The 115,343-nt window shown below is 28.9% G+C and carries 119 protein-coding genes (2 of these 119 cut by a window edge); 27 read left to right on the forward strand and 92 right to left on the reverse strand.

Annotation, left to right across the window (positions count from 1 at the left end):
• The 20 genes from WAO56_RS05835 to WAO56_RS05930 form a co-directional block, all read right to left on the reverse strand.
• Positions 1–556, reverse strand: partial view of a MerR family transcriptional regulator gene (locus tag WAO56_RS05835; RefSeq protein WP_422143383.1) — the 5' portion only. Its footprint begins 218 nt before the window's first position; 556 of the gene's 774 nt are visible here — the first part of the coding sequence; its start codon is at positions 554–556; its stop codon lies off the left edge, out of view.
• Between the two features lie 14 nt (positions 557–570).
• Positions 571–1,188: a YczE/YyaS/YitT family protein gene (locus tag WAO56_RS05840; protein WP_422143382.1), complete on the reverse strand. Its 618-nt coding sequence runs from the start codon at positions 1,186–1,188 to the stop codon at positions 571–573.
• A 10-nt stretch (positions 1,189–1,198) separates the two neighbouring features.
• Positions 1,199–2,584: an amidohydrolase gene (locus tag WAO56_RS05845; protein WP_422143381.1), complete on the reverse strand. Its 1,386-nt coding sequence runs from the start codon at positions 2,582–2,584 to the stop codon at positions 1,199–1,201.
• Positions 2,585–2,700: 116 nt separating this feature from the next.
• Positions 2,701–3,678, reverse strand: a complete 978-nt coding sequence (gene pta, locus WAO56_RS05850; RefSeq protein WP_422143380.1) for a phosphate acetyltransferase — start codon at positions 3,676–3,678, stop codon at positions 2,701–2,703.
• A 53-nt stretch (positions 3,679–3,731) separates the two neighbouring features.
• Positions 3,732–4,232: a DUF4446 family protein gene (locus WAO56_RS05855; RefSeq protein WP_422143379.1), complete on the reverse strand. Its 501-nt coding sequence runs from the start codon at positions 4,230–4,232 to the stop codon at positions 3,732–3,734.
• A complete protein-coding gene (locus WAO56_RS05860; RefSeq protein ID WP_422143378.1) occupies positions 4,219–5,376 on the reverse strand; it encodes an aminotransferase class V-fold PLP-dependent enzyme in 1,158 nt (385 codons plus the stop codon). The genes WAO56_RS05855 and WAO56_RS05860 overlap by 14 nt, the downstream gene beginning before the upstream one ends.
• A 16-nt stretch (positions 5,377–5,392) precedes the next feature.
• Positions 5,393–6,037: a cyclodeaminase/cyclohydrolase family protein gene (locus WAO56_RS05865; protein WP_422143377.1), complete on the reverse strand. Its 645-nt coding sequence runs from the start codon at positions 6,035–6,037 to the stop codon at positions 5,393–5,395.
• Positions 6,038–6,042: 5 nt separating this feature from the next.
• On the reverse strand, positions 6,043–6,861 hold the full coding sequence (locus WAO56_RS05870; protein ID WP_422143376.1) for a ParB/RepB/Spo0J family partition protein: 819 nt from the start codon (positions 6,859–6,861) through the stop codon (positions 6,043–6,045).
• An 8-nt stretch (positions 6,862–6,869) separates the two neighbouring features.
• Positions 6,870–7,631 (reverse strand): ParA family protein, encoded by a 762-nt coding sequence (locus tag WAO56_RS05875; RefSeq protein WP_422143375.1) that lies wholly within the window; start codon positions 7,629–7,631, stop codon positions 6,870–6,872.
• Positions 7,632–7,807: 176 nt separating this feature from the next.
• The gene (locus WAO56_RS05880; RefSeq protein ID WP_422143374.1) at positions 7,808–9,682 is read right to left on the reverse strand and encodes a Cna B-type domain-containing protein; all 1,875 of its coding nucleotides are present in this window, start codon (positions 9,680–9,682) and stop codon (positions 7,808–7,810) included.
• A 203-nt stretch (positions 9,683–9,885) separates the two neighbouring features.
• Positions 9,886–12,123: a histidine kinase dimerization/phospho-acceptor domain-containing protein gene (locus WAO56_RS05885; protein ID WP_422143373.1), complete on the reverse strand. Its 2,238-nt coding sequence runs from the start codon at positions 12,121–12,123 to the stop codon at positions 9,886–9,888.
• Positions 12,124–12,133: 10 nt separating this feature from the next.
• Positions 12,134–12,826: a response regulator transcription factor gene (locus tag WAO56_RS05890; RefSeq protein ID WP_422143372.1), complete on the reverse strand. Its 693-nt coding sequence runs from the start codon at positions 12,824–12,826 to the stop codon at positions 12,134–12,136.
• A gap of 169 nt (positions 12,827–12,995) precedes the next feature.
• Positions 12,996–14,966 carry a M56 family metallopeptidase gene (locus WAO56_RS05895; RefSeq protein WP_422143371.1) on the reverse strand — a complete coding sequence of 657 codons (1,971 nt, stop codon included), beginning with the start codon at positions 14,964–14,966 and terminating at the stop codon, positions 12,996–12,998.
• 1 nt (position 14,967) lies between these two features.
• On the reverse strand, positions 14,968–15,330 hold the full coding sequence (locus tag WAO56_RS05900; RefSeq protein WP_422143370.1) for a BlaI/MecI/CopY family transcriptional regulator: 363 nt from the start codon (positions 15,328–15,330) through the stop codon (positions 14,968–14,970).
• A 281-nt stretch (positions 15,331–15,611) separates the two neighbouring features.
• A complete protein-coding gene (locus WAO56_RS05905) occupies positions 15,612–16,067 on the reverse strand; it encodes a GNAT family N-acetyltransferase (RefSeq protein WP_422143369.1) in 456 nt (151 codons plus the stop codon).
• 7 nt (positions 16,068–16,074) lie between these two features.
• On the reverse strand, positions 16,075–18,135 hold the full coding sequence (locus tag WAO56_RS05910; RefSeq protein WP_422143368.1) for a M56 family metallopeptidase: 2,061 nt from the start codon (positions 18,133–18,135) through the stop codon (positions 16,075–16,077).
• A 2-nt stretch (positions 18,136–18,137) separates the two neighbouring features.
• Positions 18,138–18,497 (reverse strand): BlaI/MecI/CopY family transcriptional regulator, encoded by a 360-nt coding sequence (locus WAO56_RS05915; RefSeq protein ID WP_422143367.1) that lies wholly within the window; start codon positions 18,495–18,497, stop codon positions 18,138–18,140.
• Positions 18,498–18,621: 124 nt separating this feature from the next.
• The gene (locus tag WAO56_RS05920) at positions 18,622–19,074 is read right to left on the reverse strand and encodes a GNAT family N-acetyltransferase (protein WP_422143366.1); all 453 of its coding nucleotides are present in this window, start codon (positions 19,072–19,074) and stop codon (positions 18,622–18,624) included.
• Positions 19,052–20,176, reverse strand: a complete 1,125-nt coding sequence (locus WAO56_RS05925; RefSeq protein ID WP_422143365.1) for an alpha/beta fold hydrolase — start codon at positions 20,174–20,176, stop codon at positions 19,052–19,054. Before WAO56_RS05925 ends, WAO56_RS05920 begins: the two co-directional genes overlap by 23 nt.
• A gap of 17 nt (positions 20,177–20,193) precedes the next feature.
• Positions 20,194–21,741: an ABC-F family ATP-binding cassette domain-containing protein gene (locus tag WAO56_RS05930; protein ID WP_422143364.1), complete on the reverse strand. Its 1,548-nt coding sequence runs from the start codon at positions 21,739–21,741 to the stop codon at positions 20,194–20,196.
• A 198-nt stretch (positions 21,742–21,939) separates the two neighbouring features.
• Here WAO56_RS05930 and WAO56_RS05935 point away from each other — a divergent pair, with 198 nt between their 5' ends.
• Together WAO56_RS05935 and WAO56_RS05940 are read left to right on the forward strand one after the other, a co-directional pair.
• Positions 21,940–23,595, forward strand: coding sequence for a MutS-related protein (locus tag WAO56_RS05935; protein WP_422143363.1), 1,656 nt, complete (start codon positions 21,940–21,942; stop codon positions 23,593–23,595).
• 22 nt (positions 23,596–23,617) lie between these two features.
• Positions 23,618–23,959: a hypothetical protein gene (locus WAO56_RS05940; protein WP_422143362.1), complete on the forward strand. Its 342-nt coding sequence runs from the start codon at positions 23,618–23,620 to the stop codon at positions 23,957–23,959.
• Between the two features lie 132 nt (positions 23,960–24,091).
• On the opposite strand, the gene WAO56_RS05945 is transcribed toward WAO56_RS05940, so the two are convergent.
• Positions 24,092–26,107, reverse strand: coding sequence for a M13 family metallopeptidase (locus WAO56_RS05945; RefSeq protein ID WP_422143361.1), 2,016 nt, complete (start codon positions 26,105–26,107; stop codon positions 24,092–24,094).
• 189 nt (positions 26,108–26,296) lie between these two features.
• Here WAO56_RS05945 and WAO56_RS05950 point away from each other — a divergent pair, with 189 nt between their 5' ends.
• Complete coding sequence (locus tag WAO56_RS05950) at positions 26,297–27,037, forward strand: TraX family protein (protein ID WP_422143360.1); 741 nt, start codon at positions 26,297–26,299, stop codon at positions 27,035–27,037.
• A gap of 33 nt (positions 27,038–27,070) precedes the next feature.
• Here WAO56_RS05950 and pepD read toward each other — a convergent pair whose 3' ends face one another.
• The 22 genes from pepD to WAO56_RS06060 all read right to left on the reverse strand — a co-directional run bounded on the left by pepD (position 27,071) and on the right by WAO56_RS06060 (position 41,892).
• Complete coding sequence (gene pepD, locus WAO56_RS05955; protein ID WP_422143359.1) at positions 27,071–28,519, reverse strand: beta-Ala-His dipeptidase; 1,449 nt, start codon at positions 28,517–28,519, stop codon at positions 27,071–27,073.
• A gap of 31 nt (positions 28,520–28,550) precedes the next feature.
• Positions 28,551–29,768 carry a peptidase T gene (pepT, locus tag WAO56_RS05960; RefSeq protein WP_422143387.1) on the reverse strand — a complete coding sequence of 406 codons (1,218 nt, stop codon included), beginning with the start codon at positions 29,766–29,768 and terminating at the stop codon, positions 28,551–28,553.
• 217 nt (positions 29,769–29,985) lie between these two features.
• Positions 29,986–30,576, reverse strand: coding sequence for a helix-turn-helix domain-containing protein (locus WAO56_RS05965; protein WP_422143358.1), 591 nt, complete (start codon positions 30,574–30,576; stop codon positions 29,986–29,988).
• 98 nt (positions 30,577–30,674) lie between these two features.
• The gene (locus tag WAO56_RS05970) at positions 30,675–31,034 is read right to left on the reverse strand and encodes a GIY-YIG nuclease family protein (protein WP_422143357.1); all 360 of its coding nucleotides are present in this window, start codon (positions 31,032–31,034) and stop codon (positions 30,675–30,677) included.
• Between the two features lie 120 nt (positions 31,035–31,154).
• A complete protein-coding gene (locus tag WAO56_RS05975) occupies positions 31,155–31,622 on the reverse strand; it encodes a hypothetical protein (protein WP_422143356.1) in 468 nt (155 codons plus the stop codon).
• Positions 31,609–32,028 carry a hypothetical protein gene (locus WAO56_RS05980; protein ID WP_422143355.1) on the reverse strand — a complete coding sequence of 140 codons (420 nt, stop codon included), beginning with the start codon at positions 32,026–32,028 and terminating at the stop codon, positions 31,609–31,611. Before WAO56_RS05980 ends, WAO56_RS05975 begins: the two co-directional genes overlap by 14 nt.
• Positions 32,029–32,114: 86 nt before the next feature.
• The gene (locus WAO56_RS05985) at positions 32,115–32,726 is read right to left on the reverse strand and encodes a hypothetical protein (RefSeq protein ID WP_422143354.1); all 612 of its coding nucleotides are present in this window, start codon (positions 32,724–32,726) and stop codon (positions 32,115–32,117) included.
• Between the two features lie 356 nt (positions 32,727–33,082).
• Positions 33,083–33,565, reverse strand: coding sequence for a GNAT family N-acetyltransferase (locus WAO56_RS05990; RefSeq protein WP_422143353.1), 483 nt, complete (start codon positions 33,563–33,565; stop codon positions 33,083–33,085).
• A gap of 60 nt (positions 33,566–33,625) precedes the next feature.
• The gene (locus tag WAO56_RS05995; RefSeq protein ID WP_422143352.1) at positions 33,626–33,997 is read right to left on the reverse strand and encodes a hypothetical protein; all 372 of its coding nucleotides are present in this window, start codon (positions 33,995–33,997) and stop codon (positions 33,626–33,628) included.
• 23 nt (positions 33,998–34,020) lie between these two features.
• On the reverse strand, positions 34,021–34,302 hold the full coding sequence (locus tag WAO56_RS06000) for a DUF1048 domain-containing protein (RefSeq protein ID WP_422143351.1): 282 nt from the start codon (positions 34,300–34,302) through the stop codon (positions 34,021–34,023).
• Positions 34,303–34,330: 28 nt separating this feature from the next.
• A complete protein-coding gene (locus tag WAO56_RS06005) occupies positions 34,331–35,023 on the reverse strand; it encodes a DUF1129 family protein (RefSeq protein WP_422143350.1) in 693 nt (230 codons plus the stop codon).
• Positions 35,024–35,033: 10 nt separating this feature from the next.
• Positions 35,034–35,855, reverse strand: a complete 822-nt coding sequence (locus tag WAO56_RS06010; protein ID WP_422143349.1) for a DUF1048 domain-containing protein — start codon at positions 35,853–35,855, stop codon at positions 35,034–35,036.
• Positions 35,855–36,511, reverse strand: a complete 657-nt coding sequence (locus WAO56_RS06015; RefSeq protein ID WP_422143348.1) for a DUF1048 domain-containing protein — start codon at positions 36,509–36,511, stop codon at positions 35,855–35,857. The genes WAO56_RS06010 and WAO56_RS06015 overlap by 1 nt, the downstream gene beginning before the upstream one ends.
• Before the next feature lie 18 nt (positions 36,512–36,529).
• A complete protein-coding gene (locus WAO56_RS06020) occupies positions 36,530–37,195 on the reverse strand; it encodes a hypothetical protein (protein WP_422143347.1) in 666 nt (221 codons plus the stop codon).
• Positions 37,196–37,212: 17 nt separating this feature from the next.
• The gene (locus tag WAO56_RS06025; RefSeq protein ID WP_422143346.1) at positions 37,213–37,878 is read right to left on the reverse strand and encodes a DUF1048 domain-containing protein; all 666 of its coding nucleotides are present in this window, start codon (positions 37,876–37,878) and stop codon (positions 37,213–37,215) included.
• Between the two features lie 27 nt (positions 37,879–37,905).
• Positions 37,906–38,532, reverse strand: a complete 627-nt coding sequence (locus WAO56_RS06030; RefSeq protein WP_422143345.1) for a hypothetical protein — start codon at positions 38,530–38,532, stop codon at positions 37,906–37,908.
• Complete coding sequence (locus WAO56_RS06035; protein WP_422143344.1) at positions 38,519–38,866, reverse strand: PadR family transcriptional regulator; 348 nt, start codon at positions 38,864–38,866, stop codon at positions 38,519–38,521. Before WAO56_RS06035 ends, WAO56_RS06030 begins: the two co-directional genes overlap by 14 nt.
• A gap of 232 nt (positions 38,867–39,098) precedes the next feature.
• On the reverse strand, positions 39,099–39,776 hold the full coding sequence (locus tag WAO56_RS06040) for a CPBP family intramembrane glutamic endopeptidase (RefSeq protein ID WP_422143343.1): 678 nt from the start codon (positions 39,774–39,776) through the stop codon (positions 39,099–39,101).
• Between the two features lie 8 nt (positions 39,777–39,784).
• Entirely contained in the window at positions 39,785–40,471 is a 687-nt protein-coding gene (locus WAO56_RS06045; RefSeq protein ID WP_422143342.1) for a CPBP family intramembrane glutamic endopeptidase, read from the reverse strand.
• 129 nt (positions 40,472–40,600) lie between these two features.
• Positions 40,601–40,795: a DUF4177 domain-containing protein gene (locus tag WAO56_RS06050; RefSeq protein ID WP_422143341.1), complete on the reverse strand. Its 195-nt coding sequence runs from the start codon at positions 40,793–40,795 to the stop codon at positions 40,601–40,603.
• Positions 40,796–40,894: 99 nt separating this feature from the next.
• Complete coding sequence (locus tag WAO56_RS06055; protein ID WP_422146303.1) at positions 40,895–41,197, reverse strand: hypothetical protein; 303 nt, start codon at positions 41,195–41,197, stop codon at positions 40,895–40,897.
• Positions 41,197–41,892, reverse strand: coding sequence for a S66 family peptidase (locus WAO56_RS06060; RefSeq protein ID WP_422143340.1), 696 nt, complete (start codon positions 41,890–41,892; stop codon positions 41,197–41,199). Before WAO56_RS06060 ends, WAO56_RS06055 begins: the two co-directional genes overlap by 1 nt.
• Positions 41,893–42,003: 111 nt before the next feature.
• On the opposite strand from WAO56_RS06060, the gene pcp reads away from it, so the two are divergent.
• A complete protein-coding gene (gene pcp, locus WAO56_RS06065) occupies positions 42,004–42,651 on the forward strand; it encodes a pyroglutamyl-peptidase I (RefSeq protein ID WP_422143339.1) in 648 nt (215 codons plus the stop codon).
• Between the two features lie 12 nt (positions 42,652–42,663).
• Here the strand turns inward: pcp and WAO56_RS06070 are convergent, their stop codons facing one another.
• The 3 genes from WAO56_RS06070 to WAO56_RS06080 all read right to left on the reverse strand — a co-directional run bounded on the left by WAO56_RS06070 (position 42,664) and on the right by WAO56_RS06080 (position 44,511).
• Complete coding sequence (locus WAO56_RS06070) at positions 42,664–43,242, reverse strand: histidine phosphatase family protein (protein WP_422143338.1); 579 nt, start codon at positions 43,240–43,242, stop codon at positions 42,664–42,666.
• A 317-nt stretch (positions 43,243–43,559) separates the two neighbouring features.
• Positions 43,560–43,949, reverse strand: a complete 390-nt coding sequence (locus tag WAO56_RS06075) for a hypothetical protein (protein ID WP_422143337.1) — start codon at positions 43,947–43,949, stop codon at positions 43,560–43,562.
• Between the two features lies 1 nt (position 43,950).
• Positions 43,951–44,511, reverse strand: a complete 561-nt coding sequence (locus WAO56_RS06080) for a UbiX family flavin prenyltransferase (protein ID WP_422143336.1) — start codon at positions 44,509–44,511, stop codon at positions 43,951–43,953.
• Between the two features lie 218 nt (positions 44,512–44,729).
• On the opposite strand from WAO56_RS06080, the gene WAO56_RS06085 reads away from it, so the two are divergent.
• Together WAO56_RS06085 and WAO56_RS06090 are read left to right on the forward strand one after the other, a co-directional pair.
• A complete protein-coding gene (locus WAO56_RS06085) occupies positions 44,730–45,623 on the forward strand; it encodes a LysR family transcriptional regulator (RefSeq protein WP_422143335.1) in 894 nt (297 codons plus the stop codon).
• Positions 45,624–45,634: 11 nt separating this feature from the next.
• Positions 45,635–47,098: a UbiD family decarboxylase gene (locus WAO56_RS06090; protein ID WP_422143334.1), complete on the forward strand. Its 1,464-nt coding sequence runs from the start codon at positions 45,635–45,637 to the stop codon at positions 47,096–47,098.
• 55 nt (positions 47,099–47,153) lie between these two features.
• On the opposite strand, the gene WAO56_RS06095 is transcribed toward WAO56_RS06090, so the two are convergent.
• The 20 genes from WAO56_RS06095 to WAO56_RS06190 form a co-directional block, all read right to left on the reverse strand.
• Entirely contained in the window at positions 47,154–47,525 is a 372-nt protein-coding gene (locus WAO56_RS06095; RefSeq protein WP_422143333.1) for a DsrE family protein, read from the reverse strand.
• A gap of 64 nt (positions 47,526–47,589) precedes the next feature.
• Positions 47,590–48,048 (reverse strand): hypothetical protein, encoded by a 459-nt coding sequence (locus WAO56_RS06100; RefSeq protein WP_422143332.1) that lies wholly within the window; start codon positions 48,046–48,048, stop codon positions 47,590–47,592.
• Positions 48,049–48,087: 39 nt separating this feature from the next.
• Positions 48,088–49,050, reverse strand: coding sequence for a P1 family peptidase (locus WAO56_RS06105; RefSeq protein ID WP_422143331.1), 963 nt, complete (start codon positions 49,048–49,050; stop codon positions 48,088–48,090).
• 293 nt (positions 49,051–49,343) lie between these two features.
• The gene (locus WAO56_RS06110) at positions 49,344–49,769 is read right to left on the reverse strand and encodes a GNAT family N-acetyltransferase (protein WP_422146299.1); all 426 of its coding nucleotides are present in this window, start codon (positions 49,767–49,769) and stop codon (positions 49,344–49,346) included.
• Between the two features lie 111 nt (positions 49,770–49,880).
• Positions 49,881–50,786 (reverse strand): hypothetical protein, encoded by a 906-nt coding sequence (locus WAO56_RS06115; protein ID WP_422143329.1) that lies wholly within the window; start codon positions 50,784–50,786, stop codon positions 49,881–49,883.
• A gap of 50 nt (positions 50,787–50,836) precedes the next feature.
• Positions 50,837–51,343, reverse strand: coding sequence for a GNAT family N-acetyltransferase (locus tag WAO56_RS06120; RefSeq protein ID WP_422143328.1), 507 nt, complete (start codon positions 51,341–51,343; stop codon positions 50,837–50,839).
• Positions 51,344–51,353: 10 nt separating this feature from the next.
• Positions 51,354–52,346, reverse strand: a complete 993-nt coding sequence (locus WAO56_RS06125; RefSeq protein WP_422143327.1) for a C45 family autoproteolytic acyltransferase/hydolase — start codon at positions 52,344–52,346, stop codon at positions 51,354–51,356.
• Positions 52,347–52,489: 143 nt separating this feature from the next.
• Complete coding sequence (locus tag WAO56_RS06130) at positions 52,490–53,059, reverse strand: sortase (RefSeq protein ID WP_422143326.1); 570 nt, start codon at positions 53,057–53,059, stop codon at positions 52,490–52,492.
• A gap of 1 nt (position 53,060) precedes the next feature.
• The gene (locus WAO56_RS06135; RefSeq protein ID WP_422143325.1) at positions 53,061–54,101 is read right to left on the reverse strand and encodes a Cna B-type domain-containing protein; all 1,041 of its coding nucleotides are present in this window, start codon (positions 54,099–54,101) and stop codon (positions 53,061–53,063) included.
• A 3-nt stretch (positions 54,102–54,104) separates the two neighbouring features.
• Positions 54,105–54,959 carry a class C sortase gene (locus tag WAO56_RS06140; RefSeq protein ID WP_422143324.1) on the reverse strand — a complete coding sequence of 285 codons (855 nt, stop codon included), beginning with the start codon at positions 54,957–54,959 and terminating at the stop codon, positions 54,105–54,107.
• Between the two features lie 29 nt (positions 54,960–54,988).
• Entirely contained in the window at positions 54,989–56,650 is a 1,662-nt protein-coding gene (locus WAO56_RS06145; RefSeq protein ID WP_422143323.1) for a SpaH/EbpB family LPXTG-anchored major pilin, read from the reverse strand.
• On the reverse strand, positions 56,647–61,275 hold the full coding sequence (locus tag WAO56_RS06150) for a SpaA isopeptide-forming pilin-related protein (protein WP_422143322.1): 4,629 nt from the start codon (positions 61,273–61,275) through the stop codon (positions 56,647–56,649). Before WAO56_RS06150 ends, WAO56_RS06145 begins: the two co-directional genes overlap by 4 nt.
• 38 nt (positions 61,276–61,313) lie before the next feature.
• Positions 61,314–61,886 carry a signal peptidase I gene (lepB, locus tag WAO56_RS06155; RefSeq protein WP_422143321.1) on the reverse strand — a complete coding sequence of 191 codons (573 nt, stop codon included), beginning with the start codon at positions 61,884–61,886 and terminating at the stop codon, positions 61,314–61,316.
• 26 nt (positions 61,887–61,912) lie between these two features.
• Positions 61,913–62,167 carry a hypothetical protein gene (locus WAO56_RS06160; RefSeq protein WP_422143320.1) on the reverse strand — a complete coding sequence of 85 codons (255 nt, stop codon included), beginning with the start codon at positions 62,165–62,167 and terminating at the stop codon, positions 61,913–61,915.
• Positions 62,168–62,534: 367 nt separating this feature from the next.
• Positions 62,535–63,521, reverse strand: coding sequence for an aldo/keto reductase (locus tag WAO56_RS06165; protein ID WP_422143319.1), 987 nt, complete (start codon positions 63,519–63,521; stop codon positions 62,535–62,537).
• A gap of 1 nt (position 63,522) precedes the next feature.
• Complete coding sequence (locus WAO56_RS06170; RefSeq protein ID WP_422143318.1) at positions 63,523–64,131, reverse strand: sugar O-acetyltransferase; 609 nt, start codon at positions 64,129–64,131, stop codon at positions 63,523–63,525.
• A 116-nt stretch (positions 64,132–64,247) separates the two neighbouring features.
• Positions 64,248–64,496 (reverse strand): hypothetical protein, encoded by a 249-nt coding sequence (locus WAO56_RS06175; RefSeq protein ID WP_422143317.1) that lies wholly within the window; start codon positions 64,494–64,496, stop codon positions 64,248–64,250.
• Between the two features lie 21 nt (positions 64,497–64,517).
• Positions 64,518–64,736, reverse strand: a complete 219-nt coding sequence (locus tag WAO56_RS06180; protein WP_422143316.1) for a hypothetical protein — start codon at positions 64,734–64,736, stop codon at positions 64,518–64,520.
• Positions 64,737–64,746: 10 nt separating this feature from the next.
• On the reverse strand, positions 64,747–65,340 hold the full coding sequence (locus tag WAO56_RS06185) for a TetR/AcrR family transcriptional regulator (protein ID WP_422143315.1): 594 nt from the start codon (positions 65,338–65,340) through the stop codon (positions 64,747–64,749).
• Positions 65,341–65,531: 191 nt separating this feature from the next.
• A complete protein-coding gene (locus WAO56_RS06190; protein WP_422143314.1) occupies positions 65,532–66,671 on the reverse strand; it encodes a VanZ family protein in 1,140 nt (379 codons plus the stop codon).
• A 147-nt stretch (positions 66,672–66,818) separates the two neighbouring features.
• Here WAO56_RS06190 and WAO56_RS06195 point away from each other — a divergent pair, with 147 nt between their 5' ends.
• On the forward strand, positions 66,819–67,373 hold the full coding sequence (locus WAO56_RS06195; protein ID WP_422143313.1) for a biotin transporter BioY: 555 nt from the start codon (positions 66,819–66,821) through the stop codon (positions 67,371–67,373).
• Between the two features lie 10 nt (positions 67,374–67,383).
• The gene (locus WAO56_RS06200; RefSeq protein WP_422143312.1) at positions 67,384–68,358 is read left to right on the forward strand and encodes a biotin--[acetyl-CoA-carboxylase] ligase; all 975 of its coding nucleotides are present in this window, start codon (positions 67,384–67,386) and stop codon (positions 68,356–68,358) included.
• Positions 68,359–68,368: 10 nt separating this feature from the next.
• On the opposite strand, the gene WAO56_RS06205 is transcribed toward WAO56_RS06200, so the two are convergent.
• Positions 68,369–69,640, reverse strand: a complete 1,272-nt coding sequence (locus WAO56_RS06205; RefSeq protein WP_422143311.1) for a dihydroorotase — start codon at positions 69,638–69,640, stop codon at positions 68,369–68,371.
• Positions 69,641–69,768: 128 nt separating this feature from the next.
• Here WAO56_RS06205 and WAO56_RS06210 point away from each other — a divergent pair, with 128 nt between their 5' ends.
• A complete protein-coding gene (locus WAO56_RS06210) occupies positions 69,769–70,278 on the forward strand; it encodes a GNAT family N-acetyltransferase (protein ID WP_422143310.1) in 510 nt (169 codons plus the stop codon).
• Positions 70,279–70,407: 129 nt separating this feature from the next.
• Here the strand turns inward: WAO56_RS06210 and WAO56_RS06215 are convergent, their stop codons facing one another.
• From WAO56_RS06215 to WAO56_RS06225, 3 genes are all read right to left on the reverse strand, one after another.
• Positions 70,408–71,250 (reverse strand): patatin-like phospholipase family protein, encoded by an 843-nt coding sequence (locus WAO56_RS06215; protein WP_422143309.1) that lies wholly within the window; start codon positions 71,248–71,250, stop codon positions 70,408–70,410.
• A 99-nt stretch (positions 71,251–71,349) separates the two neighbouring features.
• The gene (locus WAO56_RS06220) at positions 71,350–71,922 is read right to left on the reverse strand and encodes a hypothetical protein (RefSeq protein ID WP_422143308.1); all 573 of its coding nucleotides are present in this window, start codon (positions 71,920–71,922) and stop codon (positions 71,350–71,352) included.
• Positions 71,923–72,000: 78 nt separating this feature from the next.
• On the reverse strand, positions 72,001–73,731 hold the full coding sequence (locus WAO56_RS06225; RefSeq protein WP_422143307.1) for a cell wall-binding repeat-containing protein: 1,731 nt from the start codon (positions 73,729–73,731) through the stop codon (positions 72,001–72,003).
• Positions 73,732–74,012: 281 nt separating this feature from the next.
• Here WAO56_RS06225 and WAO56_RS06230 point away from each other — a divergent pair, with 281 nt between their 5' ends.
• The gene (locus WAO56_RS06230; protein WP_422143306.1) at positions 74,013–74,588 is read left to right on the forward strand and encodes a manganese efflux pump MntP family protein; all 576 of its coding nucleotides are present in this window, start codon (positions 74,013–74,015) and stop codon (positions 74,586–74,588) included.
• 91 nt (positions 74,589–74,679) lie between these two features.
• Here WAO56_RS06230 and WAO56_RS06235 read toward each other — a convergent pair whose 3' ends face one another.
• From WAO56_RS06235 to WAO56_RS06245, 3 genes are all read right to left on the reverse strand, one after another.
• The gene (locus tag WAO56_RS06235; protein WP_422143305.1) at positions 74,680–75,273 is read right to left on the reverse strand and encodes a hypothetical protein; all 594 of its coding nucleotides are present in this window, start codon (positions 75,271–75,273) and stop codon (positions 74,680–74,682) included.
• 324 nt (positions 75,274–75,597) lie between these two features.
• Positions 75,598–77,184: a putative ABC exporter domain-containing protein gene (locus tag WAO56_RS06240; protein WP_422143304.1), complete on the reverse strand. Its 1,587-nt coding sequence runs from the start codon at positions 77,182–77,184 to the stop codon at positions 75,598–75,600.
• Complete coding sequence (locus tag WAO56_RS06245; RefSeq protein WP_422143303.1) at positions 77,177–77,875, reverse strand: ABC transporter ATP-binding protein; 699 nt, start codon at positions 77,873–77,875, stop codon at positions 77,177–77,179. The genes WAO56_RS06240 and WAO56_RS06245 overlap by 8 nt, the downstream gene beginning before the upstream one ends.
• 120 nt (positions 77,876–77,995) lie before the next feature.
• Between WAO56_RS06245 and WAO56_RS06250 the strand changes: the two genes are divergently transcribed.
• Positions 77,996–78,166, forward strand: coding sequence for a hypothetical protein (locus WAO56_RS06250; protein ID WP_422143302.1), 171 nt, complete (start codon positions 77,996–77,998; stop codon positions 78,164–78,166).
• A gap of 119 nt (positions 78,167–78,285) precedes the next feature.
• On the opposite strand, the gene murJ is transcribed toward WAO56_RS06250, so the two are convergent.
• The 7 genes from murJ to WAO56_RS06285 all read right to left on the reverse strand — a co-directional run bounded on the left by murJ (position 78,286) and on the right by WAO56_RS06285 (position 85,135).
• The gene (gene murJ / locus WAO56_RS06255; RefSeq protein ID WP_422143301.1) at positions 78,286–79,812 is read right to left on the reverse strand and encodes a murein biosynthesis integral membrane protein MurJ; all 1,527 of its coding nucleotides are present in this window, start codon (positions 79,810–79,812) and stop codon (positions 78,286–78,288) included.
• A 28-nt stretch (positions 79,813–79,840) separates the two neighbouring features.
• On the reverse strand, positions 79,841–80,650 hold the full coding sequence (locus tag WAO56_RS06260) for a metallophosphoesterase (RefSeq protein ID WP_422143300.1): 810 nt from the start codon (positions 80,648–80,650) through the stop codon (positions 79,841–79,843).
• 4 nt (positions 80,651–80,654) lie between these two features.
• Positions 80,655–81,026: an ACT domain-containing protein gene (locus WAO56_RS06265; protein ID WP_422143299.1), complete on the reverse strand. Its 372-nt coding sequence runs from the start codon at positions 81,024–81,026 to the stop codon at positions 80,655–80,657.
• Entirely contained in the window at positions 81,004–81,480 is a 477-nt protein-coding gene (locus WAO56_RS06270) for a methylated-DNA--[protein]-cysteine S-methyltransferase (protein ID WP_422143298.1), read from the reverse strand. The genes WAO56_RS06265 and WAO56_RS06270 overlap by 23 nt, the downstream gene beginning before the upstream one ends.
• A 109-nt stretch (positions 81,481–81,589) precedes the next feature.
• Positions 81,590–83,881, reverse strand: a complete 2,292-nt coding sequence (locus WAO56_RS06275) for a xanthine dehydrogenase family protein molybdopterin-binding subunit (protein WP_422143297.1) — start codon at positions 83,879–83,881, stop codon at positions 81,590–81,592.
• A 2-nt stretch (positions 83,882–83,883) separates the two neighbouring features.
• Complete coding sequence (locus tag WAO56_RS06280) at positions 83,884–84,330, reverse strand: (2Fe-2S)-binding protein (RefSeq protein ID WP_422143296.1); 447 nt, start codon at positions 84,328–84,330, stop codon at positions 83,884–83,886.
• Positions 84,308–85,135: an FAD binding domain-containing protein gene (locus WAO56_RS06285; RefSeq protein WP_422143295.1), complete on the reverse strand. Its 828-nt coding sequence runs from the start codon at positions 85,133–85,135 to the stop codon at positions 84,308–84,310. Before WAO56_RS06285 ends, WAO56_RS06280 begins: the two co-directional genes overlap by 23 nt.
• A 444-nt stretch (positions 85,136–85,579) precedes the next feature.
• Between WAO56_RS06285 and WAO56_RS06290 the strand changes: the two genes are divergently transcribed.
• From WAO56_RS06290 to WAO56_RS06305, 4 genes are all read left to right on the forward strand, one after another.
• Positions 85,580–86,824, forward strand: a complete 1,245-nt coding sequence (locus WAO56_RS06290; RefSeq protein WP_422143294.1) for a M20/M25/M40 family metallo-hydrolase — start codon at positions 85,580–85,582, stop codon at positions 86,822–86,824.
• 10 nt (positions 86,825–86,834) lie between these two features.
• Entirely contained in the window at positions 86,835–87,647 is an 813-nt protein-coding gene (locus WAO56_RS06295; RefSeq protein ID WP_422143293.1) for a DUF3100 domain-containing protein, read from the forward strand.
• Positions 87,647–88,126 (forward strand): hypothetical protein, encoded by a 480-nt coding sequence (locus tag WAO56_RS06300; RefSeq protein ID WP_422143292.1) that lies wholly within the window; start codon positions 87,647–87,649, stop codon positions 88,124–88,126. The genes WAO56_RS06295 and WAO56_RS06300 overlap by 1 nt, the downstream gene beginning before the upstream one ends.
• A gap of 166 nt (positions 88,127–88,292) precedes the next feature.
• Positions 88,293–88,703, forward strand: coding sequence for a hypothetical protein (locus WAO56_RS06305; RefSeq protein ID WP_422143291.1), 411 nt, complete (start codon positions 88,293–88,295; stop codon positions 88,701–88,703).
• Positions 88,704–88,744: 41 nt separating this feature from the next.
• Here WAO56_RS06305 and WAO56_RS06310 read toward each other — a convergent pair whose 3' ends face one another.
• Entirely contained in the window at positions 88,745–89,404 is a 660-nt protein-coding gene (locus WAO56_RS06310; protein WP_422143290.1) for a P-II family nitrogen regulator, read from the reverse strand.
• Positions 89,394–90,878, reverse strand: a complete 1,485-nt coding sequence (locus tag WAO56_RS06315) for a DUF1538 domain-containing protein (protein ID WP_422143289.1) — start codon at positions 90,876–90,878, stop codon at positions 89,394–89,396. The genes WAO56_RS06310 and WAO56_RS06315 overlap by 11 nt, the downstream gene beginning before the upstream one ends.
• Before the next feature lie 660 nt (positions 90,879–91,538).
• On the opposite strand from WAO56_RS06315, the gene WAO56_RS06320 reads away from it, so the two are divergent.
• The 6 genes from WAO56_RS06320 (at position 91,539) to WAO56_RS06345 (ending at position 98,058) form a co-directional block, all read left to right on the forward strand.
• Positions 91,539–92,618 (forward strand): ABC transporter substrate-binding protein, encoded by a 1,080-nt coding sequence (locus WAO56_RS06320; protein WP_422143288.1) that lies wholly within the window; start codon positions 91,539–91,541, stop codon positions 92,616–92,618.
• A gap of 42 nt (positions 92,619–92,660) precedes the next feature.
• Entirely contained in the window at positions 92,661–94,280 is a 1,620-nt protein-coding gene (locus tag WAO56_RS06325; RefSeq protein ID WP_422143287.1) for an ABC transporter permease, read from the forward strand.
• Positions 94,280–95,224 (forward strand): ABC transporter ATP-binding protein, encoded by a 945-nt coding sequence (locus WAO56_RS06330; RefSeq protein ID WP_422143286.1) that lies wholly within the window; start codon positions 94,280–94,282, stop codon positions 95,222–95,224. The genes WAO56_RS06325 and WAO56_RS06330 overlap by 1 nt, the downstream gene beginning before the upstream one ends.
• A 9-nt stretch (positions 95,225–95,233) precedes the next feature.
• Positions 95,234–96,514 carry a glycosyltransferase family 4 protein gene (locus WAO56_RS06335; RefSeq protein ID WP_422143285.1) on the forward strand — a complete coding sequence of 427 codons (1,281 nt, stop codon included), beginning with the start codon at positions 95,234–95,236 and terminating at the stop codon, positions 96,512–96,514.
• Positions 96,480–97,130 (forward strand): DNA alkylation repair protein, encoded by a 651-nt coding sequence (locus tag WAO56_RS06340; RefSeq protein WP_422143283.1) that lies wholly within the window; start codon positions 96,480–96,482, stop codon positions 97,128–97,130. Before WAO56_RS06335 ends, WAO56_RS06340 begins: the two co-directional genes overlap by 35 nt.
• A 79-nt stretch (positions 97,131–97,209) precedes the next feature.
• Positions 97,210–98,058: an AraC family transcriptional regulator gene (locus tag WAO56_RS06345; RefSeq protein WP_422143282.1), complete on the forward strand. Its 849-nt coding sequence runs from the start codon at positions 97,210–97,212 to the stop codon at positions 98,056–98,058.
• 74 nt (positions 98,059–98,132) lie between these two features.
• Here WAO56_RS06345 and WAO56_RS06350 read toward each other — a convergent pair whose 3' ends face one another.
• On the reverse strand, positions 98,133–98,672 hold the full coding sequence (locus WAO56_RS06350; protein ID WP_422143281.1) for a GNAT family N-acetyltransferase: 540 nt from the start codon (positions 98,670–98,672) through the stop codon (positions 98,133–98,135).
• Positions 98,673–98,825: 153 nt separating this feature from the next.
• Between WAO56_RS06350 and WAO56_RS06355 the strand changes: the two genes are divergently transcribed.
• Positions 98,826–100,067, forward strand: coding sequence for a diaminopimelate decarboxylase family protein (locus tag WAO56_RS06355; protein ID WP_422143280.1), 1,242 nt, complete (start codon positions 98,826–98,828; stop codon positions 100,065–100,067).
• Between the two features lie 40 nt (positions 100,068–100,107).
• Here the strand turns inward: WAO56_RS06355 and WAO56_RS06360 are convergent, their stop codons facing one another.
• The 4 genes from WAO56_RS06360 to ybaK are packed head-to-tail and all read right to left on the reverse strand — an operon-like array spanning position 100,108 to position 104,158.
• Entirely contained in the window at positions 100,108–101,034 is a 927-nt protein-coding gene (locus WAO56_RS06360) for an AEC family transporter (protein ID WP_422143279.1), read from the reverse strand.
• 18 nt (positions 101,035–101,052) lie between these two features.
• Entirely contained in the window at positions 101,053–102,378 is a 1,326-nt protein-coding gene (locus tag WAO56_RS06365) for a glutathionylspermidine synthase (protein ID WP_422143278.1), read from the reverse strand.
• Positions 102,379–103,674, reverse strand: coding sequence for a glutamate--cysteine ligase (locus WAO56_RS06370; RefSeq protein WP_422143277.1), 1,296 nt, complete (start codon positions 103,672–103,674; stop codon positions 102,379–102,381).
• Positions 103,675–103,684: 10 nt separating this feature from the next.
• Positions 103,685–104,158, reverse strand: coding sequence for a Cys-tRNA(Pro) deacylase (gene ybaK / locus WAO56_RS06375; protein WP_422143276.1), 474 nt, complete (start codon positions 104,156–104,158; stop codon positions 103,685–103,687).
• Between the two features lie 82 nt (positions 104,159–104,240).
• Between ybaK and WAO56_RS06380 the strand changes: the two genes are divergently transcribed.
• From WAO56_RS06380 to WAO56_RS06390, 3 genes are all read left to right on the forward strand, one after another.
• A complete protein-coding gene (locus tag WAO56_RS06380; RefSeq protein ID WP_422143275.1) occupies positions 104,241–105,020 on the forward strand; it encodes an MBL fold metallo-hydrolase in 780 nt (259 codons plus the stop codon).
• A 66-nt stretch (positions 105,021–105,086) separates the two neighbouring features.
• Positions 105,087–106,859 carry an FAD-dependent oxidoreductase gene (locus WAO56_RS06385; RefSeq protein ID WP_422143274.1) on the forward strand — a complete coding sequence of 591 codons (1,773 nt, stop codon included), beginning with the start codon at positions 105,087–105,089 and terminating at the stop codon, positions 106,857–106,859.
• Positions 106,860–107,030: 171 nt separating this feature from the next.
• Complete coding sequence (locus WAO56_RS06390) at positions 107,031–107,258, forward strand: hypothetical protein (RefSeq protein ID WP_422143273.1); 228 nt, start codon at positions 107,031–107,033, stop codon at positions 107,256–107,258.
• An 18-nt stretch (positions 107,259–107,276) separates the two neighbouring features.
• Here WAO56_RS06390 and WAO56_RS06395 read toward each other — a convergent pair whose 3' ends face one another.
• From WAO56_RS06395 to amrA, 3 genes are all read right to left on the reverse strand, one after another.
• Positions 107,277–108,656: an MATE family efflux transporter gene (locus tag WAO56_RS06395; RefSeq protein WP_422143272.1), complete on the reverse strand. Its 1,380-nt coding sequence runs from the start codon at positions 108,654–108,656 to the stop codon at positions 107,277–107,279.
• A 63-nt stretch (positions 108,657–108,719) separates the two neighbouring features.
• The gene (gene amrS, locus WAO56_RS06400; protein WP_422143271.1) at positions 108,720–109,547 is read right to left on the reverse strand and encodes an AmmeMemoRadiSam system radical SAM enzyme; all 828 of its coding nucleotides are present in this window, start codon (positions 109,545–109,547) and stop codon (positions 108,720–108,722) included.
• Positions 109,544–110,929: an AmmeMemoRadiSam system protein A gene (gene amrA / locus WAO56_RS06405; protein WP_422143270.1), complete on the reverse strand. Its 1,386-nt coding sequence runs from the start codon at positions 110,927–110,929 to the stop codon at positions 109,544–109,546. Before amrA ends, amrS begins: the two co-directional genes overlap by 4 nt.
• Before the next feature lie 148 nt (positions 110,930–111,077).
• On the opposite strand from amrA, the gene WAO56_RS06410 reads away from it, so the two are divergent.
• Both WAO56_RS06410 and WAO56_RS06415 read left to right on the forward strand, forming a co-directional pair.
• Positions 111,078–112,184, forward strand: coding sequence for an RtcB family protein (locus WAO56_RS06410; RefSeq protein WP_422143269.1), 1,107 nt, complete (start codon positions 111,078–111,080; stop codon positions 112,182–112,184).
• Positions 112,185–112,306: 122 nt separating this feature from the next.
• Positions 112,307–114,331, forward strand: coding sequence for a thioredoxin domain-containing protein (locus WAO56_RS06415; RefSeq protein ID WP_422143268.1), 2,025 nt, complete (start codon positions 112,307–112,309; stop codon positions 114,329–114,331).
• A 46-nt stretch (positions 114,332–114,377) separates the two neighbouring features.
• On the opposite strand, the gene WAO56_RS06420 is transcribed toward WAO56_RS06415, so the two are convergent.
• Positions 114,378–115,181 (reverse strand): MerR family transcriptional regulator, encoded by an 804-nt coding sequence (locus WAO56_RS06420; RefSeq protein ID WP_422143267.1) that lies wholly within the window; start codon positions 115,179–115,181, stop codon positions 114,378–114,380.
• 129 nt (positions 115,182–115,310) lie between these two features.
• Positions 115,311–115,343 carry the 3' portion of an NUDIX hydrolase gene (locus WAO56_RS06425; protein ID WP_422143266.1) on the reverse strand. Its footprint extends 483 nt past the window's final position, so 33 of the gene's 516 nt are visible here — the last part of the coding sequence; its start codon lies off the right edge, out of view — the gene reads right to left on this strand; its stop codon occupies positions 115,311–115,313.

The following is a 115,343-nucleotide window of genomic DNA, read 5'->3' on the forward strand; positions in this document are numbered from 1 at the left end:
TAATTTTTAAGGTCTCTTTACTATATAAGGATACTTCTTTTTCATTTTCTAAATATGCACCAAAATCCATTCTTTTCATATTTTCATAAAATACTATAGTAGGATTATAATAAAAGGCTTCATCCTTATAGAGTAGTTCTTCTTTTCCTATAGGAATATAATATCGTTCAGGGAACTCTTTAATATAAGTTTTTCCTAAATCTATTTTCCTACTTTCCTTTTCTACAAATATCATTTTTCTGTTTATAGCTTCTTTTACCACTAATAATTTCTTAATTTTTTCATCTATAATAGATTTTTGAGTTTCCATAGCTCTAAGAGAAATTTCCATGTTTTGCTTTTCCAATATTTTTTTTATTTGCTTTATAGAATATCCTAAATATCGCATATTACATATAGACGCTAATTCATAACATTGTTCAAATGTATATGCTCTGTAGCCATTTTCTTCTATATGTGCAGGTCTAAATAAACCTACCTTATCATAATAATGTAGAGTTTGTTTATTTAGTCCAAACAAGTCACTTATTTCTCCAATTTTCATGAAATCTTTCATCTATTATTTCACCATTATTCTTTTTTCATTTTATTTATTATATAGGACATTATAGGACCGGTCAATACAATTGAAGCTACTGTGCCAAGTCCCCAAGATGCTCCTAATATAACTCCTATTACCATTAATAAGGCATCCATTCCCCATCTACAATAGGTAAAAGGTATTTTCAATCGTTTATTAAGTATAACTGACATCCCATCCATAGCACCGGTTCCGAAATCTACACCTATGTAATAACCCAAGCCAATTGCAGTAATAATACAGCCTATTAACATCATAATAGTTTTTAATACTGTACCCATTCCTATAATATTTAAGGGAGCTAAAAGAAACACTCCTAAGTCTATAAAGTAACCTAGGAAAAAAGTTGCTAATACCGTTCCAACATTTATTAGTTGTCTATCAAATATTAATAGTATTATTAAAAAGAATACATTGACTATTATTCCAGATATCCCATAATTAAATCCTGTAAATACCGATATTCCTTCCGTTATTGTTGCAGCTGGCGCACTTCCTTGCCCTGCATTAAACATAAATGCAGTCCCTATTCCTGAAATTAACAACCCGACACATACTTTTAATGTATTTATTATTATTGTTGCCATATCTATTTTTTTGTTTTCCATAATATCCTCATTAAAAAGCATCTGTTGTATTTCTTAATACTTGTGTACAAATTTTTTCACCTTTTTTGCTTAACTCCTCTTCGTCTACTTTAGTAAGTCTCCCTTCTCTTGAAACTACTTCTCCTCCTACCATAGTCAAATAAGTAGCTCCTGTAACTCCGCCTCTTGCCAACATATTCTTTGGATCATGATGCATTCCTGTCAGTTCAATATTATTCATATCAATCATAAACAAATCGGCAGCCTTCCCCTTTTCCAACGTTCCGATATCATTTCTGCCTAATGTTCTAGCACCATTTATAGTTGATATTTTCAATAAGTCATAAGGACTTATAGCCCCTCCCCTTTCCTTACTAAAGTATGATTGCATCAAAAATGCAATTCTTAGAGAATCTAATAGACTTGAACTATCATTTGTCGCTGAGCCATCGCATCCTAAGCTGGTTACAACGCCTTTTTCTATCATCTTCTTCATATCTATAATTGGAAATCCTCCAAGTATTGCAGGACCTGGACAATGTGATATTCCTGTTTTCATTTTTGCTAATCTATCTAGCTCATCATCTGTCATTTCCCATCCATGAGCAAACCAAACATCTTCCCCTATGAAACCCATTTCTTCACATAGGTCTAAACTTCTTTTTCCCCATCTTTCTTTAATAATTTCATTTTCTCCTTCTCCAAGATGGGTATGCAATCTAACATCATAAGCTCTAGCTAATTTTATCGATTCTTTGAAAGTGTCTAAATAACAATTCATAATTTGACATGGAGCGACAACAATCTGACTTTTTGAAAATTTACTATTATCATGATATTTTTCTATTAATCTTTGACAGTCCTTTATAAAAACATCTGTTGTTTCTAACATATTTTCTGGCATTGTACTTCCTTCACTTCTAGGAAGTGTATTGGTGCCACGACCAGCATGATATCTGATTCCTAATTCCTCGGCAGCTTCCATTTGTCTGTCAACAGGCTCAGTTCCTGTTTCAGTAGTATAGCAATATTGATGATCAAATGCAGTAGTACAACCGTGCTTCAATAAATCACCCATTGCTGTTAAAGATGAATAATATATTACGTCATTGTTTATTTTTTGAAAAACAGGATATATTCTGTCTAACCACTCAGGAACTGTCATATTGACATAATCAACTTTTAAAGTATTTCTAACAAAAGTTTGAAAAAAATGATGATGGGTGTTAATAAGTCCGGGATAAATATATTTATCTCTGCCATCTATTGTTTCATCTACATTTCCCGGCTCTAAGTTAGGTCCTATTTCCAATATTTCCTGTCCTCTTATTAGAATGTCACTATCCCAATATACACTATCGTTTTCATCACAAGTAACTATTGCTTTTGCATTTTTTATATGTATTATTTTTCCCATTTTCCTTCCCCTTTATTGCTTACGTATTACTATAAAGCATATAGTAACTATACTTTCAAGTTTTTAACAAATAAAAAAGCACTGGATTTCTCCAATGCTAATCTTAGTCTATAAATTTAATTTTCTAATGCTTGTGCAGCTGTTATTAGTGATAATTTGTAAATATCCTCTTCGTTACTTCCTCTTGAAAGGTCTGATATTGGCATATTTAACCCTTGTAATATAGGCCCTATTGCCTCATAGCCTCCAAGTCTTTGTGCTATTTTATAACCTATATTTCCAGCTTGTAGGTCTGGGAATATAAATACATTAGCTTTTCCGGCTACTGGTGAATTTGGCGCTTTTTTAGCTCCTACTTCCGGTGCTATAGCTGCATCAAATTGCATTTCTCCATCTAAGGCTAAATCCGGTGCTAATTCTTTAGCTATTTTTGTAGCTTCTGCAACTCTTTCAGCAAGTTCATGTTTTGCTGAACCCATTGTTGAGAAACTTAACATGGCAACTTTTGGATCTATATCAAAAATTCTAGCTGTTTTAGCTGTTTCTACAGCAACTTCTGCTAATTCTTGTGGCTCTAAGGTAATATTAATAGCAATATCGGCAAACATATATTTTTCGCCATTTTGCCCTAACATTAACATTGCTCCACTGGTTCTTGAAACTCCCGGTCTGGTTTTTATTATTTGTAATGCCGGTCTTACAGTGTCACCTGTTGAAAATACAGCTCCACTTACTAGACCATCAGCCTTTCCTGTATAGACTAACATAGTTCCAAAATAGTTAACTGTTTTTAGCATTTCCACAGCTTGCTCTCTTGTTGCTTTTCCTTTTCTTCTTTCAACAAAAGCATCTACTAATAAATCAAATTCATCATATTTTTCAATTTCAATAATTTGTAATTTAGAAATATCAAAAGAATTTTCCTTTGCAGTTTTTTCTATTTCTTTAATATCTCCAAGCATTATAGGTTCAATTAAACCTTCATTTTTAAGTTTTATTGCTGCTCCTAAAACCCTTTTGTCCTCACCTTCTGGAAATACTATCTTCATGTTTTTTCCAGCTACTTTTTCTTTAATAGATTCTATAATATTCAATATTAGTCACTCCTATTTAAGTATATATAAATATAATATCATTAATTTCATTTTCAATATGTGTTCAGTGCCTTATCTAAGGCAATTTTTTCATCATCTGAAATATTTGCTTTTGCTCTTCCCTTTTCTATTTCCTTTGAAAAAGATACTGAACTTTCCCTACCATATATACTAGTAATCATAATTCCATTATTATAACTATCTAACAATACAAGAGTATATGACAGTCTATTTCTAAGTTCCGGAAAGGCATCGTATTTATGAAAACCAACTTTTTGAATAGATTTGGAAACATCTGACTTTATTATTTCCTGGGCAGATGCAATAGTTCCAATATCCGATTTAATCTTATCTATATCTTCAGAATGTGCAACTAAAACCTCTTCTAAATTCAATTCCCCTTTACCCTTTAGAATATTATCGTATCTTTTTTTTAGTCTATTGATTTTTTTATTTAATTTAAATATATTAGAAAAAGCTACAAACATAAAAAATGCTAAAAGAATAAACAAGAAAAAACTTCCTGTTTGTACAATAGTTTTAAATGTTTCCATTAGTTACCTCTTTCGCAATTTTTTCTAAAATTTCCAACGCTTTTTGTACTTCTTCTAAGGTATTAAAATATGAGAAGCTAAAACGCGCTGCTCCTAATTCCTCTGTTCCTATACTTCTATGTGCTAGAGGAGCACAATGGTAACCTGCTCTTACGCAAATTCCATATTCATCATCTAGCCTAAAGGCTAGTTCCGACGAATCTAAATCCCTTATATTTATAGGTACAACATGACCCTGCCTACTGTCTCCTGGTCCATAAATAGTTATACCACCTATGTTTTTTAATCCGTCTATAAACTTATCCTTTAATTGATTTTCATGTTCTCTTATAGTTTTTAATCCTACTTCATTTATAAAATCAATTCCTGCACCTAGTCCTACTATGGAAGTTCCATTTAAGGTACCAGCTTCTAATTTGTCGGGATAAACATTTGGTTGGTTTAAATCTAGGGAAAAACTTCCCGTTCCACCTTCTATTATGGTTTTTAATTCTAAATCTCCATTTATGTATAGTCCACCTGTTCCCATTGGACCAAATAGGGATTTATGACCGGGAAAACAAAGAATATCTATATTAGACTTAATAACATCTATATCTAAATAACCAATTCCTTGAGCTGCATCAACTATTAGTTTTACATTGTTTTCTTTTAAAATCTTCGATATTTCATCTATTTCCGTTATAGTTCCAACTAAATTACTCATAATTGTAATTACACATAATTTTGTGTTTTCCCTAATAGAGTTTTTAATATCTTCTATATCTATTAACCCTAGTTCATTAGCCGGAATTATTGTTAAATCAATATAGCCTATGTTTTCCAGTTGCTTTAAAGGTCTAAGAACGGAATTATGTTCCATTGCTGTAGTAATTACATGACTTTTTTCTTCTACAATACCTTTTATTGCAATATTCAAACTCTCCGTACAATTTTTAGTAAAAATAAGATTTAAAGGGTTATCTCCTCCAATAAAATCCGTTAGTTTTTGCCTTACATCAAAAATTTCCCTATCCATTTTTAAAGAAAGTCTATGTCCTGATCTACCAGGATTTGCACCAAAGTTTTTCATTGCATCTAATGTTTTTTCATAGACTATTTCCGGTTTTGGAAATGTAGTTGCAGCGTTGTCAAAATATATCAAAGTCATCCCTCAAATTCTATTTCATAATTTCTAATCTACCATAACAGCTATTCATTAATTCTTCTTTTAATTCTTTAATTTCCTCAGTATATTTGGCTAATTTCTCCTTTACTTCTTCCTTATAAGGACCTTCATCTATACTGTTTAAATTAATTATTACATTTAATAAAACAGCCTCTCCACTTGCTGCCAATAATAAGGTTCCAGCTCCTTGGTCTGTAATAGCATAAATATTTCCATACTTTGCAAAAGATCTTTGATTTCTCATACATTCTAAAATCAATTCACAGGTCTTTAAAGGAACATCCATTGCAACCTTATAGCCTTCTTGGATTTTTTGCTTTCTAAAAGCTTTTTCCTCCTCTGTTTCCTTTGGTAATTTATAGGCATCTAAAACACCATCAAAGGATTTTGCATCTTCATCAACCATTTTCTTTAATTCTTCTATTAAAGCGTCCATTTTATCGTAATCTTTTTTTACTTCATCTTTAATAGCTTCATCTAAAGACTCAAAGGATTTTTTCCCATATGTTAAATTTGCAACCATCATAGTTAAAGCTGCTCCTAAGGCTCCAGTATAACCTACTACAGAACCTCCACCTGGCATATCCTTCGACTTTGTTTTTTCCAAGTATTCAACAAGCCCCATGTCAATAAACATAATAATTAACCTCCTATTATTTCTAATATTCTTTCTAAATCATCATTATTCATATATGTTATTTCTATTTTTCCGCCTTTTCTCTTAGGTTTTAAATTTACCTTTGTTCCTAGACGTTCAACAAGTTTTTCTTCTAATTCCTGCTGGTAAATATCCTTAGCTCTTTTTTTAGTAGTAAATTTCTCAACATCTCTAACATTAGATTGTTTTAACAACAATTTATCTAACATTTTAAACCTATTTTTTCTATCCTTAATAGATAGTAGGGACCTAGCCTGTGTTGATGTAATATTTCCTTCCTTTAAATGCTCCAGTATTTCTGGGTCCAGTTTTAAAAGTCGAATAGTATTGGCTATATAAGACCTACTTTTACCAATTCTTTCACTTAAGTCCTGTTGAGTATAATTAAATTCCTTCATTAGCTCATCATAAGCCATAGCTTCTTCCAAGGGATTAAGGTCTTCCCTTTGAATATTTTCAATTATGGATATTTCCTTAATATCCTCATCTCCAATATCCATAATTCTAACAGGAATTTTGTCTAAATTAGCTAAGGAAGCAGCCCTATATCTTCTTTCTCCAGCAACAATTTCGTAAATATCATCTTTTTGTCTTACAATAATCGGTTGAATTATTCCAAATTCCAAAATTGAATCCCTTAACTCCATTAGGGAATCTTCGTCAAATTCCTTCCTTGGCTGATCTTTTCTAGGAAAAATCTTATTTAATTCCAGCTCTTGAACTTCTCCATCTTCAACAGTTTCCTCTATATCTTGTGGGATTAATGCTTCTAACCCCTTGCCTAATCCTTTTTTTCTCGCCATTATATCACCTATTTATTATTCTTGATTATTTCTTTAGCCAACTTTTCATATGCAATAGCTCCCTTGGATTTTTCATCATAATCAAAAATGCTTTCCCCATAACTAGGAGCTTCTGCCAGACGAACATTTCTTGGAATAATTGTTTTAAAAACCTTGTTTTTAAAATACTTTTTAACTTCCTCAACTACCTCTAAGGAAAGGTTGTTTCTTCCATCAAACATGCTAATTAAAACACCTTCAACCTCTAACTTTTTATTTAAAGATTTTTTAACTAAATTTATAGTTTCTACTAATTGACTTACACCTTCTAATGCATAGTATTCACTTTGAATTGGAATTAAAACAGAATCCGATGCAGTAAGGGCATTAATACTAAGAATTCCCAAAGAAGGCGGACAGTCCATTATAATATAATCATAATCCTTACAGTCCTTTAAAGCTTTTTTCAAAATCGATTCCCTGTCTGCTACATTAATAAGTTCGACTTCTACTCCTGACAAGGCTGTATTTGAAGGTATTATATCAACATTTTTAGATTTAGTTTTATATATTAATTCAGAAATCGGTAAAGTATCATTGATAAATAAATCATAAACATTATGGTCTAATGTATTTTTATCTATACCAAAACCAGACGAACTATTACCTTGAGGATCAAGGTCAACTACTAGAACTTTCTTCTTTTTAAGTCCTAAAGCTGCCGATAAATTTACAACTGTCGTGGTTTTTCCTACTCCACCTTTTTGGTTAAATACGCAAATTGCTTTCATAATACCTCCTTCTTCAAATAATTATAGCATATTTTATAACAAGAGATTTACACTTGCCCTATTTGTCTATTATATCAGCTTTCTACTATATTATATAGGAAAATAAATACTCTATAATTATAGGCATATAAAAAGCGGATTTACTAAAAGCAAACCCGCCTTTCATAATATAAGCTCTAATCATCTTTTTTCTTAAATTGACTTATTCCTCCCAGTACCAATCCTAAACCTACAATAGATGTACCTAATGTACTGGCTATACCGGTTTTAGGTAATTGTTTTTTACTTGTACTTGTTCCACTACCTGCTGTTTTTAAGGTATTGGTAACTATTAAATTACCGGTTTTCTTGTCTGTACTGTACTTAGCTTCATATCCCTTTGGAACATTTACTTCCTTAACAGTATATTTTACCACTTTGCCATTTTCTGTTTTATCTAAATTAGTCCATGTATATTTCCACTTGTTTTTTTCGTCAACTTTAATAGTTTGGCCTATTGCCTTACCATTCTTATATAATCTAACTTCTACACTTGTAGGTCTGGATTTGGAATTTTTATCATCCCATTTCTTTTCTACAGTAACTGATGTTTTATTATCTGTAGGAGTTGATTTTATAGTATTTACTACATAAACTCTTCCTACCTTGCTTTTTGTATCATAACTAACATCATAACCCTTTGGAACATTTACCTCTTTAACACTATAGTCTATGTTTTTATCATTTTCAGTTTTTGGTAAATTATCCCAAGTGTAAGTCCATTTATTGTTTGCGTCTAATTTAGCGACTTTTCCTTCAGCCTTACCATTTTTATATAGTTGAACTTCTACATAGCTTGGACGAGCCTTTGTTTTATTGTTATTGTCTTTCCATACTTTTTCCGCTGTTATTGATGTTGTTTCAACTTCAACAGGTTTTATAGTGTTTATTACATAAACCCTTCCCGCCGTACTTTCTCTATCATAGCTTACATCATAACCCTTTGGAACATTTACCTCTTTAACAGTATAGTCTACGATTTTATCATCTTCCGTTTTTGGTAAATTATCCCAAGTGTAAGTCCACTTGTTATCTGCATCTAGTTTAACTACCGCTCCCTCAACCTTATCATTTTTATATAGTTGAACTTCTATGTAACTTGGACGAGCCTTTGTTTTATTGTCATTGTCTTTCCATACTTTTTCTGCTGTTAATGATGTTGTTTCAATTGGTTCTGTAGGAACTTCTTTTAAAGTAGCCTTTATTGTTCCGTCTGCTTTATTGAAAACAAAGTCATAATCTTTAGATGGTTCTACTACAGTAACTGTATAATCATCTGCCTTATCTAAGTCTGACCACGTATGTGCCCAATTATTATTTTCATTTAACTCTACAGGGTCTTTTAAAGGAGTTCCAGCCTTATTTAACTGTACTTTTATATTTGTAGGACGAAGTTTTTCAGCGTTATTATTATCCTCCCAAACAATAGTTACTTTAAGGCTTGTTTTTTCGTCTTTTACTACAGTTGTTACTTCCGGTGCTTTAATTTCTTTAGTCTCTTCTGTTGTTTCTATGGTTTTTTTATCTTCTTCCACCTTGGTAGCTTCTGCTTCCTTAGGTGTTTGCGTATTTGCTAAGGTAATTTTTTCCTCTGTTTTAGGAGCTTCTATAGCATCTGTTTCTACTGTTTTGTTTTCCTCTAGCTTATAAGTAGCAGTAATTGTAGTTAAACCACTATTTGCACTTTTACTTATAGTGTATTCACTTGGAAAAGTCTTTTCCTTTACAGTATAGTTTATAGCCTTTCCATTTTCCTCCTTAGCTAAACCGGCCCATTTATATGACCATTTGCCATTTTCATTTAAGGTAGCTGTACCTACAGGTTTTTCGTTTGCAAGTAATTCAACCTCTACAGATTCCGGTCTTTTTCCATTTTTGTTCTCATTATCAGACCAGTTTACTTTAACATTCACTTCTTCTGTTGTTGATGCTAGTGTTTGCACTGGTAATATAATATTTAACAACATAAAAGAAAGCAATAGGAATGATAATCCCTTCTTAAATTTTTTCATAATAACCCCCCTCTCTATATATAGATACGAAAATAAAATTCAATATCTATCATCATAAAAAACAAACTAAAGAAACTTCTTGCTACTTTAATTATACCTATAATTGTCTAATATTAAACTAACAATATCATTACAAAAAACTATTTAAAACAAATAAAAAGCAAGTAACTTTATTGTTAAACTAAGCTACTTGCTCTACTATATTATTCCTTAGGAAATTCTATAGTTACTTTAAATAAATCTCCATCAATTTCTATATTAAATTTTCCACCTTGTCCTTCTATTAGAGAAGAAGCTATTGAAAGACCTAAACCAGAACCGTCTGTTGTTCTTGACTTGTCACCTCTTGTAAAGCGTTCCATTAATTCATCTGCTGAAATATTTAATTCATAGGCAGAAATATTTTTAATGGTAAGTTCAATATTTTCTAAGCTTTCCTTTAAATCCATGTACACCCTGGTGTTTTCTTGGGCATATTTGTAAATATTACTCATAATGTTATCTAAAACCCTGTAGGTTTTGTTGCCATCTAACTCTAGAACTATAGGATAATCCGGCTTATTAAAAACTATAGTTAGGTTCTTTTCTTCAAAATAATCCTTCCATTCTCCAATTCCCTGTAAAGTAAGGGCAGAAAAATCCAATTTTTCCTTTTCAAATTCTATATTATTAGTAGTAGCCTTACTTATTTGAAATAAATCTTCAATTAAGGTTTTTAATTTTAAGGACTTTTCATAAACTACCTTTGCATACTCCTGTTTTTCTTCAGGGGAGGCTTCTTCATCTATTAATATTTTAGAATAATTTATAATAGATGTTAAAGGAGTTTTTAAGTCGTGGCTAACATTGGTAATAAGTTCTGTTCTCATTCTTTCGGCCTTAACCTGTTCCTCAACAGCTGTAGTTAAATTATCCCCTATTGTGTTAAAATTATGGGCTATATTTTTAAAATATGGCATAGTTTCATCTACCTTAACATCGTAGTTTCCCTTAGCTATTTCCGATGACTTGTCATTAATATTTTTTATATTCTTTACAAAGCTTTTAATCAATAGGAAGGTTCCTATTAAGGCTATTAGGCCAAAAAAGAACCATGCACTCATATTTCCAGTTAAAGCACTAAAGAATATTGTAATTATTGCCAAGGTAAGGGTAATTAAAACAGTACCAAGTAGTCCTATTGTTCCCACATCCTTTATTTGGACTTTAATAAATAATTTAAACCTCTTAATTAATTCTACTATTTTTCTTATTGCCCAAGCAGTAAAGGTCTTGTTTTTAATAGAATAAATTATTCCATTATTATAGAGTACCTTAATAACAAACAATCCATAGGAGAAAAGCATAAGGCCTATAATTGAAGCAAGGGATAGAACCACTAGTTTTATAATGAAAATTGTATCAGCAACTCCTCCTGTATAAGCGTATAAATTTTCCTGTACAAAGTAGATTATTAAAATAAATATTGCAAAACAAGAAAAAATTGAAATATCCAAATACCATCTATCCATAAACCTAATATATTTTATATTTTTCATCTTCTCATAATCACTTAGAGCATTAAAGATTAATACCAATAAAACAGCCAAGGCTATTGCCGGTAAAAAGCCTAATAGCACAAGTCGTTCTGTATTGTATATAATAAAAGGATTACTTACTACATCATCTCTGTTTACTGTAAATACAAAGTCCGCACTTTCTACTTTATGAACTTCTGACTCATCATATATGGTAACTTGACCCTTTGGATAAATATACCCTACTGGCCCTCCTACATTCTCTACAATATCCAATATTACATCATCACCATATATTTCTTGTGCTTCAGTAATTGACATTCCTCCATCAAAGGTTCCATACTCTTCTTTGGTGTATCTGTATTCTTCACCATCCTCTACTATAGAAAACTCCTCTATAGCTCTCATTTTTTCCAAATAATCTTCGTCTGATGAATTTATTGTTTCAGAAATTTCTTTACTTTGTTTTTCTTCAGAAAAATATAGTTTTAATATTTCTTCTGTCTGGTGTTTTATATTTTCATCTTCTATATTGTTATTTTCAAACTCTAAGCCGGTATCTTTAACAAATTTTCCCTTTAGAAAAATTAAATTTCCCTTATTTTCTTCAATATTTGCTAAATTTTTATAATCATAGGCTTGTTCTAAAGTCTCTTCTTCCTCATTTTCATATTTCAAATCGATTTTATAGTTTACTACATTTTCATTACTATAATAACCGTCATGTAGAATACGGTCTAAATTAAAAGTAAAATAATTCTCTATATAATTTTCAGCTATATCTTTTTCCGATAGATTTGTATTACTTTCAAGTACTGCAAAACCTACAGCAGCAGATATTAATATAATCAGAATGAAAGTTAAAACCCTTCCCCAACCTGTATACCTTAATTTATTAAAAAACCCTTTATTTTCATTGTTCATAAAAGTCACCTTAATCCCCTTCAAATTTGTAGCCTAAACCCCATGCAACCTTAATATACATCGGGTTTTTTGGATCTATTTCTATTTTTTCCCTAATTCGTCTAATATGAACTGTTACAGTTTTTGAATCAAGAGCTGGCTCATTCCAAATTCTTTCGTAAATCTCATCAATGGAAAAAACCCTATTGGGATTTTTCATTAAAAGTTCTAAAATATCATATTCAATAGCTGTAAGATGAACTAATTTTCCATCAACATTGGCTGTTTTATCTAAAGTATTTAACTTTACACCACCAATTTCTATAATATCGTCATTTACTTTTTTCACCTGATAACTATAAAATCTCCTAATAGCTGAATTAACCCTGGCAATTAATTCTAAATTATTAAAGGGTTTAGTAATATAATCATCTGCCCCAATATTAAGACCTGTAATTTTATCCATATCCTCTGATTTTGCCGATAATATTATTATTGGAACATAGGAAATTTCCCTTAGTTTTATAATAGCCTCTTCACCTGAAAGATTTGGCATCATTAAATCCATAATAACCAGGTCAATTTTATTTTCCTTGAAAATCTTTAAACCTTCTAAACCATCATAGGCCTTAAAAATATTATAATTTTGATTTTTTAAAAATATTTCAATAGAATTTGCTATTGCCACATCATCTTCGCAAACTAAAATATTGTAACTTTTCATACTTAACTCTCCTTTGTACTTTTATAATAACAGTTAACTTTTACAAACTTATTACTTAATTATTAAGAAATTATTAAGACAGATATAATAATTATATAATATTATTTTCAAATATTTTCCAATTTACAAAATTCCACAAAAAAAGAGGCCTTTGCCTCTTTTTAATTTATTAGTTCTCCCTTTCTAAAATTTCTTTAACTACTTCATTTTTTGTTTTAATTTTATCCTTATATTTTTCGTACTCTCCCTTACCAAAGAAAGAATCAAAATTATTTTTAGTTACTTCATCAACCTTCATTCTCTTAGTCTTAAGATACTCTAAGTCTCCACCTGCACTATTTTCTTTACCCTTTTGAAAAATTACCTTTATTAAAATAGTATCTGTCCTATACCATTTAGGTTTTTCATTATCAATTTTTGAAAGTGAATAATGGACTACATAATTATAGTTAACTATATTGTTATCCTCTACTTTTATACCAACAGATGTTTGATTATATTCACTACTAATATCTAAATAACCTCTGTAATCCTCCTCATAATCTCTATAATCAAAATTCAAATAACCGAATACTCCATAATCCATTATTTCTCCAAAACTATTATCCTTAATTCTATTATTTTCCATTCTTAGCTGTTCAATTCTAAAATAGCCACCTGCATTTAAAAATTCTATTCCATCAATATATTGTCTAAAGCGATCCTCATGTCTATTATCTTCAAAAACTTCTTTGTTTTTCGGTTCAAAAACCCTTTCTTCTATTTCTGAATTATAATTATATTTAAATACAACCTTGTCTACATCATTTATAGTTACAAAAATTAAATTAGCATTCATTTCTCCAATATCTACATTATCTGAAAAATAATATTCATCAACAAGGTCTTTACGGGAAGGTAATAAATATTTAGATAATTTATCTAACTTAACCTCTATACTAATAATATTTTCACCTGAATTTTCATCTACATTTGGAATAATACTTTCTAATGTAACATGGCTAGGTAAATAGAAATGTTCTCCAATTGAATCTATCATTTTTAAATCACCATAACCATATCTGGTGCTTAGAGTTTCGAAATCCGTTCTGCTATTATATAATTTTTTTATTTCCACTTCTCTTTCTTTGTCAAGTTCCTCATATTTAGGATAGATATTATCAGGTTCACTATGCTCAGTTTCTACATTTGTGACTATATCACTTTCCCTAGAGTTTGGTAAGGTTGTACAACCTATAATAGTTAACATTAAAACTAATACAATTCCAACTAGTCTAGGGTATTTTTTATATTTTAAAACATTTTTTATTCTACTTTTTATATTACTTTCTGAAAAAGCAATTGGAACCATAAAGTATTTATTTCTTTTTGTAGCAAAATCTAAAATATTTTTAGAGTATTCCACCTTTATTTTCCCTTCAAAATTTTCTATTACCTTTTCATCACAGGACATTTCCATATCTTGAACAAGAAAATAGTAGGAAAACCAAACTAAGGGATTAAACCAATGGGTTGCTAAAATAACAAAACAAATTGGCTTTATTATATAATCCTTTCTTTCAATATGTACTTTTTCATGTTCTAAAATATATTCTTTTTCTTCAAAGTTTAACTCTAGAGGAAAATATATTTTAGGTTTAATAAACCCAAATACAAAGGGAGTGGAAATATTTTCACTTAAATAAATATTATCTTTTATTTTCACAGCAGTGGTGAGTTTGTTTTTTAATTTAATATAGCCATATAAACTATATACAAATAAAAAAGCAATTCCCATAACCCAAATTATACTAAGTATATTCCATATATTGAAATTACTAACTATATTAGCTGTATTTTCCATAGTTTTTACAGTACTAGACATATTCTCTAAAGTCTTTTGTCCACTTCCAACTTCCACTGCCCCAAGAATATTATTTCTATAATTTACAACAATATCCCTTTGTTCTACATAGTTAAATAAACTAAAAACCGATGGTATAGACTTAAATAATACAAGTCTTACAAAAGCTAATACCATTAAAATATAGGAGTAAATTTTAGGTAATTTCCTTATTAAAAATCTTATTCCAAAGAAAACTAACATTATATAGCTGGATTTAATGCTTAATTCTAGGACTTCTAAAAATAAGTTTTTCATTTTAGTCCTCCTTGTAAGAGTCGATTAAGTTCTTTAACTCCTCCGCTTCTTCTTCAGATATTTTATTATCTCCAATAAAAGCTGTTAAAAAACTAGGTAAGGAATTCTCAAATCTTTTATTTATAAACTCCTTTGATTCATAGCCTTGAACTTCTTCCTTTTTTACAAGAGAAGTAACTAGGGAATTATTATTTACCATTATATTTTTTTCTTCCAATTTTTTTAAAACAGTGTAGGTTGTTGATTTTTTCCAATCTAACTTTTCCCTTGCTAATTTCACAAGTTCCCCTGATTTAATTGGTTCCTCATCCCAAATAATACTTGCAAGATTAAATTCACTAAAACTTAAACTAAATTTTTTCATAAGACACCTCCTTGGTCTATAAGAATAAATCTATTTCTTAATTCTAGTCTATCATAATAGACCACTTTGTCAAATTACAAAATCCTTACAATTTTACAAAAAAGCACTAAAACAAAATGTTTTAATGCCTTCTATGATTTTTCTCATATACCATAAAATATTCAATTTCCTTATTTTTTTTGTCGATTTTTTCTTCTTTTACAATAAATTTCAACACAAGGTGCTTTTTTATTTATTCCCACTATCTAGGTCACTTCAGATATGCAATAAACGTCTTTTTCTTATTTAATTTTATATTCATATACCCTTGAACTTTCTCCCCAAGGATGATAACCATCTCCAATATATTTAAAACCATATTTTTCATAATAGCCTATATGGTCAGTTGAAAGATAGAGGGAAGTAAAGCCTATTTCTTTCGTTTCCTTTATACACTCATCTATTAATAACCTACCTAAAGCTTTACCTCTTTTATTTTCTTCAATATAAAGGGCAACAAACCAAGGGTATAAATCCATACAGGAAATAAAATCATTTGTTACTAGGCCACAAGAGCCTATAATTTCCCCCTTATCCTCTAGTAAGTACCATACGGGCAAGGGATTTTTTGTTTTTATACTCCTATTTATACTGTCATCATAAACCATTAAACTTTCTTCACTTGCCCATTTATCCTGAAAATATTTTATGGCAAGTTCCTTATATTTTGGCTCTTTTCTAACATTTATTATTCTCATATATCACCTATTCAAAAATCTTATATACTTTATTTTCTCCAGTTTTATAGTTATGAATTACTATTTCCAGCGTTGCATCTTCATTTCCTGGATTTAGATATTTTCCACCTAAAAACATAAACGAATCATCTAGTTCAACTACTCCTCCAGACGAATTCATAGCAATTTCATCCATTATTTTTATTTGTTCTTCTGAATAATATGTTCTACTTTCAAAAAAACTCTTTGGTTGAGTTGAAATTTTTTCTAACTTATCTTCTACTACATTATATACATGGGTAAATTCCCCATACTTACTCATCTCATCTTCTGCCAAAAGATATCTTTGTCCTTCTTCTAAATTCATTTCCTTTCCAAAGTAAACTCTATTTCCATCTTTTGACACTTTGACAATTGTAAAATTAGGTTTCTGAGGAACTATATCCTCTATTGTTTCTAAAGGTATAATTTTACTTTCTTTTGAATTATTTAAATCATAAACCACTAAACCAAAATAACCTGTTATAATAGCTTTTTCCTTATCTCCATATAATAAATTAGGAGAGCCAAATAACCATATACTATCTTTTTCTATATCTACATTATTTATATCCTTTGAAATTTTTTTACCTAATATTTCATTTTCAATATCTTCATATGTTTTTGTATCTGAAGGCTTACCAAATACTTTATATTTTGTTTTTTCATCACCATTATAAACCAATAATTCTATATCCTTATATTTTCTTCTTTTACCATCTTCTGAAAATCTAAATACATAATCATCGTCGCTATTAAAATCCGGTAAATCAAGTCCTCCTTCTTTACGTTCTTTAGTAGTACCTTTAGAAATATCATATTCATAATATGAAGTTTCTAATATATCATTATAAGCAAAGCTATATATTTTTTTAAAATCTTTAGAAACCCCTTCTATTCCTACTGTTTCTTTATCCTTATAGGTCTTAACCAACTCATCATACTCTATTCTATTTGTAACTTTAGAGTCTTTTAAATCATAAAATACAACACCTGTTCCAATATCATAAAATATTACTTGTTTGTCATCTCCATAGACAATATTTGGTAAATAATCAAATTCTTCAAGGTCTTTATCTTTAATATTTGAAATATAACTTTTCCCATTATTCCCAAAACAACCAACTAACACTACTAAGGAAAGGACCGATGCTAATATTATTTTCCATTTCCTAGCTTTCTTATGTTTCATAATATTTTTCACCCTTTCTTTAACATCCTCTTCTCCAAAGTTAATGGATATTCCACTAATCTTTCTTCTTCCTGTGGATATATTTAATAATGACTGGGCATAGTCTGCTTTTATTTCCTTGTTCATATTTCTCATAACTTTTTCATCACAGGATAATTCCATATCATTTGTTGATAAAACAAAGGCCAACCAAACTAAGGGGTTAAACCAATGAATGGAAAGGGCAATATAGGCTAGAATTTTTATTATATTATCCCGTCTTTTTATATGTACCTGTTCATGTAAAATAATATATTCCTTATTTTCAATATAGGATGGTAGGTAGATTTTCGGTCTTCTTATCCCAACTACAAAGGCTGTGTTAATATAATCGGATAAATAAATATTTTCCCTTAATTTTATTGAACCAACTAATTTCTTCTTTAGTTTTATAGCTGATATTATAGCTTTTATTAGCATAAAAGCCATTCCGGCAATCCAAATTCCTATAAGGACATAGATTATTATTTGTCTGTAATCTATTGGGTTTTCTACAAGAGCTGTAGGAACTTCCTTTATTGTATTTTTAACTGGATTGTTTACGGTCCTGTCTACTATATTTATGCCTGTATTTATTCTTGCTGAGCTATTATAAACTATATTACTTGGAATAGGTCTCTTATTTACCGGTATTAAGGAAAATAGCCCTTCTATTGAAAATGGAATTAAGAGTCTTACTAACACCGGAAGCCATAAAATATAGGAAAATATTTTTGGAAATCTTTTTAATAAGAGTCTTGCTAAAATTACAACTCCTATTATAAAAGATGCCACAAAGGACATATTTAATATTTCTAAGAATATTTCTTGTATATTCATAACTAACTCCTATTTTCATCAATTAATTTTTGTAGTTCTTCAATTTCTTTTTCTGTTAATTTATTTTTCGAAGTAAAGGCTGTTAAAAATTTTGGTAAGGAGCCTTCAAATTCCTCTTCTATAAATTCTTCACTTTGTCTAGCCTTAAATTCCTCTAAACTTATTAAAGAAGTGACTTGGCTGTTATTGTTTTGGAAGATTTCCTTTTCTATTAAGCGCTTTAACATTGTATAGGTTGTAGATTTTTTCCATTCAAATTCCCTCTTACATAATTTAACTAATTCCCCTGATGCAATTGGTTCATGTTGCCAAATTAATTCAGCAAATTTCATTTCCATTAAACCTAATTTGTAGTCTGCCATATTTACCTCCTTTAGTCTACAAGCATTAGACTTGTTTCTTGGTTTTAGTCTAACATCATTAGACCACTTTGTCAAATTACAAAATCCTTACAATTTTACAAAAAAAGCACTAAAACAAAATGTTTTAATGCCTTCTATGATTTTTCTCATATACCATAAAATATTCAATTTCCTTATTTTCTTTGTCGTTTTTTTCTTCTTTTACAATAAATCCATTATTTAAATAAAATTCGTAGGCTCTTTTATTTTTCCTGTATACATCTAGTGAAAGCCTGCTATAGTTTTCCTTAGCTGCTTTTAAAAGTAACTTTCCAATTCCTAAGCTTCTGTACTCCCTACTAATAAAAATTCCTGCTATATAGGAATCCACTATGCCAATAAAACCAACTATTTTATCTTCTAATATAGCCACTCTTATATTGGCCTTTGGAAGTATGTCTTTTACATACTGGAAATTCTTCTTCCAATACTCTTCTTCTATAAAATTATGGGCATCTAAATTTGAATTTAGCCAAATATCCATAATAGTATTTAAATCTTCTTTTTTATATTCCCTAATTACTATATTTTTCTTCATTCTTATCCCTAATATCTTCTACATTATTTTCTAATTTATCTAACAGAGAAAAAATTTTATTTGTAAATCTTTCAGCTTCTTCAACCTGTGGCGAATGCTCTGACAAGTAAAATGTAAAAAAATCTTTTCTAGGTGCTTTTATTTTCTCATAGTAGTCGTAGGCTAGTTCATAGGAAACTAAATTATCGTATATGCCATGAAAAAAATACATTGGCATTTCAAACTCATAATACTTCTGCATTAAATTCTCATCATAAATAAGTGGCAGTATATATTTAGAGGAATAATACATTCCTTTAATATATTTAAAAGTATCTAAGAAAGAATAGCCACTAAAGAGTATTCTATCCTTTACTACTTTTAAAATGTATCTAAATTGATTGTCCTGAATACCAATATTTCCCTTATTTAACCATCTTTTATACATAAGTTCCAAATACCCTATGTCTAAAAAATTTAAGGCATTTATATTAATTTTTCTTAGTCTTTTCAAGACAATATTATTTTTCTTTTTTTCTGCACTTTCTAGTAATTTTACATAGCCTATACTTTCTGACAAGGTTTGATCCGATATTTGCCCTATTCCAAAATAAGCTTTAAAATATTCCGGTTTTTTCCACAATATTTTTATTCCTAAAAATGTTCCCCATGAATGACCCATAAGGTATATTTTTTCTTGATTAAATCTTTTTCTTAAATAATCGCTTAATTCTATTCCATTATCTACTATTTCTTCTACTGTTAAATTCTTTATATCCTCTTTAGATGTATAGCTAAGTCCTGCTCCTCTTTGTTCCCAATAACAAACTGTAAATTTATCCTCCAGCTGTTTGTCCGTTCCTTTATTACATGCCAAGGGCAATTCTGGAAATCCTGGACCTCCATGTAAAAATAAAAGTATAGGATTATTTATATTTTTCCCAACTATAAAAATATATTGCTCTACTCCATTTAGTAAAACTTTCTCCCTGGTAGAAATTCCATTTTCATAGGGTTTGCTATTTTCATTTAATAATTTAACAGCTTTCCCTTCACCTTTAAGGAGTAAAATAAAAGATATTATCAATATTAAAATAGCTATAATTATAAATAATAATTTCATTTTTACTCCTTTTTCTCTTAAGCTCTAAAGTCTTCCATATTCCATATTTCCGTTGCTATTTCCTCATAAAATTCTTTTTCATGGGAAACTAAAAATATTCCACCCCTATATTCTTTTAAGGCTCTTTTTAATTCTTCTTTTGCATCTATATCTAAATGATTTGTCGGCTCATCAAGAACTAAAATATTCGTTTCCTTATTTAATATTTTAGTAAGTCTTACTTTCGCCTGCTCTCCACCACTTAGTACATGTATTTTAGACTCTATATGTTTTGTCATTAGGCCAGATTTCGCCAAGGCTGCCCTTACAGCAAATTGTTCCCATGAAGGAAATTCTTCCCACATTTCCTCTATACAGGTATTTTCGTTACCAAAATCCTCTTCCTGTTTAAAATACCCAATTTTCAAATTTTGTCCTAATTCTACTGTTCCCTCTAAAGGTTCTACCATTCCTAAAATAGTTTTTATTAAAGTTGTCTTGCCAAGTCCATTTTCTCCAACAATGGCTATTCTATTGCCTCTTTCCATTCTTAAATTTAAAGGCTTTGTTAAGGGTTTGTTATAACCAATTACTAAATTATCCGTTTCAAAAATAACCTTGCCTGTTGCTGAATATTCCAAAAAGTTAAATACCGGTTTTACCTTATCTTTTACAAGTTCTATTTTTTCCATTTTATCCAGTTTTTTCTGTCTGGACATAGCCATATTTCTAGTTGCTACCCTAGCCTTATTCCTTGCAACAAAATCCTCTAAGTCGGCAATTTCCTGTTGCTGTTTTTTATAGGCAGCTTCTAATTGTTTCTTTTTTATTTCCCTTAGTCTTTCAAATTCATCATAATCGCCAACATATCTGTTTAACTCCATATTTTCCACATGGTAGATTAAATTAATTACAGAATTTAAAAAAGCAATATCATGGGAAATTAATAAAAAGGCATTTTCATAATTTTGTAAATAACGTCTAAGCCATTCAATATGCTCTTCGTCTAAATAGTTTGTCGGCTCATCTAACATTAAAATATCCGGTTTTTCCAACAATAATTTAGCTAGTAAGACCTTGGACCTTTGTCCTCCTGAAAGTTCAGAAATAGTTTTGTCTAAACCTATTTTATCTATGCCCATTCCATTAGCTATTTCCTCTACCTTAGAATCAATTAAATAAAAATCCTGTTGTTCTAAAATCTCTTGTAATTCTCCAACTTCTTCTAATAATTTATTAACTTCTTCTTCAGAAACCCTAGCCATTTTTTCATAGGATTCATTTATTTCCTTTTCAATATCATAAAGATATGAAAAGGCATCCTGTAAAACATACCTAACGGTTTTATCCATATCCAATGAAGCATGTTGGTCCAAATATCCTATTCTTACTCTTTTAGCCCATTCTATTTCACCATCATCAGGTATAAGTTTACCTGTAACAATATTCATAAAAGAGCTTTTACCTTCTCCATTTGGTCCAACAAGACCAACATGTTCTCCCTTGTTTAAAATAAAATTTACATTTTTTAATATATCTCTACCACCATAGCTGTGGCTTAAATTCTTAACAGTTAAAATACTCACAAAAAAACCCCCTAGTTATGAAATTTTATCATAGCTTAAGGCTTTCAACAATGAAATTAAAATAAATATATTAGACATTCTTAATATTAAAAAATATTTTCCAATATAAATACTAAAAAATATTTTATTAACTAATTTTCACTAAAATTTAATTAGTTTATATGCTATTCTATATTTAGTTTTAAATTGGAGGTTGTTATGAACAAAACTTTACTATATATAGTAATAGGTTTAGCAGTTTTATCCATACTGGTTTATATTAGTATGCAGGTAAATAAAAGAAGATTAATTAAATTCTATTTAAATAACTGGGGGAAAAATCCTACTAACACAGACTATTCCCTTGAAGATATAGCTGAATTTTTAAAAATTTCCCAAAAATTTGAACATAATGAAGATTTTATTGATAATATTACCTGGAATGATTTAGATTTAGATGATATCTATAAGAAAATAAATATTTGTCGTTCTTCCATAGGGAAAGAATATCTCTACATGGAGTTACATAATACTAAACCAAGTAAAGAAATATTTGAAAATAGGCAAAAACTTAAGGAGATATTTAAAAACAACAAGGACCTGTCTGCTAGAGTAATGTATGAATTTAATCGGCTAGGTAGACTCTACCTACCAACTTTTGCCGATTTTTACTACAAGGATTTTAAAAGTGATTTTTTAGAAAATAAGATTTACTATTTGTTTTCAATTTTACCCTTGGTGTTTGTAATACTTTTTCTTTTTTTGCAAAACCTAGTATTTTTAATACTTTTACTTATTTCCATAATAACCAATATTAGTATTTATATTAAAAATAGCCAAATGATACAGGAAATTTCTGAATATTGTAAATATTTTATTAAAATCCTATCTGTTTATAATAATTTAAAGAAATTAAATAGTAAGAATTTAAACGACTATTTAAATAAATATACTAATTCTTTTAAGAGATTTAAAAAATACAGGAATTATTATAACACCTTAGAATCAAATGCTGTAACCTTAGAAGAAACTTTACTGAAATTTGTAAATATAATCTTTCTTTCCGGGGTTTTAGTAACAGGCTCAATTTCTAAGGATATAGAAAAATATAATAATGAGTTTAGGGAAATTATTAAGGCTATTTGCGAAATTGAAGTAGCTATATCAACAGCAAATTTCGAATTAACCCTTCCTTATATTTGTAAAGGAAATATTGTAAATGAAGAAAAAATAGCATTTAAGGACATTTACCATCCCCTTGTTGAAAATGCCGTTGCCAATTCCTTAGATTTAGAAAAGAACATTGTTATAACCGGTTCAAATGCCTCAGGTAAGTCAACTTTTATAAAGGCCATAGGAGTAAATTTATTACTTGCTCAAACAATAGGAACTATTTGTGCAAGGGAATTTACCTATAAGCCAATATTTATTATATCCTCTATGGCTATAAAAGATGATGTTCTTGAAGGTAACAGTTACTTTATGAAGGAAATTATCTCCTTAAAGAGAATATTGGATACTATTGAAAACAAATACTGTATTTGCCTAATTGATGAAATTTTAAGAGGTACAAACACTATTGAAAGAATTGCTGCATCTGCAACTATTTTGGAAAAAATTGCTGCTAACAATTCCTTTAAATTAATTGCTACTCACGATATTGAACTTTCTGAAATACTTTCTAGGAATTATACAAATTATCATTTTTCAGAAAACAAATCCAATGGGGACCTAAATTTTGATTATAAGCTAAAAAATGGTGCTGTAATAACTAGAAATGCAATAAACCTCTTAGAAAAAATCGGTTATGATAAAAATATTATTGAAGAATCTAATAACAGGGTAAATAAATACTTAGAAACGAAAACTTGGTAATTAATAATTTTAGGAGGTTTATATGAAAAGTCTTTATACAACTGATAAAAATATTTTAAAATATTGGCTATGGCAAGATATTGAAAAACCCCATTGGTTACCTTGGCTATTAAATATTGGGTTTTCAGTTTTTCTTACTGCCATTTTCACTGTAGTTATTTGGTACTTGCCAATTAACACAATTTTAAAAACACTTCTTTCTTTCTATATGGGAGTAAATATATTTAGCTATTGGCCTGTACAAAAGTATTATGATAATAAAAATTTAGCAAAGGGAAGTTTCTACTATTTTGGAATTAAATTTTTAATTTTCATATCTTTCTTCTTTTTAATAAAGATACGCCTTAAAAACACTAATGAATAATAATATTTTCAACATACTAGATATAGTTACAGTATATAAAATCAAGTAGGAAAAAATTATAGTAAAGGTTGAATTTACTTTATTTTCTTTATTTAAAAGACAAAAATCCGTTGTTACCAACGGATTTTTTGTTTACCAAATACTTAATCTATCTTCTTTTTCTCTCCACATTTTATCGCCCTTTTTAATATTGTAGGCTTCGAAAAATTCATCAAAGTTTACTACTTGATTATTAACTCTTATTTTACCTGGGGCGTGTACATCTGTAGTTAATTGTATACTTATTAATTCCGGACGGGTTTTATTTGCCCAAATTTTAGCATAGTTTTCAAAATATTCTTTAGCCTTAAAATCTTCTTCTGATTTAGCCACCTCTAAGGAAACAGCTATGCCACTTAAGTCAGCTATATTTTCCGATACGGTTAATTTACCATTAACCTTTTCACCCATAAAGTCCACTCCATCAAAGGACTCTATAACCTTGTCTGCTCTTTTTTGGAACTCTTCATGATCCTTTTCAGTCCACCAGTTTCTCATATTACCAACTTCATCATATAGGGAACCATTTGTATCGAAGGCATGGGACATTTCATGGCCAATAACAACTCCAATACCGCCGTAGTTTTCACTTGAAGTTTGGTTCAAGCTATAGAAAGGCTCTTGTAGTATTCCTGCTGGGAAGTTTATGTCATTAGTTGAAGGACTATAGTAAGCGTTTAGTTCTTGTGGCTTCATTTCCCATTCACTTCTGTCTACAGGTTCATCTATTTTTGATATTGTATATTCCTTTTCTATTTTTCTTAAGGAAGCTATATTTTCTACAAGATCTTTGTTTTCGTCTATTTTATATAAGGAATAGTATTCCGGTAATTTTTCAGGATAACCAATTTTTATTGCCATTGAATCTAATTTCTTCAAGGTTTCTTTTTTAGTTTCTTCACCTAACCAGTCGTTGTTTTCTAATCTCTCCTTATATTTTGCAACTATATTCTTAGTAATTTGTTCTACATCTTCCTTAGCTTCCTGACTAAAATTCTTTTCTACATAAATTTCCCCTAAGGAAAAACCGAATATGTCATTTATGGTTTTAAAGGCAAATTCTTCCCTTTCATTTTCCTTCGGAACTGTTCCTGATACAGCACTTTCAAACTCTACAATTATTTCTCTAATATCGTTAGATAGTATATACCCTTTGGAAAATATTGTAGAAACATAAATCCAATCCTTAGTTTCTTCCAGTTTTTCCGAATCAAAAACCTTGTCTAAATTACTTAATATGTTTATATCCGTTACCTCTACTGCATCTCTTGCAACAAGCATTGTTTCTTCCATTATTCTAACTAAATCCAAGGAGCTTTTATACTTGCTTTTTAAATCCTCCTTAGAAACTAAGTTGTATGATTTTTCATCATCACTATATTCTTCCGATGTTAGCTCATATTCAGCAATTCTTCTATCTACTGCTAACATATTTTCAACTTTCTTTTCTGCATCTTTTTCAGCTAAACCAAATTTTGTTAAAGCCTTACTCATTGACTCCTTGTATAGCTCTAAAATCTTTTCACCTTGTTCATTTCCTTCTTCATAAAGGCTTTTGTCCGGCAGTATAGATGAGGCAAATCCTAAAGATAGGCTTTTTTTAGTTACATCTTTTGTGTCGGTACCTATGGAAAATTCCACAAGTGTAGATTGTATACTTAGATCATTTTCCCATTTTATTAAGGAGTTGTTTAAGTCCTCTACTGTTTGTATTTCTTCAATTTCCTTTAAATATGGCTCAATAGGCTTAGTTCCTAGTTTATCTATATTATCAAAGTCCAGTAACATTTTATAAAGTTTAATCATTTCATTTTTTACAGGATCTTCAATGTTTTCCGCCTTTACTAGATTGTCTAACTCCTCCTTTAGGCCTACATCTATATTTTCTTGAATTTGTTCCATATAGCCTAATGAAATTTTATCTTCTGGAATTTCATTATCCTTTAACCAATCATAGTTTACATATTCATAAAAATCGTCTTCTAATCTTGGTTTTTCCCCTAATTCATTGCTTTGTGTTTCTACATTATTTTCTTTTTTGTTACATGCTGTAAAAAATATTGATACTACAAGCAGTAACGATAGTATTTTATATAACTTTTTCTTCACTAAATTCCTCCTAAAACTCTATTATTATGCCTTAATTTTATCATAATATGTCTTTTATATAAAATAAATAACAGACTATATTAATTATTTTCCTGCTAAAATTAAAAAGTAAACTATAAATATAATTGCCATATATGCTAAAATTATAATGTAATTAAATTAGATAAATATTTGGAAAGGGTTTGTTATATGACAGGTACAAGTTTAAAGTTCTTAATGGCATTTCTTATGGTATTAGACCATATTGGTTATTTTATTCCTCTAGAGTGGCAAGCATTTTTTCATTTTATAAGTAGACCTGTTGCTGCTGTATTTGCTTTCCTGTCAGTTGAAGCTTTTATACATACTAAAAAACGGGAAAAATATATTAAAAGATTATATTTAGCAGGGATTATTATGTTCCTTGGAAATATGATAATTAACAATCTTATTATAAAAAAACCGGAGTTTTTTGTTTATAACAGTATATTTTTATCTCTAGCCTTAGGAGTAACAGCCCTTTATTTTTTAGAAGAAGTCTTTTATAAGGACAATTCTTTCTTAGGGATTTTACTAATATTTGGAACAATTCTTCTAGGAATGTTTACCGAAGGCGGATACATGATTGTAATCCTTATGTTAATTATTTATGTTAATAGAAATAATCCTTTAAAACGAAACTTAATATGCCTAATAATAACAGCTATTTTTGTAGTTTTAATGATTTTTTCTTTCTTAGATGCAAATATAATAGCTAAGGGAAATACAAGAGAAATCCTAATTACTATAGGCAATTTTTCAGACCTCTTGTTTTTTGCTGCCGGCATTCCATTTTTTCATCTCTATAATGGAAAAAGGGGAAAAAATACAAAATTTACAAAATATTTTTTCTATGTTTTTTATCCGCTACACTTATGGATAATAGGAATTATAGCTTCAAAAATAGTTTAGACTTATAGTAAAAAAGAGGGGTGTTCCCCTCTTTTACTTAGATTCCTCTATTAATCTTCTTACAAATTTATAAACCCTTTCTGTTGAAGAAATAGATAATTCTTCATCAGGTGTATGAATAAATCTCATATTTGGTCCTACTGAAATTATATCCATGTCAGGATATTTTTCATTTAATATTCCACATTCAAGACCGGCATGTATTACAGTTGTGACTAAATCCTTATTAAATAATTCCTTATATACCCTAACTGCTGTTTCCCTTAACTGTGATACAGGCTTATACTCCCATGCAGGATAGTTATCTCCTGTTGTTAGTTTGGCATCTGTTTTTTCTACAACTTCAATAATAGTATTTCTTAGTTTTTCCATAGATTTAGGAGACGAACTTCTTTCAGAAACCCTAATAGAAAATATTTCTTCTTCTGTTCTTACAAGGGCTAAATTTGAAGAACTTTCTACAATTGTTTCATTTCCTGGAATCATGGTAAAAGGTCCAATGTGAATATTTTTTAGTAGGTGTAAAATATCTTCTGTATTCTTTTTAGACATTGCCTTTGAAGATTTATTAACCTTTTCTATACTAATATTTAAATCTCCTTCAATTTTTTTATTGTTCTCCTTAACTATTTTCTTAATATTTTCTAAATTTTCCAATAGCTTATTCTCACTACTAGTAGCTATGGAAATAATTCCAACTGCATCTCTTGGTATTGCATTGTCCTTAGTTCCACCGGAAATGCTTACTATTTTAAATTCAGTAATTTTAAATATTTCCTCTAAAACTTCACTTAGTATTCTAATGGCATTCCCCTTGCCATTTCCAATTTCCATACCTGAATGACCTCCAAGTAAACCGGAAATATTAACTTCATAATTAGTAGAATTTTCTACCTCTTCAAAATTTAAAGGTAGTTTTATATCTATTGCTTCACCACCGGCAGAACCCATAGTAAGTATTCCCTCTTCATCAGAGTCAATATTAATTAATTTTCGTCCTTCTAGTACTTTATTCGACAAATTAAAGGCACCGGTCATTTTAACTTCTTCTTCTACTGTAACAACTAGTTCCATTTTAGGATGCTCTAGTTCATTGTCTTCCATTAATGCCAGCCCCATTGCTACACCTATACCGTCATCGCCACCTAGGGTAGTTTTATTTGCCTTTATTAAATCACCTTCAACAAATATTTCCAAGGGGTCACATGTAAAGTTATGATTTGAACCTTCTTCTTTTTCACAAACCATATCCATATGACTTTGAATTACTATTCCTACAGAATTTTCATATCCCTTTGTTGCAGGTTTTTTCATTATTATATTTAAACTTTCGTCTTGAATAGTTTCCAAGCCTAATTTTTCTCCTAGGGATTTTAAATAATCACTTACGGCTTTTTCATTATAACTACATCTTGGAATTTTTGTTAATTCCTCAAAATAATAAAATACTCTTTCCGGTTTTAATCCTGTTAATTTTCCCATATATCCTCCTAAAATAAGGATAACTTTTCAGTTATCCTATAATATCTTCTGTTACCATATTTTCAGCTATTTTAACTAGTAGCTGTGAAGCCTTTCTCATTGACTCTGTTGGAATTAATTCAAATTTACCATGGAAATTATAACCTCCGGTAAATAAATTTGGTGTTGGCAGTCCCATGTAGGAAAGTCTAGCACCATCTGTTCCACCACGTATTGCCTTTATATTAGGTTCTATTCCCAACTGTTTCATAGACATTTCAGCTAGGTCTATTATTTCCATATGAGGCTCTATTTTCTCCCTCATGTTATAATAGCTGTCATCTAATTCCAATTCGATTATATTACCATATTTCTCATTTAAAAATTCCACTATATTTTCAAGTAAACTTTTCTTTTTCTCGAATTTTTCCATAGAATGATCCCTTATTATATATTCCATTTCTGTATATTCAACATTGCCTTGCATATCCTTTAAAAGGAAAAATCCTTCATAACCTTCTGTATATTCAGGCTTTTCATTTTTAGGAAGCATGTTTTCCAATTCCATGGCAATTAAAAGGGAATTAACCATAATATTTTTTGCTGTACCAGGATGAACACTTTGTCCCCTAATTTTTATTTTTGCAGTAGCTGCATTAAAGTTTTCAAACTCTAACTCCCCAATTGGACCACCGTCTACTGTATAGGCAAAATCTGCATTAAAGCCATGTACATCAAAATGGTCTGCTCCTCGTCCTATTTCTTCATCTGGAGTAAAACCAACTTGAATATGTCCATGTTTAATTTCAGGGTGTTCCTTCAAATACTTCATTGCATCTATTATTATTGCAATTCCTGCCTTATTGTCTGCTCCTAAAAGCGTTGTTCCATCTGTAGTAATTAATTCCTGCCCTTCTAAATCCTTTAAAAATGGAAACTCCTTAACAGTCATTACACAATTATCATTTAATTTAATATCTCCACCGGTATAGACAAATTGTTGAGGATTTACATCTTTTCCAATAAAATCCGAAGATGTGTCCATATGAGCTATAAATCCAACAGTAGGTATATGTTTTTCAATATTTCCTTCAAGCTTTCCATAAACATATCCCTTTTTATCTTGAACAATATCCACTAATCCAATTTCCCTTAGCTCCTCAGCTAATTTTTTAGCAAAGTCCAGTTGAGTTTTAGTACTTGGTACTGTTGTACTGTTAGCATCTGATGTTGTTTCAATTTTTACATAGTTTTTAAATCTTTCAATTATATCCACTACTATCCCTCCTTTTGCAATTTAAAAATTTATAATCATTATTGCTCCTAAATTTAGTATAGCACTATATTTAGTATTCATATATGTATTTGTTCTTTATCTTTATTCTTTCCCAATTATTTTACTACCCAATATTTTAATAAATATTATTAATAATTTTTTAATAGCATAAAAAAACCCTAGTAAAATTTACCAGGGTTAAAATTTATATTTAATTAAATCCATTGTCTATATTTAAAAATCCAAATTTTGTGCTATAAATATATAATTTTCCTCCTGATGTATAGGGAATTCTAAAATTAGGACTCTGTTCCGGATACATTCTTCTAATAAAAACATTGTCATTTTTTACATAGGCTGCAAATAATATATAGGCTTGTCTATTCATCTCATGATCTGTTGTAATATAGTACTCAATATCTGAAATGTTAATTTTCACCTTAACAAATTCATTTTTCTTAGGAATAAGTGGGTCCAGTTTTCTTCCACAACAAAATATTGTAGCTACTCCTGTACTAGTTAAAATATTTTTACAATTTGGACATGTATAAAAACGAATTCTGGATAATTTTCCAATATCCTCTTTATTTAAACTAATTTCACCAGTCATCATTTGAGAAATATCTATATTTAATATTTCCGAAAGATCATTCCAAAGGGCAATATCAGGACAGCCTAATCCTCTTTCCCATTTCGATACGGTTTTATTACTAATATTCAATTTGTCTGCAATGTTTTTTTGAGTCAATCCCTGTTCTTTTCTTAAGTTGTAAATTAACTCACCAATTTTAGCACAGTCCATAGTATAATGCCTCCAAAATAACATATCCCTTTACTATATTTTAACTCTTTTTAATGAACAAATAAAGCTTTATATCTTATCCTGTAAATATAAATTACTTACAAGTTACTTTTTTTCTTCTCCAATCTTCTTGCATCCTTCTTTTCTAACAATAATATTTCCAGTAACTCATTTAATTCCCTAGTATAATCTTCTTTTGGATCATCGTACTTTAATTTTTCAATTAAATCTATTTCAAAATCCCCTTCACCGTATTTATTCCATAGGTCCTGTAGTTCTTTATTAGGATGCCAATTTGTATTTAATTTCATCTTTATACTATTAATATTCGCTTTTTTATCCTTAGCTATAGTTAAAAATTCTATTTCCTCAGTTTTATTTTTAATAGAAAGTATCCCCTTTTCCGGCTTCCTATTTTTATAATTCTCTAATAATATCTTTCTTTTTTCCTTGTCCATTTTTTCATACACCTCTTGAACATTCTATTTGTAAAATCTATAAAATACAATCCACGAGCCGTAGACTGTTAGCGAATAAAAAATGCACCACTTTTACAGTAATGCATTTGTATCTTAATTTTAATCATTATTACAAAGTATATATTCTGTTGCTAAAAAAATATTGTTTATTTCTTCTTCAGAAAGCCCTCTTTTACAAATAATTCTTCTTTTTAATAAATTACTTCCTTCAATATAAAAACCATTATTATCTAAATTTATTCCTATTAATATATTTCCCATATCTTTAAAAGCTTCTTCTCTTTTTAAAAATAAATCCTTTGATTTTTCGTCATTTATAAGTTTATAGCCCTTAATATTATTAACATTATTTGTTTTCCCATATTTTTCATCTGTGTTAATTTTTACTACTTCTATAAATCTTTTATTGTTAAAATCCACAACTGTATATTTTTCCTTAAGTTTCAATAATATATCTTCAATATTTTTTAAATTGGGCCTAAGATATTTTTTACCATTTTCATATATTAGTTTGTATTTTCTTATAAAACTTCTATCTGCATTGTGGAAAGTCTCAACTACATACATAAGACTCCTCCTTTAAATACAAGTACTCCCCTACTAAAAATATATTACTTAACTCCTCTTTATTTAAACCTCTTAAAAGTATTAGCTGTTTTTTTAACCATTCATTTCCCTCTACATAAACACCATTATTACTTCTATTAAAACCTACAAGATAAAAACTATTTTTAAATTTCAATTTATAGGTTTCAATATTATTAAGGCTTAAATACTTTTCTTCTCCATATTTTTCATTTGTATTTTCCAACACCTTTAGGGTAAAGTCCTTATTTTCATAGGGCTCTAACAAATACCTTCCCATTAATATTTTTACCATTTCATCTATTGTCTTAATGTTTTCCCTTAATTTTCCAATGCTTTTTACAAATAAATTTTCATAAATATTTACTTTACTAATTGAATTTTTCATAATCTTCTCCTTATTACAAATATAATACCAAAGAAAAAACTCCTAAATATCTAAGAAATTACTACAATTACCTAACTATTTTATTTTTAATGGTATATATTTATCCAGGAATAATTCCTATGTCCTCGTTCGTAACTAACATTTGCCACTTCATTTGGATTAACTATATCTGAACTTTTTATTTCTAAATCCTTTCCCATAACCTTAGTCGCATTTTTATGTTTACCGATATATTTTGATTTTACTTTGTTTTTTTCTACCTTATAGTCCCAGTTCTTTACAATATTCTTTATATTAAAATCTATATTATCAACTGCCTCATCTACATCTTTATTAGTAACTAACTTATTTCCTACAATATCTTTAATAATTAATTGTTCATTTTCCTTAACCTTTATTGTACCTTCATAAATCTCTTCAGATTCATCTATAGCTTTAATTGAAAAAATATTGTCCTTTTCTAATTTCTCAACTAAGAAAAATAATTCCCTATTGTTTTCTAAATTTTCATCACTAACATCTGTTAAAACAGTAGTAAATCTTTTATTTGAAATCCCTAATTTTTTAAACTTTTTACTAGTTTCATTTATTACAGAATAATTATATTCCTCTGGTTTTTCAAAATCAGAGCCAAAGAAATAACAAATTCCACCTAAAGTTATTAAAACCATCAATCCTAGTCCTATTAATCTTTTCATAATAAACTCCTCTCTTATGAAGTATAAAATAATATAATTTAAATAAATTTTATAAATATTAAATTTTAAAATTAATAAATATCTGTTTTTTCTTGTCATATATATTCTAACAAGCAAAAGTTTCAATAACTTTAAGAAATTATTACATATTTCTTACAATATTCTTACAATATTCAGTAATATTTTTTAATATATAATAATTTTAATAAATATGTTTGAAAAATAATGAATTTACGTATATTATATATATAGAAGAATTTATATACATAATTGTATTTAAATCCTTCCCCTTTCAATAAAAAGAAGGCGTTACTTAAGTAACGCCTTCTTTATGTCTATTTTTAATACTCATTTATCTATTTATTTGTATAGAAGTACATTGGTGTAGGTAAAATTGGATCTTTTTCAGATGAGAATCCTAATCCTCTGTATACACTTTCCCCCATTTTTGTTGCATCTAAAGTCAACTTTTCAATATTATAGTCTTTAGAACATTCCATTAACTTTTTAACCATTGCAGAAGCAATTCCTTGCCCCCTAAAACTTTCCTTAGTATAGACATTTACAATATTAGCCTGTATACCATTTGGTGTTTCAGGGTGGTACAGTCTTTCTTCAATTGTCATGTAGGCTGTTCCAATTACTTGATTATTGTATTCAGCTAAAACACACACTAATGTTTTGTTGATTTTCTCTTCAATTTGTTTAATTAATAAATTTAAAACATCCCTATATTCTTCCTGGGAGATTTCATAACCAAGAAGACCTAAAAAATCTATTCTTGCCTTGGCTAAAAAGACACTGTCTTTTTTATCTGCTATTCTTAAAGTATAATTCATAGTTCCTCCAAAATCTTAATATAGAATATTATACAATATTATTCTAATTAAGAAAAAGAACTATTTTAAGACCTTATCCATTTTTTTATTCATAGCCCTAATAGTAACAATGGACAATATTGTTCCAATAATTGTAGTAGCTACTAGTATTTTAAAATCCACTGTAAGTAAAAGCTCTGAAAGATTTAACTTATCCATTAACAGAAGAAAAACTACTATGAGTATGAAGACCGTTAAGTAATAATAAAAACCAATAAATTCCCTATCTGTTGGTTTGCTCCTTCTTACTATTAACCTATAGATTACAGGCAGGGACCATATTACTAGCCAGTATAGGACTACTTTTAAACTTATAATTAAGGGTTGGAAAAATTTTGTTTTACCAAAGAATATCTCTAACAAATATAAAATCACAGGCATTCCTGCTAACATAAGGGAAGCTTCTGTAAAAAATTCTATATATTTATCTTTAAGGGTAATTTTACCGTAGTTTCTATCATACTGTCACAAAATTCCTTTATATCCGTCTCATTTCCTATAATATTTCCAATTTCTTCCCTTCTTTCCTGGGCTTCAACAAACATGTTTAAAATATCGTTCATTATTACATTAGAGTCGATATTATTTCCTATTTTTATAGTTATATAAGTATTTATATCCTTGAATATACCATAATACTCCCTATTTAACTTACCTTTTAATTCCTCATTTATTTCTAATAAATCCTTATATTTCATTGCAAACTCCCTTTTATTAAGTAATATATTAAGCTATTATTTTTTCCACCTTACTATTAGCTAACTTTCTTACATATAATACTAAGAGAATTATTATAAGGGATATAATTATAAGGGAAAGTAGACTGGTGTTTATTATTATTGGGTTTTCAAAAAACCAAGTGTTAAAAATAATATTTCCAAATATAATTATTAATATAGCCGCTATAAAACTCATTATTATTTGTATGATTTTATATTTTTTCCTAAAACTCGGTTTAGTATATTTATTTAATACAAATATAATAATACCACCTATTAAAAAACCTAGCACCATTCCTTGTAAGCTTAAATCCAAATTCACCCTGTAGGTCAATATATTTCCTGAGGATTTGTCTAAATCCAGTAAAGAAAATATTACTAGAATAAAATATGCTATAATAAAATAACTACAGTCATATAGTAGGGATATTAATCTACTTAAAAAACTTGGTTTTGTATAATTCTTTAATACTTCTCTTCCAAAATCATCAATATTTTCTACAATATTACTAATGTCTTCCCCTCTATTTTGTCCATCTAAAAACATATTTAAAATATCGTATAAAACTATATCTATATCTATGGTGGATTTTATTTTTGCCCTTAAATAATGTTCAACATCCTTATAGGTCGAATAATAATCTCCATTTAATTGAGATTTTAAATCACTATTACATTTCTTTAATTCAGAATATTTCATATACTTCCTCCTAAGAGTTAATCCAAGTATTTACTTCCCTTTTGTATTTTTTACTTAGTAAAATTACAAGTATTATATTAAGAACAAATAGAACCATATATGTTTTTTCACCAATCCAAAACTCTGGCAGTCTTAAAAACTGTGCAAGTACCATCATTGCTATAAAAATTGAAAATATAGTAATATAGTATTTTTGTACATTTTTCTCCTTTGGCTTAATAAAAAACAAAATTACAGATAGTACAGCTAGAACTATAAAGGCTGTAAGAGTAAAGCCATATCCTATTTTATTTTCTATTATTGGATAAAACATTGCTGCAATAAATCCTAAAGATACTACAATTCCAAATACCTTGCCACTAAATACCTTTCTAATATTTTGAATTTTTATAAAAAATATATCTGTTAAAATTACTATAAATATTGTAAAAATACTAAGGTCAAAAACTCTGATTTTACCTGGACTTTGTTTTACATAGGATATGGTCACAAGGTTGAAAAATATATTTAATAACATTGTTACTAAAAGTCCTATGGTCAAATTTCTAATAAAATACAGGAAGATTAATTTAAAGCCCATCTTTTTCTTAGATTCATATATTTCATCGGCAAAGGCCTTGTAGTCCTCTCCAATTACTTCTTCCCAGTTGTCTCCCCTACTTTGCCCATCGTAAAGCATATTAACAATGTCGTTTTTTATTAGTAATTTACTCTTATCTATACCGTCATTCAGTCCAAGATAGTAGTCTATTTTCTTGTAAACAGCATAGTTTTCCCTTGTTAACTTATTTATTATTTTATTATTCTCAATTTCTATTTCCTTAAAATTCACTACAAACTCTCCCTAAATAATCTATTCATTTCCTTCTTATATTCAATATGAAAAACTATTGTTAAAATAAAGGAAATAATTAATGAAATTGTAAAAAACCAAAAATTAATACTAAAGTAATAGTCAGTAATTATAGATGTAAAAATAATCACCGGTCCAATTAAAACTCCTATGTTATACCAAGGTTTATGTTTTTGTTTTGTTTCATTAAAATGATTAGTTATATATATTACATATATTATTCCAGCTATTAAACCAGCAAGCATATAGATTGGAAACCTTACACCATTTTTATAGGCAGTGTCTAAATTAAATAAATTTGTAACTAAACTCATAAATAATACAAGGAAAACAACTCCTACTACATTTCTTAAAGTGTAAAGTAGTTTTAATTTACTTCCTGCACCTTCTCTTTCTTTTTTAATATTTTCTGCAAATTCCTCTATATTTTCACCTATAACTTCTTCCCAGTTTTCTCCTCGGACTTGTCCATCATAAAGCATTTTTACAATATCATTTTTTATTATTCTTCCCCTTAAATCCATTCGACTATCTAAATCCAAATAAATAGCTATTTCCTTATAGGCTTTATAATTTTCCTTATTTAATTTTGTAATAATTTTGTTGTTTTCTATTTCTATATCCTTATATTTCATAGCAAACTCCTTATTGCTCTATCTTTTTTTATTTTCAATACTAAAAGTACAATATATTATAATAATTAATAAAATCAGATAAATAAATACTGTTAATTTCGATGGAATTAAAAATTCTTTAAAAGTTAAATTTCTTTCAGCCCAAATTGATAATAAAATATATGCCATAGTTAAAATATTATACTGTTGTTCAATTTTCCTATATCTATAATTACTAAATATATTTCTCTTAAATTTTCTATTATAAAAATACACAAATATAATTAATACAATTATTAAAAAAATACTTACTACATTATGTTCTGTATAGCTTTTAAAAACCGAATTAATTCCCATGTCTTTAAAACTAAAATAAGTTGATAAAATTAATATTAAATATAAAAAATATCTTACATTGTAAATCATTTCTCTAATTTTTTCTGCTAAACTAATTTTTTTAGTATTTTTAACTATATCTTCTGAAAATTTTTCAAAACTTTCATTAAATATTTCATTTGGACTTTCCCCTCTGTTTATTGCATCTAAAATCATATTTAATAAATCATTTTTTATAATCTCTATTTCATAGAGAGATATATCTGCTGCATCTAAATATTCTCCTAAATATTCCAATTTAACTTTATATTCACCTGGTATTTTATTTATAAGATTTTTGTTTTCTTTTTTTAATTCCTTATATTTCATAGCAAACTCCCTTGCATTTAATTATTTTTATTAACAATGAATGTAGATATAATACTTAATACAATAAGTATAAAAATAATTATCCAACTTATTATTTCAGGGTAATAAAAATATGTTAAATTTTTAAATTGTTGGTGCAGTAACACAGCTATTATAACTACGACTGTATTTATAATCATTAGAAAAACATATCTAGTGTTCTTTTCTTTATTGAATATATTTTCCCCTCTTTTTTTATTTAGCTTATACATAATTATTGCAAATACCACTACTATTATAAATGCTAAGTAATCAAATTTAATTTTTGCTTCAGTTATACTTTTATCATCTAATATTTCAGATATTCCTCCAAATATATAAGCAGTTAAAATGCCTAATACTGCAAATCTTGCAATATAAATAAAATTAAAAAATTTTTCTATAAAATTCATTTTTGGTACATTGTCTAATATTTCCTTAGCAAAAATATTATTATTTTCACCAATAACATTTTCTACTTTTTCTCCCCTATTCGCCCCTTCAAGCATAATATTTATAATATCCGCCTTAATTTTTTCAATATTATAAATAGAAATATTATTAACTTCTAAATATGTTCCTATTTCTACAAGTTTTTCCTTATATTCTTTTGGTAGTTTTTCAAAGTATATTTCATTTTGATTTTTTAGTTCCTTATAGTTCATAATAAACTCCTAATAACTTCTACTTTTTTAAATCTTTAATTTTTTACTAATTACAACTGCCAGTACTACAAAAATTATTACTAATAAAATATAAATCCAAAAACCTATATAGATATTTGTATTAATTAAACTTGCTATTGCTATTAGCGTAATAAACATTCCATCTTTTACATCGGAAATAATTTTATTGTATTTACTAGCTTCCCTTAAAAGAACAAGAGTAACTCCGAAATATATTATTCCAGTAATTACTGCCATTATTCCATAACCTGTTAAGTTAACTCCTTTTCTTAAAATACTGTTAATATTAGGCTTTTGTAAGAGCAAATTTACTATTAAGGCCAGTAGAATAACATAGCTTTCATACCTAATAAAAACCTTAAGCTTATTTTTTACTGGTGGTTTTTTCCTACTAGCTATAAGGGAATTACAATAATCCCTATAATCTCCTCCTATTATTTCTTCAAAGGTCAGGCCTATTTCTTGACCATCATATATTTTCTTTGCAATATTATAGGAAAGTTCGTCCTTACTAGGGTCTGCAATATCATCAAAATTCATATAATAATGTATATTTGAATATCCCTTTCTATTTTCCTTGTTTAATCTATTTGTTAGTTTATATCTTTTTTTTGTAAAATTATTCTTCCTCATTTTCTTTACTTGCTTCCTTACTATTTAAAATTCTATTAATAATCTGAGAAAGTTCCTTCCAGTTTTCGTAAAAGTTGTCCAACTGTTTTAACCCTTCCTCTGTTATATGGTAATATTTTCTCCTTGGTCCTAATTCCGAAGCCCTATATTCTGAAGTGACTAAATTTTTCTTTTCCAATCTTAAAAGTATGGGATAAATTGTTCCCTCTACTATGTCCTCAAACCCATAGTCCCTTAATTCCTGAACTATTAAATAGCCATATAAATCATCTTTTGATATTATTTCCAATACACAATCCTCTAAAACTCCCTTTAGCATTTGGGACGGAATCATTTAATCACCTCTTTTCTAGTCTACTTTGTATTACCAAGTAGTAACTACATTGTAATGCCAAGTAGTCTCCTTGTCAATATAATATTTATTAAACTAATTTATATCTTCATTTAAATTTAGCCATTTATAATATATATAGTGCTAATCTAACAAATTTGTTAGATTAGAAAAATATTAAATAATTTTAATTTTTTATGGGAAATAAAAAAAGACCATTTGCTTAACAAATGATCTATAAAATACCTAGTACCGATAATAATACTATTGAATTGTGAATTACATGATAAATAAAGGAGGCTACAAAATTGTCTTTATTTAGTATATAAATAATTGTATAAGCTATGCCCATTAAAAAATATACTATAAAGGATATGGTTAAACCACTATGAATTAAGGCAAATAAAGTACAACTGATAATTATGGCTAATAATTTCGGTATGGTTTTTGACAGCCTTCCTATTAATATATGTCTAAATATAATTTCTTCAACAAATGGTGCTAATATTATTGTTCCAAATATCATTATAGGATATGAATCTATCATTTCTTCCAGAACATATTGATTTGAAGATGTTGGAATTTCAATTAAGAAACCAATTATTTCCGATAATATTGTAAACAATATAAATACCAGTAAAAATTGTATTATTTTCTTCCACCATTTGTTAAAAAATTCCTTCATACCTGTTCTTAACTCATGCCAATAAAATACAAGTCCGCAAACTGACATTATAAATATTTTTGACCCGTTGTATACGGCATTTATTAATACTTTATTATTAATATCAATAAAAACTGGTAATACTCTGACTAATATTTCATCTAAAAGTACAAAGTATAAGAAGGCGTAAACAATATTTTTTATGATTTTTCTATTTTGCTTTCGATTTTCTAAATTATTATTTTTCATTTTTCCCTTTAAATTAAACTAATCATGGTTATTGTTGCCAATAAATTCCAAATTACATGATAACTAATTGAAACAACTACATTTTTTCCTGATTTTATATAAATAAGAGCTAAAATTATACTACCGGTTATATAGGATAAAAATGAAAGACTAAATCCACTATGAACAAAGGCAAATAATACAATACTAATAATTGCTGCACCAATAGTTGAAATTGTTCCCGATAATTTACCTATTAATATATGTCTAAAAACCAATTCCTCTATAAAAGGAGCAAATATAACTGTTGTTATTGATTCAAAAATCGGAAATTCCATAAAGGCTTCATTTAACATCTCTTGATTTTCCGGAGTAGGCAATTTAAAAATAATATCCATAAAATATTCCAAATAGGTATCTAGAACAGTTATTCCCAAGAGAATTAATATTATTTTAAACCAATGTTTTTTAAACTTATTAAAACAGCTAATTAAATCTTTCTTATAAAAGGATATTCCCATACCCGTTAAAACTGCATAAAATGAAAATTCATATAATAAATCCAGGTAAGACTCATTTAACGGTAGAAACATGTAAATAAGCATAAAGGCAAATAAGCCTATTATTTCAAATATAAAAAAATATGTTAAAAGAAATAGAATATCATGTCTTTCAATTCCATTGTAAGTATTTTTTTCAAGCTTAAGTTTTCCCATATATTCACCAATAATTAAATTTTATTTGTATAATTAAAAAAATTATCACTTAACTTATATATATATACTAATTTTGTACTATTATATCATAAGAAAAATAGACAGCTATAAGCCATCTATTATATATTTTTATATTTCCCTTTTAAATACAGAAATTAACCAACGGGTGGCACCATAATCTTGATTCATACCTATGTTTTCCATTAGTTCCCAGCCCTCTTGACCTAATTGGTTAAGTTCATATTCTAACTCTTCCACATTTACCTTTCCACCGAATATTCCTTTAGCATCGGTTTTCATTAATTTATACTCAAATTTTTTCATAACTTATTCCCCCTTCCTATAGTAAGAAGAATATCAAATATTAAAGGAATAAATAAGTGACAAAGGTAATTTGTTTTAGTTACCTTTGTCACTTCCTATTTAATCTATATATTTTTCAAGTATTTCAACTTTTTGTTTATCTGCATCTAATTTAACTTTTAAACCTATTGGCATTGTTAACATAGGATGGGTATGGCTACAGTCAAATTCTGCTAAAATCGGTATGTTAGTATGGCCTATTACTTCTTTTAAAACCTCGTAATGCTTCCTAGCTGATTCTTTATTATCGAATAATTCATGTTTTCCTAAAATTATCCCACCTATTTTATCAAAAACTCCGGTAATCTTTAAATGAGCAAAACTTCTTTCAACTGTACCAATATCCTTTAAAGAATCCTCTATTAAAAAATATCCCCCTTTTCAATTTCCGGCATATAGGGACTGCCCCAAATACCTGACATGGTATTTAAATTTCCACCAATAAGCCTACCTTCTGCAACTCCCGAATTTAAAGTAACTAATTTATTTTCTATTTTCCTTTTACTTCTGTTTTGACTTTCCCAGTCTATAAATTCTTCAGTCCAATAAGTAGGAGTTGGCATTTCATAGGGTAATTCTTTTTCATCTACTAGTATATTTTTAAAATACTCGTAGGTTAAGTCTACAAAAGGCGACAACTCCCCAAAAGAAGCTATTAGGGCAGGACCATAAAAGGTAGTAAGTCCGGTTTTTGCAAAAATTCCCAATAAAATTGCTGTTACATCAGAATAACCTATAATTATTTTAGGATTATTCCTTAAAGCTTCATAATCAATATAGGGCAAAATAGAATTTGAGTTTAAGCCACCAATAGAGGACATTATACATTTTACTTCCTTATTTCTAATTAATTCATTTAGTTCCTTTGCTCTTTCCTTAATACTGCCTGAACGATAATAATCGTATTTTCCTGTAAGCTTTCCATCTAATAGCTTAAAGCCCTTTGACTCTAGAAACTTCTTCCCTCTTTCAAATCTTTTTGGTGTTAAATAAGTAAAAGGAGACGATGGTGAAAAAAGTCCAATAGTGTCCCCTTGTTTAAGTTTTTCCGGTAACATCTTTATCTCCTATGGTTTTTAATGATTATAACATATTAGACTTGTTTTTATGTTTTTCATAATTGTAATTCGTTTTATTTAGTTATAATATTATTTATATAGGAGGAATTTATGAAAGTATTAATAACAGGATTTGATCCCTTTGGTGGAGAAGAAATTAACCCAGCATTTGAAGCAATTAAACTACTTCCCAGTAAAATTGCTGGTGCTGAAATAATAAAATTAGAAGTTCCTACGGTTTTTAACGATTCAATAAAGGTTTTAGAAAAGGCTATGAAAGAAAATAAGCCAAATATAGTAATATGTGTAGGACAGGCAGGTGGAAGGTTTACAATATCCCCTGAAAGAGTTGCCATTAATTTAAACGATGGAGTAATTCCAGATAACAAGGGACAACAGCCAGTAGATGAAGTAATTTTTAAAGATGGGGAAAATGCATATTTTACAAACTTACCTGTGAAGGCAATGGTGGAAAATATGAAAAAGAGCCATATTCCAGCTTCAATTTCCTACAGTGCCGGAACCTATGTATGTAATAATCTAATGTATGGACTGCTTTATCTTTTAAATACAAGTCCTGAATTTAAAAATATTAAAGGTGGCTTTATTCATGTTCCCTATTCAACAGAACAGGTTATAAATAAAGTAAATACACCATCATTATCTTTAATACAAATTGCAGAAGGCTTGGAGATATGTGTAGAAACTGCAATTACAAGAAAAGAGGATATTACAACAATTGGTGGAACAACACATTAAGGTTGATAGATATCAACCTTTTTTGTAGTCTATTTCTTGAATTTTAATATACCTTCCATCTATAAAGTCCATTTTAATAAGCCATGGCATAATATTCTTAATCCTTTTAAACTCTTCATATTGGAAACTATTATCAAAATAATTAATTATAGTAGACAAGGCAGTTCCATGAGTTCCTACAACAATATTCTTATTTGGATTATTTCTTAATATTCCTTGTACTGCTTTAATATTTCTTTTTTGTACTTCAAGTAAGGCTTCTCCACCATTTAATTTAAAATTAAAATCACCCCATTGATTTTCAACAAAACTATCAAAATCTTCAATCCATTCTTCTGAAATTCTTCTCTCCTTTAAATTTTCAATAATAATTATTTCTTTATCTATGTAAGAAGAAAAATCTTTTAATGTTTCAATTGAACGTTTATATGGGCTAGAATAAATTAAATCTATGTTTTTATTAGCTAAGTAACTTTTTATAATTCTACTTTCTTCTCTTCCTTTAGCTGTTAATGGTCGTAATATTTCATCTTTTATATTTGTATCCGATTCAGCATGTCTTACAAAGTATATAGTATTTTTTGTCTCCATTAATTTACCTCTTTTGAAAATTAAAAAAATACTCTAGGCGTAATATTGTTTGTCATTCCACTTGCCCTAGAAAGCTTTTTAGATATAATTTTTCCCTTAGATATGTTTATAGATTTTTATATTTTTATAGGAATCACAATTATTTCTTTAATAACTTTCTTTGTATGTAGATACTACTCTAAAAAAGAATGTAATAGGCTATACAATAATTAAAAACAAAAGCTAATGATATAGATATTTATAATCATTAGCTTTTTCTAGGCTCTATAATTTATAGTGTTGATGGAAATAAATCCTTCAGTACTATTTTCTATTGGCTATGCTTTGTTAAACTTATTTTTTATTAATTTTATAAATTCATCTAATAGTTTATTATTATTATCAATTAATGTTTCAATATCTTTCCTAGTGGCATTATCTATATGTATGCCTACTATTGCTACTGTTACTCTATTTATAATCTTACTAGTACTTTTTGCCCATTCTCTAGCTATCATATCCTCTTTGTGATATGGTATAGCCATTGTAGTCACATCTGATGAAATTGCTCCTTTTTCATTTAAACTCTCTCTTGGTAGTCCTACTGCTATGGCTCCAATATGATATTTTTCTCCACCTTGTACAAATATTACTAAATCTTCACCAATAAATTTTATTGTACATATTATTTTATATTTTCCTACTCCTTTTTCTAATATAAAATCCATTTTATTTACCCTTCCAACTTTTGAATTTATCGTATTTTATTCCCAGTTGCCATAAAACCTTTCCTACAATATGATCCATTTGTTCATCTAAGGTATTGCTATTATTGTAAAAAGTAAGCATTGGCGGAATTATTGTTACTCCAAGTTCTGCTAAATATTTCATATTTCTTAAATGAATTACATTTAGCGGTGTTTCTCTTGGAACTATTATAAGCTTTCTTTTTTCTTTCAATGAAACATCTGCTGCTCTTAAAATTAAATTTTCAGCATATCCGGAAGCAATTCCTGCTAAAGTTTTCATTGAGCATGGAATAATAACCATTCCATGAAAATCATTTGAACCACTGGCTATTCTAGCTGATAAATCATTATTATCATATACAAAATCTGCAAATTTATATACATTTTTATAATCTAATGATGTTTCATATTTAAAATTCTCTTTGGCATTTTTAGATAAGATCAAGTGGACTTCAACTTCTTCAATTTTATTCAAATATTCTAAAATTTTATAGGCTAGGGCCACACCGCTAGCTCCTGTTACTCCTACTATTATTTTCATAAATATCCCCTGTATGTTGAATTTTTAATGGTAATTATTTCTATTTGATATTAGAATTGATATAACCTATATAATGGCAAATAAATAATATCAGCTATTATTTATAACAACAATTTCTTTTTAGAATAACCTTTTTCTAAAATAGAATTGATATACTACTTTATTTTTTATAAACTTTAGCTAAACAAATAAGCTAGAGTTTCTAAGGAGGTAATTAATTGAATACTGACCAACTGGAATACTTCTTAGCTATTGTAAAATATAAAAGCTTTACAAAAGCTGCCAATGAAATGTTTATTTCTCAATCATCACTTTCGAAAAAAATCAAAGCTTTAGAAAACGAACTAGGTATAGAATTATTAAACAGAGGAAAATCTATAATAGAATTAACTCATGCCGGAAAAGAGGTATATGACTTTGCTCAATCTTTTTTTAAAGAATACAATAAGCTAAATAAATCTTTAGACCAGTATAGAGCTGTCTCCGAAACTTATATTCGTTTTGCATCTATTCCAATACTATCTTATTATGGAACCAGTTCATTATTAGCAAAGTTTAGCAGTGAAAATTTAGATAAAAAAATATATTTCAATATTATTGAAATGAACCAAGAATATGTAATGCAAGCTTTAAATAATGATGAAGTTGATATTGCACTTGTACGGGATAATTTTAACCTAGTGCTCTCCAATTATAATTTTATAAATTATTATGAAGATGAATTTCTATTAGTCTGTAATAAAAATCATGAACTAGCCCATAAAAAAACCCTTAGTTATGAAGAAATAGAAAAATATCCCTTTATTCTAATGGATAAAACCTCTACTTTAAATGACATAGTTATTAAAGAGTTCGAAAGAAGGAATTTAAAACTAAACATAAAAAACATAGTTTCAAGACATAATCTTATATTAGAAATGATTTCTAAGGACATCGGTATTAGCATTCTACCAAAAAAATTACTAGAAACAAGCAATATTAATAATATTGTTAGTATTCCTTTTGAAAAACCTTTGAAAAATAAACTTATTCTTTTGATAAAAAACAATAAAAATCATACAGCAACTACAAAGAAATTTTGGCAATTTTGTAAAGAAAACATCAAAGAATAGGAAGTGAATTTATGAATTTTAAAATCAATGATTTAAGAACATCTATTGAATATCTCAAAACTTTTCCAAATCAAATATTGGAAACAGATGTACAAGTTGATCCTTTTGCTGAAATATCGGGAATATATAGATATGTTGGAGCCGGCGGTACAGTAAAAAGACCTACAAAATTAGGTCCTGCTATGATTTTTAATAACGTTAAAGGACATGAAAATTCCAAAGTATTAATAGGACTTTTGTCAAGTCGTGAAAGAGTTGGCTTATTGTTAAATGAAAAACCTGAAAAACTTGGTTTTTTATTAAAAGACTCTCTAAACAATCCAATAGATCCTATTACTATATCCAATAATGAAGCTACATGCCAAGAAGTTGTTCACTTAGCTTCTGATAGTGGATTTGATATTAGAAAACTTATTCCTGCACCAACTAATACTGAAGAGGATGCCGGTCCGTATATAACAATGGGAATGTGTTACGGAACTAACCCTATAAATGGATTATCCGATATAACTATACATAGATTATGTTTACAAAGTAAGGATGAAATTTCTATGTATTTTGTTCCAGGTAGACATTTAGATACTTTAAGAATGATGTATGAAAAAGACAATAAGCCTATGCCTATATCTATAAGTATAGGAGTTGATCCTGCTATAGAAATTGCTTCTTGTTTTGAACCTCCAACTACTCCTTTAGGTTTTAATGAACTTTCAATTGCCGGCGGATTAAGAAATGAGCCTGTAAAATTAGTAAATTGTCTAACTGTAAATGAAAAGGCTATAGCTAATGCAGAATACGTAATTGAAGGGGAATTAATTCCAAACAAAAGAATTAGAGAAGATTTAAATACAAACACCGGAAAAGCCATGCCGGAATTTCCCGGATATACAGGTTCAAGTAAACCGGAATTACCTGTAATAAAGGTTAAAGCCGTTACTCATAGAAAAAACCCAATAATGCAATCATGTATAGGTCCTTCTGAAGAGCATGTAAATATGGCCGGAATACCTACTGAAGCTTCCATCTTAATCTTACTGGAAAAAGCTTTACCTGGTAATATAAAAAATGTCTATGCTCATCCTTCCGGTGGAGGCAAATACATGGCTATTATTCAGTTTATAAAAAGAAGTCCTTCTGATGAAGGTAAACATAGACAAGCTGCTTTACTTGCCTTTGCAGCATTTTCAGAATTAAAACATGTGATTTTAGTAGATGAAGATGTTGATATTTTTGATTCAAATGACGTACTGTGGGCTATGAATACAAGATTTCAAGGAGATAAAGATGTAATCACTATTCCCGGAGTAAGTTGTCATCCTTTAGACCCTTCACAAACACCGGAATATAGTAATTCAATTTCCCAAGTTGGAATATCCTGTAAAACCATCTTCGATTGTACAGTACCTTTCCATTTAAAAGACAAATTTCAAAGAAGTGTTTTTAAAGAAGTTGACATAGAAAAATGGATTAAGTAAGTAATGAACAACAAAAGCTAATGATTTAGATATTTATAATCATTAGCTTTTCCTATTAATTTAATTGTAAGGATTTTTTAGCTTCCATTATTGCATCTACTACATAGTCTGCATTTATTATTTCAGCACCTTCTACTAAACTATCTTCTTCTACTCCATTATGTTTCATGCAAGCTGAACATACTTTTAATTTTCCACCTGCTTCTAAAAATGCCGGTAATAACTCTTTTATAGGTTTAAATGGCTCACCTATATCTATTTTCTCAGCATATCCCTTTGATGCTAAATGTACTGCATCAGATAGAAGTAGTAATTCTACATCATATCCCTTTTGTGCTGCAGTCATTCCCATAGTAAAGGCAATTGTCACATTATTTGAATCTCTTTCATGGGCTGTTAAGGTTACAACTAAGTCTATATTATGCATAAATTCCTCCTAATTTTTCTCTAAAGTATAGATACCCCTAGGAGGTATTGATAAACATTATTATTTATTTATTTCTTCCTTTCATATGGTAGGATTTAATATACCTACTTGATTTCATCCATATTAAAACTTGACTTAATAATATAATAAGTAAAAATATATTAACAATGTAATTCTTAAATTCTTTCTTTATAAATATGTATATAATAATAGATAGTAATAATAGAATTAGATTTAACTTAATTCCAAGATTAACCCAATAATTATAGGCTAAGTAATAATTCTCCCTAGATTTTAAAGAGTATTCTGAATAAAATCCCGAAATTTTATTTCCCCTATCCCTTTCTTTTAATACAATATTATAATCAAATTTAAAAAAATATCGTACTGTATAAATATATAAGAATATTAATGGTAATTTTATTACAACTAGGTTAAATCTATCTATTAAATTTAATACTGAAATTATTATAAATATAGGTATTAATAGTAAAATTTCTCTAATAATTATTTTATTTTTCATTAGCTGTTCCTTTAACCCTAATATAATTTTATACAGATTTTACAAATCACCATAGGAAACAAAGCCACCTACTGACTTAACAGCATATACACTATTAGCAACAGCTCTTGCTATAGCTTGACTTGCTAAGGCTCCAACAAGACTAACATCTGTTTTTATCTCTCCTGTTGCTAGGGTAAAAATAGTATCCCCATCGTTTAAGGTATGAACAGGAAAAATACTGTTGGCATAACCATTGTGGGCCATTGCTGAAATTTTCATACATTCTGCCTTATTGAAAATTCCATTAGTTGCTACTAGAGATATAGTGGTATTTTCCATTTTAGAAAAGCCAACTCCTTGATTTACAATTTCCTTGTAAATTTCTAAGGTATTTTTAAATTCCTTTGTCTTTTTATCGTAGCAGCCTGCTATTTGAATATTTTTCTCATAGTCAAAAACATCTCCAAAAGCATTGCAAATTGTTAAGGCAGAAACTATTAATTCCCCTGTTTTTATAGTTGCAGAGCCAAGACCGGACTTCATTGCAAAGTCCATTCCTAATATTTTTCCAACTGTCGCTCCTGTTCCTCCTCCAATATTTCCCTGCCTATTTTCTTTTTCACTTGCTTTTTCACAAGCCAAGTAACCCATTTCTAAATTAGGCCTTATTTTAGAATTTCCACAGGCTAAATCAAAAATAACAGCTGCAGGAACTATAGGAACTTTCCCGACTCCAACATCAAGGCCAATATTTTTTTCCTCTAAGTATTTCATAACTCCTGAAGCTGAATCAAGTCCATAGGCTGAACCACCTGAAAGAACAAGTCCATGAATGTTCTCAACGAAATTTTCCGGTTTTAATAAATCCGTTTCCCTTGTACCAGGTGCTCCTCCTCTAACATCAACACCACAAACAGTTTTATTTGGTGGAAGTATAACTGTAACACCGGTTAAATTTTCATAGTCGGAATAATGTCCAACCTTTATTCCCTTAATATCTGTTAAATATCCTGAATACATATTCTTCTCCTTTATGACCTAACACAGCTTTCGTTTTTTGAAAGCTGATGTAGGTCAAATGCAACCTGTTTCCCAAGAGCTTTGCGATTGGCTGAAACAGTCTGCTTTGTAACATTAATATTTTTATTTAACTAGCTTTTCACTACTTTAAAATTAAAATAACTACTTCCCTAACACAGCTTGCCTTTTTTGAAAGCTGTCTAGGTCAAAAGCAACCTCTTTCCCAAGAGCTTCGCCATTGGTTGAAACTGTCTGCTCTACTATTGTTTTAATTATGCCAACAATCTATATTTTCATATATTAAAAATCTTTATCATTTGAATTTCTTTAAAAGATCTTCCTAAATATTCATATTCTATTTCTTTCATTTCTTTAAATCCTAGGGATTTAAACATTTTCTGTGCAGGTATATTATTTAAATCTATAGATATGTGTAATTTATTTTCACCTACATTCTTTTTAAAATACTCCAGAAATTTAATTGCAGCTTCTTTTCCATAGCCCTTTCCCTGATATCTATAATCAATCATAAATCTACTCAATGACCAGCCTTGAATATCCTTATCATAATCATATAACAGGTAACCTATCATATTTTCCTCACTATATATTCCAAGAATATTAAGTTCATCTTCATATGCTGACTCTACTAAAGATTGAGCACTACTTGCTACAAAATTCTCTTGATTACTATCTAATTTTAATAAAAAACAGTCCATATAATTTTTTTTGTTTATTTTCCTAAATTCCATGTTTTTCTCCCTTTTGACCTACATCAGCTTGCCTTTTTTAAAAGCTATCTAGGTCAATAAAATATTGAGTTTTCAAATTTATGTTAAGTGCTTTGGAGAATCGCCAATGGATTCTTCCAATTTCTTCTTAGAATTATCTATAATTCTATTTGCAAATTCTTCTATTTTATTAATAATCCACATATTTGCAGTACTATTATCCTCATAATTAGCTTCTGCAAACATGTCTACCCTACCATCTTTCCTTAAATTTTCCACTTGCCTAAATGCTTCTTTATTTCCCTTAGGATAAACTGCAAAAGTTGCACCACCATTTTTCTTCATTAAGGAAAAAGCTGGCACATCACTGGGACCATCTGCAATATAAATCATATTTTTAAATTGAATTCTTCGCAGTTCCTCCGGCATTTTAGAATTTACATCAATGTTATCTACAAGTCCTACACCTTTGTTTATTTCAAAAAGGGCCCTGGTTTTTGTAGTGTTGTCTAAGGTATAGCCTATTTCAGCCAAAACATTATTTTTTTCTATAATTTCACAACCCCAAATCCCCTTAGTATATTTCATAAGACTACAGCCTTTAACTATTTCCTTAAAACCTGTACTTATAATATAGTTCTCTATGGAAATGCCATATTCTTTCCAAATTGAATTTTCTTTTAAATTTGGTAAATTAACAATTTCTTTAAAAAAGTTTTCTACACCAGGATAAAAATCAAGTCTTTCCCCTAATTTTCTTAATTTCTCATTATTTAAACCGGCAAATTTCCCACCATTTTGGGATTCCCTAATAAATTTATTTAAATAAATAGTTTCCCTATTAACATTAACTCCCTGTTGCTTATAAATTTCATCTGGCATTTTATTTACTTCATTCCAAAAATCCTTACTGTTAACTCCATATTCCTTAAAGATTGGCTCCTGCATATAGCCATCTACTAGAGTTTTATCAAAATCCCATATTACCGCTATTATATTAGACATATTCACCTCCAAGTAAAATAAATACCTTAATTTTCCTTCTACCTATATTATTATAATATTTTTTCATAGAGTATATTGTTTAACCAAATTCCATTTATTAAAATGTACTCTTCATAAATACCAACTTTCCTAAATCCATTTTTCTCCAATATCCTTTGAGATGGAATATTTTCTAAAGAAGTTCCTGCTTCTAGTCTATGTAGTTTATGGTTTTTCCTTGCCTGCTCTACTACTAAAGAAACTCCTTTAGTCCCATAGCCCCTTCCCTGAACATCTTTTCCTAAACGGTAGCCAAGTTCACCCTTGTTTAATGGTCCTCTAATTATTTGTGAAATATTTATTCTTCCAATTACATCATAACTATCTATTAGCAAATAATAATAACCTTGGTCTTTTATTTGTTCATCTATTAGGTTATAGGATAACTCTAAAAATTTTTCATATTTATAATACTCTTCTTTTCTTGGAAGTCCAATTTCTTCAAAATATTTTCTATTATCCACTTCAAACTTATAAAGTTTCCCCAAATTATTTCGATTTATTAACTCTATATGCATAATCTTCCTCTTATTTAAATTTAAGTCTACTATCCTTGTTAAAATTTTTCCTACTAGGATTTCCTTCACATCTATAAATTTCTTTTCTCCCTATATCATAAATTGAAGACCAAATTGTATCCATTCCTAATTTTCTATTATATTGGCATAAAAATCCTCTATTACCCTTTAATAAATCTACTAAATCATCTAATTTATATTTTCCATAATCCTGATTATTTAAAGTTTCATATCTTCTATGAGAAAATATGTCATCTACTGTACTATACTTATATTCTCTCATATTTTCACTAATAAAGTGATTAATCCTGTATAAGGCCATGTCCTTGCCTTCGTTAAATACAATGTAGCTATTCTTTGGATTTGATTCTATTAAGGCAAGTTTACCATATTTGTCAGCAATTATAAGGTTCTGGGAAGAACCTAAAGGAATTCTTTCCATAAAAGCTATGGCCTCTTCAACGGTTTTACATTTTTCCAATATATACCTAATAATAAAACCTGCATTAAATCCGTAATCCTTTACAGTTGGATAGACAAAGGTAAGGCCACAAGAAAGACCATACTCATTTATTCCATCTTCCATTTGAATCATGGCAGTTGTATTTCCTATAAATGAATATCCGTCTTTTAAATTATAAAAGGCACTGTCTGTAAGTTTTTCCAAGGCAATATTAAAATCCGAATTTCTCGCTAAAATTATTTCATTTTCATTTTTTATTCCAATTATTGAACAAAAGTTTTCATAGGTAAAAATATACATGGCTGTTAAAAATGAAAATACCTTAATAAATTCTTCCCTTAATCCCTTAGAAAATCCATCTATTTCTTCAACTATTTCCAGATAAAATCTCTCATAATATTTAAAAACCTTTTTCCCATAGTTTATTTTTTCATTATTTACTCTTTTCTCTAGCTTTAAATCTACCTTGTTTTCATATAGTCTTTGGCCATATTTAAAACCTGCTTCATAATGATTTCCCTTCCATCTTGAATGATACATATAATCACCTCTTATTCATTGTCTTTTAATAAAAAATTTATGTCAATGAACAATTAAAAAAGCCGGTATAAATACCGACTATTTTCTATATGTTTTCAAAGGGTTTTATTATTCTCTCTATTAAAGTAATCAACTAAATATTTCTATAATTTACAACGATAAACAAGACGTTTTTTTCCATCAATTGTACAGGTAAATAGGGTTAAATCCCATTCTCCTTCATCTATTTTTTCTAAATCATATTCATCAATAGTCTCTGTTTTACTTATGGTGTAGATATAATTCATTCCCCCAGTATCCTTAAACAAAACTTGATCTCCTATGGAAAGAGAAAATAATTTTCCGAACTGACTTTTATAATCATGTCCTGCAATTATAAGTGAATTTTCTTTTACTGACCCTTTATAGCGACAAGGCGTTATTTTAGATAGTTTATCATCCCATTCCTTCATTACAGGTAGTTGAGTATTTAATGAAGGAAATTTTATTATTCCAATATAGTATTTACCATTGATTTCTATTGTGTTAATTTCTTCATCTTCTATTTCTCCATTTTTTAAGTCAATTTCTTCCTCTAGCTGTAATTTTACTTTATTAGCTTCATAATCAGCTTTTGAATCCATCCAAATATTATATGCTAAAAGAACAATCGATAAAAAAATAAAAATTATACCTATTGTTATAAAGGAAAAGTAAATTTTTTTAATTCTCATATTATTTTTTATCTCTACTTCTTAAAAATAGACCTACACCTAGAAACACCATTCCCAATCCTGCTAATATTGGAATTGGCCATTTAAGTAAACCGGTCTTTGGTAAGTTTTCTCTTTCAATTGGTTTAGTTGAGTCTTCTGGGTTTGTTGATGAATTAGGTTTAGTTGAGTCTGTTGATTCTGTTGATTCTTTAGGTTTCGTAGGTTTATTTGGATTTGTTGGTTCCGTCGGTTTTTCAGGTCTATAGTTATTTGTAATAATAAAAATATTTTCATTTTTGACTATAGTAACAGTGTATCCACTCTTAATATTTCTTTCTACTACTTGATAGCTACTTCCCCTTTCACCTTCCCAAGAATAAGTCCAATTGTTTTCTTCTGAAAGAATCACCGTCTTATAATATTTATTATCTTTTAAAATTTCAACCTTAATTTCTTTAGGTCTTTCCTTTTCACTGCCATAATCATTCCATTTTTTTACGACTTTATATTCCGGTGGCTCATTATTATCATTTTTTTCCATTTTAGGTTTAATAAGTAGATTGTATTTCCAATTATTATTTTCGTCTAAATTTGGTATAGATATTAAGAAAGGTGCAAACTTATATGTACTTTCTCCTATTTTAAAATCTTTTGAAATAACTAAATATAAACCTAGGTCTAAATTAGAAAACCTTAGTAAACCATTTTCGTCGGTTTTTCCTAATAAACTTTCTTTAATATTATCAGCCGAAATATAGGCCGCTAATGTTTGTGCAGTTGCATTCCATTTAGATGAACTATCTATTTCATTTAAGTCTATTGGGTAGTCTTTAAATTCATCTGTAATTTTAAATTTAGCATCTTCTCCTATATTAGCAATTTTATAAATGAAAACACTAACATTTCCCAATTTTTCTCCCTTATAATCGAAGTCTAAGGTCAGTGAACCTTTATTATTTAAATCAATATTATTAGCAGTGTAAATGGTTTTTGGCAATAGAAATATTATTAACAAAAAAATTATTATAAATTTTCTTAAAAATAGATTTTTGGTTTTCATAATTTATTCATCATCCTTTCCAATGCCAAATTTTTCAATTATTTTTCTATTTTTATGTTTTTTTGACTGTAAATATACTAATATTAAAAATATACCAACTATAGGAATTGCAATAACTATGGCTACTAAAAATGAGTTTATTTCTATAGCATCTGCTGTTATTCTCAGTTGTTCATTACTTTCTACTCTAGTTCCCCTTACTAAAAGACGGTGGGTATTAACTGCATAGGGTGTACAAGTTACTAGCGTAACATAATCTTCATTAGGACTAATTTTTAACAATTCAAGATTATTAGGTTCTACAATATTTATACTATCTACCTGATAGTTTAAATTATTTTTTAAAACGGTAATCGTAAATTCATCACCTATTTCCATTTTATCTAAATCTGTAAACAATTTAGCTGAGGGCAAACCTCTATGGGCTGTAATTACTGCATGACTTCCCTTGCCACCTACTGGCAGAGAAGTTCCCTCTAAATGTCCGGCTGCAACAGTTAGTAGCTTCTCTTCTGTACCATGGTAAATAGGAAGTTGAACTCCTAGCTTTTTTATTGTTATATAGCCCATAACCTTATTATGACTTGGATTTAAAAGAGATAAGTATTCTTTGTTTTTAGATTCTCCATTATATAGTTTCTGTTCTTTTTCCAATAATTCTCTATTGTAGGATTTAGCATCTTCCAGTAGCACCTTGTGTTCATCTTTAGACAAGTTTGCTAATGCTTCCTCATACTCTGCTATTACCTTACTTTGATTAAATGAGTTAATATAATTACTTATTGCAGGATAAAAAAATATGAAGAAACCTATGAAGAAAATAATTATTAAAATAATTGTTGATAAATTTTTTTTCATAAGTCCCCTCATCTACTTTTTATTAATTATTATTTCTTAGATACTCGCTTCTTTGTAATAAAAAGCACAACTGCCCCTACCATTAAAATACCTCCAACTATGTAAAATATAGTAGTACCTCTGCCTCCTGTTGAAGGAAGGGTTGGTCCGGAATTATTCTCTATTTCTATTGAAACCATACCTTCATCTACACTACCAGTTTGAGTATGGTCACCAATTACTATAACTAAGTCGCTTAAAGCATCTTCCGGTATACCTGACCAATTGTCTCCATTATTAGTTGTAGCTTTAATTTCAAATTCAATAGGTTCTTTTAATTTATTATATCCACCGGGTGCTTTTATCTCTTCCAGGTAATAAATACCATCATCTAAACCTACAATATTAAATTTCCCACCTGCGTCAGATACTATTGCACTTGCATCGTCTTTATTTTCTGTCCAACTATTTATTCTGCAATCTTCATTAATTACAGCGTATTCAGTTTTGTTATTATCTTTTCTGTAAAGTACAAACTCCGCTTCTCCTAATGGGTCCTTGTTTTCCGTTCCACCATCAACTTTATTACCGTCTAATTCATAGGTGAATACTATAACTTTATCTTCCGGAGTCTTTCCTCTACCTACACTATTTGGATTATTTGAATACTCTAAATCAACTTTATTTTCATTTCCCGGAAGACCTATGACAGCATGGTTATTCAATGTAGCTGTAAAATCAACAACTATTTTACTATTTGATTTTACTTCAGTTAATTTTTTTAAATTTTCAAATTTAATAGTGAAACCGTCTACTTTTTCAGCACTGTCTTTATTAGTTAAGAATTCATATTTTGAAGGCTCAATTTCTTCACCATCTACTGTTACTTTAATTGACCCTTCATTTAATGTTAATCCTTCTGACATAGTATCTCTTATTATATATTCATAAATATCATAATCATCATAATTAATAGGTAGAGTTCCTGTAATTCTAAATGGAATTTCATCGCCAATGCTATAGTCAGCTATATCGTTATATTCTCCATTATATTTTTTATTTTCCTTTACCTTTTTCTCAATTCCGGGAATATCCGATTTTGGTTCTACTTGTACATCACCTACAATTTTAAGTATAAATCTAGTATAGGCATCATCTTTATTATCTAAAGACGTGTCCTTGTCTTTAACAAGATAGTAACCTGATTCTAAATTTGAAATTATATAACTGTTATTTATATAGTTACTGATTTTCGCTTTTTCACTGTTTAAATACTTACCGGCTATTTTAGCAAAAGCCTGTGCAAAATCACTATCGTCACCTATTTTATCTAAAACTTTTGCTACATCTGCTGCTGAATTTGCATTATTAAATTTTCCCTTTAAAATCTCCGGTAATTTGTCATTATCCTTTAAAGCTTTTAAAAATTCACTATCATTTATTCCAACACCCCAATCGATATTTGACAAACTGGTATTTCCTACTACATTAATAAATAAATCTCCGGAAAAAATTTGATATGCTTCATATACATGGTTAGGTGTTTCATTATTAATAGTAATACTAAAATCTCCGGCTGCAATAGCTGATGATGCAGGTAACAATGCAGCAAATATTATTAATACAGACATAAATCCAAATTTAAATCTCTTCATTATTTCACTTTCCTCTCTTCTTTTATTATTAATTCTTATAGTGAACTTTAAAATCAAATATTACTTCCTTTATTCTTACTATTTATTTTTAATATTCCAACAACTGATAAAATCATTAGCATAGTTCCTAAAATATATATTTTAAGTTTTCCTTCCCCACCTGTTGACGGAAGATTATAAGACGATATTTCATTTATAATTACTATTTCTCCTGTTATAATTCCATCGTTATTTAAATAAGTAATATTTGCTCCTGTATTTGTGATTTCTTCTACCCAATAATAATATGGATTGTTGTTTTTATCATATTTAGCAAGGCTTTCATTACTCCAAACCCAATTGTTATATTCACCTATTTCTATTTCCTCTACAAATTCCTTTTCACCTATAGGAATTGAAGTAGTTGGATTATTATAATCTTCAAATAATATTTTTGGTGTAGAATTTACACTATTGCCAATACATTCAACAGCTATGGTTTTATCTTCTGAAATACTGTTGCTATGAAAAACTTCTAAAGGAATTGGTGTTCCGTTTTCTTGTTTTACTTCAAATATTTCTCCATTTACCTTAAATTGAAGTCCCTTCCAAATATTACCTGTTAATTTAACAGTTAAGGAACTACCCCTAGCTACTGAAATTTCTTTTTCAACCTTAGGTTTTGAATTTATAGAAACCTTTACTGTACAACTATCTAAATCCTGTGCCTGTCTGTATAGTTTGGCTTTAATACTATCTACTATTGGTGGAATTTCATTGCCATTTTCATCTTTCCAATTTTTTTTAACTTCTAATTCATAATTTTCATTTGGAATATATATAACACCTTGGCTTCTAATAAATTTTATTTGATCTATAGAAATATTATTGAAAGCTCCCGCTCCCATTTCATTAATGGTTTCCTGCTCGGTTTTACCATCTTTCATCCAAATAAAATAATATGATTCTTTCATTAGCTGATATCCTTCAGGAGCCTTTGTCTCAACTAATTTGTATAATCTATTTTCCTCTAAAGACATACCATTTAAAAGATCTATTTCTATTTTCCCATCTTCACCGGTTATATAGTTTCCTCCTATAACATCCTTCCAACTCCATTTAGAATTATTATTAACATATTCAGTTAATTTAAATTCTGCACCGGGCAGAAGCTTTCCGTAATCATCATTATCTACTTTATAAAAAACGGCACTTTTTTTCTTAGCTGTTGCATTAGATGAACTATCCTTTAAAATAGTTTCATCTTTACTGCTTACAGTGTAATTACCTGATAAAGTTACTTCATTTTTAATTTTTATATCTCCAGCAACTAATCCACGGTCTATATCATATTCATATACTAAAATACACGGAGTATTGTCCGGAATTATAAACTTTATAATATTTTCTTTATCATCATATGAATATTTAAAGTAATCACTGGAAATTTCAGCTCCTAAATTTCCTTCTTTGTTTTTATCGTAATGGTATAATCTTACAGTTTCCGGTAAAAAATAGGCATCGGCATTTTTAATGTGTTCTAATTTATCTGTTAATAGAATACTGTCATTTCCCTCTACTAAGTCCTTTCCTGCCGGATTTATTATAATTTCATAACGAATTATGCTACTTACAAGAGGATTACCTTCTTCATCTACTATTGGTTTACCTTCTGTGTCTAGTTGTGGAAGCTGAAAACCGGTTTTATTTACAAGAGGAATTTCTCTATTTACTGTTGTTTTATGCTCATCTTCATAGCCATTCCAACTTATATGATTTATATATGTTGATGAGTTTACTGCTAAATCTTCTAAACTCTCATCTTCTAAAATTGAAACCTCATAATAAATACCTATTATGTTGTTTTTCCCATCATTGTTGTAACCATCTTTAATAACAAACTCTACTTTTGTTGAACCATCTTCCAATTGAGATATTGTATAATTGAAATTTTCACTAATACTATAATTTTTGCTTAAAAAGTTGATTTTATCAGATTCATAATAGTCTGTATAATAAAATACAGGTTTTGGCCTTCCTTCAGCCTCGACTAATTTTACTCCTTTTGGAAGAATATCTGTAACAACTATATCTCCCTTTGTTGTTTCATCCGTTCTAATTAAGGCCCTGTAATGAATAGTAGCTTTACTAGAATCATAATCTATTATTAAATCTTCATTTTTATAAGATGTTGTATTTGAATTAACCCTACCTGTTTCACTAGCTTGTTTTTCCAATTTTTTATCTATTTTATATTCATACTCAGCTTTACTGGAAACTTTTGGAATAAACCCTTCATTTACAAATTTATAGGATACTCCAGGAGTTAATTTTGTATAATCACCTATGGTCTTATAGGTTAATTCAATATATGATGCTTTTGAAATTTTATCTTTTGATTCTCCTAAAAATTTAATTTTAAAACCGGATAGCTTATTGTCTCCATTAAAATTAAAAATTTCATTTTCTTCATTATCATAGACTTTATAATCTATTCCACGATTTAATATTTCACCATTAGATAATTTTATTTCAAGCTTATCCAACAATTTCGTTGTAGTGTAATGACTATCTTCTATTTCCCGACCGTCTGAAACCCCGTTACAAATCCTATCTTCGTATTCTATTTTACTTAAATCCATATCTATTTTTGGTAGGATTATACGACTCTTCCATTTATAAGTACCTTTGTCGGTTAAATTCTCTGCCCCTTCCAGACTTTTTACTAGATTATAGTCTTTATGAGTAACTGTTACTTCCTCATCTATTTCATAATCCGGTTTCTCTGGATGTTCTATATTTACAGTATTTTTATATTTTGTAACACTACCGCCTTCCCCTTGGAAAACATCTGTTGAATATTTTATCGTATAGGTATCTTGTGAATTTTCCGGAAACGTATATGGTAATTTTATTGATTCTACCTTTCCCTTACTGTCCCTAATATCTACTTTTTCCGGAATTTTAATAATATTTCCCTGTCCATCTTCTAATGTATCCGATAATACATATCCACTAATATCCAGTTTTTCCTTATTTATAATAATAGTCCAGTTAATCTTTCCGTTAATCGGATCATACACACCAGTCTTTTTTAACATCGAGTTCTTTATTTCAACTTCACAGTTTTTCTCATCTTTATTTTTTCCACTGGTGACTATTACCCTATTATTTATATAATACGATTTAGAATCATCGGATTTTTGAGGAATTGCACTATAGGTAATTTCATAAAACTCTCCAGCTTCCAACTTAGGTAATCCCCTTATTTCAAAAACTTCAAGATTATCTACTTTTGAAAAACTTGGTTCATATCCATTAATTTGGATACTGTTACCAGATTTATCGATTTTAAAAATTCTAAAACTTTCTTTACTATAACTAGCTCCTCCAAAGGCTCCAGGGGTAAATCTATCTACTATATCTATTACTTTTTCAGTTCCTTTAATAGTGGAAACTCTTAATTTATACTCTATTTCTTTATTAGTAGTATTATATTTCCCTGATTTTTCTATAGTTATATCTGTTTTGTCTTCTACAGGTTTAGATGGTTTTATAATAATGATTCCACCATCTCCGCCTATTATTACCTCGTTATCTTCAGAATCACTTATTGTTTTAGCTGTTCCTTGAAATTCTACTGTTCCAATAAATGCCTTATTGTCTGCAAAGGACTCATCAAAAGTAATTTTAATTAATCCATCAGTAGCTATTTCATATTCTCCGACCTTAGCTTCATCACTACCGTATACAAATCCTTTTTCTAATTTATCCGGTCTAATTCCATAAGGAAATTGATAGTATATATTTTTATTGTCTTTTCCGACTATATTTTCAGGAAGTTTGTAAATAATACTTACCTTAATACTATCCCCATCTACAAGTTCTTCTGTCTGTACCCAATTATTTCCTACTTTTTTAGAAATAGTTATATTTGTAATATACTGACCAAAATCTACACCTAATGAACTTTCTTTTAGTGAAAAATTTTTCTTTGAAAGCTGCTTATTATTTTTTAATGATTTGCCTTCGATTTTTTTAGATTCATCAATATTTACAAGACTGGAGGAATTTTCTTCCTTTGTAATTTCTTGAATTTCTTCTACTTTTCCTGCTGCCGGACTTAAATATAGGTATTCTTCTTTCTCCAAGGATTCACTTGCTAAGTTTTTAGCTACTTCTAAAGTCTCTCCTTTTCCTCCCGATAAAGCTATAGTAGATAATTGTAAGTCATTAGAGTCTTTCATAGATTCATTTTTAAATTTTTCAGTATTAAAAAACAAATCAAAATCTATGTTTTCTTCTTTTTCCAAGACAAACCAAAAGCCATCTTTGTCTTTTTCTTCAATTTTATGTAATTTTATAATCTTATTCTGATTTATCTTAATTTCCAAGTCCTTGTTTTTAAAATCAAGATAATCTTCCAACTTAGAATCTTCATTATTCCTTAATATACAAAAATAGGTTTTATCTTCATCTCTTTCTGCCATTGCCGTAATATTTATTGACTCACCATGTATATTGTTAGAAGTAGATGTAATTAATGGATTGCTCTTTTCTTCACCAATTGCCGGCTTCATCATAATATTAAATATTCCAAAGGCAGTTAATAGCGATAGTATAAATAAAAAAATATATAGATACTTTTTCTTTTTATGATTTATTAATAATTCTTTTAAAATTGACTTTAAATAATCTTTCATACTCTACTATTACTCCTTAATATAATACTTGGACTATTTCAAATTTTTCCTAAATTTTTTATTGGCCAAACTCTAAATACTACCTTCCCTAAAATTAAATCATTTGCTATAGCTCCTATTGACTCATAGCGACTATCAATTGATGTTTTTCTATGATCTCCCAATACAAAAATTCTTCCCTCCGGTACTTGGTAAGGAAACTCTATATCACCGTCTCCAAGACTTCTTTCCTTTAAATATGGCTCTTTAATAGCTTTCCCATCAATCGTTACAACACCTTCTTTATCTATATTTACATATTCTCCCGGCAATCCTATTACACGCTTTAATATAATTTTATTATTGTAGTAGAAAGCAACTAAATCTCCTCTTTTAAAATCCGTATTCCTAACTGTAAGAATAATTTGCCCCGGTTTAAGAGTTGGCTCCATACTTGTTCCTGTTACTTGAAGAACCGGAAAAAACATTGTAGCTACTAATATGGATATAGCTGCAACAATTAATAAAATATAAATAGTGTTTCGGAGTGTTTTAAAATAATTCCTTTTTCTTTTTATACTTATTAATTCCTCTTTTAACTCTTCCGTTGAGGGTCTATTTTTTATATTCATTATTACTCCCAAATCTAATAATTATTTTAAGCCTCTATATTGTTATTCTTTATATTTTGTAGGTATAATTCTACAGCTTTTTCTGCACTTTCAAATATTCCACTAAGTTTTAATGCCGCTTCTGCTATAGAACCTGATTCTGCTATTTTTATATTTTTATCTTCCAAGTTTTTCTTAAGTTCTTTATTCTCTGCAACAAGCCTATCGTTCTCTTCAGATAATTTTACTAGTATTTCCAATAATTCAACTTTTTTTAATTTTTTTAAACCCTTATTCTCCATAAAATATCCTCTGCCAATTAAGTTTTTAGTACTTTATCACAATCTTATTTATTATGTATATGTAAGCATATATTACTACTAGTTTATATAAATTATTTTAAGTATCTAGGGTATTATATCACAATTTATTTTAACTGCTACAGTTTTTTGTGTAATATAATAACTATGTTATACACAGTTAATAAAATAAAAGCAACGGATTAATCCGTTGCTTTCACTATTTATTAAACCTTTTAATTATTTAAAGCCTTAAAAAGTATATTTTATTAACTTTATTTTATATTAAAATATCTTAATATATCATCCTAGTTAATCAAATAATTAAATTTTATTTTTAAAAAAGCCGGTATAAATACCGACTTATTTTCTATATGTTTTCAAAGGGTTTTATAATTTCTTCAATTTTCCTATTGGTTTCATCATCTATTTCCCAGTCTAAACATCCTAAATTAATCCTTAATTGTTCTACTGATGAAACACCTGCTATTATACTCGTTACTTCTTCTTTTTGCCTTAACCAATTTAAAGAAAGTTGGACTAAAGGTTTGTCTAACTCCTTAGAAATTTTATTTAATTGATTTACAGCATTTAAATATTTTGGATAGATATTTTCATCATTTAATTTTGGATTGCCGTAACGCTCATCATTTTTAGAATAATATTTTCCCTGTTCTAAAAACCGTCCTGCTAAAAGACCTTGGAAAAGTGGAATAAATGGAAAAAAGGCCTGACCATATTTTCTCACTATTGGTAATATTTCCTTTTCTGTCCTATATTCTAATTTATGATTCCTATAATCTATAGTATTTCTTTCCAGCATATTATAAAGATTTTGTTGACTGTCTATTCCAACTAAGTTCATCATTTCTTCTGAATCTTTCGCTGAAAAATTACTTAATCCTACATATTTAGTTTTTCCAGACTCCTTTAATATTTTTAATGCTTCTGCTGTTTCCTCTAATGGAGTATTATGGTCTGGCCAATGAAGATGAACTAAGTCTACATAATCTGTTTTTAACCTTTTAAGATTTCTTTCCATTTCCCATAATATACTATCTTTTGTTAAATTATAGGATGCTGATTTTCCTGTTTTGTCCCAAACCCTTCCTACTTTTGTAGCTAAAAATACCTTATGTCGTTTTCCCTTTAAGGCCTTTCCTACAATTTCCTCTGAAACTCCATTTCCGTAAAGAGGTGCAGTGTCTATGAAGTTTATTCCCTTATCTATAGCCTCATGAATAATCTTAATATATTCATTTTCGTCCCAATTATCCCAAGTGCCACCAAATCTCCAAGTTCCAAGTCCTATTACCGAAAGTTCTTCTGAAATTCTCTTAGCTTTTTTGTAAATCATTTTACACATCCTCTATATCGAATTTTCTGTTTTTAAAGTAGTATTTTTTATCTTCTTCAGTTATTTCCCTAATAACTTTAGCAGGATTTCCTGCAGCAATTACATTGTCCGGTATATCCTTAGTTATTACAGAACCGGAGCCTATTACTACATTATTCCCTATTTTTATACCTGGATTTACTACTACATTGCCACCTAACCAAACACTATTTCCTATTTCTATTGATATTCCATATTCATAGCCGGTATTTCTATTTTCCGGATGTATTGGATGGCCTGCTGTATATATAGCCACATTTGGTCCAAACATAACATTATCACCAATTTTCACTTCTGCAACATCTAGGATTGTTAAATTAAAATTGGAATAAAAATTTTCCCCAATACTTATATTACAGCCGTAATCACAATAAAAAGGAGGAGTTATTTTAAAATTTTCTCCCGTTTGTTTAAATAATGTTTTAATAATATTTTTTCTATATATTTTATCATGTGGTAATGATCTATTAAATTCAAATGATTTTTTTTGTGCATAATTGTATTTTTTTCTTAATTCTTCGTCTTCTGCAATATATGGTAAACCATTTACCATTCTTTCTTCCATATTCATATTTGCCTCCAAAGTTCTATTTATTATAATAAAATAATTATAGTAACACCTTATATTCTATCAAATATAAATAGGCTTTTATATGTAAAATAGAATAGGCTTGCAGATAGGGATGATTATTCAAAATTTTTTAATTGAGAACCTACAAAACAAGCTCCTAAAAGACTTGCTCCTCCTAAGATTGCAACTTTTTTATAAGGCGTAACCATTCCAGCAATTATACAAGCTGCCCCTGTTGTTATATTTAATACTTGTGTGGCCTTTAATTGTTTTTTTGTAGGCCTTGGAAATCTTATATTTGTATTTAGTCTATTATTTGCCTTGTCACAAGCAGAGTCCATAACATTAAACATTTTTTTCACCATAGTCTATTCTCCTTATCTATTTTAAATTATATAATTAATTACACCTGTAGATAATGCTCCAACAAAAAACAAGCCTGACAAACTAAAGCAAATTCTATACCTAGTTTTATTCATTGGATAGGCCTTAATCATCCAAATTCCCACTATTAGTAAAACAACACCTAATATTATATTAATTGTTATAGATATTGGTGCTGTACTTTTTAACATTTTTATAATGCTGTTAAATAAATCTCTCATACTTCCTCCTTTAAATAAAAATATCCTCTACTAAATTTTGAACCATAAATTTAAATGCCCTTTCAAAATCACAGGATTTAGATAGCATCTCCTTTGAAGAAACTGTTGATAACAATATACTAAATACAGAAAAGGCTACTTCTTCAGGACATTTTAGTTTTAATTTTGCATGGTCAATAGCTTGTCTAAAAAAATCACTATTGTCATTTTCAAGTTTTGTTTTTTCTTCCACTGATAATTTATTATAGAAGGCTTGAAAATCCACAGCTTTTGTATCATATAAAAAAGGCTTACTTTCATATTCGTAATACAAATTTTCTATTGCTTCTGCAAAACCTCCCTTAGACGGAGTTTTTTTAATATCTTCAATAAATTTTTTATTTACACTAGATTGTACTTCCTCTAAGGTTTCAAAAAATAATTTCTCCTTTGATGAATACAGGTTATAAAAAGACCCTGTTGAAATATTTGCATATTTACAAAATTCACTTATGCTTGTTTCCTTGTATCCCCTATCAACCCAAAAAGTTGAGCAAATCTCACGTAATTTTGCTTTTAATTTTACTTTATCTTCCGGTGTGAAGTTTTTACGGCTAATTACCAATTAAATTCCCCTTTCGAATATTATTTGTGAATATTCATGTATTATATTCATATCTAATGATATAGGATAATTAAATATTGTCAAGGAAAACATAGAATTAAAATTTTTATAAAAATTCCTTTAATTAAAAAAAACTAGAAAACCATTATAGTTTTCTAGCTTAACTAAGTTTCAAATATTAATTTAAAAGATTATTCCTCAATTATAACCTTTGTTTTTGAAATTTTATCATAGACTATTAAATCCTTTTTCTTTAGTCCTGTTAAAATAATAGATATTATATAGACTATAAAAAGCACCATGAAAATCAATTCTATAATCCCGGTTATAACAAGAACAATATTAGATGACTTGAAAATCATATCAAATTTATCCAATATTTCACTATATCTCCATAATAAAATTAATATAATATTTCTTAATATTATTTGTCTTTTTCCTGGGTAGTTAGAATCTTTATCTAACAATCGTATTTTTAATATTTCCATTCCCAAAGTATTTCCATTTTTAATAATTGGAATAAGTATAAATACAAGAATATAGGAAAAGATTCTTACTAAATTCTGTAATATCTCTCCTTCTACATTTATTCCTAGTATAAAGTATAAAAATAGACCTATGGTAAATATTGAAATAGAGTATATTATATTTACTATGAAAAAATCCACTATTAATGCTAGGGCCCTTCTTACTAATCCTGCCCTTTCACCTGCTTTATAGACTTTTTTCTCCTTCTCTAAATTAGGTAATAATCTACTTATAATTGGAGTTATTACATAACCTAATCCTGCTCCAAAGGTATTAACTATTACATCATCAATATCGGCATATCTATAGGCCTTAGGATAAATTCCATAAATGCCTGTATATTGGGTTATTTCATAAAAACAACTAAGTAGACAACCAAATAAAATTGTCTTCCAAAAAGACACTTTAAAATATTTTCTTAAATATACTCCAAAGGGAACTGTTAATAAAACATTAAATGCAACTGTATAGAAACTTGATGATTTTAATGCCGGTAGCCATGTACTCCTATCTGCTAAACTAAAGCCGGTTCTTTCTAGAAATGTTTCTACAAATAAAAATGGCTTTAAATTCGGTTCAATATCGGGCATTTCAGCAACTGCATCAAAGGACGGTAAAGGCAATAAGGTCATAAACCATGCTGTAATCATATATAAAATAAAGGAAAAAAGAACTATATCCCTTCTTATCATTATTCCGTCATATTTTCTATATTGAAAAATAGCCACAGGTATAACTAAAATATAGATTATCATTAAAGATACTACTATACCACTGACTATTGGTGTAAAATAAACTTCCATTTAAATCTCCTTTTTACATAGTACTATATAATTTTATACTTAATTTGCTTATAATACAATTTAATATAGTCAACCATATTATAATTTTAGTTGACCATCTTCTTATTTATTGGTATACTTTTAAAAAAAATAGGAGATACTATATAAATGAATATTAATTTAAAATCTAATTTAAAAACCAGGGACTTAACTTACATATCTGTATTTATTGCAATTATTGCCATTTGTTCTTGGATTTCTATTCCAATGACAATTCCTTTTACCTTACAGACCTTTGCTATTTTTATTACTATAGGTCTTCTTGGAACTGTTAAAAGTTTTTTAGCCATACTACTATATATTTTTTTAGGAGCAATAGGTTTACCTATTTTTTCTAATTTCACCGGTGGATTTGGAGTATTGTTTGGCCCTACCGGCGGATATATTTTAGGCTTTTTATTTACAGCTATTGTTACCGGTATTTTAATAGACTTACTTCCTAAAGAAAATATTTTTTTAATAGGAGCAATGCTAATAGGCTTATTAGTTTGTTATTTTTTAGGAACTATTTGGTTTGTTTTAGTCTATACAAATAATAGTGGATATATTTCAATTTATAAGGCACTATCCCTTTGTGTATTTCCCTTTATTATTCCTGATTTGGTTAAAATCGGCCTAGCTAGTATAATAATTAATAAACTAAAAAGAAATATTAATTTATAAGGAGAAAATTTTGACAGTTAAGGAAAAAGTTCTTTTATTTTTAGAAAATAATAAAGGTGAATTTATATCTGGAAATTATTTAGCAGATAAGTTAAATGTAAGTAGAAATGCTGTTTGGAAATCCATTAATTCTTTGAGAAAAGAAGGCTATGAAATTGATTCTGTAAAAAACAAAGGCTATTGTTTATTGGAAAATAATTTTATTTTATCGAAGCAAAGTATACACAAATATTTAAAAATCGATAATTTAAATATTGAAGTTCATAAAACCTTAGACTCTACAAATGACTTTTTAAAAAAATATGCTGAAAATAATTGTCCAGAGGGAAAAATAATTATAGCTGAAGAACAAACACAGGGTAAAGGCCGGCTAGGAAAATCCTTTTATTCTCCTGCCAGTTCAGGTATTTACCTTAGTATTTTATTAAGACCAAAATTACACGCAAGTCAAGCCTTGTATATAACCACCTGTGCTGCCGTAGCTGTATCTAGGGCAATAGATGAAATTTCTGGTGAAAATTCCCAAATAAAATGGGTTAATGATATTTTTTTAAACAATAAAAAAGTTTGTGGAATTTTAACGGAAGCCTCTTTTGATTTAGAAGGTGGAGCAATGGACTATGCAATTTTAGGTATTGGTTTAAATTTAACCAAACCTTCCGGTGATTTTCCAGAGGAAATAAAGGATATTGCAGGCCATATTTTCCATAAAGACAATTTACCAAAAGATTATAAAAACAAGATAATTGCCGAAGTAATAAATAATTTCTTTGAATACTACCCAAATATAGAAAATAAGGAATTTTTAAAGGACTATAAAGAAAGATCCTTAATTTTAAATAAGCCTATTTATATTTTTAGGGGAAATAAAACTGAAGAGGCTACAGCCTTAGATATTGACAATGAATTTAGGTTAAAAGTATTAAGGAAAAATGGCGAAATTGAATACCTTTCTTCTGGAGAAGTAAGTATAAGAAAAAAATAAGGCCTCTGCCTTATTTTTCATCTTTATATACTATTTTACCATTGCAAACTGTGTATTTTATTTTTCCAGTTAACCTATTACCAATATATGGGGAATTATTTGACTTAGATACAAATTCTTCAACTATCCATTCTTCCTTGTCATCAAAAATTACAAGGTCAGCCTTAGAGCCTTCTTCTAAATACCCTATATCTAATTTATATAATTTTGCAGGGTTTATTGTCATTTTTTCAATTAAGTCCATTAAAGTCAAATGACCTTTATTTACTAGGTATGTTATTCCTACAGCTAGGGAGGTTTCCAGTCCTGTAAGTCCACTTGGAGCCTTTGTAATTTCCTTGGCTTTTTCCTCCTGACTATGAGGTGCATGGTCTGTAACTATCATGTCTATTGTTTTATCTTGAAGGCCTTTAATTATTGCTTTTATATCGGCTTCTGTTCTTAAAGGCGGATTTAATTTTGCAAGGGTTCCCTTTTTAATTATTTCTTTATCTGTTAAGGAAAAATGTTGTGGTGTTACCTCTGCTGTTACATTAGCACCTATCTTTTTAGCAAATCTTACTACTTCCACAGCCTCTTTTGAGCTTAAATGTTGCATATGAACTTTTGCTCCTGTATCTAGTGCTAACATACTATCTCTTGCTACCATTGAGCTTTCTGAAACCCTTGGAGCACCTTTAATTCCTAGTTGAGATGAAACTTCCCCTTCATTTACTCCGGGATAGCCTATTAAACTAGGATCTTCTTCATGTAAGCTTAAAGGTGTATCTAACTCCCTTGCCTTTACCATTGCCTTATGTAAAAAACCGGCGTTCATAATTGGGATTCCATCATCACTAAAACCAACTACTCCCAATTCTAAAAGTTTTTCCATATCTACAAGTTCTTTCCCTTTTAAGCCCTTACTAATAGTTGCTACGGTTTTAACATTTATTGGACATTTTTTTGCTTTTTCTAAAAATCCCCTTAATATTTCTTCATTATCTATTACAGGATTTGTATTTGCCATGCAAACAACAGTAGTAAATCCACCTTTTGCAGCTGCAGCAGAACCTGTAAAAAGATCTTCCTTATAGGTTAAACCTGGATCACGAAAATGAACATGTACATCAATAAGCCCTGGAGCAACTACTTTTCCAGCTGCATCTATTACATATTCATACTCTTTTTCATTGTTGGCCTTCCCAATATATTTAATTATATCTTTGTCAATTACAATATCTGTTATTTCTTCAAGCTTTGACCTTGGGTCTATTAATTTACCATTTTTTATTAAAATCATACTATCCTCTCTCTTCTTTTATCTCTTATACTATTATACCCTTATTATTAATATAAAATTTTTTCTGTTTTAATGTTATAATGGTTATAATTCCTGCAATTCTAAATATTTTAAAAGGGGTAATAGAATTGATTATTCGACAAGAAAACACTAATGATTATAAAAATATTCATAATTTAATAAAATTTACATTTAAAAACGCTTCTTATAGCCAGGGTAATGAACATACTCTAGTAGATTCCCTAAGACAGGGTAAATCTTTTATACCTGAGTTATCCTTAGTAGCAGAAGTTAATAATAAAATTGTTGGTTATATACTTTTTACTAAAGCAAAAATCGGTGATGAAGAAATTCTAAATTTAGCACCTATGGCTGTCCATCCTGATTTTCAAAAACAGGGAATCGGAAAAGCTTTAATTGAAAAAGGCCATGAAATAGCAAAAAAGTTAGGCTATAACTTCATAGTTGTAGTAGGATATGAAAGTTATTTTCCAAAATTCGGCTACCTGCCAGCTTCTTATTTTGGAGCAAACCCACCTTTCCATATACCTGACGATATTTTTATGGCTATAGATTTAAATAACAGCATGGCTGTATTAAGAGGTAATATTGAATTTGCCAATGAATTTTTCGAATAGAAAATTCAAAAATTTTATAAAAAAATTACCTTGAAAAATTGGTTTTCTACTAATTCTTCAAGGTGATTTTAAGATGCCTATATGTCTAGAATTTATTGAAAAATCTATTTAAATATAACTGCCTTAACTTTAAATACTTAGAAATTCCTCTATTTCCTCTCCAGCATCATAACCCATATAATAAAGTCTATTTAATTCATCTTTCTTCTTAGATAAGGTATCTACACCAAAATTATCTGTTGGTGCAAGAATTAAAACCTTATTTCTTAATTTTTCATCGGTCAATACCTTATTTAAAACCCTATTATATTTATTGGCCCTATTATAAATTGCCTCTACTGTTTCAGGATATTTCTTTAATATTATTTTCGACATTTTATCGGATTTTCTTAGTGACTTTTTAAAGTTTTTTGGTCTCGATAATACTATTATAATTTTTTCACATCCATCTTCTAAGGCCTTTTTTATTGGAATAGGGTCGGCTATACCACCATCATAATATCTTTTCCCATCCCTTACAAAGGGCTTACTTACTATTGGAATTGTACTAGAGGCTTTACAGAGCCAATAATCATTTCTTTTCATTTCCTTTTTATTAAAATACACTGCTTTTCCTGTTTCTGCATCTGTAGCAACTACATTTAAATTTGTTTTAGATTTTATAAAAGTGTCATAATCTAAAGGATTTTCACCATCTTCATTGGATAAAACGGAATAGGGATAATCTAAATCGCAATACTCTCCTTTTTTTATGAAATTTCTAATACTCATATATTCTTTTCTAAAAACATAATCAATGTAAAATGTATAATTTCTACCTCTTTGTCTTGCTGTATAGGTTGTTAAATTACCACTTCCAGCTGATACTCCTAAAGCATAATCAAAATATATTTTTTTATCTAGGCAATAATCTAAGACCCCGGCACTGTAAATAGCCTTCATTCCTCCACCAACATCAATTATTCCTATCATAATATCTTCTCCATATTAATAAATTTTTTTATGTATTATATTATATAATAAAAAACTATAAATTAAAAAGCATTTGATTAAATCAAATGCTTTTCTCTACTAAATAAGTGACATTATTCCATTATATACTTCTGTCCACTGCTCTTGTGTTACTATTTCATCATCTAATTTTTCATCGCCATCATCATCTGTTCTGCTATATAATTCTAAAATAGCAGCATCCCCATTGATTAATCCTAAAGCGTAATCATTTAATTTTGGAAATACTTCTTTAAATCTAAGTACTTCCTTTTCTTCTTCCCTTGTTAACCAATCTTTTGTATATTGTTTTATTTCATCTATATTAATATTCATTTCTGCTAGTTCTGAAATCCAATCTTCTGCTAAATCAACTAGTTCTAATTCATCGTTTACTTTATCATCGTCTACATCACCAGTGTCCTCTAATAAATCTAGTAAATCATCAATATCATCATTGGTCATTTTTACTGTTGAATTTACATTAGTTTCTGTAGGATTAATTTCTAAGGGTTTAGTTTCAACAGCTTCTGTTTCTACTTCCTTTTCAACTGTTGCTTTTATTTCTGTAGTTCCTTTACCTTTACAAGCTACTAAGGTCATGGCTAAAATTGTTACAACTATTAATATTTTAATTTTCTTATTCTTTTTCAATCTTTTCACCTCACCTATATTATACTATACAATATATAATATAGGCTTTAAAATACTATTCTTAGAAAAATTGTAACTTTATTTCACATACCTTTCACTAGGGTTTTTATCAAAATAATCTATAAAATCATACATTCCATAACCATCAACATCTATTCTAGTACCTGGAATTCTTGAAACTAAATTATAGTTTGACTTATTCGGATAATCATCTGGAGCCCAGCCTCCAATACCTATTGCAATATTATTGTATTTAACTCCATTAAATATTCCACTAATTAATCTATTATATCCGCTACCATTAAAGACACTGCTAAAAGGTATTGCTAATGTGTTTACTTCATAACCATTTGGAAGGTATTTTTCTAGATTAGCCTTTTGAGTTGCTATTTCTTCCTCTATTTTAGTTGGATTTTCCTTTAAATCTATATGGTTTATTGTATGGTTTCCTATATCCATTCCACTTTCTATCATTAGCTTAAACTTATATTCTATATATTCCTTTTGCTCAAAAGGTATTTTCCCACTAATGAAAAATGTAGCATAAGGATTATAATATTCTAATTTTCTATCTAATTCTTTTAAAATTGCATAGGATGAATCAGGATCAATTTCACCATTTTCCAATATATTGAATTTATTTCTATTTCCATCATCAAAGGTCATAACATAGGGAGTATATCCACTAGGTATATTTATTTCACCATTCATATAATCCTTTAATGAAACAGGTAAATAACCCTTTTTATATAAATTTAAAATATCATATTTTAAACCTTCTGGAGTTCTTTGATACCTATGTTCTTCTTCCCCTACATCATGATAGGTAAATATCATAACCTTACCACTTGTATTTGATTCCATTGGCTCTGGTAAAGTTGCATTTTCAAAATTATAATCTATGCTACCAATAATTTGATCTTCTAGGTATTTAGGTAATAACTTTTCTCCACCTGTAAATACTACATTCGCAGGAGATAATTCTCCTATATATTTTATTATTGCTCGAGAAAATCCCTTATATCCTGATAATAATATTGGTTTGCCTAGAGAAGAAGCTACTAAAGCATCTGCATAATCTATTCCACTACTAACTACTATTTCACTATTTTCTTTTCCTAAGTATTTTATAACAGCTAGAGAAGTATCATATCTGTCAGAACCGTAAATTAACTCCCCTTTAAATTCCTTTAAATTTAAAGATTTTAAAGAGCCAACAGCATAATTAGCCCTGTCTAAATACTTGCTTTCACCATTTATTAAAAGTATTGGTTTATTTAACTCCTTAGCTAAATAACTAGCAGATAGGGCATCTGGATAATCATTTCCTCCTGCCACTATTATATTTTCCTCAACTAGTCCATTTATTTCTTCAAATTTCTCTAAAACTTTCTCACTTGTTTCATAACGGTCTTTTCCAGCTAGTCTTTCATAGTCAATATTTAAAGTTTTAATTAAATTCTCTCTAACTTTACTTTCTCCACCAACTACATATAGCTTACTGACTCCTAATCTTTCTATTTCATTTCTTACTTCATTAGCCATACTATTACTTTCTACTAGTAGGATTGGTGCCTTTAGTATTTGTGCCAATGCTCCACTTGAAATAGCATCTGGAAAATCCTGGCCACTTGTAATAACAGCAAATTCTGAACTAGAAAAATTATTTTTAGAAAATTCTACAGATGTTAAATATCTATTACTACCACTAATCCTTGTAATTTCAGTAAATTCTTCACTGGCAAAAGAGCCAGGTACTTTAATTACCAAAGTGGTTATTAATACCAAGATAATTAAAATTTTTTTCATATTTTTTCATATACCTCCCAACATTTAAATCTTTCATTAAATTTCAACGCCTACTAGTCATATATTTCCTTATTTACTTTGAATTTAATTTAAAAATTTTTAAATTTTTCTTAGCTTAAGCAAAACTAATAGTTAGGCTTATTACAACTTCTTAATTATAGCCTATTAATAATAATTTATAAACAAAGATTATTGTTAATATTAAATATAAATATTGACTATGACTGTTCTTCGTGATAATATCAACACACTATTCTTTTTATATTATAAGGAGAGATATTATGAGTTTTGGTGCCATACTTTTATTAGGAGTAGGAGTATCTGCAGATGCATTTGCTGTAGGCGTCTGCAAGGGTTTAAGTTTAAAAAAATTTTCAACTAAATTTGCCTTAATAATCGCTTTATTTTTCGGTGGTTTTCAGGCAATTATGACATTTCTAGGATGGGCTTTAGCAAGTCAATTTAGCCATATTCTAGAAAGTATAGATCATTGGGTTGCATTTATTTTACTGGCAATACTTGGTGGTAAAATGCTATATGAATCCTTTCAAACAGAAGAAAATTGTGGTTGTCAAAAACATGATGTAAAAATAGATTTAAGGGAAATGCTTATGCTTTCCATAGCTACAAGTATAGATGCTTTAGCTGTTGGAATATCCCTAGCCTTTGCCGGAATAGCTATTTTTATACCAACTATTACCATTGGCATAACAACATTTCTATTTTCTTTTCTGGCTGTTATTATAGGTTTTAAGTTTGGCTCTATATTTCAAAAATATGCTGAAATGGCCGGTGGAATAATCCTTATTTTAATAGGAGTTAAAATTCTCCTTGACCATACAGTGTTTATTGCCTAACAGAAATCTTTAATTGCCTTATAGGTAAAAAATATTATTTTAAAAATTAATAAATATATTAAAAGTAGCTACTTAAATAAAATAGCTACTTTTAATATTTTACACTAACCCTAATAATATTATTTTCAAGTCCAAGTCTTTCTTGTAATTCCTTACTTAATTCCAAGTGAAATTCCGTATCCGATGCAATATCTTTAAAATCATATTCTACAGCATTAACAATAGTTCCTGAACCATAATTGGTTTCATATTTATCTGTACCAACTATTTTCATATGTTCTTCATATCTATTACCTTCAAGTAGACCTAAATTATTAATTTTTGTATTTATAATAGCTCCGCCTAATATCTTTTCATTAAATACAAGCTTAAAATCTTTTTTACCTACTATAATAAAATTATCTTTAATTTCCTTATCATCAATAAGTATATTATACTTAACTTCATTCTTAGCTAGCTCTTTAATTTCTTCCTCTGTTAAATAGCTTAAGGTTTTTTCAATAAACTTTTCAAGGCTTTTAAAATTTTCTTCATAGTCTTTATTTAAACTTTCCAATTGCTTAATTTTTTCTTCGTTACTAATATCGGAATTATTTTCTGTCTCTTTATTACTATTATTACTACAACCGAAAAATACCATTGTAATAAAAACTAAAAAAGTTAACAAGGCAAATTTCTTTTTCATTTTCTTTCCCCCTTATTTTATCTTATAAATATATTATAATAAATAATATTGTCCAATAATTTACAAATTAGTTAATTTAACCTTACAATATCCTAACAAATCTTGTTATAGGATTCCTATTTTTACCTATAATATTATTTTAAACTAATATTGTAATAATCTAAGTTTCTTTCCAAACTAATATTAAGCTGTTCCAAATTGTTAACCTATATATACAAAAACAAATTTTTGACTAATCCTAATTATGAATATTATAAATAATTTGCTTCTCTCCTATAGACTTCCAAAAAATACAATAAAAAAAGCCTATGGCAGAGCCATAGACTATTCCTCATTTACAAATTCCATATTTCCATATAGTTTTGAGCTTAAGCTTAAGCCTATAAAGGACATAATAAATAAAAATGCTAATACTACTAAATATACTACAAAAATATTTTCAGTAATACTAATGAAAAGACCTAAAAGGAAACCTCCCAGTACCAGAACCAGCATGTCTACCCCTAGCATTATAAATTCTGTAATTGTCTTACCGATTTTTCCACCAAGCACTTCTCGTAATATTAAGTCTACATATAGTATTGTGGCATGAACCATAAAATACAGTATTGCATTTAAGGGAATAAGGTATAAGGGTAATCCAAATATTATATTAATTGGTAATACTAGGGCTAGTCCCTGTATTAAATTCTTTATATTTTGTAGTAGTGTGGCGTAAAACACCTTATTTCTTCTAGTGTCCGGAATTAAATATATATAGTAATTATCAAATTCTTTTCTCCAAGAATTCATCTTGCTAAAAAATATTGCCATATATGCCGATGCTCCATAAATGACAATTGCCATAGTTTTTACATCGATTTCCGCATCTTCCATTTTAAATATTATTCCAAAAATTACACTTATGGCTAAAAATATTATAGCTTTTCCATACCTGCTTAATAGGGAGATTTTTTTAAATTCATCTACTTGTTTGTAAAAAATTGCCTTTGACAATTTTCCCTTAGTAGAAAAATCTATCTTTCTAGCCTTTGTTTTCCCCCCTACTATGTGAATACCGCCATCTTTACTTTTCTCTATTGCTTTTTCATATTCTTCTGCAAAGGACATGGCATCTTCATAAAATTGTCCGGTGGATTTCATTTTCTTAGCTATAATAAATAGTACTAGGGCTGAAGTAAAGTATAAAACACTGGCTATAATATTAAAGGTACTAGGTCCTATTAAAACAAGTTTTAGAAATCCTATTTCCCAACCGAATATAGGAATTATTAATATAAGATCTCCTGTTAGGAAATTCATAACATTTTTTACACTTAAACCCTCTTGTAATAATTTATAGGCTAGTAAGGTCATAATAACCAAAAGTATTCCAAATACAAGATACTTTATAATATTCTTTCCCTTGTTTGTTAAACTTTCATTTCCATACATTATAACTGCTAAGGATATTTGTATAAGATTTGAAAAAACCAATCCTGTTATTGCAATTATTAGAGCTTTTAAAAGCGGAATGTTAAAAATAAATACTGCTGCAATAAAATATATAATATATTCAACAACATATACCAATAAGTTTTTTGCCATTCCATAAACTATTATGGATTTTGGTGAAGTTGGACCTGAAAAAATAAAGTTAATATCTGCCTCTTTAAATATAAGGCCCTTTCTCTTTAAATAAGATAAGGTTGAGGGCATCCCTAAAAATATTGCTACTACTGTATAAATTGCAATATAGCCTTTAGCATTGTTTAAACTAAAGGTTTCAATTGCTCCTTTGAAAAAGAATGGTAGCATAATAAAATACAGTACAAGGAAAATCATTCCTATGCTCTTTAAAGGTTTTCTTTTAAAATTCTTTAATCTGTTAATAAAAGTTCTCTTATAATAATATAAAAATCCCCTATTCATCTTCTTCTCCTGTTAGTTCAAAGAATAATTCCTCCAGGTCCTTGTCTCCCATTTGATTTTTATAATATTGTCCAACCTTTCTTCCCTCTTTCATAAGTATCATCATATCCCAAATATCCTCAACCATTTCAAGCATATGGGTACTTATTAAAATAGTACAATTTTTTTCCTTTAATTCTTTTATTATGATTTTTAACTCTTTAATTGCCTTAGGGTCTAAACCAACCATTGGTTCATCTAACATAATAACCTCCGGCTCAACTGCTAGGGCACAACATATACTAACTTTTTGCATCATACCTTTTGAAAGTTCATCTCCTAATTTGTCCTGTTTGTCTGTTAGGTCAAATCTTTTTAAGAGGTAATCAATTTTTTCATTATCTATTTCTAAACCATAGGCCTTTAAAATATATACTATATGCTCTCTTACTGTTAACAGAGGAAACATTGCCGGTATTTCAGGAATATAACCAAATACCTTTTTTGCCTCTATGTCTTTATTTTCTAAGTTGTTTATTTTTATTTCTCCAGTGTATCTTAAAAGTCCGGCTATAGACTTTATTATTGTAGATTTACCTGAGCCATTTGGTCCAATTAATACTCCAACTGTACCACTTTGTATATCGAAACTAACATTATCTACTGCTAATGTCTTATTATATTTTTTACTAAGTCCAATAACATCTAACATATTATACCTCCCTTTTGTATCTATTTAATAGTACACTATATCATCTATGATTTCAATGCTTTTTCACACTTAATGACTAAAGTAATGCTTTTAGTAATATAATTCTTTAGAGGAGCTTGTATGAAGATGATTTTATTAACTATTTTACCTATACTTTCTATTATATTTTTAACTTTTATCCTATATAATTTTAAGAAATATCTTTTTGTAAAACCCTTAGCTGATGATTTAACTTCAAATAAAAAATATATTCCGATAAAATATAGGATAAGAAAAGTTATTCCTTTCTAGCTTTCTTTTTGTCCATATGGACTTTAATTTTAGCTATATGCTCTATTTTATTTACTATTTTTATAGCAACAGGCATTGTAGAAATTTAAAAAGACGTGGCTCTTCCACGTCTTTTAATCTTATTTCTTCAAAATATTATTTATTTTATTTTTAAATCCTCCTAGTATATTTTCCAGTTCTTCTACTTTAAATATATAGATTAAAAGAAAATAAACTACTACTGCCACAACAATGGCAATTATTAAACTAAGTATTGATGCTATTCTACCTACTAATAAGTTATATATATAGTAGGAAATAGCTCCCATTATTAAACTTGCTACTATCATTTTTAGATTTTCTATAATAAATTCTTTAGTTCCATTAAATTTCCCAATTTTTTTCCTAAGCCTAATTATTAACATTCCAGCTCCAATTATAGAACCTAGGGATGTTCCCAAGGCAAGTCCCGGTAGGCCAATAATATTAGCTGCCATAACACTTAAAACCAAGTCTATGATTAAGGTCAATAGGGAGTTTATAGTTGGCGTTCTTGTATCTCTTAAGGAGAAAAAAGCCTTGGAGAATATATTCATAAAAGCTATTCCAATTAATCCTAGGGAATAGAATTGTAAGGTTAAAATAGTTAGTGGAGTAGCCTCTGGTTTCCACTCCCCTCTATTAAAAACTACATTTACAATAGGTGCAGCATATATAATTAAACCTACTATAGCTGGATATATTAAAATATTCATTGAATTTAAAGATGATAGTATACTGTTTTTAAATTTACTTATTTTACCTTCTGCAGCATTTTCACTTAAGGTAGTATAGGCTACAGTTGACACTGCCCCTATTACTACTGCATTTACCAATTCACTTAACTGTGAACCATAGTACATAATAGACAACCCACCATCTGATAAATAGTAAGTAGCTAGGCCTTGGTCTATTAAGTTTCCAATACTATTAATAGATACTCCAAATATTACCGGTAGGGCTAGGTAAATCATCCTTCTTATATTTTCATCCTTTAAGTCAATTTTTGCTGTCCACTTAAAGTCTGTCCTTTTTACAGCCGGAATATAAGGGATGTACTGCACAATAGTACCAATACAAAGTCCTATAGGAAGTAGATAAATATTAATTTTTGCACCAAGTATTATTGCTATTATAATAAAAATATTTAAAATAAATACTTGTAAGGCGGGAACTATAAATTCCCCTTTTGCATTTAAATATCCTCTATATACAGTAGATAACGATGTTGCAACAATACTTATTAAGGTAATTCTTAAAAAATTTACTGCTAAATTATAGGTTGCAGGAGTAAATTTATATATTTTGGTTACGGCACCTGCAAATATTTCAGAAAAAACCAAGAATATTATACCTAGTACAATACTAATATTTCCTAAATTACTAGTAAATCTATTTGCTATTAAAGAGCCTTCTTCCTTTTCCAATTTTTTATAAATTGGAATAAAGCCCGTTGATATCCCCGATGCTATAAATGCAAATATAATTGTTGGTATTTGTAATGAAAAATTAAAGGCATCTGCTACCTTTCCTGTTCCAAAAAAATAAGCAAGGAGTATACCTTTAAAAAATCCTAAAATTTTTGAAACTATTGTAATAATCATTAATATAAATGCTGTTGCTTTCATCTTCTACTCCAATTTATTCCAGTGTAATTTACCTGCTCTTTACTTCTACAAGGACTAATTCCCCTTGGTTAAATACTCGTATTGGTATTAAACTACTGCCTATTCCCCTACTAATTATTAAACTTGTATTATCTTTCTTATGTAAACCTTCTACATAAGCTGGCAAAATCCCTTGATTTGGTGCTAGTATTGCTCCAATAAAGGGAATTTTTATTTGACCACCATGGGCATGACCGGAAAAGACTAAATCTACACCGGTTTTTACATATTCTTTAAAATACTCAGGTCTATGGGATAATAAAATATTAAATTCATCTTCCTTTATTAGGTCCTTTAATTTGCTAAACAAATGCTTTTTCCCATAATATTGTGGGTCATTAAGTCCTATAATATTTATTTTAGAATTTTCCTTTTCCACTTCTAAGGAAGAATCCTCAAGAACTTCTACTCCAATATCTTTCATTTTTTCTATAAATTGTGGAAATTCTTCTAATCTTGACTCATGATTTCCTGTAACATAATAAACAGGTGCTATTTTTATTATTTCCTCTAAGGTTTTTTCCACTATTTCATATTTAGGGTTTCTACTATTAATAATATCGCCAGTAATAAAAATAATATCTGGCTTTGTGGCTTTAACCTTATTTAAGAAATAATCTTCTTGGAGAAATTTTTTATTATGATAATCGGATATTTGTAAAATTCTATAATTATTAAAACTCTTTGGAATTTTACTATTTTCATAAGTAATTTCTGTTATTCCAAGGCTAAAATTTTCATATATAGTAAAAATTATAAAAACAAGTACAAGAAATAATAAAAAATACTTTATTAACATTTTTTTATTCCTCTGCAATTTCATAGCCATTTCTTTCTAATTCCTCTATAGCTCTTTTAAGCTCTTCTTTTTTTATTAAAATATAATCTGTATTAAAGGTGGAAATAACAAATATAGAAACCTTGATGTTAGTTAATATCTGTGAAATTTTAGCTATTATTCCAACTAGTGAAAAATCCAAAACCCCTTCTATTACCATAGACTTCCAACCTCTTTCAATTTCCCTAGCATTTAATGGAAGATTTTTTTCTTCACAAACTAAGGATTTCTCTTCATTGGTCTTTCCAATAAAAATAAAATCGTCATTTAAGTCTACGTATTTATAATCTTCTACCTTGCAAACAGCAAAATCTCTATTTAGTACCTTTATTTTCACTATGCTTTTCCTCTAATTCCAATAATTTTTTCTTTATGGAAATTCCTCCACCATATCCTACAAGTTTACCATTTTTTCCAATTACCCTATGACATGGAATAACTATTACTATAGGATTTTTATTATTTGCATTTCCAACTGCTCTGGAAGCTTTTTCATTGCCTATATCTACAGCTATATCTTTATAGGAGAAAGTTTTACCATAGGGAATTTTCTTTAAAGAATTCCAAACCCTATTTTGAAAATCTGTCCCCTTTGTTTCTAAAGGTAGATTAAATTCCTTTCTTTTTCCTTGTAAATATTCTTCTATTTGTTTAAAGGCTTCTTTTATAAGTTTTGTTTCTAGAAGCTCCCCTTCAAAATTTTTCGAAAAACTAATATTTGTTATATGGGAATTTTCCTCTGCTATATATAAATCACATAAATCTGTACTATATTTATAATATTTTTTCATTTTATTTTCCTTTTTAGGTTCTTATATATAATACCTATTATTTTACAAGAAATTTAATACTATTTACTTATTATACCAAAAAAGCAGCCATATATATGACTGCCTAATATTAATATCCTATTATTTTCTTTAGTACATGTTCTCCTTTAATTGGTAATTTACTAAATTGGCTTCCAATGCCATTTAATAAAGCCCCATTTATTGCAGGAGCTGGTGTATTTATTACTACTTCCCCAATGGATTTAGCACCGAATGGTCCTGTTGGCTCATAACTTTCTTGAAAATCTATTGTTAATTCACCTATATCTTTTCTTGTTGGAATTTTATATTGTAAGAATTCATCAGTTAAAAGTCTTCCTTCTTTTGAATAAACAACATCTTCATATAAGGCTAAACCTATTCCCTGTACAACTCCACCTTCAACTTGAACCCTTGCTAAGTTTTCATTAATAACCGTACCACAATCTACTACTGCAACATAATTTACTACTTTTACCTGACCAGTTAGAATATCTGTTTCTAACTCTGCAAATCCTGCTACATATGGTGGTGGAGATGTGTCTGAACCAAAGGAACCTGAACCCATTATGGTTTTTCCCTCAGCACCGGAGCTTAATTCCTCTGCCAAATCCTTTAATGACATAACTTCTTTTCCTGTATTAGTCATAATCATTCCATTAATAAGGTCCATATCTCCAAAATAAATGCCTGTTTTTTCTGAGGCCTCTTTTAAAATATTTCTCTTTAATTTATTAGCAGCCCTAACTACTGCTCCTCCTGTTACATATACACCACTTGACGCATAGGAGCCAGGGTCATAGGGAGTAATGTCCGTATCGGCGGCAATTGTAATAATATCATCTATCTTGCATTTTAAAATTTCCGCTGCCATTTGACTTAAAACAGTATCTGCTCCGGCACCGTTATCTGTTGCACTAATTAAAAGTGAAAAGTCTCCCTCTTCATTTAACTTTATATTTACTGTTGAAGTATCAATATTGGCAATTCCCGACCCTTGCATTGTAATAGCCATTCCTACAGAGCGAATATTACCATTTGATAAAACCTTAAATGGATATTTTTCTTCCCAATCTATTAATTCTTTACCTTTTAAAATACATTGTTCCAGCTTGGAACTTAAAATATTTTGATTATAGGCAAGAGTTGTTTCCCCTTCCTTTGTAATATTCTTAAGTCTTAATTTCGTTGGGTCCATATTGATTTTTTTAGCTAATTCATTTACTGCCGATTCAACAGCAAAACAACCTTGTGTCGCTCCATAACCTCTAAAAGCTCCAGCAGGAACCTTATTAGTATAAACTACTTTCCCATGAAATCTTGCAGATTTTAACTTATTATATAAAGGTAGGGATTTGTCACCAACAAGGCCTAAAGTAGTAAAGGCGTGTTCGCCATAAGCTCCCTGATCTGACAAGGCGTCTAAATCAATTACATTTATAGTACCGTCTTCTTCTGCCCCAATTTTTACCTTAACTCTCATTTTATGTCTTGTATTTGAAGCTGTATAATTTTCTTTTCTTGAAAGTTTAATCATACAGGGCTTACCGGTTTTCATCGTTGCAAAAGCTGCGTATATTTCCGTTACAGATGTTTGTTTACCACCAAAGCCTCCACCAATTCTAGGTTTTATTATTCTAATTTTCGATGAAGGAATTCCCAAGGCCACTGATAACTGTCTTTTTATATGAAAGGGAACTTGAGTAGATGTTATAACAGTAAGTCGCATTAAATGGTCATAATACGAATAGGACCTATAGGTTTCCATCATACTATGGGCTTGTTCCTGCATTGTATATTCTTCTTCTATTTTTACTGGAGACTTTTCGTAAGTTTTTTCAGGATCTTCTCCAAATACCTTATTTATTTCTCCAACTATGTTTTTTGAAAGATCGTATTTTACAAAATCCTTAGAACCTTTAAAAAAAGTTCCATCTTCTTCTGAATGTACTTTTATATGACTTTCTTCTGCTTTTTCAAAATCCAATAAAGGTTCTAAAACCTCATACTTTACTTTAATTAAGTTTAAGGCCCTGTTACAGATTTTTTCATCTGCAGCAACAACAATAGCTACAGGGTCTCCAACATATCTAACATGTTTATCCAATAATAACCTATCATATGGCGATAATTCCGGATAGGTTTGTCCAGCCATACAAAATCTGTTTTTAGGAACATCTTCATAGGTAAAAACCCCTTCAACGCCAACAGTTCTTTCAGCTCTGGATTTATCTATACTCTTTATTATTGCATTAGCATAAGGACTTCTTAAAAGTTTTACACATAAGGTATTTTTAATAGCTAAGTCTTCTGTATATATAGGTTTACCTAAAGTTATAGCTTCACTATCTATTTTTTTTATCTTTTTTCCTATGTTTCCCATATTTATACCTCTAAATATTTCTGTATAGCTCGCATTTGACTAGCATAGCCTGTACATCTACAGAGATTTCCCATTAAATATGTTTTAATTTCCTCATCGGTAAATTTTTTATTCTGTCTTTTTAAGGCTATAACATTCATTATAAAACCAGGATTACAAAAACCACATTGGTCTCCACCTTCTTCGGCTAAAAAAGTCCCAAACTTTTTAGCTTCTTCCTGTACACCTTCTATAGTAGTAATACTTTTCCCTAAGGCCCTTAAAGCCAAATATCCACAGGATAAAATTGGAACACCATCAACCCAGACTGTACAAAGTCCACAACTTGAGGAGTCACACCCTCTTTTTACACTAGTAAATCCTAAATGTCTTAATACATCAATTAGCATTCCTTCAGGTTTTACATGAGTAACATACTCTTTCTCATTAATCATAAGCGATATTTTCATTTAAAACCTCCTTTAATGCCTTTTGAAGTAACCCTTTTGATAAATGTGTTCTATATTCCTTTGACCCTCTCATATTAGTTCCAAACTCAACTTCATTAATAAGAATTTCTCCGGCATTTTTTACAAGATCATCAAAGGTTAAAATATCGTAATGTTCTGTAATATATTCAGAAGTCCTTTCTGCAATTACCGCCTTCATTGGTCTGGACCCGACAACTACCTTAAATTCATCCTTTATTCTTGATAGAGTTAAATTTAAAATACAAAAATCCCCAGCAGTAGCCCTTACACCTGTATAATATGCAAAGCTCTCCTCAATAGGGATTTCCACTTCTATTAAAATATCTCTGTTTCCTGATGTTTTCTTTCTATTTACAAAATCGGATAAATTCATCCAACCATCATTATATAGATGCACCCTTGCATTTAAAGCCAAAAAAACAGGAACTATATCGGAAAATCCATAATTTGCATATACAGAAGCACCTACTGTTGCCATATTACGCAATTGTTTTGAAGATATAGTTTCTATCATTTTTTTTATAACTCCACCTGAATAACTTTTTAAAAAGCTATTTTCCTCTAATTGAGATAGAGTTACAGATGTACCTATTGAAATAATTCTGTCATTAATATTTATTTTATTTAAATGTAAGTTAGATAAATCTATTCCTACACCTAATTTTTTATTGCTCATCTTTAAAAACATATTTCCACCTAAGACCATATTCCTTTTTGACTTAGTCAAAATATCGTAAGCATCTTTTATGGAATCAGCTTCATAAAATTCCCTTAAAGTAAACAATAGTTCCCCCTTAAATTTGAAAAAAAGTATTATCTAACAATGAAATTATATCATATTTAATAAGTAATAAATATGCAAACCGTCATTTTTCGGTATTTAAAAAAACAAAAAAATATTGTCATCATCTATGAAATAATACAAAAATAGAAAAAACATTTTATTTAAAGGTCATTTTCTAATTAAAAATTTCCAATAATATTTTTCGATTTTATCTTAAATTATATATAATTATTAAATATATTATTTACTTATTTATATAAAATATTATAGTTATTATTCCCTAAAATATTTTATATTTATATAATTAACCGTGTTTTTTTGTCTATTTATCAACATTTTATAAAACTTTTCATAAGTATTTATTTACTATTTTCATTATTGTGGTAACATTAGTATATTAGCATATATTGTTAATATATTTTTCATATTTCATAGGAGGAAAAGATGGATTATTTTAAAAGAATTACAGAATTAACAGAAGATTTATTTAACAATCCTGAACTGGGATTTAAAGAATTTAAAACTTCTAAAAAAGTTCAAGATGAACTTAAGTTTTTAAATCCCAATGCTGATATTGAAATTTTCTCTAAAACGGGAATTAAAACCTATCTGTCTAGGGATAAGAATAAAACTATTTGTTTTTTAGCTGAACTTGACGCTGTTTATGCTCCTTCTCATTTTAATGCTGATCCAGAAACAGGTGCTGCCCATAACTGTGGACATTTTACACAAATAACCGTTGCTCTGGCTCTATATCAAAGACTTATTACAAATGAGAAATATAAAAACTGGGACTATAATCTCTGCTTTATATTCATTCCAGCTGAAGAATATGTAGATTTGCCTTACCGTAAAGAACTTGTTGAGAAAGGTGAAATCGTTCATTTAGGTGGAAAGGCTGAAGCTATGCGTCTAGGTATTTTTGATGATATTGATGCTGTTTATTGTGTACATTCAATTGGAGAGGACTTTGACAAACCTACAATTGAATTATATTGTAACTTAGCCGGCTTTATGTATAAGTATTATACTTTTGAAGGTAAAACATCCCATGCAGGATTTGACCCTTTTAGTGGAGTTAATGCCTATAGTATGTCTACCTTATTTAATGTTGGAGTTGGATTAAGTAGACAACAATTTATTGACACCCAATCCATTAGAATAAACCCTATTATTATGGACGCAGATATGTCAACAAATGTTATTCCTAATGAAGTGAAAATAGGAACAGATTTACGTTGTAAAACCATTCCATATATGAAGGAAATGTCTAAAAAGCTCGATAGAATTGCAGAAGGCTCTGCCTACTCCCTTGGTGGTACCGTTACCATAGAAACGGATATGGGCTATTTACCTTTTGTACAAAATGATTATTTAAGTTCTTTTGCCATGGATACATATAATGAGTTTTCAGATACTTTAGCATTAATTGATGACAGGGGAGATATTGCAGCAGCTGGAGATATTGGAGATTTGTCCTATATTATGCCTTGTGCTCAAATAAGCTATGGTGGTTTTAAGGGAACTATTCATGGAGACGATTTTAAGTTAGACGATGAAAATTTTGTTCTAAATACCTTTCCAAAATATTTAGAAAGATTATTTGAAAACTTAAATGGAAATATTGACCCTAGCAAATTATATAAAAGAACATATAATGAATATAAAAAATTAATTGATGAAATATAAAGGAGTTTGTATGAAAAAGGATAAAAAAACATTTAAGGATTTAGCTATTTTAATTGCCTTTGTCTTAATAGTTATTGTTATAGCTGAAGGTATTGGTAAACAAACAATAGTGCTGGGAAAAGTTACAATTAGCATTTTACCTTTGGTTTTTGCAGTTACTATAGCTATGATTTTAGGTATTCCTAAAATAAGAAAGGGTATACTAAAAAAAATATACACCAATAATAATATAGAATTTTCAAGTAAATATTTACTTTTTATTATGTTGCCTCTAATGGCTCGATACGGTGCAGATGTTGCTCCTCAAATTAGAGAAATATTAAAATTAGGCTGGGTATTTTTACTACAGGAATTAGGAAATCTAGGTACTGTAGTCTTAGGACTTCCCGTTGCCATCCTACTAGGCCTTAGAAGAGAAGCAATTGGCTCTACATTAGGACTGGGAAGGGAAGGGGAGTTAGCCTATATTTCTGAAAAATATACACTAGACTCACCAGAAGGCAGAGGAGTATTAACATTATACTTAATAGGAACTATTTTTGGTTCTATCTTCTTTAGTATATTTGCTCCAGTACTACTATCCCTTAATTTTGACTATAGGGCCTTAGCTATGAGTTCCGGTGTTGGATCTGCAAGTATGATGGCTGCTTCATCTTCAGCTTTAGTTGCTGTTTTACCTGATAATGCTGAAGTTATTCGTTCTTATGCAGCTGCCAGTCAATTACTAACAAGTTTTTTAGGTACATATACAATGGTATTTTTAGCAGTACCTCTTCAACGTAAAATGTATAATTTCCTAACTAGAAATAAGGGGGATAAATAATGACAAAAAAAGAATATATAAAAGCGGGAACAATTTTAATATTAAGTGCTTGCTTAATATTGTTTACCCAATGGATAAAGTTACTTTTCAAAAAAGATGCTACTCCTATTACTAGTCAAACCTTTATAGGTTTGGGAGTTTTATGGTTATTTTCTTTCTTAGGAGTTATAATTTCCAATTTAGTAAAAAAGACAAATATAAAAATATTAGCGGATTTCCCTATTTTAGGTTGGGTTTCTGTAGTTTCTTTTATATGTTGTTTAATATCCGACTTTTTTGTTAACGCTATTAACGGTGTAGATTTTCTTTCTATAACAACACCTATATTGGCTTTTGCCGGTGTTTCAGTAGCCAACAGTTTAAAGGATCTTTCTAAATCCTCTTGGAAAATAGCTATAGTTGCTGTTTTTGTATTTATAGGTACCTATTTAGGCTCAGCTATTCTAGCTCAAATCGGATTACTTATATCCGGAAGTTAAAATAAATATTTGTTTTTTAAACTCCAACATAAAATAGTTGGAGTTTTTTTATTAATAATGATTTTAAAGTTACAAACAAAAAAATATTGACTTCATCTATAAAATAATATAGAGTAAAAATCAGTAGCATTGTTAAATATTTGTTTTATTTAAAGAAAGGATTGTAATGGAAAAGAAAAAAGAAGTTAAGCTAGGATTGTTAATAGTATTTTCTATTTTATTTGTTATAAGTTTAGTAGAATCTATTTATTTTGTTTTTTCTACTAGTCAATTTAATCAAATGATTTTTTATATTGTAGCCCTAATACTTACCGGACTAGGTTTAATTTATGGAATTTATAGTATTAGAATACTTAAAAAAAGTAAGACTACAAAATTAGTTCCATCAAAGGATTTTGCAGAATCTGTAGTACTGGCTATATTCTGTTTATATATTGTTGTTGAAAAAAGTCACAAACTCGTCTTTGAGAAATTTGATACCTTTGATTATGTAATCTATGTTCTATTAATACTGGCCTTTGTTGCCTTTACAATATCTCTAATTTTATCCTATATTGAAAAAAGAAAAAAATCATAGTTAATTTAAAAAATGGATATGCATGGCATATCCATTTTCTTTTATTCTACTAAACCAATAGCATCTTCTACATTCATTACAAAGATAATTCCCTTTCCTGGTTTATCTATTTCTAAATCTTCTTTTATTCTACCTACAATTGTATTTGTTTTACTGGATTCAACAAGCATAAATACTATTTCTTTCTCAGGCTCTATTACTATATTAAATAATGAACCTTTTTCATGTATACCTGAACCTCGTCCATGTATTACCGTTGCACCTCTTGCTCCGGATTTTTCTGCAGATTCTATTACATCATCAGCATTTCCTCTTTCTACTATTACAAATACTGCTTCGTAATCCATTTTTTCACTCCTATTAGTAATATTAGCTATATTTTCTTCACAAACATTTCCCATTACATCTTTTAAAAGTATATTGAAAGCAATTCCCTTATTTGGTTTTTCAAAATGAAAAACTTCTTTTAATAGATTAAAAAGTTTATCCGCTAAATCATTTGGTATTACCATCATTAGAATTTCTTTTTTTATTTCGTATAATTCTAATAAATGTAATAGTCCACCACTTGCTGTTCCTGTACCATAAACTATGGTTCCACCTTTTACTCCTATTTTTTTTGATTCTTCTAATATTTTACTAGCTTTTCCCTTATCTACTACTACGAAAAAGGCACTATATGAAATATCTTTATTGTACACTTTCTACACCCTCTTTCTTGGTTTTGAATTTAAATAATAAACCTAGTATCATTATTGCTATTATTGGTACCATGGCAACCATGGCTATTACTCCAAAACCATCTCTTAAAACATCTGCTGTAGGTATCATATCAGCTGCTCCTTGAGTAAATGCTAGAACAAAAGTTGCAGTCATTGGTCCTGACGCTACTCCTCCTGAGTCAAAGGCTATACCTACAAATAATGGAGGAACAAAAAAACTAAGTATTATAGCTATTATAAACCCTGGAACTAAAATCATCCAAATTTTTAATTCAGGAATTATTATTCTTAATGTAGATAAAAATACCGCTAAGGATACTCCTATAGATAAGGTAGCTAGTATAAGCTTTCTAGGAATATAACCTGTTGTTACTTCTTCTACTTGATTTGATAATACATATACTGCCGGTTCTGCTAATACAACAACCATTCCTATAACAAGTCCTAGTAAAGGAAATATTAAAACATTGTCTAGTCCTGCTACTTTTGATCCTATAAGCCTTGCAACATCTAAAAATCCTGCATTAACACCTGTTAAAAAGAGAACCAAACCTAGGTAGGTGTATATCATTCCTATCATAATTCTAAGAAATTCTCTTTTTCTTAATTTAAAAATTACAAAATTAAAGACTATAAATAACAATGTAATAGGTAGAAGTGCTACTAGGGACTCTAGGAAAGTACTTCCTAAAATCTCTACAATAGGTCCAAAAATCCCCCTGGTAGGTTCAAAAACCTCAGCTGTACCTTGAATTTTATCAGCACCAAAAACCAAACTCATTATCATAACTGCAAGAATAGGTCCTGCTGATGCCATTCCTACTAAACCAAAGCTGTCCTCTTCCCCTGCATTTGAACCTTTGAGTTTTGAAACCCCTAAACCCATGGCTAAAATGAAGGGAGTTGTCATAGCTCCTGTTGTTGCTCCTGATGCATCAAAAGCAATTGCTTGGAATTCTTCAGATACAAAGGCAAATATTAAAAATATTACTCCATATATTACTGCAAATGCCCTACTGAACTTTACATTAAATAATATTCTTAAAAATCCTGCTGCTACTAAAACTCCTACTCCAACAGATACAACTCCAACTATTAGGTTTGGAGCTATTGCTCCACCCATTGCCGATGAAACTTGATTTGCTAAAATCAATAGGTCCGGTTCTGCTACTGTTATTAAAAAACCTAGAACGAAACCTATTATGAATACCTTTTTTATACTCTTTGATTTAGCAACATACTCTCCCATTAAAGTACCTATAGCTGAAATACCAATTTCCGCACCCCATAAAAAAACAGCTAAACCTATAATTATTATAAATGCTCCTAACAAAAACCTTAAAAATAAATCCATTTCTACCGGTGCCACTGTAAAATTCAAAACAACAACTATTAATGTAATTGGTAGTACAGAAAAAGAAACCTCTTTGAATTTATCTAATAAAACTTTCATTTGTCACCCTCTCTCTATATTAATTTTGAATATAAAATCTAATGTAGATATTGTTTTTAATTACAAATTTAGACATAATGAATTTTATATTTTAAATTACTTTTATAAGTTAATAGATATAAAAAAATTTAAAACCCACTATAATAAATAATATAAAAAACACTTCAATTATAAGTATTTAAGATTGCTTATGAACATAAATTATTTTCCGAAATAATGAAATAAAAACCACTCTAAGATATAAGATTAAAAATTAACTGGAAATCCTTTAATTAAAACTAAGAATTTAAACTTTAAATAGCTCTATACTAATAATATTTTATTTAATAACTACCTACTTTACTAATAAATTTAATATTGTAAAGTAGCAAAATATTTTTTTAAATATATATTTATGTCACAGGCAATAAAAATAATAAAACCTATAAATTTGTCTGCCTAAACCCTTATTACATCACCTACTTAATTTTTATTCTTGTATAATATTGTATCATAAAGATTTTTTTAAAAAAAATATTATGTATTTTATTTTTCATAATATTTGATAATACTACTATAAATTAGTTTTTTAGATAATTTTTTAAGATTTTTAATAAATTTCATTGACTTATATTTTCTCTAATGATAAATTTATATTATATAGCTAATTTAGGAGGATTTATGAAAAAATCAAAATTAAGTTTAATTATTTTACTAGTATTTTCTTTATTTTTAGTATCCTGTAATCAAAAAGATACAAATAAAGAAACAGGTGCAGTTACTACAAACAGTAGTGAAGAAGCGGGAACTTTAGATTTTGAAGGAAGAACCTTAAATGTTGTTACTACTTCAGATGCATATGTAGATTTATTTAATAAATTTGCAAAGGAAACAAACTCTAAAGTTGAATTTTTGTCTATGTCCAGTGGAGAAGTTTTAGCAAAAGTAAGAGCTGAAGGTGGTACACCAATGGCTGATTTGTGGTTTGGTGGCGGTCTTGATGCCTTTATGGACGCTAAAGATGACGGACTATTAGAAGCTCATAATTCAGAACTAACTAAGGAAGTTGACAGTAATTACAAGGATCCTGAAGGATATTGGTACTCAAAGGGCCTTACTGTTGTAGGATTTTTAGTTAATAACGATGTTATGGAAGAAAAGAATATAGAAATTCCTAAAACTTGGGCAGATTTAACTAATGAAAAACTAAAAGGTGAAGTTATTATGAGTGACCCTTCTATTTCAGGAACAAATTATGCAGCCCTTAAAGGACTACTTGATTTATTTGGAGAAGAAGAAGGATGGGAATATATTGAAAAACTAAATAACAATATAGACTTTTATGGTAAAAGAGGAAAAGATCCTCAAGAAAAAACTTCCGAAGGAGAATTTGCTGTTGGAATAATTCCTGCAGATAAGTCAGCTTTTGACCTAGCAGAAGAAAATAATTTAACAGTTGTTTATCCTGAAGATGGTATTCCTTGGGTTCCGGAAGGAGTAGCTGTATTTAAGGGAAGTGAAAACGCCGATATTGCTAAAGCTTTTATAGATTTTATGTTAGAGGATGAAAATTTAGAAGAATTAGCTAAATTAGACGGAAAAGATTCAGCTCAAATAATAAAACCTGGAATTAAAGGCTTTGACTTAGGTTTACCTGCTGATAAATTAATTAAAGAAGATTTATCAACTTTTGGCTCTGATAGAGAAGCTATTTTAAATAAATGGAAAGAAATTGCTGGAAGTAAGGCAAGTAATGACTAACTAATAAGATGGCTTTTGCCATCTTATTTTTTTGGAGAATATATGTTTAATAAAAAACTATTTAATAAAACCTTAGATAAATTTCTTATGTTAACAATTTCAATTGTGGTAATTTTATTTATTTTATATCCTTTTATAGCCGTTTTTATTGAATCTTTATTTGAAAATGGAAGTATAAATTTATCTAAACTTTTTAACTTTATTATTACTGAAAAAAAATTAATATATAATTCCTTACTTATGGCTACATTAACAGCAGTTTTAACAACTACTGTAACTGTGGCAATAGCAATTTATTGGTTTATATCGGGGAATAAACTAAAGAAAATAATAAATGGTACCTTGTTTTTAACCCTAATATCGCCACCATTTATTTCTTCTTTGTCCTATATAAATCTCTTTGGAAGAAGAGGGTTTATTACCTATGAATTGTTGCACTTAAGAATTAATCCCTATGGTTTACCGGGAATTGTATTTATGCAAAGTGTTGGTTTTATATCCCTTAATACCTTAATTTTAATTGGTATTTTAAAAACCATGGACTCTTCAACAATTAATAGTGCAAGGTCCCTAGGTGCAAAAACGAATAATATTATAACCGATATTGTTATACCCTATTTAAAGTCCGGAATAGTAGTTGTTTTTATGCTGACTTTTATTAGAAGCTTAGCCGACTTTTCCACACCGGCAATAATAGGTGGTTCCTATAATGTTTTAGCTACAGAAGCCTACTTAAGTATTATTTCTGCAGGGGATATAAATAGATCTGCCTTAGTAAATTTAATCCTATTTTCAATTGCAATAATTATATTTATTATTTTTAGAAACAATTTTAAAAATATTTCCACCAATAGTTTTTCCAATGGAGATAATAATATAGTAATTAACAAAAGTGGCTTAATCTTTAATATTTTTAAAATAATTACAATTCTATTTTTAGGAATACTAATAATACAATATAGCTCAATTTTTATTTCTGCCTTTACTAAATCCATAGGTGGAAAAAAACACTTTACTTTAGAACATTTTATTAATAGTAAGCAGTATTTTACAAGGACCTATATAAGAAGTATCGTTTATTCCTTAATAGCCGGTATTACAAGTAGTTTTCTTGGTTTATTCATAGTATATTATATGCAAATAAGAAAATTAAAGTTCTTTAAATTCATAGACTTTATTGCAACACTACCCTATATAGTACCTGGAACTTTCTTTGGAATAGGATATATTTTAGCCTTTAATAAAGCTCCCTTGAAGTTAACAGGAACAGTCTACATAGTAGTACTTAATTTGATTTTTAAGGTACTTCCCTTTGCAACTAAAACCAATTTAACTACAGTTTCTCAAATTAACAAGGAACTTACTAATTCCGTTAAGGATTTAGGTGGTTTTGGACTATATGATTTTAAAGATGTAGTTCTTCCAATGGCAAAGGAAAGTTTGTTTTTAACTTTTGTTAACGGATTTACATCATCGATGACAACAATTGGCTCTATTATATTTTTAGTTTATCCTGCACAAAAACTTATAACCTTAGTTTTATTTGATGTAGTTCAAAGTGGTAAATATGGAGTAGCTTCGGTTTTATCCTGTTTAATTATCCTAACCTGTCTGTTAATAAATGGACTTTATTATAAAATAATTTCCAAAAAGGAGAAATAATGTTTTTAAAAATCGAAAATTTAAATAAGAGTTATGGCAAAAATACCATACTAAAGGATTTTAATTTAGAAATAAATAAAAATGAATTAATATGTTTACTTGGCCCTAGTGGTTGTGGAAAAACCACCGTATTAAATTGTATTGGTGGCTTTATTAAAATCAACAGTGGAAGTATAATTTTAGACAATAAAAATATTACAAATCTCTTTCCTGAGGACAGGGAGGTTTCTACTGTCTTTCAGTCCTATGGACTATTTCCTCATATGACTGTAATTGAAAATATAAAATATGGGCTTAAATTTAAAAATATAGCTAAAAAGCAAGCCTATTCAATGGCTATTAATATGATGGAATTGGTAAAATTACATGGATATGAAAACAAAAAAATAAATGAATTAAGTGGTGGTGAAAGACAAAGAGTAGCCCTAGCTAGAAGTTTAGTAGTAGAGCCTAAATTACTGCTTTTAGATGAGCCTCTTTCAAATTTAGACGCACTACTAAGAGTTGAACTTCGTTCAGAAATAAAAAGAATCCATAATGAGTTAAGCCTAACAACAATTTTTGTAACTCATGACCAGGAGGAAGCCTTTTCCATTGCCGACAGAATAATATTAATGGACAAGGGAAAAATTGCCGATATGGGCACAGCTGAAGATATTTATTTTAAACCAAATAATCTATTTACCTTAAACTTTATTGGAACATCTAATATAATAGATAAAAATGGTTCAAAATATTATATTCGTCCTGAAAAAATAAGAATAGAAAAACCTACAGAGCAATCTAATGCTATAATTTTGGAAAAATATTTTACAGGTCAAATTATTAATTACAAGGTAAAGGACAATAGAGGAAACTTATTAAAAATTACCACCTTAAATAATACGGACTTTAAAATAGGCGACAATGTCTACATAGACTATAAGTTAAACATAATAAATTAAGGAGATTTTATGAAAATTCTGCATATTATAGCTCAACTTCCCTCTAAAACTGGAAGTGGAGTTTACTTTTCAAACCTAATAAAAGAATTAAATAAAAACAATGAAAACTATGCTATTTATGGTCATCAAGACTGTATTGAATACGATTTTGATATTATAGCTGATGAAAATAAATTTCCAATCCACTTTAATAATGGCAAACTGGGTTTTCATATTGTTGGAATGAGCGATGTAATGCCATATAATAGCACTTGTTACAAGGATATGACCCCTAAAATGCTTAATACATGGCTTAATAATTTTAAAGTTCAAATATTAAATGCCTATAATGAAATTAAACCGGATATAATAATTTGTCATCATCTTTGGATATTAACTTCCTTAACCTTGGATTTATTAAGGGATAGATGTGACAAAATAGTTGGTATTTGCCATGGTACAGATATTAGACAGGCTTTACAAAATCCTAGACTTAAAAATAGATATGTGAAAAATTTAAATAGGTTAGACAAGGTCTTTGCCTTAAGTGAAAATCAAGTTCCTGAAATAGTAAGTACCTATAATATTGACGAAGATAAAATCTATGTTTCCGGTGGTGGATACAATCAGGACTATTTTTATAAGGATGAGAAACTTCGCTACGATGAAAACAATCAATTTATAAATGTAGTTTACGCTGGAAAAATTGCTAATGCAAAAGGTGTATTTGAACTTATTGACGCCTATAAACAACTGAATTATGGAAAAAATATAATACTAAATATAATAGGAACTCCCCAAGGGGAAAATATTAATAGAATTCACGAAAAACTAAAGGGAACGGAAAATATAAAACTATTTAATGCAAAAAACCAAAAATCTTTAGCCCATCTTTTTAGGTATTCTAGTATTTTTGTACTTCCTTCCTATTATGAAGGACTTGGCCTTGTTGCTATTGAAGCCTTGGCTAGTGGAATGTATATAGTTTCTACAAAACTAGATGCACTAATGGAAGTTTTAGGAGATGATGTTAATAATTCCAAGGCTATAGAATATGTTGACCTTCCAAGACTTAAAAATGTAGACACACCATATGAAAAAGATATTCCGGAATTTATAAATAGACTGGCAAAGGCTATAGACCTACAGGTTCAAAGGGTTAAAAACAAAGAAAGAATTTCAGATGAAGTTTTAAATTCCGTTGCTAAACATTCATGGAAAAATATTGCAAATGAAATATTTGATGAAATTACAAGAGAAAACTATGGAGAATTAAATGAATACGGAAAGCTTAATCTTGAAAATGCATAAGAACAAAAATGAAGAAAATAGTATTCCTATGGAAAAATATATGTTAAATAAATTTAAATTCCTAGGCATAAAATCCCCGGAAAGACGTGAAATTTCTAAAGAGTATTTAAAAAAACTAAGAAGGGAAGAATTTTCCTGGACTATTTTCAACTCCCTTTGGGTGCAGGAAGAAAGGGAATTTCAATATCTTGCTATAGATTATTTAAAACTTAAGAAGAAGGAGTTATCGGATACTGATTTACCAACAATAAAAAACTATATAGTCGATAAGGCCTGGTGGGATTCTGTTGACAATTTTTATAGTATATTAAGTGAAATTGGACTTAATTATAAGATTAATAGTAAAATGATCTCCTGGTCAGTAGACGAAAATATTTGGATTAGAAGAATTTCAATAATTCATCAACTTCATAGGAAAGAAAAGACCAATACAAAGTTATTAGAAGAAATATTAAAGAATAATTTCGGCTCCAATGAGTTTTTTATTAATAAGGCAATTGGCTGGGCCTTAAGGGATTATAGTAAAACCAATGTTAAATGGGTTAAAAATTTTATTGAAGATAATAAAAGTTTTCTGGATAAGCTAAGTATAAAAGAAGCTTCTAAATATTTGTAATAAGCTCTCTTTTTTGTGCATAAAAAGAGCAGACTATATTTTTTGTTTTTCCTATAATAATTATAAAAAGAGGTAAATAATGGAATGGATAAATAATCTAAATATGGCAATAGACTATATTGAAGATAATATTACAGAAGAAATAAACTATGAAAAACTTGCAAAAATAGCCTGTTGTTCTACATATCATTTTCAAAGGATGTTTGGGTATATGGCAGGTGTTTCCTTGGCTGAATATATTAGAAGAAGGCGTATGTCCTTGGCTGCTGTAGATTTATTAAATAGTAATGAGAAAATCATAGACATAGGATTAAAATACGGCTACACATCTCCAACGGCATTTAATAGAGCCTTTCAAAATATACATGGAATAAGTCCAACAAAGGCAAGAAAACATGATACTTCTATAAAATCCTATCCACCTATAAGTTTTAAAATGACTATTAAAGGGGTAGAGGAAATGAATTATCGAATTGAAGAAAAAACAGAATTTCGTATTGTAGGAATATCAGAAAAATTACATAAAAATATAGAGGAGAACTTTAAAATAGTTCCTAAAATGTGGGAAGAGGCTTCTACAAATGGAACTATTTCAACACTAGTATCTCTAATGAACGAAGAACCAAGGGGAATGTTAGGAGTTTCTGCCTGTAATAATGACCAAGAATGGAGATACTTTATAGCTGTTTCCAGTTCAAAACCTATTGGAAATAATTTTAAAGAATATATTGTCCCTTCTTTTACTTGGGCTATTTTCTCAGGCTCCGGTACAGGACAGTCCATTCAAGAATTAGAAGAGAGAATTATTACAGAGTGGTTTCCAACTTCCGGCTATGAATATGCCAATGGCCCGGATATAGAGGTTTATATAAATCCGGACCCAAATAATGCCAAATATGAAGTTTGGATTCCTGTTATAAAAAAGTAATAAATTAAAAAAGATGGGTTGTCTACATAACTCATCTTTTTTTAATAATTTTTGATATCTTTATATTTTATTATTTATCCCTCTTTATTTATCTGCTTCCATTCTTCTTCCAATATACTCATTTCCCAAAGGTTCCAATACTCATTTCCATTTTTTAAAGAATCCCTTATTAAACCATCTTTTTTAAAACCTATATTTTCATAACATTTTAGAGCAGATTTGTTAAAATCAAAAACTCCAAGGCTTGCCTTATGAAGATTTAAATCATTAAAAACAACCTTTAAAACTTCCTTTATTGCCTTTTGCCCAAAGCCTTTTCCTCTGAATTCTTCATCTCCTATTAAAACTGCTCCTATTCTTGCAACCCTATTATTTTTATCTATATTTAAAATGGCAATATGGCCTATTGTCTTATTAATATTTTTATTCCTAATTTTAAATACCAATTTATTTGAACTTTCATAATTTGCATCTTTAATATATTTTTCTAACTGCTCCTTTGTTAATGGATATTTAAAGGTATTGCCACTCCACTGAAGTAAAAACTCCCTAGAGTCTATCAAATTAATTAACTGTTGGAAGTCGGTTTTTTCAAAGTATTTTAACTCAATCATCTATTATCTCCCTTAAAATGTATAGAAACATATTATCTTTATTTTTAAACAAGCATATCTCCTATATTGCTAAGTAAGGCCAATACTGTATAATTATAATAGATTATACCATAGTGGTATTAATAATATTAATAGGTAATTTAAGGAGAAATAATGAAAAAATCTTTTTTAAATAATGAAAAATTATTAGAAGTTATTAAAGAATATCCTACTCCTTTTCATATTTATAGTGAAAAAGGAATAAGAGATAATATAAGAAATTTATATAAGGCCTTTTCTTGGAATAAGGGCTTTAAAGAATATTTTGCTGTAAAGGCTACTCCTACTCCGGAAATATTAAAAATCATGAAAGAAGAAGGCTGTGGACTTGACTGTTCCAGTATGGCAGAATTAATTTTAGCTGAAAAAACAGGTTTTAAGGAAGATAACATTATGTTTTCTTCTAATGCAACACCTTACGAGGAATATGTAAAAGCAAGGGAACTAAAGGCTATTATTAACTTAGATGACTTCTCCCATATTTCCTATTTAGAAAAACATGCCGGTCTTCCAAATACCATTTGTTGTAGATATAATCCCGGTGAATTTAAAATACATAATAATATAATGGATAATCCAAAAGATGCTAAGTATGGCTTTACAAAAGAGCAACTGAAAAAAGGATTTCTACTACTTAAGGAAAAAGGCGTAAAAAACTTTGGCTTACATGCCTTTCTCACCAGTAATACCCTAGGAAATGAGTATTATCCGGCCCTTGCAGCAATGCTTTTTGAAACTGCTGTTTGGCTAAAAAAGGAAACAGGCATTTCCCTATCCTTTATAAATCTTTCCGGTGGTATTGGTATACCATATAAACCTGAGGAAGAGGCTAATAATATTTTTACAATTGGTGAAATGGTCAAAAATGAATATAATAGAATTTTAAAACCCTATAATCTTGATAATATTTCTATTTTTACAGAGCTTGGTAGATATATTACAGGGCCTAATGGTCAATTAATTACCAGGGTAATTCATAAAAAAGAAACCTACAAAAACTATATTGGTTTAGATGCTTCAGCAGCTAATTTAATTCGACCTGCCATGTATGGAGCCTACCATCATATAAGCATTTCCGGTAAGGAAAACCTGACTAATACCAATTTATATGATATTACCGGCTCCTTATGTGAAAATAACGATAAGTTTGCCATTAATAGAAAGATGCCGGAAATTAATATTGGAGATGTCTTAATAATTCATGACACCGGAGCCCACGGTCATTCTATGGGATATAATTACAATGGCAAACTACGTTCTGCAGAACTACTTTTACAAGAAAATGGAGATGTAAAGTTAATAAGAAGGGCCGAAACCTTAGATGATTATTTTGCTACAATAAAAGATTTTTTCTAGTACAAAAAAGAATATAAAAGAGATATTTCTCTTTTATATTCTATAATAGTGAAAACAGGTATTTTTCTATTAATGGTATTGTTATAACTGACAATAAGGTACTCATAAATACAGCTATGGAAGCTGAACGAATACTTTTCTTATATTGTGTAGCAAGCATTACAACCATTGATGCTGCCGGAAATCCTACATTTAATGTTATCATCTTTATTAAGTAATCATCTAGTCCAATTAATCTTGTTATTACAAATACCAGTACTGGTAAAACTACTAATTTAATTAAAGAATATACTAGAATCTTATAGTCCTTAAATAAGTATTTTATTTCTATTGTTGCTAGGGATGAGCCTATCATCAACATAGATAGTGGAATTGTAATATTACCGATTGAAGCAAATATTTCATTTAACACATAGGGAATTTTTATTCCTGTTAAGTATATTACCAAGGCAATAATTGCTGCTAAAAATCCCGGATTTATTAGGCTCTTTAACCCTTTTTTTCCATCTGTTGTTATGTCCTTTGTAAATAAATACATGCCATAGGAAAAAAGTAATATATTAAAGGGTAGGTTCATTATTGTTGAAACAAATATAGCAGAATCCCCTAATAATGATTGAAATACAGGATATCCTAAAAATGCTACATTTCCAAATATCATTACTACTTCATGGACAGGAAGTTCAAATTTATTTAAGGGCATTATTTTTACATATATTCTCGCAAACACTATAAGGGCAATATATGTTATTACTCCTATTGCCATTACTAAAAATATATTTACCGGTATAGGCCCTGATTCACTTGTTGATATAGAGGAAATAATAAGTAATGGAGATGTAATATATAACATTAAGGTAGAAAAGGTCATATTGGAATTTTCATTAATAAATCCAACTTTTCCTGCTATGTATCCAATTATTATTACTCCAAATAATACCAACATGGTACTTTGTAAACTCGACAAATAAACACCTCCTATATATTATTTTTCTTCTATAAAAATATTTGGAGCTGTATAGTAGTCCCTTGCTCCAGAAATTAAGTTATCTTTTCCTATTCTTGTATAAGGAGCTATAAATTTTTCATTATATATAAACATTCCCAATACTACACCAAAGTCATTTACTTCAATTTTTCCGTCTTTGTTAAATTCTACAAAATGAACTGGATCCATGTCATAATATTCCTGATAAATATAGCCTGTTGCCAGTATTTTTCTTAAGATTTTTTCAAATTCCTCTTGCTTATGGTCCCTTCCTGTATATATTCCATGGGAGGCATAGTCATCTATAGGCTTTAGAATATAGTTGTCCTTATTTTTACTAACTATATTATAATCCTCTTCTGTTTCAAAGTCTTCAGTGTAAGGAATTGATTTATCTAAAAAGTCATTTTCCTCTTTAGATAGAATTTTTCTTGTTTCCTCAAGTCTAAATATTTTATAAGTTGGTTTATAATGCATAATTTGACTTCTAAAGGAGCCTAACATCATAAATGCGTTGTCCTTATATGCATTGATAAATGGTTGTATTTCCTTAAGAATTTTCATTAATTCAACTGTTACTATTCGCCTGTAAACTAAATCTATTTCATAGTCACCGTAAACTAATTTTCCATTTTTATAATCAAGGTCCTTAATGTCTACAATTTCACAGTTTAATCCTAATTTTTCATAGGCTTTTTTAAATTCCCTAAATTCATAAGGAGTTCCTATTTCCAATATGTCCACTATGGCTACATTAGGCTTTTTCCTATTTCCCTTATATTTTTTATACATTTCATAGGATATTTCAGCCCAGGAGTTAATTAAATCAATATTTGATAGTTTATATTTCTTAGACAACTCCTTCATTGCCTCTGTTTCAAGTAATATTGGACCTAGGGTATTATCTTCATTCATAGCAGAAGAGCCATCTGTATTAAATTCTACAAATTTAAATTTATCTCTCCCGTTATAAAAAACATCATATCTACAGATGGGAACAGGTATATCATAACCAGGGTCATGAATTATTAACTCTTCCAACTCTTTTGAAAATTTAAATAATTTCCTATATTCTTTGTTATTTACATATTCTTTGGTTATTTTTTTTGTAATTGACATTAACATGTCAGACATATATTGAAAATCTTTTTTGTTTTCCTTGTCGTAAAATAAACCCTGATAGGTAATAGGTATTGGTTCTCCCTTGTAAATAGCATTTGAATTCTTTACCTTTTCCAACATATTTAAGTAATCCTTATAATAAAAATTTTCATCTTTTTTTATTATATTTACATATTCATTTACATATTTATCGTTATACATTTACTTTTCCGTTTTTAATACTACTGGCTTTACAGCAGCATTAAGTCCTTCCTTTGTATATATTTCTTTAAATTCATCCCTTAATGTTCTTTTAGAATCCAACATTTTTTTCAAAGGTTCTAAGTAATTTCTTTCATTTTCATCTAAACCCTTTGATGCTAGTTCTGTTAAGGTTTTTCCATGTTCTAAAATCGTCTTGTTTAAATAAACAGCATTAATACCATGTTTTTGAACTTCTTCTTTTCCCCTTATTGCCTCTTTATAGCTAGTACCTTTTGCAATTTCACACATTTTCTTTATATTTTCCTCATTGTAAAAAAGTCCTTTTATTAAGGCTACTATTGCAAAATTTAATGGGTATGGTACTGAATCAAACATTCTCATTTCAATATAGGTTTTTACCCTTATGTCCGGAAAAACTATAGATAGTGCATGGAATATTAAACCTTCATCTAATTCATATTCATCTGCAAGGTCCTCTAAAGTTCTATTTTTCGTATAGATATATTCACCATTGTTCTCAATAAAAATCGGAGGAGTATTCAATATTTTTTCTGCATATTTTTCATAACTTATATCTTCATCAAAAGCTATTTCAAAAAGTCCTGACCTTTCCTTGTCTGTATTTTCCCAAATCTTTTGCCTTATTGTATATGTTTCTAATGGTTCCTTTTCAAATATATAGGTATTGTCAAATAAGCCATAAAATATAGGAGTTAATACATTTGACAGAAAGTATTTCCTTTTAAAATCCTCTTCATTTAAATAATCGATTGTTACTTGTAAAGATGCAGTCCCCTTCATCATATTATGAGCCATAGTTCCCTTGTTTTTAAAATAATCATACATATAGTCATATCTTTTTTTAGGAAGTATTTTTATTTCGTCTATTTTCATATTTGGATGGTAACCTAATGAAACTAGCATTTGATTTTTACTATTTAAATACGGTACTAATTCATTAAAAAATTCTTTAAATTTATTTTCCAAATTCCTTATATCCGTATTGGACTTTATAGCAACTTCAAATTGACTACCGGGTTCTGTACTAATGGACAGTTCCCCTTTTTCTAATCCAAGTACATATTCTCCTTCTTTGTAAGGAATAAAATCCTTAGTAGTTAAATACTCCAGTGTTTCACCTACGCCATTTTCACCATAGTATGAAACGGTTTTTAAATCATCTTTATTTACAATAAAATTTTCCATTTCTAAACCAATGGTAATATCTTCTAGTTTTTTCTCACCGGACTTAATATAGTCGGCAATTTTTTTTATTTTTTCTTGTTTTTTCATTATCCCTATCCTATTTTACTAAATCACAAATATCTCCGTTTATTATTTCTATTAAATCCTTTGGAGATATTTTAATTTGCGCCCCTAATTTTCCCCCACTAACATATATTTGATTAAATTCCATGGCGGAATTATCTATTACTGTTTTAAAGAGTTTTTTCATACCTATTGGTGAGCAGCCTCCTCTAATATAACCAGTTAATTTTTTAATATCCTTAACATGTATCATTTCAATTTTCTTAACCTTAACTGATTTTGCAGCCTTTTTTAAGTCCAATTCCCTATTTACAGGAATAACAAAAACATAATTATTTTTATCTGCACCAACTGTTACTAGGGTTTTAAAAACTATATTTAAATCCAGTCCAACCTTATTTGCTACTGAAACTCCATCTATATTTTCATCAACCTCATAATTTATTATTTCAAAATCTATTTTTTTAGATTCTAAAATTCTCATTGCATTTGTTTTACTCTTCTTCATTACTCTCTCACCACTTAATTTATATACCCATTATACCGTTTAATATATTGGAACAATAGGTATAATAATACTGGAGGGTATTATGGAAAAATTCGAAATTAAAGTTACATATATTAATCATAGTTGTTTTTCAATAGAAACAAAAAACTATCTATTTATTATTGATTATTTCAAGGGAGATCTTCCTAAACCAATAATAGGTAAAAAAACAATTTTTATTGTTACACATTCCCATAATGATCATTTTTCAAAAAAGATTTTTGAATATGGAAATTTTAAAGATAATATATATATTTTATCAAAAGATATTATAGAATTGTATAAAAATGAAAATATTATTTATTTAGACAGTCCTAATAATAAAGACGTTGATATTAATACAATGAAAAAAATTTGGAAGAAGGACAATGTCTTTATTTTAGATAAAGATGAAAAGTTTTCCTACCATGACGTAGATTTTTATACCTATGGCTCTACCGATAGAGGATTTTCTATATTAGTTGAATTACCTTATTTAACTTTTTTCCATGCCGGAGATTTAAATGATTGGGAATGGCCGGAAGACACAGATTTAGAAAGAAAACAAATGAAAAGCGATTTTAGGCAAGAAATCGATAAAATTCAAACCGATCAATTGGATTTGGCATTTTTCCCAATTGACCCAAGACTTAAGGAAGATTATGATTTAGGAGTTTCTTATTTTTTAGATGTACTTTCTCCTGAAATCTTATTTCCAATGCATATGTGGGATAATTTAGAATTTTCTAAAAAGTTTAAAGATGATTACGATGATATTTACACAGAAATTAAAGAAATAGATTTTGACGGACAAGAATTTTATATAACAATAGAAGTGGAGTAATACCCTAAAGTTAGAATTTATTGTAACTAGGACTATTTTTCTTATTGGAGATAAGGAGGTTCAAAAATGAGAAAATGGGAATGTACAGTATGTGGTTATATACATGAAGGCGAGTTTCCACCTGACATATGTCCAGTTTGTGGAGCAAGTAAAGATAAATTTATACTTTTAGAAAATGATGACAAAGAAAGTTCAAGAAAGACTTTTACTAAAGAAAACAAACAAGCAGATATTATTGTTGTAGGAAGTGGAGCTGCTGCTTTATCTGCAGCTACTACTGCTATAGCTAATAATCTATCTGTAATAATTTTGGAAAAAGCAAACACATTAGGTGGTACTACTAAACGTTCCGGTGGTAGATATTGGATTCCTAATAATTACTGTCAAAAAAATTCTAATATTTCCGATTCTAAAGAAGATGCTCTATCCTATATGGCAAGGTATTCCTTCCCAACTAAATTCAATAAAGATCTTCCCTATTTAGGACTAAGTGAATATCAATATGAAATGCTGGAAAACTATTACGATGAAAGTGGTCCTATGATTGAATATTTTAAAAAAATAGGGGTTTTTGAAACTGTAATAGACTACGATTGGCAAGGAAATCCCCATGTTGACTATATGGAGAACCTTCCAGAAAACAAGGGAATACTCGGTCGTTCAGTTTATGCTAAAACCGATAATCTCAATAGTGGTGAAGGTGGTAAGGATTTAATTACCCTATTTTTAAAATGGCTTGAAAATCATAATGCCGACATAAGAATAGGTCATAGGGTTATAGATGTTATTAATGACAATAAGGGAAATGTTAGAGGCGTTATAGCAGAAGTTAACGGTAAAAAAGAGGAATTTATAGCTAATAAAGGAGTTATTTTTGGAACAGGAGGCTTCTCCCATAATAAAGACCTACTTCAAAGATTTCATGCCCATCCTTTAATTGGTGGTTGTGCAGTTCCAACTAATACAGGAGACTTTGTAAATATTTCACAGAAAATTGGAGCTCAACTTGGCAATATGACAAATGCCTACAGGGTTCAAAGTATGTTGGAAGTATATCTTGCTAATCCTGAAGGCTCCAGTAGTACCTTCTATTTTGTAGGAGATAGTTTTTTAGAGGTCAACAAGTATGGTAAGAGAGTAGTTAATGAAAAGAGAAACTATAACGACAGAACTCAAATTCACTATGTTTGGGATCCTGTAAAGGGAGAATATCCCAATGAATATCTGTTTTTCATCTTTGATAACAGGGCTTTAAATTATTGGATGGGCTTTCCTCCCTACCCTGCCGGCGACCCTAAAACAATGAACCATATAATAGTTGGTGAAAACATTGAAGACTTAACTAGTCAAATTAAAAATAGACTAAATAATTTAAAAGATAAAATTGGTAATTTTTCTTTAGAAGAAGATTTTAGCAAAAATTTAAAGGACACTATAAAAAGATTTAATGACTTTGCAAAAAATGGTAAGGACTTGGATTTTCATAGAGGTGAAACCAATTATGAATTAAATTATGCTACAATGAGACCATTTATTCCTAATGTTAAATGGCCTTCTGAAGACCAAGTTAATAGGGCAATGTATCCTTTAGATGAAAATGGTCCCTATTATGCAATAATTTTAGCTCCCGGCTCCTTAGATACTAACGGAGGTCCAATGATAAATAAATACGGACAAATTTTAAGGGATTATGACAATCCTATTAAAGGTTTATACGGTGCCGGTAACTGTGTTGCTTCTTCAGGGATAAATGCCTACTGGGGAGCAGGTGCAACAATAGGTCCTGCTATGACCTATGGTCATTTAGCAATACTTCATGCAGCAGGTTTAAAAAAATAATATTAAACTAAATAGTTTAGTAAAGTTACAATAAATATATTAAAATCGAGTAAGAAATTATTTCTTACTCGATTTTCTTTGTTAATATTTCCACTTACTTGTTAGTATTTTGTTAGTTTTAAAATTCCAACAAGTGATATTATATAATATATAAAGTCTTAGGAGATTGATATGAAAGAGTTGGAAATGATAATTATTAGCAAATTAATCTATGTTCTTGTCTTTTTTATTCTTATAATAATATATTTTATTGTTGCTGATAAATTTACAAAAAAAATAATCAAAAAGGTAGATGAAAAATACCCTACAGGTAAGAAAAAATCATTAATAAAATTTTTTATTAACCTAGTTGATATTTTAATTTTTATTTTAATATTTCACCTCTTAGATAAAATCTAAGAGGTGCTTTTAATTTTCTTAATTTTCTAAAGCTAATTTTCTCATTTTTTTAACTTCATCTATAGTTAGGGCTAAAGCTACTACTAAGGCTGCAAAGTCCGCAATTGGTCCTGCAAACATTATTCCCTCTATACCGAATATCATTGGTAATATTATTAATAAGGGAACTAAAAATAAAAATTGTCTTGTTAATGTAACAAATATTCCCTTTATTGGCTTTCCAATAGATGCAAAGAAATTACCAAATAAAGGCATTAGTCCATTTGTTATTGTAAATACCATAAAAATCCTAAAAAATCTTGTTCCAAATTCAAAATATTCCTTGTTTCCCGTTCCAAAGAAGGAGATTATTTCCCGAGGAAATAGCTGAAAACTAAGTAGTGCTAATGTTCCAACTATTAAGTTTATTTTTGTAGTTAATTTTAAGGTATCTTCCACTCTTTTATAATTTTTGGCTCCATAATTATAACCAAATATCGGTTGGCAACCTTGTCCTACACCTACACTTATAGATAAAAATATAAAGTTAACTTTAAATATAATACCAACTACTGCTAAGGGGATAACCGGTCCATATTTTGAAAGAGCTCCATAATGGGCAAGAACATTATTTAAGGTAATTTGCATAATTAGCATAGCAACTTGATTAAAGGAAACAGATGCTCCTAAGGCAAAAATTCTACTGATTAATTTAGTATGAACCTTTAATATTTCCTTTGTTATAGTAAATGTTTTAAATTTATATTTTAAATAATATACACTTAAGGCTGCCGATACTACTTGTCCAATAACCGTTGCCCAAGCAGCACCTGCCATTCCCCATTTAAATACAAATATGAAGATTGGATCCAGTATTGTATTTATTACTGCACCAACTACTACACAAACCATTGCATATTTAGGGCTTCCATCTGCCCTTATAATATTAGATGATGCAGTATTTAGTACTAAAAAAGGAAAACCAAAGCAGATTATTGAAGCATAGGTTTTTGCATAGGGCATAACTTCTTTAGTTGCACCAAATATTTTTAAAAGTGGCGTTATGAATATAATGGATAGTAGAGAAAAAACTATACTCATAAACACCATTAGCACAACTCCATTTCCAATATACTTCTGTGCTAATCTTTCCCTTTTTTCTCCCATTCTTAAATTAAAATTAGCAGCTGTTCCCACACCTATTAGTAAGGAAATAGCTGTAAAAATTGTTGTTAGAGGGAAGGAAACATTTGTAGCAGCGTTTCCTATTACACCTACTCCCCTACCAACAAAAATCTGGTCTACCATATTGTAAATTGCACCAACTAAAGTACTAATTATTGCAGGTAGTGCAAATTTAAAAACCAGTTTTCCAATTGGCTCTATTGCCAAGGAATTTTGTTCTACCTTTTCCGACATTTATACCTCCCAACAACTATTCACTCTAAATAATTAAAACTTTTTTCCTATTTTTAAAATAAACTAACAATTTCCAGGATATACATTTTTAAGATATTTTTTAGCAATTTCTACAAATCTATATATTGTTTCTAGCGGTGTCGGTGAACTATCCCACATTTTATAAGCTGGGAAAAACCTACTAATATGTAATGGAATTTCAGGGTTAATATCTGCAATCCACTTTACCATTTTCTTCAAATCCTCTTCATTGTCATTTAATCCCGGTACAACTAAATTAGTTAATTCTACATGGGTTATTTCCGTTGCCGTTTTTATATTTTTTAATATAGTTTGTAAATCTCCACCAACCCTTTTATAAAAATCTTCTGTAAAAGCTTTAAGGTCAATGTTTACAGCATCAATATGCCCTATTACCTCTTTAAATATTTCATTATTTATACTTCCATTTGTTACAAGTATATTTTTTAAAGAATGTTTATGTATTAATTTAGAACAGTCTAAAACATATTCATATCCTATTAGTGGCTCATTGTAAGTATAGGCTACTCCTATATTTCCCTCAGCTACTAGTTCCTCTGCCATTTCTACCAGCTCTTCCGGTGAAATATACCTTTTATTTATATTAGTTCCATCAGATGTAGCAATAATATAATTTTGACAAAACTCACAGGTAAAGTTACATCCAAAAGAACCTACTGAAAGAATCTTACTTCCCGGCATATAGTTATACAAGGGTTTCTTTTCTATAGGGTCTAAGGAAATTGAAGTTACCTGACCATAATTTATAGAAACAACCTTTCCATCTTTGGCCTGCCTGGCATGACAAAATCCAAATTGCCCTTCATTTAAATTACATCTTCTTGTACAAACATCACATCTTATTTTCATTTATGACGCACCACCTTAAAACGTTCAAGGGTTTGTTTATCGTGAGGATATATTCCTGCCTTTCTTCTGACAATTTTCAATTGTTCTTCCGGAGTGTCAACACCCTCAATATTTGGAAGGAGTAATCCTCTTTTCATACCACTAGTAACAATTAAGCCATACTTAGAAGTATCAAGTTCTTCTAAAGATGATATTGGCTCAGCTTCTTCCAATACATCTACACTATAGACTAATTCATTGAGTTCACTTTCTTCTACCCTTGGAAATCTTGGGTCCCTTGTTCCTGACGATATAGCATTTTCCAAAATTTCCTCTGCTACTGAATCCTTTGTAGGCTCTATAGTTCCTATACAACCTCTTAATTGTCCGTGTTTATAAATAGTTACAAAAACCCCTGCCTTTCTAGAAGTCATCTCCTCAGGTAAATTAGATGGCAGTTTTAATGTCTCATTTGTTCTTATGTAAGTTTCAAGGGATTTTCTTGCTAGTTCAACCCAAGGGTCAGAATTTTTCCTTAAATCCTTAACTCGGTCTTTTTCCTTTTCTTCATAAATTTTATCAAATTTACGGTTCTTATTTTCCCCAATTACTTCAAATTGTCCTGTTGCATAACCTACACCATAAGGTCCTTCTAAAGAAAATAACTCTGACTTTACTTCCTTACTGTCTAAGACTCCTGCCATTATTACAAAAGAACGAAGTCCACAATCGGCAGCTTTTTCCATAAATTCAGGACTAAATTCAAATAGTTTAGAAAAATCGGCAGTTTCTATAATTTCCCCTATTTTTTCATCATAAATCGGTCCTTCCGGTGCAAAACCATAAGGCCCTTCCGGTAATAATTTATGGGATAAATCTCCACTTGCAATATAGACTGCTTTTCTTGAAAGTTCTTCTGATGCTTTTTGAACAACTTTTCCAAATTCATAATGTTTTGTTAAAGACAAACCTGAAAGACCAATTCTTACTAATTTATAGTCCCTATAATATTTGTTTATATAATAAAGAGGTACTAAAATGCCATGGTCTAATTCATCATCTTGCTCTCCAAGAGTGCCTGCTGCTATATTTTTCTCCTGTGCTAATTCACTTATTTTTTCAACTAACTCGTTATCGTAGGGTATTTTCATCTTTACTTCCGGTACTCTAAAATTCCAAAAAGAACCTTCACCAAATTCCCCTGAAGATATATTTATATAATCTGCATAGGGTATAGCATGAGGTGAACTTATTATAATTGTATCCGGTTTAATACTTGCAATAATTTTTGCTACTTTTTCAAATCCTTCAATAGTCTTTTTTGCCTTTCTTTCTTCACCTTTACCAACTTCCGGAACTATTATTGGTGGATGGGCCAATATAAAAGTATTTTTTATAGTCATTTTTTACTCCTTTCTTTAATTTTGAAAACATCTTCCCTAATATAACCTTATCACTTAAAAAGTTTAATTTCCATATTTTCATTGTTTTTTTAATACTTTGATATACTAGTAGTAGGGATATTACTAACTTTAAGAGAAAGGAGACAAAATGATAGAGTTAAAAGGTAAATACAATTATGCTATAGTATTTACAGATGATTTAGAAATTCAAGCTGAAAAACAAATTACCAACTTATTAAATCATGAATTTATAAAGGACAGTAAAATTCGTATTATGCCAGATGTCCATGCAGGTATTGGATGTACAATAGGAACTACAATGACTATTCAAGATAAAATAGTTCCTAACTTAGTAGGAGTTGATATTGGCTGTGGAACTGAAACAGTCCTACTAAAAAATAAAAATATAGAACTTGAAAAACTGGACAAAATAATTCATAATTCAATTCCATCGGGTTTTGAAATTCGTAAAACTGTTCACCCCTATATTGATGAACTGGCTTTAGAAAATTTAAGATGTTTAAACCATATTAATATAAAGCGAGCAAGGTTAAGTTTAGGTACTCTTGGTGGCGGTAATCATTTTATAGAGATTAATGAAGATGAAAATGGCCAGCTTTATTTAGTAGTCCATTCCGGTAGTCGTCATTTAGGAAAACAAGTAGCTGAATATTACCAAAATCTTGCCTTTAAGGATTTAAAGAAGAAAAATATTAGAATAAATAAGAATTTAGCCTATTTAGAAGGAAAACTATTTGATGACTATCTTCATGATATGGCCTTAGTGCAAAAATATGCTGAAAAAAATAGACATGCAATAGTTTCAGAAATAGTAAAGCAAATGAAGTTTAAGGTTATAGACTCCTTTACAACAATTCATAACTATATAGATATTGAAAGTATGATTTTAAGAAAAGGTGCAGTTTCTGCTAAAAAAGGAGAAAGACTATTAATACCAATTAATATGAGGGATGGAAGTCTACTATGTATTGGTAAGGGAAATGAAGAATGGAATTACTCTGCTCCCCATGGTGCCGGTAGAATATTAAGTAGAAGGGCAGCAAAGGAAAGTTTTAAAATGTCCGACTTTAAAAAATCCATGGAAGATATTTATTCAACTACAATAAATAAAGGTACCTTAGATGAAGCACCTTTTGCCTATAAGCCAATAGATGAAATAATTGCAAATATAGGAGATACAGTAGAAATAGTTGGGGTTTTAAAACCCTTGTATAATTTTAAGGCTGTAGAGTAAAAAATAAATATGAAATTTAGCAAGTGTTTTACATAAAAATACTTGCTTTTTATTGTTATTTTATAGGGTATAAATGATTATGAAATATTTATAATAAATATATTTTATAAGGAGAATTGTATATGAATAAGTACACAAATCATTTAATAGACGAGGTTTCACCCTATCTTTTACAACATGCTCATAACCCTGTAGATTGGTATCCTTGGAGTGACGAGGCTTTTGAAAAGGCCACTACTGAAAATAAACCAATTTTTCTTTCAATTGGCTACAGTACCTGTCATTGGTGTCATGTAATGGCCCACGAATCCTTTGAAGATGAAGAAGTTGCAAAAATTTTAAATAAAAACTTCATTTCTATAAAAGTTGACAGAGAAGAACGTCCAGACATAGATTCAATTTACATGAATGTTGCTCAAACATTAACAGGCTCCGGAGGTTGGCCTTTAACTATTATTATGACTCCTGAAAAGAAACCATTTTTTGCCGGAACATATTTTCCTAAAAATAGTAAATATGGAAGAACAGGATTAATTGATCTTTTAAATACAGTTACAGATAAATGGCTAAAGGACAATGAAACTATTTTAAATTCAAGTAAGGAAATAACCTTAGCCATTAAAAACTATGAGGAATCTAAAATCAATAAAGTAGTAAAAAACAATAAGGATTCAATTATTGACGCTATTGAAGGTTTAGAAGGTAATTTTGACTCTCAATACGGTGGATTTGGAAATGCTCCTAAATTTCCAACACCTCATAATTTACTATTTTTACTACATTGCCATAAACTTGGTTTAAGTAAAAACGCCCTAGCTATTGTAGAAAAAACCTTAACTTCAATGTATAAAGGAGGAATTTTCGACCATATTGGCTATGGTTTTTCCCGATATTCCACAGATAGTAAGTGGCTAGTTCCCCATTTTGAAAAAATGCTTTACGACAATGCCTTATTAGTTATAGTGTATTCTCAGGCCTATCAAATTACTAAAAAAACCATCTATAAATATATTGTTGAAAAAACCTTAGAATATATTTCCAGGGAAATGACATCAAAGGATGGCGGCTTTTATTCTGCCCAAGATGCAGATAGTGAAGGTGAAGAAGGAAAATATTATACTTGGGACTACGATGAAATAATAAAAATTCTAGGAAAAGATAATGGTGAAGATTTTTGTAAATTTTATAATGTAAGTAAAAGAGGAAACTTTGAAGGTAAAAATATTTTAAATTTAATTAATAATGATGAACTTTTACCTAATAACGAAATAAAAGAAAGTATAAATAAACTATATAATTACAGATTAAAGAGATACCCCCTTCATAAAGACGATAAAATACTTGTTTCTTGGAACTCAATGATGATTACAGCCTATGCTATTGCAGGAAGGGTTTTTGAAAATAATAATTATGTAGATATAGCTGAAAAAGGATTGGATTTTATAAAAAACAATTTAACAAAAGAAGATAATTCCCTTTATATAAGTTACAGGGAAGGCAATGTAAGTGGTAAGGGGCTTTTAGATGACTATGCCTATTTGGCTTGGGCTAATTTAGAAATGTACAAGACTAGCTACAAACCTGAATATCTTCTTAGTTGTAAAAATATTTTTAATAAAATAGAAAAGGACTTCCTTGACCCTAAGGGCGGATACTTTTTAAGTGCTAAAGACTCAAAGGATTTAATATACAGGCCTAAAGAATTTTACGATGGAGCTGTTCCTTCAGCTAATTCAATACTTGTATATGTTTTTTCCAAATATTCTAAATTAACGGGAGATTCCACTATTCAAAATAGTTTAGACAAACAACTAAAGGTTTATTCTTCCCTATTTGAATCCCAGCCCTTAGCCTATACCTTTGGCTTACAGGCACTACTTTTAAATATTTATCCTACTAAGGAATTGGTTTCCATTATAGAATCAGAAGATATAGAAGCTTTGAAAAAGGAATTTTCTAATATTTACAATCCACAAATTACAAATTTAGTAATTACAGAGGAAGTAAAAGACACTATTAAAAAATTAGCTCCTTTTACAGAAAGCTATTTAGAAAATAGTAAACTACCATCTTATTATTTATGTGAAAACTACACCTGTTTAGAACCGGTAAATAGCATTGATGAAATTATAAAGGAAATAGGGTAAAAAAAAGTGTGAAAACTTAGATTTTCACACTTTTTCTTTTTAATAACTACTTTGATTTTATTGGAAAATAGATTTCTGTAATATTATCCTCTGGAGCTACTTCATGTACATTTGTTAAATATATTTCAAAAGGTGCTGAAGATAAAATATAATTATTTTCTTCTATCCATTTAACAATTGCTGCATAAGTTTCTGATAATTCAGTATATGCTCCTCTATGAATTGCCATTACACAGGTTTTTGGTTGAAATATTCTTGTACCAGCAACTTCTTCTAATATAGGAATTGCTAGTTCAGTATCTGTACTTTCAGGTATAAATTCCTCATCATAGTAAATGGTCATAGGAGGTCCTGTAATTGTTAATTTTTCAATTTCAATTCTTTTAAATAGTTTCTTAACATATTTATTATAATCTTCTATATTCATTACATTTCTTGTAGATAAAATATTAGTTTTTGGAAAATCGTTAATTTTAATTTCTATATTATCCATATAGGCCATAATATTATCTCCTTTTTCTAAAATATTAAGGTCCTTCTCCATTACCTTTAACAAGTAATTACTTTCTGAAATCTTTATTTTTAATTTTTTTCTTTTTTCTTTAATCATATTTATTAATTTCTTATTATTATTTGAATTACTTATTACATTTTTTACTTCATCTAATGAAAAACCATATTTTTTGAATTTTTGAATTAATATCATATCATCTAGTTGATCTATATTATAATATCTATAGCCTGAATACTCATCAACTTTAGCTGGTTTTAAAAGATTTATTTCGTCATAATAATGTAAAGTCTTTACCGTTGTATTAGATATTTTAGAGAACTGACCAATCGTTAACATAAAGGTACCTTCTTTCTTTGTATTAATACTATAATCAGTATATTATATCCTGCTACAGGAGAGTCAATACCATATGATAAAATCTATTTAAAAATTATTAATATAAAAAAAGATACCCTTACGAGTATCTTATTTAAAATAAGTTCTATAGGATTTTCTAAT

The organism is Miniphocaeibacter sp., from assembly GCF_049276255.1.
Taxonomy (GTDB): Bacteria; Bacillota; Clostridia; order Tissierellales; family Peptoniphilaceae; genus Miniphocaeibacter.

Bases quoted from the DNA above. Each gene is read 5' to 3' on its own strand.
- WAO56_RS05925 (WP_422143365.1), bottom strand. From the start codon at position 20,176: ATGAAATTATTATTTATAATTATAGCTATTTTAATATTGATAATATCT.
- WAO56_RS05855 (WP_422143379.1), bottom strand. From the start codon at position 4,232: ATGGAAACATTTAAAACTATTGTACAAACAGGAAGTTTTTTCTTGTTT.
- WAO56_RS06005 (WP_422143350.1), bottom strand. From the start codon at position 35,023: ATGAAATATTCTGAATTAAAGAAATGTAATAGTGATTTAAAATCTCAA.
- WAO56_RS06240 (WP_422143304.1), bottom strand. From the start codon at position 77,184: ATGAATAGGGGATTTTTATATTATTATAAGAGAACTTTTATTAACAGA.
- WAO56_RS06050 (WP_422143341.1), bottom strand. From the start codon at position 40,795: ATGAAAAAATTTGAGTATAAATTAATGAAAACCGATGCTAAAGGAATA.
- WAO56_RS06415 (WP_422143268.1), top strand. From the start codon at position 112,307: ATGAATAAGTACACAAATCATTTAATAGACGAGGTTTCACCCTATCTT.
- WAO56_RS06335 (WP_422143285.1), top strand. From the start codon at position 95,234: ATGAAAATTCTGCATATTATAGCTCAACTTCCCTCTAAAACTGGAAGT.
- WAO56_RS06015 (WP_422143348.1), bottom strand. From the start codon at position 36,511: ATGAAATATAAGGATATAGAAATAGAAAACAACAAAATTATTACAAAA.
- WAO56_RS06395 (WP_422143272.1), bottom strand. From the start codon at position 108,656: ATGTCGGAAAAGGTAGAACAAAATTCCTTGGCAATAGAGCCAATTGGA.
- ybaK (WP_422143276.1), bottom strand. From the start codon at position 104,158: ATGAAGAAGAGTAAAACAAATGCAATGAGAATTTTAGAATCTAAAAAA.
- WAO56_RS06410 (WP_422143269.1), top strand. From the start codon at position 111,078: ATGATAGAGTTAAAAGGTAAATACAATTATGCTATAGTATTTACAGAT.
- WAO56_RS06045 (WP_422143342.1), bottom strand. From the start codon at position 40,471: ATGGGAAAACTTAAGCTTGAAAAAAATACTTACAATGGAATTGAAAGA.
- WAO56_RS05865 (WP_422143377.1), bottom strand. From the start codon at position 6,037: ATGTTTATTGACATGGGGCTTGTTGAATACTTGGAAAAAACAAAGTCG.
- WAO56_RS05995 (WP_422143352.1), bottom strand. From the start codon at position 33,997: ATGTTAGCAGGAATGCCTGTGATTTTATATTTGTTAGAGATATTCTTT.
- WAO56_RS06385 (WP_422143274.1), top strand. From the start codon at position 105,087: ATGAGAAAATGGGAATGTACAGTATGTGGTTATATACATGAAGGCGAG.
- WAO56_RS06275 (WP_422143297.1), bottom strand. From the start codon at position 83,881: ATGGGAAACATAGGAAAAAAGATAAAAAAAATAGATAGTGAAGCTATA.
- amrA (WP_422143270.1), bottom strand. From the start codon at position 110,929: ATGACTATAAAAAATACTTTTATATTGGCCCATCCACCAATAATAGTT.
- WAO56_RS06075 (WP_422143337.1), bottom strand. From the start codon at position 43,949: ATGGATTTTATATTAGAAAAAGGAGTAGGAAAATATAAAATAATATGT.
- WAO56_RS05885 (WP_422143373.1), bottom strand. From the start codon at position 12,123: ATGAACAATGAAAATAAAGGGTTTTTTAATAAATTAAGGTATACAGGT.
- WAO56_RS06125 (WP_422143327.1), bottom strand. From the start codon at position 52,346: ATGTATCATTCAAGATGGAAGGGAAATCATTATGAAGCAGGTTTTAAA.
- WAO56_RS06315 (WP_422143289.1), bottom strand. From the start codon at position 90,878: ATGAAAGTTTTATTAGATAAATTCAAAGAGGTTTCTTTTTCTGTACTA.
- WAO56_RS05980 (WP_422143355.1), bottom strand. From the start codon at position 32,028: ATGAAAAATTCAATTAGTAAAGTAAATATTTATGAAAATTTATTTGTA.
- WAO56_RS06320 (WP_422143288.1), top strand. From the start codon at position 91,539: ATGAAAAAATCAAAATTAAGTTTAATTATTTTACTAGTATTTTCTTTA.
- WAO56_RS06130 (WP_422143326.1), bottom strand. From the start codon at position 53,059: ATGAGAATTAAAAAAATTTACTTTTCCTTTATAACAATAGGTATAATT.
- WAO56_RS06040 (WP_422143343.1), bottom strand. From the start codon at position 39,776: ATGAAAAATAATAATTTAGAAAATCGAAAGCAAAATAGAAAAATCATA.
- WAO56_RS05975 (WP_422143356.1), bottom strand. From the start codon at position 31,622: ATGTATGTAGTTGAGACTTTCCACAATGCAGATAGAAGTTTTATAAGA.
- WAO56_RS06095 (WP_422143333.1), bottom strand. From the start codon at position 47,525: ATGCATAATATAGACTTAGTTGTAACCTTAACAGCCCATGAAAGAGAT.
- WAO56_RS06030 (WP_422143345.1), bottom strand. From the start codon at position 38,532: ATGAGGAAGAATAATTTTACAAAAAAAAGATATAAACTAACAAATAGA.
- WAO56_RS06080 (WP_422143336.1), bottom strand. From the start codon at position 44,511: ATGAAAATAATAGTAGGAGTAACAGGAGCTAGCGGTGTGGCCCTAGCC.
- WAO56_RS06175 (WP_422143317.1), bottom strand. From the start codon at position 64,496: ATGGTGAAAAAAATGTTTAATGTTATGGACTCTGCTTGTGACAAGGCA.
- amrS (WP_422143271.1), bottom strand. From the start codon at position 109,547: ATGAAAATAAGATGTGATGTTTGTACAAGAAGATGTAATTTAAATGAA.
- WAO56_RS06215 (WP_422143309.1), bottom strand. From the start codon at position 71,250: ATGATAGGAATAATTGATGTTGGTGGAGGAATGAAGGCTATTTACAGT.
- WAO56_RS05970 (WP_422143357.1), bottom strand. From the start codon at position 31,034: ATGGACAAGGAAAAAAGAAAGATATTATTAGAGAATTATAAAAATAGG.
- WAO56_RS06140 (WP_422143324.1), bottom strand. From the start codon at position 54,959: ATGAAAAAAAATTTATCAACAATTATTTTAATAATTATTTTCTTCATA.
- WAO56_RS06380 (WP_422143275.1), top strand. From the start codon at position 104,241: ATGGAAAAATTCGAAATTAAAGTTACATATATTAATCATAGTTGTTTT.
- WAO56_RS06020 (WP_422143347.1), bottom strand. From the start codon at position 37,195: ATGAAATATAAGGAATTAAAAAAAGAAAACAAAAATCTTATAAATAAA.
- WAO56_RS06340 (WP_422143283.1), top strand. From the start codon at position 96,480: ATGAATACGGAAAGCTTAATCTTGAAAATGCATAAGAACAAAAATGAA.
- WAO56_RS06420 (WP_422143267.1), bottom strand. From the start codon at position 115,181: ATGTTAACGATTGGTCAGTTCTCTAAAATATCTAATACAACGGTAAAG.
- lepB (WP_422143321.1), bottom strand. From the start codon at position 61,886: ATGAATATAAAAAATAGACCCTCAACGGAAGAGTTAAAAGAGGAATTA.
- WAO56_RS06235 (WP_422143305.1), bottom strand. From the start codon at position 75,273: ATGAAAAAGAAATTTGCCTTGTTAACTTTTTTAGTTTTTATTACAATG.
- WAO56_RS05875 (WP_422143375.1), bottom strand. From the start codon at position 7,631: ATGAAAGCAATTTGCGTATTTAACCAAAAAGGTGGAGTAGGAAAAACC.
- WAO56_RS05935 (WP_422143363.1), top strand. From the start codon at position 21,940: ATGAACAAAACTTTACTATATATAGTAATAGGTTTAGCAGTTTTATCC.
- WAO56_RS05895 (WP_422143371.1), bottom strand. From the start codon at position 14,966: ATGAAAAACTTATTTTTAGAAGTCCTAGAATTAAGCATTAAATCCAGC.
- WAO56_RS05900 (WP_422143370.1), bottom strand. From the start codon at position 15,330: ATGAAAAAATTTAGTTTAAGTTTTAGTGAATTTAATCTTGCAAGTATT.
- WAO56_RS06190 (WP_422143314.1), bottom strand. From the start codon at position 66,671: ATGGAAGTTTATTTTACACCAATAGTCAGTGGTATAGTAGTATCTTTA.
- WAO56_RS06115 (WP_422143329.1), bottom strand. From the start codon at position 50,786: ATGTCTAATATAATAGCGGTAATATGGGATTTTGATAAAACTCTAGTA.
- WAO56_RS06350 (WP_422143281.1), bottom strand. From the start codon at position 98,672: ATGATTGAGTTAAAATACTTTGAAAAAACCGACTTCCAACAGTTAATT.
- WAO56_RS05950 (WP_422143360.1), top strand. From the start codon at position 26,297: ATGACAGGTACAAGTTTAAAGTTCTTAATGGCATTTCTTATGGTATTA.
- WAO56_RS06070 (WP_422143338.1), bottom strand. From the start codon at position 43,242: ATGGAGACAAAAAATACTATATACTTTGTAAGACATGCTGAATCGGAT.
- WAO56_RS06120 (WP_422143328.1), bottom strand. From the start codon at position 51,343: ATGCATATAGAGTTAATAAATCGAAATAATTTGGGGAAACTTTATAAG.
- WAO56_RS06165 (WP_422143319.1), bottom strand. From the start codon at position 63,521: ATGATTTACAAAAAAGCTAAGAGAATTTCAGAAGAACTTTCGGTAATA.
- WAO56_RS06090 (WP_422143334.1), top strand. From the start codon at position 45,635: ATGAATTTTAAAATCAATGATTTAAGAACATCTATTGAATATCTCAAA.
- WAO56_RS06100 (WP_422143332.1), bottom strand. From the start codon at position 48,048: ATGAAAAATAAAATAATTATTAGAGAAATTTTACTATTAATACCTATA.
- WAO56_RS06135 (WP_422143325.1), bottom strand. From the start codon at position 54,101: ATGAAAACCAAAAATCTATTTTTAAGAAAATTTATAATAATTTTTTTG.
- WAO56_RS06250 (WP_422143302.1), top strand. From the start codon at position 77,996: ATGAAGATGATTTTATTAACTATTTTACCTATACTTTCTATTATATTT.
- WAO56_RS06025 (WP_422143346.1), bottom strand. From the start codon at position 37,878: ATGAACTATAAGGAACTAAAAAATCAAAATGAAATATACTTTGAAAAA.
- WAO56_RS06365 (WP_422143278.1), bottom strand. From the start codon at position 102,378: ATGTATAACGATAAATATGTAAATGAATATGTAAATATAATAAAAAAA.
- WAO56_RS06345 (WP_422143282.1), top strand. From the start codon at position 97,210: ATGGAATGGATAAATAATCTAAATATGGCAATAGACTATATTGAAGAT.
- WAO56_RS06225 (WP_422143307.1), bottom strand. From the start codon at position 73,731: ATGAAAAAAATTTTAATTATCTTGGTATTAATAACCACTTTGGTAATT.
- WAO56_RS05880 (WP_422143374.1), bottom strand. From the start codon at position 9,682: ATGAAAAAATTTAAGAAGGGATTATCATTCCTATTGCTTTCTTTTATG.
- WAO56_RS05985 (WP_422143354.1), bottom strand. From the start codon at position 32,726: ATGAAAAGATTAATAGGACTAGGATTGATGGTTTTAATAACTTTAGGT.
- WAO56_RS05870 (WP_422143376.1), bottom strand. From the start codon at position 6,861: ATGGCGAGAAAAAAAGGATTAGGCAAGGGGTTAGAAGCATTAATCCCA.
- WAO56_RS06230 (WP_422143306.1), top strand. From the start codon at position 74,013: ATGAGTTTTGGTGCCATACTTTTATTAGGAGTAGGAGTATCTGCAGAT.
- WAO56_RS06205 (WP_422143311.1), bottom strand. From the start codon at position 69,640: ATGATTTTAATAAAAAATGGTAAATTAATAGACCCAAGGTCAAAGCTT.
- WAO56_RS05840 (WP_422143382.1), bottom strand. From the start codon at position 1,188: ATGGAAAACAAAAAAATAGATATGGCAACAATAATAATAAATACATTA.
- WAO56_RS06290 (WP_422143294.1), top strand. From the start codon at position 85,580: ATGGATTATTTTAAAAGAATTACAGAATTAACAGAAGATTTATTTAAC.
- murJ (WP_422143301.1), bottom strand. From the start codon at position 79,812: ATGAAAGCAACAGCATTTATATTAATGATTATTACAATAGTTTCAAAA.
- WAO56_RS05965 (WP_422143358.1), bottom strand. From the start codon at position 30,576: ATGGACTGTGCTAAAATTGGTGAGTTAATTTACAACTTAAGAAAAGAA.
- WAO56_RS05890 (WP_422143372.1), bottom strand. From the start codon at position 12,826: ATGAAAAGTTACAATATTTTAGTTTGCGAAGATGATGTGGCAATAGCA.
- WAO56_RS06370 (WP_422143277.1), bottom strand. From the start codon at position 103,674: ATGAAAAAACAAGAAAAAATAAAAAAAATTGCCGACTATATTAAGTCC.
- WAO56_RS06160 (WP_422143320.1), bottom strand. From the start codon at position 62,167: ATGGAGAATAAGGGTTTAAAAAAATTAAAAAAAGTTGAATTATTGGAA.
- WAO56_RS06060 (WP_422143340.1), bottom strand. From the start codon at position 41,892: ATGTTACCGGAAAAACTTAAACAAGGGGACACTATTGGACTTTTTTCA.
- WAO56_RS06305 (WP_422143291.1), top strand. From the start codon at position 88,293: ATGGAAAAGAAAAAAGAAGTTAAGCTAGGATTGTTAATAGTATTTTCT.
- WAO56_RS06280 (WP_422143296.1), bottom strand. From the start codon at position 84,330: ATGAAAATATCGCTTATGATTAATGAGAAAGAGTATGTTACTCATGTA.
- WAO56_RS06105 (WP_422143331.1), bottom strand. From the start codon at position 49,050: ATGTATTCAGGATATTTAACAGATATTAAGGGAATAAAGGTTGGACAT.
- WAO56_RS06260 (WP_422143300.1), bottom strand. From the start codon at position 80,650: ATGTTAATAAAGTATTTTTTATTATTTCTTGTACTTGTTTTTATAATT.
- WAO56_RS05905 (WP_422143369.1), bottom strand. From the start codon at position 16,067: ATGAGAATAATAAATGTTAGAAAAGAGCCAAAATATAAGGAACTTGCC.
- WAO56_RS06035 (WP_422143344.1), bottom strand. From the start codon at position 38,866: ATGATTCCGTCCCAAATGCTAAAGGGAGTTTTAGAGGATTGTGTATTG.
- WAO56_RS05940 (WP_422143362.1), top strand. From the start codon at position 23,618: ATGAAAAGTCTTTATACAACTGATAAAAATATTTTAAAATATTGGCTA.
- WAO56_RS06245 (WP_422143303.1), bottom strand. From the start codon at position 77,875: ATGTTAGATGTTATTGGACTTAGTAAAAAATATAATAAGACATTAGCA.
- WAO56_RS05915 (WP_422143367.1), bottom strand. From the start codon at position 18,497: ATGGCAGACTACAAATTAGGTTTAATGGAAATGAAATTTGCTGAATTA.
- WAO56_RS06325 (WP_422143287.1), top strand. From the start codon at position 92,661: ATGTTTAATAAAAAACTATTTAATAAAACCTTAGATAAATTTCTTATG.
- WAO56_RS06330 (WP_422143286.1), top strand. From the start codon at position 94,280: ATGTTTTTAAAAATCGAAAATTTAAATAAGAGTTATGGCAAAAATACC.
- pepD (WP_422143359.1), bottom strand. From the start codon at position 28,519: ATGGGAAAATTAACAGGATTAAAACCGGAAAGAGTATTTTATTATTTT.
- WAO56_RS06110 (WP_422146299.1), bottom strand. From the start codon at position 49,769: ATGGACTGTTTTTTATTAAAATTAGATAGTAATCAAGAGAATTTTGTA.
- WAO56_RS06150 (WP_422143322.1), bottom strand. From the start codon at position 61,275: ATGAAAGATTATTTAAAGTCAATTTTAAAAGAATTATTAATAAATCAT.
- WAO56_RS06195 (WP_422143313.1), top strand. From the start codon at position 66,819: ATGAATATTAATTTAAAATCTAATTTAAAAACCAGGGACTTAACTTAC.
- WAO56_RS06390 (WP_422143273.1), top strand. From the start codon at position 107,031: ATGAAAGAGTTGGAAATGATAATTATTAGCAAATTAATCTATGTTCTT.
- WAO56_RS05990 (WP_422143353.1), bottom strand. From the start codon at position 33,565: ATGAATTATACTTTAAGAATAGCAGATAAAAAAGACAGTGTCTTTTTA.
- WAO56_RS05910 (WP_422143368.1), bottom strand. From the start codon at position 18,135: ATGAATATACAAGAAATATTCTTAGAAATATTAAATATGTCCTTTGTG.
- WAO56_RS06000 (WP_422143351.1), bottom strand. From the start codon at position 34,302: ATGAAATATAAGGATTTATTAGAAATAAATGAGGAATTAAAAGGTAAG.
- WAO56_RS06300 (WP_422143292.1), top strand. From the start codon at position 87,647: ATGACAAAAAAAGAATATATAAAAGCGGGAACAATTTTAATATTAAGT.
- WAO56_RS05920 (WP_422143366.1), bottom strand. From the start codon at position 19,074: ATGAAGAAAAATATAGTAATTAGGGAATATAAAAAAGAAGATTTAAAT.
- WAO56_RS05845 (WP_422143381.1), bottom strand. From the start codon at position 2,584: ATGGGAAAAATAATACATATAAAAAATGCAAAAGCAATAGTTACTTGT.
- WAO56_RS06355 (WP_422143280.1), top strand. From the start codon at position 98,826: ATGAAAAAATCTTTTTTAAATAATGAAAAATTATTAGAAGTTATTAAA.
- WAO56_RS06170 (WP_422143318.1), bottom strand. From the start codon at position 64,131: ATGAATATGGAAGAAAGAATGGTAAATGGTTTACCATATATTGCAGAA.
- WAO56_RS06180 (WP_422143316.1), bottom strand. From the start codon at position 64,736: ATGAGAGATTTATTTAACAGCATTATAAAAATGTTAAAAAGTACAGCA.
- WAO56_RS06295 (WP_422143293.1), top strand. From the start codon at position 86,835: ATGAAAAAGGATAAAAAAACATTTAAGGATTTAGCTATTTTAATTGCC.
- pcp (WP_422143339.1), top strand. From the start codon at position 42,004: ATGAAAGTATTAATAACAGGATTTGATCCCTTTGGTGGAGAAGAAATT.
- WAO56_RS06270 (WP_422143298.1), bottom strand. From the start codon at position 81,480: ATGAAAAAATATTATAAATATAGTACAGATTTATGTGATTTATATATA.